Origin of the sequence: Varibaculum cambriense DSM 15806, assembly GCF_000420065.1 — a bacterium.
Lineage (GTDB): Bacteria > Actinomycetota > Actinomycetes > Actinomycetales > Actinomycetaceae > Varibaculum > Varibaculum cambriense.
The window spans coordinates 920,649-1,035,991 of sequence record NZ_ATUF01000002.1 but is presented as its reverse complement, the minus strand read 5'-3'; the positions used below and the strand labels follow the sequence as shown (position 1 = coordinate 1,035,991).

The following is a 115,343-nucleotide window of genomic DNA, read 5'->3' as shown; positions in this document are numbered from 1 at the left end:
CCTGGATAGGGGGTACCTAGCAGGCGCCCTACTTTATCGAAGGCTTCCCCAGCGGCATCATCCAAGGTACCGCCAAGTTCAGTAATATCGCTGGCCAGACCCCGCACCAGCACCAGGTTGGAGTGGCCTCCCGAGCAGATCAGTCCAATAAAGGGTGGATGAAACTGTCCCTCTACCAGCGCGTCTACCGCCAGGTGTCCGATTACGTGGTTCACGCCGTAGAGCGGTTTATTCAAAGCCAACGCCAGGGCTTTCGCGGCGGAAATCCCCACGGTCAGTGACCCCACCAGTCCGGGACCTGCTGCACAGGCAATCGCGTCTACCTCGTCCAAAGTCACCCCGGCCTCTTCACAGGCTGACTGCAAAGTGGGGAGGAAGGATTCTAGGTGGGCGCGGGAAGCAATCTCGGGAATGATTCCCCCGTAGCGAGCATGCTCATCCATAGAAGTGGCAGTACGATCTGCCAATAGTTTTCCCCCACGTACCAGCGCCACGCCGGTTTCGTCGCAGGTAGACTCAATTCCTAGGATCAGCGGTTCATTCATGCATCCATTTTACCCACACCCCGGATTTGGCACCTAACGATGCCCCTTTGAGCTGGGACACCTATTCATCCCAAGAATTATGGAAGGCGGGCTCGGAGATTACTCTCCGAGCCCGCCTTGGCCATGCAAAAGAACGGCTATTTCACTGTTAGCTGCAGGTTTACACTCCAGAAAGAACAGCTTTGCCGAGCTGCCGGTTCAGCACCGCAATAAAGTCCAGCGGAACCTGCTTGGGGCAGACCGCCGAGCACTCACCGAAGTTGGTGCATCCGCCGAATCCTTCAGCACCCATGCGGTTAAGCATCTGAGTAACCCGCCGGAGATTCTCCGGTTTACCCTGCGGCAGCAGACCCAGATGAGTCACTTTCGCAGCAGTAAATAGCATCGCCGACCCGTTCGGGCAGGCAGCCACACACGCCCCACAACCGATGCAGGCCGCAGCCTCGAAAGCCCGATCCGCATCCTTCTTGGGAACCGGAGTGGCATGGGCATCCGGAGCCGCACCGGTGTTAACCGAAATGTATCCGCCCGCCTGAATAATGCGATCCAAGGCGTTCCGGTTTACCACCAGATCCTTAATGATCGGGAATGCCTTTGAGCGCCAAGGCTCAATGGTAATCGTGTCCCCGTCCTTGAAAGACCGCATATGCAGCTGGCAGGTGGTGGCGTTATCTTTAGGATCCGGGGAATGGTTTCCATGCGGAACCCCGTTAATCACCAGGCCACACATACCGCAGATTCCCTCGCGGCAATCCGAGTCAAATGCGACCGGCTCTTCCCCGCGCGCAAATAGATCCTCGTTGAGGATGTCCAGCATTTCCAGGAAAGAGGAATCCTCGCTAACTCCGTGGAGCTGATATTCGTGGATAGCTCCCTCGGCGTCTGGGCCAGCCTGACGCCAGATTCGCAAAGTGATGTTCACTTGTAGCTCCTTGTCTTGACCTCGATATTGTTGTAAATCAGATCCTCCTTGTGCAGGACAGGGGGCTGATCTTCACCTTTCCATTCCCAAGCGGCTACGTACATGAAGTTCTCATCGTCACGCATAGCCTCTCCTTCCGGAGTTTGGTGTTCTTCCCGGAAGTGACCGCCACAGGATTCTTCACGATGCAGCGCATCGATACACATCAGCTCGCCCAGCTCTAGGAAGTCAGCCAAACGGCCGGCGCGCTCTAGCGACTGGTTCATCTCGCCGCTCTTCTTGCCCGGGATCCGCACATTGGTCCAGAACTCTTTACGCAGTTCGCGAATCAAGCCGATAGCTTTCTTCAACCCTTCGCGGGTACGGGACATACCACAGTATTCCCACATGATGTGGCCGAGTTCCTTGTGGATGGAGTCCACCGAACGGGTACCCTCAATCGCCATCAAGCGATCAATACGCTCTTGGGCTTGCTGTTTCGCAGCCAAAACATCCGGATGATCCTGCGGCAAATCTTGCCAATCCAAGGTGTGTGCCAGGTAATCATTTACCGTGTTCGGCAACACGAAATAACCATCCGATAGACCCTGCATCAAAGCAGAGGCACCCAAGCGGTTAGCACCGTGATCAGAGAAGTTAGCTTCCCCGCCCACATACAGACCCGGGATAGTGGTCTCTAGGTCATAGTCGACCCAAACCCCACCCATGGTGTAGTGCACTGCCGGGTAAATCCGCATCGGAACCTCATAGGGATCGTCATCGGTAATCCGCTTATACATATCGAACAGGTTGCCGTACTTGGCAGACACAGCTTCCTTGCCCATACGTTCAATCGCATCCGCGAAATCCAAGTAAACGCCGCGAGCAACGCCATTGATTTCCGGACCTACCCCGCGACCCTCATCGCACATATTCTTGGCTTGCCGGGAAGCGATATCCCGGGGAACCAAGTTACCGAAAGAGGGGTAGATGCGCTCTAGGTAGTAGTCACGATCTTCCTCTGGGATTTCCCGCGGGTCTTTCTTGCAATCCTCTTTCTTCTTGGGAACCCAAATACGCCCATCATTACGCAAGGATTCACTCATCAAAGTGAGTTTGGATTGCTGATCACCATGCTGCGGAATACAAGTCGGGTGAATCTGGGTGTAGCAAGGGTTAGCGAAATAAGCACCCTTACGGTGAGCACGCCAAGCAGCCGTACCGTTACATCCCATCGCGTTGGTGGACAAGAAGAAAACGTTCCCATAACCACCGGTAGCTAAAATAACAATCGAAGCGGTGAAAGTTTCCAGTTCACCAGTCTCCATATTACGAGCCACAATCCCGCGCGCCCGACCGTCCGAAACGATGAGTTCTACCATTTCGTGACGGGAGTGAGAAACTACCGTCCCCGCATTAACCTGGCGTTCTAGCGCCTGGTAGGCGCCGATCAGCAGCTGCTGCCCCGTCTGGCCCCGCGCATAGAAAGTACGGGAAACCTGCACCCCACCGAAAGAACGGTTATCTAGCAGGCCGCCATATTCGCGAGCAAAAGGCACGCCCTGGGCTACACACTGGTCGATAATATTGGCAGATACTTCCGCTAGGCGGTAAACGTTAGTTTCCCGAGCCCGGTAGTCCCCGCCCTTGACCGTGTCATAGAACAGCCGGTAGTCAGAGTCGTTGTCGTTGCGATAATTCTTCGCCGCGTTAATCCCGCCCTGAGCCGCAATCGAGTGCGCACGACGGGCAGAGTCTTGGTAGAAGAAAGCATCAACGTGGTAGCCCATTTCACCTAGCGAAGCAGCCGCAGCGCCCCCTGCCAGGCCAGTGCCCACCACGATAATCTTGATTTTACGACGGTTAGCCGGGTTAACCAGCGCCGCATTGAACTGGCGCTGCTTCCAGCATTTCTCAATCGGCACCTCTAGCGGTGCTTTCTGGTCAGCAATCGGTTCGCCAACGGTGTAGAGACCGTCGACTCGATTTTGTTGTTCAGTCATCTTACGCATCCTTCCCTAACTAACACGCCACCGGAGCGGGGTTGGTGATTACCAAATACAGCGGTGGGATGGCGAACATGGCGAACAGCAATAGCCCCACGATCCCGGAAATATAAACCGTCGCTTTATGCGTGTTTTCCCGGATCCAACCCATGGTTTGCAGAGCGGACCACACGCCGTGTCCCACGTGCAGCGCCACAATCGCGACCGCACCCAGGTAAATGATCAGCGTCCACCAATTAGCTGGCGAGAACGTGGTTACCATCATGTTCCACGGTGCTACCGGAATCATCTCTCCATCTACTTTGCAGGTAGCAGAGCTATAAGCTTCGCCCGCACCAATCTGTACCCACTTCGTGGTGAAGTGGAAGATATGGAAGAGGATAAACAGCACTAGCAACACGGATCCGACACGTACGGTGCGGGTCGCATAGTTGTTAACCACGTTCTGTTTAACTACGTACTTCTGACTGCCTCGTCCCTTGCTGGCGCGATGCCAGAGATAGAAGGCGCAGATCATATGGATAATGACGCATGCTAGTAGCACGACGCGCAAAATCCAAAGCAGACCTTCATAAGGCAGGATAGGGGCACCGAAGACCCGTAGGTGGTGGGCATAGCCGTTATAAGCATCAGCCCCCGCCAGGATCTTCAGGTTGCCGTAGGAATGCATTAACACAAACAGTACAAAGAATATGCCGGTAACAGCCATGCACTGTTTCGCGAAGACCAGGGTGTTCCAGCTTCGCCTCTTCTGAATTTCTTTTGTATTGGCCACGATTCACAGGCTAGCCCACCGGTTTTCGCCGACTTAGGAATTTGGGTCTAGATAGGAATAAAAACGCGAATAAAATCAACTCAACCAGAGCCTAAACTGCTTGTACCTGCAAAGATCGCGGATACGTATTGGGGGTAACAAAAGAAAAACTAGGAAAGGATTTCCGAATACCGCCGGAAAGAACTCGGAAATTTTTAAGCAATTGAGCAAGCTTAAAGTTGCAAAATACGTTTCGCGGGTGTTCAAGGGGAGGTTATTTCCGCACCGACAGGACCGGGAGACGGACTCGCCAAACGTTTGCGCATCACTATGGCGTCTTCACGGGGATGGGAATAATATCCGCGGCGCACACTTAAAGACGTAAAACCTGCCTGCTGATAGAGGGCAATCGCGGCCTGGTTAGAGCGACGCACTTCCAAGAACATCTCCGTTGCTCCCCGCTTGCGGGCAACGCTGAGAGCGGACTTTAAGAGGGCGGCGCCCAGCCCGCGGCGACGCTTAGCCGGCAACACTGCCAGGGATTGGAGCTCGGATTCTGGAACTAGCACTTCCAGAAGTGCAGCCCCCACTAAGGTTTCTTCCTCCCAGATCCCGATGGCTAACCCGTAACGGGCAGCTAGCATTTGTCGCAACTGCGCGTCACTAAAGCCTTCGGTGCCAAAACAGGACTGCTCCAGGGCGAGCAGCGCGGGCACATCCTCGAGACCTAAGAGAACACCGCTACTCACAAAACCCCTATTTTCCCTTACTTGGAGGCTGCACGTCCGGGCGTCGCAGATATAGGGGAGATACCGTATCTAGGAGCTCATCAGCTGATTTCCCCGCCAGGCGTACCTGCGCGATCCGGCCGAGGACTGCCGCCTCTACCTCGCTGGGAAGCCCCGGGTTCACCGCCAAGTCTTGCGGATAGAGAGCCGCGCCCGCCCCCGCAACAATCAGACCGGGTTTCGCCGCTCTATTAGTAAAAGCTGCGGGCCTGCCCACCTCCGGTCCCCACAGGCAGCGAACATCGTCGGGGCCGTCGGCGCGATACTGGGCACAATAGACTTCTTTGCGGCGCGCATCGGTAGCCACAAATACTTCCTGCGTGGGCGGGACCAGGTCTAACACTGCCCGCGCGAGGGCGTCTAGGGAACTAATCCCGATCACCGGAACGCCCAGCGCGTAACCGATCGTGCGAGCAGTTACCAACCCGGAGCGCAACCCGGTAAAGGGAGCCGGGCCGCGTCCTACCGCCACTGCCTCAATACCGGCTTTTGCGAGGGCGCACCCGCAAGCTTCTTGCACTACCTCACTTACCAGTTCGGAAAGATGCTCAGCATGAGACCGAGAATCTTGGCTAGAGCGACTAGCTAACACCGGGGTCTTGGCTTCACTATCCCACAGGGCAACCGAAGCACCCAGCGAAGAATCAATACAAAGAATCCGCATATTATTACCTACTTTTCTTGTCCGTCCTCAAACGCGGAAAACATCCGCTCCCAGTCAGTTGCGTCCCATCGCTTCCCCAGCGGGCGGATAGTGATCGTTCGTTTCCCATCATCCATTTCCGCCAAATCCACTACCCCATCACTGCTGGTGGCAACCCCGCCGTGTTCCCGGTGAATCTCAATCTCCAGGCGATCGGCCGACAGTTGCTCGGTTTTCCCCTCGCCCCATTCGATGACGGTGATCGCCTCCTCTAGGGTGGAGTCCAAATCGAGGGTTTCTAGATCCGTTAGATCTTTGATCCGATAAGCATCGGCATGAATCAGATCCGGCCCTCCCACCAGAGAAGGGTGTACCCGGGCAACAATAAAAGTAGGGGAAGATACCCGCCCTTTTACCTGCAAACCGGCGCCAATTCCCTGCGTAAAAGTAGTTTTCCCGGCTCCCAGCCCTCCGGAAAGCATCACTAAATCTCCGGCACGCAGCTTAGCGGCCAGCACCTGGCCGACTGCTCGCGTCTGCTCGGCAGAGTTAACGGCGACAGTAAAGGACATTTTGCCTCCTAAATATAGACCCGTGGCACTCGAGGATTAAGGTCGGTAACAATCGTATAGTTTATGGTTTCAGCGGCCTGCGCCCAATCATCGGCGGTGGGTTCCCCCTGGGAGCCATCTCCCCACACCCGCACCGTCGCGCCGGGAGCCAGCGGCGGTTTCCCATCTTCACCGCTACCTAAATCCACCATGAACTGATCCATACAGATCCGCCCCACCTGCGGATACTTTTGTCCATTGACGGCCACCCAGATTTTTCCGGAGGCATGACGGTCAATCCCGTCCGCATACCCCAGCGGCACGATCCCGATATAGGTATCGCGGGGCGCCACCCAGGTGCCCCCATAGGAAACCGGATGCCCCGCGGGCAGTTTTTTTACACTGATCAAATCGGCTTCTAAGCGCATAATCGGGGTGAGAGACAAGCTAGCAGTAGTGGCACGCGCTGGATTCGGAGTCAGGCCGTACATGGCGATCCCATAGCGCGCCAGGTCAAAATGTGCCTGGGGATGCCACAACAGTCCCGAAGAAGCCGAGAGATGGCGAACCAACCCTGTAAAACCACGTTTTTCAGCTTCTTCGCACGCCTGCTCGAAGGCTGCAAGTTGCCGGGCAGTGGCCTGTTCCCCACCGCCCGCTTCGTCTCCGCGCGCCAAATGTGACCAGATTCCGCTAACTGCCACGGTGCCATCTGCACTGGCCAGCTGTGCCGATGACAGCAAAGGAGCTAGGTTTTCCGGCAAAGCACCCTCGCGTCCCATCCCGGTATCCACCGCCAGGTGAATGCGAGCTTTCTTACCCGCAACCCGGGCGGCACTGGCAATAGCCAGCAAAACTTGGGGATTAGATACCGCGATATCCAGATCAGCTTTAATCGCGGATTCCAGATCTGCGTCAGGACTGAAAATCCAAGTAAAAATACGAGCTTCCGGAAAATCTTTCAGCGCCTCCCGCAGCTGCCTAGCTTCCGCCAGTTGCGCTACCCCAAACCATTTCACCCCGAACTCGAGGGCGGCGCGAGCAATCTGCGCCCCTCCATGCCCATAGGCATTGGCTTTCACAATTGCCATCGCCTGCACATTCGGGTCATATTTTCGCAGTTGCTGCAGGTTTCTTTCCAGAGCCGACAGGTCGATAATCGCGCGCGCCGGAAAATCAGTATTCATGACCATGACTATACCGCGCTAGGCTTGCTGCAAAGCATAGGCGATCGCACCGGGAACCTGGCGAGCGATATCGGTAGCTACCACTGGGGCACCCAGGTTACTCACGCTTTCTGGGGCAGAAGAAGCGAGCGGCAGTCCCGACGCTTTCCGCGCCGCCATCGCATGTACCCAGGCGGCAGAGGCAACCGCCGCTGACATTTGGGAAGTAGACAACTGATATCCCGATTGCTCGGCGCGCGCCTGATGCTGCGCTAACACCGCCGCGGTTATTCCCGCGAGTACATCCCCAGAACCGGCAGTGCCTGTCCAGAAAGGAGCTCCGGCCTGGCTAAGCATAGTTTCTTCGGGGCTGGCAATCAGCGTTACTGCGCCTTTTAGCAACACCGTGGCGCCAGTTTTATCCGCTAAATATTGTCCCCAAGCCGCCGGGGAGGCCTCCACTTCTGCTCGGGTTACCCCGCCGCGCCCTCCTCCGGCTCCTAGCGTAGAAAGTAGGCGCGCCGCCTCGCCTGCGTGGGGAGTAAGTACTGCCCGGTGGCTGAGGGTTCCACCCGGAATCTGGGAGATAATTTGGGGATAGAGGTCGATGGCGCCCGCGTCCAGCACCAGAGGAATCCCGCTGGAAGCAGCTTGCACTGACTGGTTAACTGCTTCGCGCATCCGCGAGTTATCTTTGGGGTCAATACCTGGCCCTACCAGTAGGCATTGATGTTTTCCGGCACCGGAAACTGCCTCCGGGAACCGGGAAAGAATCGCGAAAGCCGCGTCCTCGGGACCCACATAACGCACCATGCCGACACCGGCCCTACCTGCTCCCTCTACACACATCACCCCGGTTAGAGGGAAAGCGGCAGAACCTGCCACTACCTGCACTACCCCGCGAGTATATTTATGGTCTTCAGCGCCGGGCACCGGCCACAGAGCGCCCACATCCGCTGCCTGCAGTCTGGCTAGCCGCGCCTCTTTCATCTGCAAACCCAGATCTACCAGGCGCACCTGCCCGAATTGATAGGCGGCGGGGGGTAACAAGGAGGAGGATTTGCGTCCTCCCATAGTTACGGTCACGTCAGCGCCCAGGAAGGGGCCGGGTAGGCGCCCATCATCGCTGAATATCCCGGAGGGAATATCTATCGCCACCCGTAGGACTTTTAAGTTCCGGGATTCATAGAGACGATTTAATTCCGTCACTACCTGCGCTAACGGTTCCCGTAGCTTACCGTTTACTCCGGTGCCTACTAGGCCATCAATCCACACCCCGGCGGCGCGGGCACGGCGGGAAGCCAGGCGCGCAATCTGGCGGGCACTGCTCGCTAAATCCACCCGCTCGATGGTCACTTCCGCTTTTTCTGCCGCCGCCAACGCCTTTTTATGCGGCTTGTCTGAGAGCAATAACGCGAGACAGGGATACCCCAGTTTCGCCAGATAGGACAGAGCATAGAGACAATCGCCCCCGTTATCGCCGCCGCCGACTAAACCCAGAATCCGGGTCTCCGCAACTTTGGCACCGCGGGCAAGTAGAAATTCGACAGTAGTGTCACTGACTTCGCCAGCCGCCTTTTTCATCAGTGATCCTTGTGGATGCTCGGCTACTACTTTGGCTTCAGCTTTCCTAACTGTCTGTTTCTCGAATGCCTCAATCATGCCGCCAGTTTTCCCTCCTGCTGCCTACTCCACGGTCACCGATTTGGCTAGGTTACGCGGCTGATCCACGTCGTACCCCTTGCTCTTAGCTACTTCACAGGCAAATACCTGCAGCGGAATCACCGTTAGCAAAGGCATATAGAGGGTAGGAGTGCTGGGAACCCGGAAAATATGGTCGGCGTATTTATCGACTTTTTCGTCGCCCTCTTCTGCCACTACCAGGGTGATGGCACCGCGAGCGCGCACTTCCTGCAGGTTAGATAGCACTTTCTGGTGCAGCTCGGGACGGCGCGGGGTAGGCACTACGATAAACACGAACTGTCCCGGCTCAATTAGGGCGATAGGGCCGTGTTTGAGCTCCCCAGCGGCGAAACCTTCCGCATGTACATAGGCGATTTCTTTGAGTTTCAGCGCCCCCTCCATCGCTACCGGATAGCCCACGTGTCGCCCTAAGAAAATCGTGGATTTCAGGTCTTTCCCGTAGCGCTTAGCGACCTCGACTACCGGCTCCATTTCATTGAGCAGGGTTTGCATCTTGTGGGGAACTGCCGCCAGTTTCTCTAGGTAATCAGCAATTTCATCGATGAATTTATTTCCGCGCACCTGCGCTAAATACAGCCCCAACAGGTAGCAGGCGGTGATTTGGGCGGTGAATGCCTTGGTGGAAGCCACGGCGATTTCGGGGCCAGCATGGGTCAGTAGCACCGCATCGGATTCGCGAGGAATCGTTGAGCCGGGCGTATTCACAATCGCCAGTACTTTCGCGCCCTGTTCGCGCGCGTGCCGCACCGCCATAATGGTGTCCATAGTTTCCCCGGACTGGCTGATCGCCACCACCAGGGTGCGCTGATCAACTACCGGGTCACGGTAACGGAACTCGCTAGCCAGCTCTACTTCTACCGGGATGCGACACCAATGCTCAATCGCGTAACGCGCAATCTGTCCGGCATAGGCGGAAGTACCACACGCAATAATCACCATTTTGTTAACTTGCCGCAATACATCTTGGCTGATGCGCAGCTCATCTAGAGTAAGGTAGCCCTGCGCATCGGTGCGGTCTTGCAAGGTGGCGGTCACTGCAGAAGGTTGTTCATGGATTTCTTTTTCCATGAAAGTCCCCCACCCACCCTTTGAGGTGCGGTCAACTGAAAAATCCACGGTGAACTGCTTAGGAGTTACCTCTTTACCTTCACTGTCGGCTACCCGCACCTGCTGGGCGGTGACCATCACCAGTTCGTCTTGCCCAATTTCTAGGCAGTCTTTGGTGTGATCGGCAAAAGCTAACACATCGGAACCTAGATAGTTGCAATCTTTGCCTACCCCGATAACCAGCGGCGAGGAGCGTCGCGCAGCTACTACGATTCCGGGGGCATCCCGGTGAATCGCCAAAATCGTGAAAGTCCCTTTCAGCTGCGCCATAGTCTTTAGTAGCGCCCTTGATAGCCGCGCCGCCGCCAAGTGCGCCCCACCAGCGACCTCCGCGGAAACTTGGGCTTTATCCAGCACCGGAGCAGGCACCTCGGCTCCGCCCTCCCCGAGAGAGACACCGGCGCCCTCGTCAGCTAAATAAGATGCTGCCAACAGGTTCGCGATGACTTCCGTGTCGGTTTCAGAAACGAAACTGAAACCCTGATTTTCGAGGACGCGGCGCAGGTTATCGGCGTTTTCGATAATCCCGTTATGTACTACCGCGAGTTGCCCGTCGGAAGAAGCATGGGGATGGGCATTGATATCGGTTGGCCCCCCGTGAGTGGCCCAGCGGGTGTGTCCGATCCCCGCGATTGCCTCCGGCAGGGGATTTTCCTGTAAATCTGCCCGCAAATTCGCGAGCTTTCCGCTTTTTTTGCGAATCTCGATTCCGCCGGGGGTAGACAGCCCGATCCCCGCAGAGTCATAGCCGCGATACTCCAGGCGGGCCAGACCCCCCATAATCACTTCTTCTGCATCTTTAGTAGGCGCTAGTCCTACCATTCCTAAGATTCCACACATGAAATAGATTTTTTCACGAGTTTCGCCGCATTGCTATCTCGCGCGCCTAAACAGCGTAAATTGGAAATATTACCGGCAAGTGTTCACAAGGGAAAACTAACCCGGCTCGGTGCGGTAGGCTGAGAAAGTCAGATTCTGTTAGTTGAAAGACAGGTAAAATGGGCAGACTTTTTGGGACCGATGGAGTACGCGGCCTAGCGAATAAAGAATTAACCCCGGAATTGGCTTTGGAACTGGGACGAGCCGCCGCTAAACAGGTGCGTAAAGATGCGCCGAAAGGACGTAAACTGCGAGCCATCGTCGGACGCGATACCCGTATATCCGGCGATTTCCTAGATCACGCAATCTCGGCGGGACTAGCCTCCGAGGGCGTGGACGTCAACCGCATCGGGGTTGTCACCACCCCCTGCGTCGCCTATCTCACCGCGAAAGCTGACGTTGACCTGGGGGTAATGATTTCCGCCTCCCACAATCCCATGCCCGATAACGGGATCAAGTTCTTTGCCCGCGGTGGCTATAAACTCCCCGACGCGATTGAGGATCAGATCGAGCAGCTTCTGGGGGATGAAACCGACCGCCCCCTTGGTGAAGCAGTTGGCGAGGTTGAGGAAGAACGCGAAAGCGCCGAGAAACTTTATGTTAAACACCTGGTACGGGCAGTAGGAGATCTCTCTGGTCTGCGAGTAGCGGTTGATTGCGCCAATGGGGCGGCTTCCAAACTGGGCCCGGAGGCACTGCAAGAGGCGGGAATCGATACCGTAGTAATCAACGCCTCTCCCGATGGACGCAATATCAATGACAATTGCGGTTCCACCCACCCGGAACAGTTACAGAGCCAAGTAGTGGCTGCTGGCTGTGACTTCGGGGTGGCTTTCGATGGGGACGCAGATCGCTGCCTGGCAGTTGACTCCCAAGGCAACCTGGTCGACGGCGACAAAATCATGGGCATGCTGGCCGCCTATTTCAAGGAAAAAGGCGAACTGGCAGGAAACACCCTGGTAATCACGATTATGTCGAACCTGGGTCTGATTTTGGCGATGAAAGAAAAAGGGATCAACACCGTCCAGACCGCGGTGGGTGACCGCTACGTCCTCGAGAAAATGCGCGAACAAGGATTCGTGCTGGGCGGGGAACAGTCTGGCCACGTAATTAACGGCAACCACGCCACCACGGGGGACGGGATTCTGACCGCGCTCTGCATTGCCCGTGCGGTTAAAGATGCTGGTCAACCCCTGGAAAAGATTTGCGAGTTCGTAAAGCGCTTGCCGCAAACCCTGATTAACGTGCCGAACGTGGACAAGACCCGGACTGATGACGCCGAGTTGCGGGCAGAAATTACTAAGGCCGAAGAAGAACTCGGAGATACCGGGCGGGTAGTGCTGCGCGCCTCGGGAACCGAACCGCTGGTGCGGGTAATGGTAGAGGCCTCCACCCAAGATCAAGCTGATGCGGTTTGTGAGCACCTAGCTGGGGTGGTAAAAGAGCGCCTGTCTTTGTAAGTTTTATGTTCTGCGTCTCGCCAGGGCTTTCCAATGGGGGCGCTGGCGGGATGCAGCAAACACAGTATCGACGCAAGTTTTGAGCGGAGCCAACCTAGCGGAGCCTAAAAAATATGCCGGCTAAATCCATTTATGAACAATTTGATCGGGACGCTTGGCGCGCCCTCGCCGCTAAAACCCCAATGCCGCTTACCGAGGCCGATTTGCGTTCCTTGGCCGCTTTGGGTGACCCGATTGATTTAGAGGAGGCAGACGCGGTTTATCGTCCCCTCTCCGCATTGCTGCGCTACCGGGTTTTACATTCGCGCGCCCTCGCGCAAGATCAACAAGATTTTTTCGGGCGCCCTCAAAAGAGGAAAATTCCCTTCATTATTGGGGTTGCCGGTTCGGTGGCGGTCGGAAAATCAACCACTTCCCGCATCCTGCAAAATCTGCTTAGCCGCTGGCCAGAAACCTCGCGAGTCGCGCTAGTAACGACCGACGGTTTTTTATATCCGAACGCCGAGTTGGAGCGGCGGGGACTAGTCGCGCGGAAAGGATTCCCCGAGTCCTATAACCGCCGCGCCCTCCTCAATTTTGTTACCCAGGTAAAAGCCGGAGAGCCCGAGGTGAAAGCTCCGGTATATTCACACGTCACCTATGACGTGGTGCCGGATAAATACGTGACCGTTGCCAGCCCTGATATTTTGATTTTAGAGGGCATCAACGTGCTACAGCCCGCCTGGTTCTATCGGGGCCACCAAGACCTGCCTAACCTGGAGAAAAAGCTGGATCAAGATGATGGCCGCAGCGGGCTCTATGATCACAAATCTCTGGCAGTCAGTGATTTCTTTGATTTTTCCATTTATGTTGATGCCCGCACCCGAGATATTGAACGGTGGTTCTTGGAACGTTTCTTATCGTTAAAAGAGTCGGCTTTCTCCGACCCCAATTCCTATTTCCAGGTTTATTCCGGGATATCTGATTCGGTGGCGCGTCAGATCGCCCTCGATATTTGGAACTCCATAAATCTGCCCAACTTGGAGCAACAGATCCGTCCCACCAGAGGGCGGGCAACTTTGATCTTGCGTAAAGATGCCCAGCATCGCCTCGAAAACGTCTACCTCCGCAAAATTTAAATTAGCTGCCGTATTCCCGGTGCATGATTTCATCGACCTCGTCTACACAATATAGTTTTGCCCGGTAAAGCCAGTAGAAACCAGCTTTACCGGGCAAAATACATAAGCGTGAAAGCTTAGCGCTTGGAGTATTGCGAAGCCTTACGTGCCTTCTTGAGGCCGGGCTTCTTACGCTCAACAGCGCGCGAATCGCGGGTTAGGAATCCTGCCTTCTTCAAGGCCGGACGGTTCGCTTCCCGATCGATTTCATTTAGTGCGCGGGCAATACCCAGGCGCACCGCTCCGGCTTGACCGGAGGTGCCGCCACCAGAGACTCGAGCAATAACGTCAAAACGTCCCTCGAGGTCTAGCAAGGTGAACGGAGCCCGCACTAGCTGCTGGTGCAGCTTGTTCGGGAAATAGTTCTCCAAAGTCCGGCCGTTAATCTTCCATTCGCCGCTGCCCGGGATTAACCGGACCCGCGCAACTGCGCTTTTACGGCGTCCCAGCCCGATGCCGGGAGCGGTCACGGACTGTCCGGAGCCGGTAGGCTCCGACTGGGTTTCCGTGGTGTAAGAGCTGGGGGCGTTCTCCTCCAACAGCTCTTCGTTTTCGGTGGTATCAGCCACAATTCTCCTCAGGGTCTTGGCTCAGGGCTACTGGGCGATTTTCTTAATTTCGTAAGGTTCTGGCTGCTGTGCCGCGTGGTTATGTTCAGGACCCGCGAATACATGCAGTTTCTTCATCTGGGCACGTCCCAACCGAGTGTGGGGAACCATGCCACGCACCGCTTTTTCTACTGCAACTTCCGGTTTCTTAGCTAGCAAGTCACCGTAGGTTACAGATTTCAAGCCACCGGGGTAACCGGAGTGGCGGTAGGCGCGTTTCTGCTGACGTTTGTTGCCGGTAAGTCCGACCTTGGCGGCATTCACGATAATGACGTGATCGCCCATATCCTCGTTGGGAGTGTAGGTCGGCTTATGCTTGCCACGCAGCAGCTTGGCGGCTACGGCCGCCAGTCGTCCGAGAACGACGTCTTCAGCGTCGATGACATACCATTTCTTGTCTTGGGTGTCACCGGCTTTCGGATTATAAGTTCGCACGGGCTTAAGCCTTCGTTTCTTCTTTGGGGGCGAGAACTGCGAAAGCGCGGCAACAGAATGGCAGGAACTGCCTAAAAATGTTGCGGACGCCGCCGTAGTGTCTTCACCCGACTTCGTATTTCTTTCCGTCTAGCGTCCTGTTTTTGCCAAATCCCCAGGTAGAGCACCCGTGTTTGGATTGTTCCAGGACACACAACATTTAGTATTTTACGGGGCGAAAACTACCAGGTCAAAGCCATAGCCTGTTGAACTGCCCACAGATTCCGGATTAAGCAGCCCTTTATTGCTAGCTAGAAATTCTAAGAAATCCCATAGCAAAACTACCAACAGCTAGTTCATATGGTTAAGAGATACGATTTTTAGCTGCTAGAGCCAAAATTTATCGGAATCAGCAGCAGGGAAATAGTCAGAGTTCAATGCATGTACCCTAATTTGATCCAAAACTGCATCTAGGGCGTAACGAATTCCCCCCAGAGCTACAGCTCGCCTCCCTAGAGTGGATACCACAATTGAGGGAGCAAATGGACACAGTTTTCTGATGGTCTGCTCCATTTGCGGTAAAAACAGATTTGCATATTCACAAAATTGTCCCCCCAGCACCACGCACTCAGGGTCAATAACCGCAACCATACCGGCAGTTCCCAGCCCCAATATCTCGCCGAATTTCGCTGCACCGGCAATCGCTAGTTTATTTCCTTTCCGCGCCTGCCTAAACATGCTTTCTCGATCGGGGGGCTGGCTAGGACTGTAAATACTTTTTGCGAAACTTTCCGCTTCGAGCTCTCTCCATCTCAGTTGCGGAATTTCGCCAATTAGACCTGCGGCCCCACGACTCCCCGCCCGCACCCTTCCATCAAGAACACTAGCCGCACCAGTGCGAATTCCCGCTAAGATGAACACTACGTCGTTATGTTTGGCAGCCGCACCAACCCAGGATTCCCCGCGTGCCCCTAGGGCGCAGTCCCCAACAGTAGTGACTTTAACTCCAAGTTCCTCAGAAAGTACCTGATCAAGCTGCAGCCCCTGCCAGCCCGGCATACCTTTGCCCCCAAAATATGCAACTTTTCCCTGATATTGAACACCAGGGCTTCCGGTAACACAAACCCAGGTTTTACCACATTCGGTCTCTTGCAAGGTTTTCTTACTAACAGTTAACGCAGCTTCTATACGCGTTTTGGTAGGGGTATTTTCAGCCAAATCTTCAGTATTTTCAGCAAGAATATGCCCACTTAAATCGGCGGTGAGCGCACTGACGTGATGAGCTCCGATATCTAAGGAAAGAACATGCCCAGCTTGAGAAGAGAGTTTGTAATAGGTAGCAGGCCTACCCATTACCGTTATTCCTTCGGGGGCGGGTCCACTTTCTACCCAACCAAACTTGACCAAATCAGCCATGATCGATTCAGCAGCTGGGCGGGTTACCCCAATCTCCTTAGCGACATTAGCGACAGTGTCAGAGCAGCCAGTTAGGTATCGTAACGCAGCTTCCATATTGGTACGCCGCTGAATTCTTCGCTGAGCATTCACAATGGTAAACCCCCATTTACTGAAAATGCTTGACTTACTAAAGAAACTAACGTAATAATTGCTGTGACGCAAGTCCTACTATTTGAGGAGTCGAGGATGACTGCTACCAGATATTTAAAAAATAGGGACGTTGGTGAGGCGCGCCTATCTGGAACTGGAAAGCCTGATACCTCAGACTCCTCAGTTAGGATGCATAGCCACTTAAAGTCAGCAGAGAAGCGAGCGGGATATCTTTTCATAGCCCCTGCCGTAATCGGATTCCTGATTTTTTATCTAGTTCCCATGGTACGAGGTCTGGCCATAAGTTTTACCGATTGGGACTTAATCTCTCCGGCAAAATTCGTTGGGTTTGCCAATTATCAAAAGCTGCTGAGCGATCAGCATTTCAGCCACGCACTAGTGGTTACCGTCATTTACGTCCTCGTTAATATCACCACCCAGACCATAGCCGGTTTGGGGATAGCCGTACTAATGCAACGCATCAGTCAGTCAAGTTTTATCCGCTCGCTTCTACTGATCCCCTGGCTGGTCCCAAACGTCACTATCGCAGTCATCACCTTATTTTTGCTAGACCCCAATGTTGGCTTGGTAAACCATCTGCTAACTATGCTTCATACCGAACCAATCGCGTTCTACGGCAATCCCGATATCGCAATCTTCACAGTTGCCCTAGTTAATTCCTGGAGAAATATGGGATACACGGCGCTACTGATTTTCGCGGGAATGCAGATCGTTCCCAAGATGATTTACGACGCCGCCGAAATAGATGGGGCCAGCACTAGCAGAAGTTTTTTCTCCATCACCCTCCCGCTGATACGCCCGATTCTGGTGATGGTGGTAGTAGTCTCCATGATCGGTTCTTTTCAGATTTTTGACACTGTAGCGGTAGCTACCAAAGGCGGACCTTTGGACTCCACCCGAGTTATCTATTTCTACATCTACGAAAAAGCTTTCCAACAAGGACAAATGGGCTACGCCGCGGCAATGGCAGTCATTTTACTAATCATCATTTTAGTGATGACACTAGTGCAATTGCGTTTAACGAAGGCTACCGAATCGGATTTGGCATAACCCCGGGGGAAAGAAAATGAGGAAAAATAGCAGCATTTCACGCAAGGTGAGCACAGAAAAAATCTTTGGCTGGACTACCCTAATATTCATTTTGATACTTACCCTGCTCCCCTTTGTCTGGGCAATCCGGACAGCGCTGACTCCTAACTCCCAAATTTTTAACGGAAACTATTCCTTGATCCCCACCGATGCTAGCTGGATAAACTTCAAACGAGTCCTCGGGTTCGCAACCACTGAAGAAGATTTGGCCGCCGGGGGCTCCGGCGCGAAGATTTATTTCTGGCTATACCTGCGTAACTCGCTCATATTCACCGCCATCCTAGTGTTGGGGCAAGTCGTAACCTCTACAATGGCGGCCTACGCCTTTGCACGTCTTCATTTCCCCGGAAGAGACAAAATCTTCGCCATCCTGCTCACGGGAATGATGATTCCCCCGATCTTCATCGTGCTCCCAAACTTCGTGTTGATAAAAAACCTGGGATTGCTAAATACCTTCACCGGTTTGCTAGCCCCATACGTTTTGGTTTCCCCTTTCGCTATTTTCTTTTTGCGGCAATTCTTCCTATCCGTTCCCCGAGAAGTTGAAGAAGCTGCTCTTTTAGATGGAGCAAATCGATGGACCATATTTAGCAAAGTAGTGGTCCCCATCTGCAAATCACCCATCACCACGATTGCAATTATTCAGGCTGTTTTCGCATGGAATGAATACTTGTGGCCGCAACTGGTGGGCAAAGAACACGCCGTTCGACTGCTTAATGTCGCTCTGGCTACCTTTCAACAAGCTTCCCCCTCTACTAAACCAGACTGGGCGGGTCTCATGGCAGCTGCAACGCTGCAGACTATTCCCATGTTGATCCTACTTTTAGTAGTCGGGAAGAAACTAGTAAATTCAATCGGTCTTACTTCGGCGAAGTAGAGCCGTCCCTAAGGAGAATGAAATGAAAAAAACAATCGCATTGACCTGCGGTGTGGCTATATTTGCCGCAGCAGGCCTGGCAGGGTGTGCCCCACAGGAAACCAAGGGAAGCGGCACAGATGGCGATACGGTCACCTACAGTTTGTGGGATCCAAACCAAAAACCAGCCTATGAGGCTTGTGCAGCCGAGTTTAAGAAGAAGAGCGGAATCACCGTAGATATTCAACAAACCGGATGGGACGATTATTGGAAGAATCTGACGGTACAACTATCTTCGGGAGAAGCACCTGATGTCATCACCAATCACGTAGCTCAATATCCCGAGTTAGCAGCAAAAGGTGTTTTGACCGACCTTAAACCGTACATCGAAAAAGACCAGATCGACTTGAGTCAATACACTGGCGATCTGGCATCCCTATGGAATTATGAAGACAAAACTTTTGGGATCCCACAAGACTGGGACACTATAGCTCTCGTTTATAACGTAAAGGACGTCAAAGACGCCGGAATTGATGAAGCTAGTTTGAAAACCTTGGACTGGAATCCCCAAGATGGCGGTACTTTTGGTAAGACCATCGCTCATCTGACCATCGATAAGAATGGCAAACGCGGGGATGAATCCGGTTTTGATAAGAACAATGTAGAAACTTACGGCTGGGGATTGGAAACCAATTCCGGCGTAGTAGGTCAAGGCCCCTGGTCGTGGTTCGCCCTTTCTAACGGTTTCAATTATCTAGACAAGAACCCGTTTGGTCGCCACTACAATTTAGATTCGCCCAAACTAATTGAAGCCATGAACTGGTGGCAAAAGCAGATTCAAGCTGGTTATGTTACCCCGGTTGAAAAAGCTGGCGATCTTGGCTTAGAGCCCATGATGGAGCAGAACAAAGCCGCGATCGTCCCCGATGGTTCTTGGAGAATCAATACTTGGTCACAATCGAAGACTCAGGAATTCAAATTTGCTCCTCTTCCCAAGGGACCTATGGGACAGAAAACCATTATTAACGGCCTTGCCCCTTCTATTACTAAGAATGCAAAAGATAAAGACAAGGCATGGCAGTGGGTCAAATTCCTAACTTCCGCGGATTGCCAAAGCATTGTAGCCAAGAAAGCCATAGTATTCCCCTCAATTACCAGCCAATCAGAGGCCGCGGCTAAAGCGCACGAGGCTAACGGAGTCGACGTTAGTGCCTTCTTGGATATCACCAAAGATCCGAAGAATCTGGTCTACTACCCGATCACTTTCAAGGCTGAAGAAATTAACACCGAAGCTAACAAGGTCTTCGAGGGAATAGAACGCGGAAGCGAAGATCCCGCTAAGGCTCTTCCGGAATTAAATAAGAAAGTAAATGAGCTACTAGCGGAGAAGTAGTTTATTAAACCGCCACCACGAGGAACGGGATCATGAAGATAACCTACCGGCACGGAAAACTTATTTTCCCGGCAGAGAACTCTGGTAACGCTACCGCTACCATCTGGGAGGAGGCAACAGATAACTCCCCCCAGATGGAGCAGATTAGCCAGGCTGCCGAATTATCCTGCCCGGAAATAGAGATAAGCTACTCTGCCCATAAAGATGCCAATTTTTATCGGCATGGCTGGAATTCTTGGTCCCCGACCTCGTGGTGGTCTCTAAATAAGCCTCCCTATCGGGTCTGGGATAACCCTCCTCGTACCTTAACCGCCGAGGACGGATATTCAGATAACCCGGAAATTCATCAATCTTATTTATTAACTGCACTCAAGCTCGACCCCCAAAAAGACCTCGTATTACTAGTCGGCACCCTGGGGGGAGAATCCGGATATTTTGAAATTGGAAATACCCGTCTAAGCGGAAGAAAACTACCGGATAAGCTCGACAGCTCTACGCCTACAGTCCCCGCCCACTCTAATACGGAAGGGGATATCACTTGGTGGGTAGGAGTTGGTAAGGAACTACCGGTTTTTAACGCCTATTGCGCCGCCCTCGGAAAATCTTTAACAAATAAGCCTAAAGATTCCAGCAAATATCCCGGAGCTATTTGGTCATCATGGTATTCCTGGTTTGAAGAAATTAACGAAGAAATTATTGAAAGCGAGATTAGCCCCGCCGCAGCCAGCGGATACCAGGTATTAGAAATAGATGATGGCTGGCAAAGAAAAATTGGAGATTGGGAACCCAACCAAAAGTTTCCGTCAGGGCCAGCATATTTGGCAACAAAAATCTCTGCCCACGGTATGAAAGCTGGCATCTGGGTTTCCCCGTTTATTGCCGCCGCTAGTAGCCCAATAGTCCAAGAACATCCAGAGTATTTCGTTCACGATTTTTCTGGAAAGTTGCAGCCTGCAGGTTATAACTGGGGAAATTACTATTACGGATTAGACTGCACCCATCCGGGCGCAAAATCTTGGCTAAAAGATATTCTAAAAACCATTTCTAACTGGGGCTTTACCTATTTCAAGCTAGATTTTCTTAGCGCCGCCGCCATAGTGGGAAAGCGTTATCGCGCAGTTTCTCGTGAGCAAGCCTACCGAGAGGGACTCAAAGATATCCGACAGACACTTCCTGACGCATATTTAATGGCCTGCGGGGCACTAATCGGGCCTTCTTTAGGGCTAGTAGATGGAATGCGCGTAAGCCCCGATACTGCCCCCTATTGGGATAATACGGAACGCGAACGAGATCCCTCTGGACCCGCGGTTCGCAATGCCGTTTTGAATTCCTTGTCCCGCTATTGGTTAAAGGACTTAGTAGCCTTAGACCCAGATGTTTCCTTCACCCGGACACGCGGTTCTCTCCTGAGCCCAAAGGCAAATGAGGTCACCCAGAATTTAGCGAGAGTCTGCGGGGTTTTTAGCTGCTCTGACCCCTATAGCTGGTTGACACCATCTGAAATAGAACAGGTGAAAGACCTCTGTAGGGAATTTAAAACATCGCCCGCAGCTGAACAGATTTCGCGTTTCCACTTCCGGATCAAAAATCAGGATATTGATTTTACTCCGTGGCTATATCCCTCGGAACGTATATCTGATCGCATTTTAGCTAAATAATTCCCCCTAGTTTCAATGGGTTTAACGCATTTTAGGCAGGGTACGCACCACTTTGGCTTTTTGGGCTTGCAAGGCGTATTGATCGGCAGGCGGGTAAGCAACCTCCCACAGGGTCAGACCCCGTCCATCGGCAAGTGGAACCCGCTGGTCACGTGCCCCCGCAGCTAATAGCTCCCCTATCCATTTAGGCTGGTATTTACCCCGTCCGATCTCGATTAAAGCTCCCATCATGAACCGCACTTGAGAGTGACAAAACGCGTCAGCGCGAATCATCGCTTGCACGATTCCGTCGTGGGGACGAGAAATATTAAAAGAATGGAGAGTGCGCACTGTAGTGGCACCTTCGCGAGGTTTCGCGAAAGGTAGGAAATCGTGCTCGCCACATAAAGCCTGTGCCGCAACCTGCATCCTTTCGTTTTCCAAGGGCGAGGACGTGCGCGCGATATCTAGGCGGCAAGGATCTTGGGCACGGGGATCATCACAGATTAGATAGCGATAGGTACGAGATAGTGCCGAGAAGCGGGCATCAAAATCCCTAGATACCGCCCTGACCTGTTTTATTGCCAAGGCACCGTTCAAGCCACGTCCCGCCAGGCCTTCCAGGCGCGCCCGTAGGCGTTCCCCGCGCAGCTCGTCGCTCTCCTCGCGCCCTCTAGACAGGGAAAGCCAAAATTCTTTCGGCACGTCCAGGTGAGCCACCTGTCCGCGGGCATGCACCCCCGCATCGGTGCGCCCGGCCACGGTAAGCTGCGCTGGCTGGCGGGTAATCAAACTTAGTGCCTCTTCCAGGCGTCCCTGGACTGTCAGGAGTCCCGGTTGGCGTGCCCAGCCGTGAAACGGCGCTCCTCGATAGGCCAGGTCTAGGCGTAAACGAAGCAATCCGTCCATCAGGTGGTCAGTCCCCAAGCTCGTACCCCGCCGCGAATACCGGCATCATTAGGTACGATCACCACTTCTTCCCCCAAGGTTTTGCGCACCGATTCCACAATATGCGCCGAGTTTCCCCCTCCTAGGTAGAGCCGATCCCACATGATGGCTTCTCGCAGCACTCCGACTACCCGGCGAACTCGCCGTGACCAGTGGGCATCCCCCATGCGTACCCGTTCTGGTTCCCCTACATAGTCATCGAAAAGCAGACCCCAGCGGGCAACCATATGGGAAAGTTCCATATGGGGAGCCAGGCGTCCTCCATCCCATATCGAGTTTCCCAGTCCGGTTCCCAAGGTGATGATCATTTCCATGCCGGTACCAGAAATTACCCCGGCTCCCGCCACTTCGGCATCGTTTAAGACCAGCGAGGGCAAGGAAGTTTTTTCTTCTAATGCCCCTGCCAGGTCATAGTTTTCCCACGCCTGTACCATCTCGGGTAGTACTCGGGTGCGCGGACCAGACCGGCACACATAATGAGGAGTAGAGATGACCACTCCGTGACGGATCATGCCCGGCATCCCCACGGTGATCCGATCGGTTTCCGGTTTAAATTCAGCGCGGAAGTCCTCTACGATCTCGATTAACTTTTCCGGAGGCAACGGGTAGGGGGTAGGAACCCGCAAGGATGGTGCAACCATGGTGCCACGTTTGTCGAGTACCGAGGCTTTGATCCCGCCCCCGCCACAATCAACAGACAAGGTCAGCGGAGTTCTCATCTCTTTTCCCATGTTCTAAGCTTACCCGGAGATTATTACTTGCCGATCTACTTGACCGCTGAGATCAAGTCCCAGGTCTTTAAATCTGCTACCCAAAAATAATGCGGGCAGTTGGCATTAACTATGCCAACTGCCCGCATGAAGTTCTTGCTACTTACCAGATCCAGCGCTGGCTGATAAGCGCAAAGTTACTATTCTTTAGAATCTGCAGCTTCGTCCGCGTCTTCAGCTTTTTCAGCTTCCGCGGTCTCTTCGCCGCTGTCCGAAGTTTCTACCGCTTCTTCCGCGGTTTCTTCGGCTTTGTCAGCCTCTTTGGCTTCCTCATCCGAAGCCGGTTTAGCTGCTTCTTCCTTGGTCGGCTGTACTTTGGCTTTAGACTCCACCTTTTCGGTGACCAAAGAAATCTCGGCCATAGGAGCATTGTCGCCGCGGCGAGCCGGTAGTTTCACGATCCGGGTGTACCCGCCCTGACGGTTGGGATCCAGATCCGGAACTACCTCATCAAATAGGGTGTAGACCGCATCGAAGCCGCGGGTGTATTTATCCACCTGGGTGCTCAGTTTGCGGGCAACCATACGGCGATTATGAATATCGCCCTTTTTCGCCTTGGTGATCAGCTTTTCAATGTACGGCTGTAGGCGGCGGGCCTTCGCTTCAGTAGTACGAATCGAACGGTGCTCGATCAGCGATTTCGCCAGATTCGCCAAGATTTTACGCTCATGTGCCGGGCCGGCTCCTAACCGCGGACCTTTAGATGGCTTAGGCATGTTTCTTCCTTTACTTTCCTAAAAAACTTTATTGTTTCAGCGCCGAGAAAACCCGACTTAGTCGTCAGAGAACTGCAACGAACTCGGGTTGGCCAGATCATCTAGATTGACCGAGGTGGGCAGCGGAGAATCCTTTAGCGCCATCCCCATTTCCGCTAGTTTCGCCTTAATCTCTTCGATTGACTTAGCGCCGAAATTCCGGATATCCAAAAGATCGGCCTCGGAGCGGGCAACCAATTGCCCCACCGTGTTGATTCCTTCCCGCGTTAAAGCGTTGTAGGAACGAGACTGTAGATTCAGGTCATCAATAGAGAGCGCTAAATCTTGAGCTAGTGCCTGATCCGTTTGCGGAGCGCCAATCTCAATCCCCTCGGCCTCAATATTGAGTTCCTGGCACAGCCCGAATAGCTCTACCAAGGTTTTACCCGCCGAAGCTAGGGCATCACGAGGAGCCAGTCCCGGCTTGGTTTCCACATCTACGATCAAGCGGTCAAAGTCGGTGCGCTGCTCCACACGAGTAGCCTCAACCTTGTAGCGAACTTTAACTACCGGCGAGTAGATAGAGTCAATGGGAATCCGAGAAATCTCGTGCCCATCAGACTTGTTTTGATCAGCGGAAACGTAGCCACGGCCTCGTTCCACCGTCAGTTCAATTTCTAGCTTGCCAGAATCGTTCAAAGTGGCCAGATACAAATCCGGGTTGTGGATCTCTACCCCCGCCGGAGGGGTAATATCCCCGGCGGTAACCTGTCCGGCACCCGCCTTACGCAGGTACATCACTACCGGTTCATCATTCTCGGAAGAAAGCACGATCTGCTTAATGTTCAGAATGATCTCGGAGACGTCCTCCATTACTCCCGGAATAGTGCGGAACTCATGCGGCACCCCCTCGATACGAATAGAGGTGACTGCGGCTCCCGGAATGGAGGAAAGTAGGGTGCGCCGCAAACTGTTTCCTAGAGTGTGTCCGAAACCGGGTTCTAGGGGTTCAAGAGTGAAGCGGGAACGCTGATCGCTAACCGCTTTTTCTGATAGCACGGGTCGCTGTGAAATAAGCAACGTGTTGTCCTTTCTGTCGTCCAGCCCGCCATATGACTGGAACGAACGTCCTGACCAAAGGTCAGCTTTATAGACAAGACTGCGAAATCTCCCAAATGACGGCCTGGAGACTCGCAGAAGTGTTTTACTATCTTCTTTTTTCTGCTTCAGTTAGGACGCGCGTTATACGCGACGGCGCTTGGGAGGACGGCAGCCATTGTGGGCATGCGGAGTAACGTCCTGAATGGAACCGACCTCGAGGCCGGTAGCCTGCAAAGAACGAATAGCGGTCTCGCGACCCGACCCCGGTCCTTTCACGAACACGTCAACTTTCTTCATGCCGTGTTCCTGAGCCCGCCGAGCAGCAGCTTCTGCCGCCATCTGCGCAGCGAAAGGAGTAGATTTACGTGATCCTTTAAAGCCCATCTGGCCGGCAGACGACCAAGAAATAACAGCCCCGGAGGGATCGGTAATCGAAACGATGGTGTTGTTGAATGTGGACTTAATGAACGCTTTTCCCTGAATAACGTTCTTACGCGCAGCCCGACGCGGCTTACGGCTCTTAATAGAACTAGCAGCCATATCTTCCTTCTTTTCTCAGATCCAGCAGGTGGTGCCTGCGCTTACTTATACAGCCTTCTTCTTACCGGCAACGGTGCGCTTGGGTCCCTTGCGGGTACGCGCATTGGTCTTGGTCCGCTGACCGTGCACCGGCAAATGGAAACGGTGACGCAAGCCCTGGTAGGAGCCAATCTCGATCTTGCGGCGAATGTCGGCCTGGACCTCACGACGAAGGTCGCCTTCTACTTTGTAGTTCGATTCAATAAAGTCGCGTACTTTAATCAGATCTTCTTCCGAAATATCCTTTACGCGCACATCCGGAGAAACTCCGGTTTCTTTCAGCGTTTTCTCGGCGCGCGTGCGCCCTACGCCGTAAATGTAAGTAAGTGCTACTTCCAGCCGCTTTTCACGGGGAAGATCAACACCGGCAATACGTGCTGCCATTAATTTTCTCTCCACATTGTTTCCGGAGGCCGTCGCGCCACCTTCCGTTTCCCGGCCCAGGCCTCCGGACCTGGGGTCACCTTCCGTATCTGAAAGGTGCTGGTAGCACGCTTTATATTATTCTCGGCTAGCCTTGACGCTGTTTATGCCGAGGGTTTTCGCAAATCACCATGACAACGCCGTGGCGACGAATCACCTTGCATTTTTCACAGATCTTCTTAACGCTGGGTTGAACCTTCATAACTTCCCTCTTGCGGCGACGGATTGCTCCGCCGTCCGCTGCTTTACTTGTATCGATAAACGATTCGGCCGCGTGATAAATCGTAGGGACTGAGCTCTACTACCACACGATCCTCTGGCAAGATTCGGATATAATGCTGACGCATTTTGCCCGAGATGTGCGCTAACACTTTATGACCGTTTTCAAGTTCCACCCGAAAATATGCATTCGGGAGTGCCTCTGCTACGGTGCCTTCGACCTCTACAACGCCTTCTTTTTTAGCCATCTATCCTTCACTAACCTTGTTCACATAGGATGACTAACGGGTATACTATTCCCCACTAGCCACAAACCCAATAGTCAACTTTACGTTAGTTACGGGACTAACCTAAAGCTGATATAGGGTTAGATCGGTCACGCCTGCGGCTTTTTTGCAGTCAGCAGCGTGTCGCAGGTTGCAAATTACGTCCTCGAGAAGTAGGTTTTTCACCCCAGCCGTGGCAAGATACCGGTCGTTAGCTACTTTAGTTTTTGTCGTTTACGGATAGCCGCCGCCACCTGGTTAAAACGTTCGCGATCTAGGCGTGCCCCTTCCCGGCGCACTTCCCGCCGCGGAATCAGCAGCAGACGATCCAAACGTACTTCGGATTCGCGACCTTTAGAATCCCAGGCACCGGCGCCGATATCCATCCAGTAGCGTCCCCAATGTGCTTCTTGGGCCGCGTCTTTATCGTGATCTTTACTGGTCATTTGGGCGCCGATAACTGTTTCTGCTAGCGCGGCCATCACCAGCACCGGACGATCTTTGCCGCGTCCGTCCTCTTCTTCATAGGGAACCCAGCACCAAATAACCTCCCCCGGGTCGGCTGCTCCATTGCCAGTTTTGGGGTCATAGACGAAGGGAGGAATCTTATCGCCTTTGGTTATATAACGTGCGCGTCCAGCGGGGCGCGCGAACTTTCTCTGTTGCCGCCGACGATTAGGGTGGGAGGTAGATTGGTCTATCTGGCTCCCGCCTAGCAGCGATATCATCCGGGAAAGTTTCCGAAAGGGAACACGCATCGGTTTACCTCCTTCTTGAAACCGACTCTACCAGTCGGCAAGGTGGTAACGCTCGGAAAAAGGTATCGGTAAGAGGGGCAGCGTGAACTTTGCGGGCGAGTGCAGAGCTGATATTTCGGTGCTGCCTAGAGTTTCACGGGCTTTACTCCGAAGGGAGCCAAAGCCGCCTCTCCAAAATCAGGCTGGTTGAGGACGCAGATCCCGTCTGCTAACACCGCTACTTGCGCCTCCCAATGACAGGCGAGGGAGTGATCTACGGTTTTCACTGTCCAATCATCGGCCAGGGTAACGACTTGATTCGAGCCGCGAGTTAGAATCGGTTCCACGCACAGCACCATTCCCGGTTTAATCGCTGCTGATCTGCCTGCCGCCCGGAAGTTAAACACATCTGGTGCCTGATGCATAGCGGTCCCGATTCCATGCCCGGTGAACTCTTCTACGATTCCCGCCGTCCATCCAAAGCGTTCACCGCAGGAGTCTACTGCGTCCTCGATCGCCGCACCGATATCATTCACGCGGGCTCGGGGACCAGCTATGGCCGCCACGCCTGCCCAGGTGCTGTGCCGGGTTATCTCCAGGAGCTGTTCCTTTTCCGAGGACGTCGGATAAGCATGTGCGGAAATAGAAGGATCCGGCTTAGGGGCGGGTTCTTCTCCGATAATCACCGAAAACGCGGAATCCCCATGCCACTGTTTACCATCTCGCTCCAGATAGCAGCCGCAATCGAAACTAACTAAGTCTCCGACCTCAAAGGGAACGTCACCGGGGATGCCATGAACTACGGTATCGTTTACCGAGATGCAGATGGTGGCGGGGTAATCGAAATATCCCAGGAAGTTGGAGTGGGCTCCCCCCTCCGCAATTACCTGCGCCGATATTTCATCTATTTCCCGGGGCGTGACTCCAGCTCGCGCATTCTCCCAGACGGCCTCATGAATTTGATTAACGATTAGGGCAGCCTGGCGCATGTAACCCAGTTGGGTGCGGTTCTTTATTTCGATGCCTCGCCCAAATAGCATGGCTATCTATCTTCTTCCCGATTCGGTTAGGGTCTTACTGCAGCTGAGCCGCAATATTTTCCCAAACCTGGTCGATAGAGCCGTTACCATCAATATTTATTAGCAGGCCGGCCTCGCGATAATAGCGCACTAGCGGCTCGGTTTGTTCTTGGTAAACCTGCAAGCGGCGCCGGATCACCGGTTCGGTATCATCGCTGCGATGTTCAATTTCGGCGCGCTTTAGCAACCTTCCCACCACGTCCTCTAAATTGACGTCGAGGTTGATAACCGCATCCAGCTGAGTTCCCATATCTTTGAGCACCTGATCCAAGAAATGCGCCTGCTCCAGGTTACGAGGGTAGCCGTCAGCCAAGAAGCCACCGCGGTACCGATCAGTTTTGAGTTCTGCTTCCACCAGGGCGCTAATCACCGAATCGGGAACTAGCTCTCCCCGGTTAATAAGTTCTTTAGCTTTCGTACCTAGCTCGGTGCCCGCCTCCATTTGCGCGCGCAGCATCGCACCGGTAGAAAAAGTAGGAATAGCTAGCAGTTCACAGATCTTGTGCGCCTGAGTGCCCTTTCCAGCACCAGGAGCACCCAGAATCACTAGGCGTTTTTTCATTTCAGGAATCCTTCATAGTGGTGTTGCTGAAGTTGAGCGTCGATCTGCTGTACAGTTTGCAGACCCACACCCACCATAATCAACAGGGTAGTCCCTCCGAATGGCATCTGCGTAACCTTAAGCGGAATCAACGCCACGATTGGCACCATGGCTACCACTACCAGGTAGATGGCTCCGGCAGTGGTAATTCGGCTAATCACGTAGTGCAGATAGTCAGCGGTAGGTGCCCCTGCCCGAATCCCGGGAATAAAGCCGCCATATTTCTTCATATTGTCGGCGATTTCCTCAGGATTAAAGGTGATTTGCGTGTAGAAGAAAGCGAACCCTAGCACGAGTAGCGCGTAACAGATCAGGTAGAGCAAGGAGTCGTGTTGGAAGTTATCATTAATCCATTTGACCCAGCCGGCGGTAGGTTTGCCGAAGCGGGAAATCATTTGCGGCATAGCCAGTAGCGAGGCCGCGAAAATCACCGGGATAACCCCGGACATATTGATTTTCATGGGGATATAGGTGGTAGAGCCCCCAATCATTCTCCTGCCCACCATCCGTTTGGCGTACTGTACCGGGATGCGCCGCTGGGCTTGCTCCACGAACACGATCGCGAGAGTAATCAGGGCAACCAAAGCAATGATTACCAGGACTTTCCAGACTCCGCCGGAGGCGCCAATCGATTGCAGGTGGGCGGGCATGTTAGCCACAATGCCGGTGAAGATCAGCAGGGACATGCCGTTACCGATGCCGTTTTCAGTGATGAGCTCGGCCAGCCACATGATTAGGCCGGTACCGGCGGTCATGGTGATCATCATGATCAAGTAGTTAAGCGCCGATTCATCGGGGATAATCGGTTTGCTGGGAGCACAGCCTTGTAGCAGCTGTCCCGACCGCGCCATATAAATAATGGTCACTGACTGCAATACCCCGAGACCGATGGTCAAGTAGCGGGTGTATTGAGTCATTTTGGCTTTTCCGGCTTGCCCTTCACGGTGCAGGTCTTCGAAGCGAGGAATCACTACCCGCATCAGCTGGATGATAATCGAGGCCGTAATGTAGGGCATGATCCCCATAGCGAACACTGACAGAGATAGCAGGGCCCCCCCGGAGAACAGATTCACCAAATCGAGGAGACCGTTCTGCTCGTTGTTCTTTAGACACGCCTGCAGGTTCGGATAGTTAACCCCCGGTGAAGGAATATGAGATCCGACCCGATATAGCGCCATAATCGCCAAGGTGAACAGGAGCTTTTTCCTGAGATCGGGCGTTTTAAACGCCTGTACGAATACGCTTAGCAAGCTGCCTCCAGCAATCTGTGTTTTTACGGCATAAAAAAGATAATTCTTTAACCCTTAAAAGCCTACACAATTTAGCCTCGCAATAGCACATGCAGTTACTTTTTGGGGTAATGTTCACGCGGGTTCCGGGATTTTATTGCTTAATCTATTTTTCCGAGGGCGCGCTCGGAGAAAGTGAGGACAAGCTAAAGAGGCCGGGCGCTAAACGCAACCGGGGGCTGAGACTGCAGCCAGAGCGGCGTAACTGTGGCTGCAAGCTGCGGGCGAGCTTGCCTACAGGCAGCGGCCAGGTCCGGTGTGGAAGCTAAGATGTACGTGATCGTAATGGTTGGCGGTGATCGAGCCGCGGTCTTCCATACCCTTCCAGCTGCGGCCGGGCATCCAAATTTTTTGCTTCCAGATTACATATTTGATGTTCAGATCCCCACTGTTGGCGATCGCCCAATTGGAGATGGTATCCCCCAGGGCGGAAGAAACCGGCACCATTACGTCCAGGGCTAGCCCTTTACCGTGATCTCGCGGGTCACCGGGGCGGAAACCGCCGATATTGGTAACCCCAAAACGCTGGGTGATCATAGTGCGTACCTGGCGCGGCCATGGCTGCACCGCCGGATCTCCACTGGGAGGAGCACAATTGGGAGTTTCCGCGGTGGGAAGGGAGGAAGCAGTTTCGGTATTTGCAGAAGATGAGGTTGCACCCGCCGAAAATGCAGTGACCTTGTTAGAGGAAACTTTAACCCCATCATCGACCGATACTGCTTGGTTATACAGATTTTCCTGCAACATCGTGCTGGCTATCTTAGAAACATCGACGCCTTGTTTGCTGGCCGCTACTGAGGGATGTACAGAATCTGCCGCTACTAAACCAAATGCCGCCATAACCACGATTGGTGCCATCAACCAGGCTTTTCTCACGATATCTCCTGAGCCTTAAGGGGTGGGGTGTCGTACTAACGCCATCCCCATATAACGTTTTTGTAACAAATCTATTATGAGTATAGTGGCTTGGCGGCGTTTAGTGTCAAGCCTGGTGACTAGAGACACTTATCTCGAAAACGCCTTTCGAGGTTGCAGTAGTAATAAAAGTAAAAATCTCGGGCGGGGAGATCTTCTCCCCGCCCGAGATTTTCTAGCTATCTAGATCTAGCTGCAGCAGTCAGGCTGCTGGGTGCAAACTAGTCTTGCTCCCGCTTGCTCAGCGAACCGCCGGCAGCTTCAATCTTTTCTTTGGCACTGGCAGACCAGGCGTCTACGATCAGTTCCAGTTTCACCGAGATTTCCCCGGTACCTAGAACTTTCACCAAAGAGTTCTTGCGAACTGCTCCCTTGGAGACTAGATCATCAACTGTGACCGTTCCCCCTTCGGGGAATAGTTCTTGCAGACGATCCAGGTTCACTACCTGATAGACGGTAGCGAAGGGATTCTTAAATCCGCGCAGTTTAGGCAGACGCATATGCAAAGGCATCTGGCCACCCTCGAAACGAGGATGAACATTCTTGCGAGCGCCGGTACCTTTAGTACCGCGACCGGAAGTCTTGCCCTGCGATCCTTCACCGCGCCCCACGCGCTTACGGCGCTTATTGGAGCCGGGAGCCGGACGCAGATCATGCAAGCGGATTACGTCCTCTTTAGCAGTGTCTTCTGCTTCGGTTACCTTAGTATCTTCAGCCATTAACCAATCTCCTCTACCTGCACCAGGTGGGAAACCTTGCGGATCTGGCCGCGAATAGCCGGGTTATCCTGGTGTTCCACACTCTGGTGAATCTTGCGCAGACCGAGCGACTGCATAACGCGACGCTGGTTCTGGTTGGTATTAACCAGGCCTTTAACCTGGGTGATCTTGAGCTTACTCATCAGGCATTCACCTCTTCAGCGACACCGGCGGCGGCTTTATCCGCCTCGTCTTTCTTCGCTTTCTCGGCTTTTTCTGCCCGTGCCTCGGCTTGAGCCCGCAGCATCGCTTCCGGAACTACCCGTTCCACGGGGAGTCCGCGGCGTGCGGCGACCTCTTCCGGACGCTGCAGCATCTTCAGCGCAGCTACCGTGGCCTGCACGATATTCAAGGCGTTGGCGCTGCCCAAAGACTTGGTTAGCACGTCATGAATACCCGCACATTCCATAACTGCACGCACCGGGCCACCGGCGATTACCCCGGTACCGGGAGAAGCCGGACGCAAAAGCACCACACCGGCAGCTTCTTCACCCTGTACCAAGTGGGTGATAGTCCGCCCAATCATCGGTACCTGGAAGAAGTTCTTCTTCGCGTCCTCGACGCCCTTCGAAATAGCCTGGGGAACCTCTTTAGCCTTGCCGTATCCGACACCGACCATGCCTTCGCCGTCACCGACTACGACTAGCGCGGTGAAAGCGAAACGACGTCCGCCCTTAACTACTTTAGAAACGCGGTTAATGGTAACTACGCGCTCTAAATACTGATTCTTTTCCTGCTCACGACGATTGTCGCGGCGGCCCTTACGCCCCCGGTCTTCGCGGCCTTTGCCACGGGATTCCCGGGAATCGGCGTTAATATTTTCTTCAGCCATTATTTTCCCTCTCCTCTACAGCTTTAGACCGCCATCGCGGGCACCATCAGCCACCGCGGCGACGCGACCATGATATTTGTTGCCGCCGCGATCAAACACGACAGCCGTGATGCCTGCCTCTAGGGCACGCTTAGCGATACGTTCGCCAACCTGGCGAGCCGCATCAACTTTCTTCATCTTTTCGCCTCGCTGCTCCGCTTCCAGGGTGGAAGCTGAAACCAAGGTGTGCCCCAGGTCGTCATTAACAACCTGAGCAACCATGTGGCGGTTAGACCGAGTAACCACCAGACGAGGGCGCTGCGCCGTACCATAAACCCGTTTACGAACACGAATATGGCGGCGTTTGCGAGCGACGAATTTGCCTTTACCTTTAGGGGTATACGACATTTACTTACCCGCCTTTCCGGCCTTGCGACGAACGAATTCGCCCTTGTAACGAATACCTTTGCCCTTATAGGGTTCCGGAGGACGAATCTTGCGGATCTTCGCAGCGGTTTCTCCCACTAGCTCCTTGGAAATACCAGAGATAGTGAAGGATAGCGCGCTATTAACCTTGAATTCGATACCTTCGGGAGCTTTGAACGGTACCGGGTGCGAGAAGCCCAGCTGCAGCTCAATATCGCTGCCGCGGGTCAACACGCGGTAACCAGTACCCACGATTTCCATTTCTTTGGAGTAACCGTTGGTTACGCCCTCGATCATATTGGAAATCAGCGAGCGGGTGAGGCCGTGCAAAGAACGAGCTTCCCGGGATTCTACTTCCCGCTCCACTAGGATCTTGCCGTCCTCTTCCCGAATCTTCAGCGGTCCGGTGAAGGTACGGTCCAGCTGCCCCTTGGGGCCTTTAACTGAAACCTTCAGACCGTCGATCTTTACTTCTACCCCGGAAGGTAGGGAGATCGGGTTCTTGCCAATACGTGACATCCTTATTCCCCCTTACCAGATGTAGGCAAGGACTTCCCCGCCTACACCCTTGTCCCGTGCCTGACGGTCAGTCATGAGACCAGAGGAGGTGGACAGAACCGCCACCCCGAGGCCTCCCATGACCTTCGGCAATTGAGTAGATTTTACGTATTTACGGAGACCCGGCTTGGAAACCCGCTTGCAACCGGTGATCGCCCGTTCGCGCTTGCTTCCATACTTGAGGGTCAAAGTGAGAGTCTTGCCCACACGAGCATCAGTGACTTCACTCTTGGCAATATAGCCTTCGTTTTCGAGAATCTTGGCGATTCCCGCCTTCATTTTCGATGAAGGCATAGACACTTTGTCCAGATGCGCCGAATTGGCGTTACGCAGACGTGTCAACATGTCTGCGATGGGATCTGTCATAGTCATTTTGGGGTTCTAACCCTTCCTCGCTGCGGTTTCTGTTTCAGACCTGCAACGTAGTAGTTTTACCAACTGCTCTTAGTGACGCCCGGAAGTTCGCCCCGCAGAGCGAGCTCACGTAGGCAGACACGGCAAAGTCCGAACTTGCGATATACCGAATGAGGACGGCCGCACCGGTTGCACCGGGTGTAGGCACGCACCTTGAACTTCGGCTTACGCTTCGCTTTATTCTTCAGCGCCGTTTTCGCCATTAACGTTCCTCCTTAAACGGGAAGCCCAGCGCGCGCAGCAGCGCCCGCCCCTCTTCATCACTGTTAGCAGTGGTAACCAGGGTGATATCCATGCCACGCACGCGATCGATCGAATCCTGATCGATTTCGTGGAACATGGCCTGTTCGGTTAACCCGAAAGTGTAGTTTCCGCGGCCATCGAACTGTTTGGGGCTGAGTCCCCTAAAGTCACGGATACGCGGTAGGGCGGTGGAGACCAGACGGTCTACGAACTCCCACATCCGGTTCCCGCGAATGGTCACGTGAGCACCGATCGGCTGGCCGGCACGCAGTTTGAACTGCGCGATGGACTTACGTGCCCGGGTAACTACCGGTTTTTGTCCGGTAATCGCGGTCAGGTCCCGAATCGCGCCCTCCATTAGTTTGGAGTCGTGCGAGGCTTCGCCTACACCCATATTCACAACCACTTTTTCGAGGCCGGGAATCTGGTTTACGTTCTTGTATCCGAACTCTTTTTCTAAGGAGCTACGGATTTCTTCCTGGTAGCGCACCTTTAGGCGCGGAGCCACAGTTTTTGCTTCTGCCATTAGATGTCCTCCCCGGAACGCTTCGCGTAACGCACCCGAACCGTACGCAGACGGCCGCCGCGTTCTGCCTGTTCCTCACGGAAACCAACCCGTGTAGGCTTCTTGGTCTTGGGATCAACCAGGGCCACGTTGGAAACGTGAATCGGTGCCTCGCGGTACTCGATACCGCCGGTTACCTGTCCCTGCTGGTTTTGCCCCTGGCGAGAGTGGTGGGTACGAATGTTTACGCCCTCGACCAATACCCGGTCGCTGGAGCGGTATACCTCTAGTACCCGACCCTGCTTGCCCTTGTCCCCCGGTTTGAGTGCGGGCAAGCCTTTTTCAGCGCGACGCTCGTTGCGCTTGGCCAGTTTCTTTTCGTCACTGGTACGGCCAGCGATGACCTCTACCAGATCGCCTTTCTTTATTTTCGCTCCCATTTACAGCACCTCCGGAGCCAGAGAGATAATGCGCATGAACTTCTTGTCGCGCAGTTCCCGGCCGATAGGGCCGAAGATACGCGTGCCACGCGGTTCTCCACTAGGCTGCAAAATAACTGCAGCGTTTTCATCAAAGCGGATGTAGGAGCCATCCTGGCGGCGACGCTCTTTGCGAGTGCGCACGATTACCGCTTTAACAATTTCGCCTTTTTTGACATTGCCGCCGGGAATAGCGTCTTTTACAGTGGCAACGATGGTGTCACCGATACCTGCAAAGCGCCGCCCGGAGCCGCCCAACACGCGAATGCAAAGCAGTTCCTTTGCGCCCGTGTTGTCGGCGACCTTCAGTCGCGACTCTTGTTGAATCATCGTGTTCTCCTAAAACTGGGCGCAAAGCACCCCTTAGGTTGTTTCTTCCTGTTGCCCGGCGAGGCCGGCTCCCCAGTTGGCCACGAAAGTGGCAGACTCAAAATGCTCTGCTTTTGCAGGTCACCAGGTCTCTGCCGTGACTTTCCAGGGCGGAACGCAACCCCTTCAGCTTAGTGCAAAGGTGCAGGCAAATGAAAGTTCGCGCTCCTAATTGGTGCTGTAAGTTTCCTCACCTGCCCGGGCGCTCAGCTCAATCTTCCAGACCAAGTACCCGAAGACCGTTACTTCATGCTGGGCAATAACCGCGCCTTTTCGGTAAATGCGCACACTAAAGCCATCGGCACCGTCTATTAAGACCAAATCGTCGGCGAAGCCCTGCTAGTCGTCTGGCCCCGAACCAACTTCAGCGGAGTCCGCTAGGTTCGCTGTTCGGGTGAGATAATCCTCCCAACCCTCCTCGCTCCACACGATTTGCATGATTTTATTCTTCAATCAGATCATGCGGAACCAGCTGTTTTCTGCCTGCTTCGACCTCATCAATCGTCTTCTTAAGACGGGAAAGATTCTCCTCTGAGTAAAAGGGGTCAGCCGAGACCTCAAACGGTATCCGGCGCTCACGACCAACTTTTTTTGCAAAAATTGTGAACGCCGCACTCATGGACAACCCAAGTTCCCGGCAAGCGCTTTCCATCAGACGTTTATCGTCTGCCTTTAGTTTGAAATTGACGTTAACGGTGTTAGTAGCCATCTGCATCCACCCCTTTCTCTAAGCTATTCTAAGCATAAATAAATAAATAAATCGAAAAGAGTTTTACTTGCATATTTCTGGTATTTTAATTATCTAACCTAGCTTGGACGGTGCGTAGCAATTGGGAAAACCGGGCTAAAGCCCCCTCGGACATTAGTCCGAAAAACCCCGTCACCGCGGAACACCCACAAGGAAGGGGAATTCAGCTTTCACCTAAGGGATGAACTCCCCCACCTAGTAGCGCAGCTGGTTACTGTTTCTCTACAGATTTGCGTCTACGGCTAAGCAGTAACGCGCCAGCGGTGCTGAGGGAAGCGAGAAGCACTAACGCGGCCAGCCCCACAGAACCGGTATTAGATAATGCCGGTTTCTTCCCTGCCGTTGCCGGAGCGCTCTGACCCGGTTTAGACGAGGAAGCGCCCTCACCCGCAGGTTTAGTTTCCGGTTTACCGGTACCAGGGTTAGGGGTGGTTCCAGGCACATCTCCACCTGGCTTCGTACCGGGTTCAGTAGGATCAGTACCTGGCTGCTCCTCAGCCTTTACTATCACTTTCACCGTGATTTCTTCACTGCTGCCGTCCTCATAAGTAACGGTCACTACTGCCGAAAGCTCTCCTGCTTCCTCGGTACTGGGCGCATCACCTTTCCACACAAACTTGACTTTAGTTAAATCAGTTGGCGCCTTCCCTTTAAACGTAATTACCTTACTCAGTTCCGGCAGTTTCTCACCTATTTTAACCGTGATTGGATCGGCTTGCGGAGTATATAGGTCCTTATCGGGAACAGTCTCAGCAGGACCCAAATCCTCCCAGCAGAAATCACCCGAGTCCTTCGCTACCCCAAAGTTGTGGGCACTCGTGTTATTTTCGAAAACAAAGCCGTCTTTGGTTTTAGCTATCAGCTCTTTTGCTTGATTGATTTCCCACGTGACCTGCTCAGTATCATTGGGTTTAATCCAAGTTGCATTCGCCTCTGCTTTCCCGTTAGCCACCCATTTATTACAAGGATCGTTCACCTGGGGGATTTGCGGAATCTTTACCTTGGTCAAAGGCTTAGCATTAACGCTAATATCCACGGTGACGTCTTCACTGCTGCCATCAGCGTAAGTAACCGTGATGATTCCCTTGATTTTACCGACTGTGTCCGTGCTGGGGGTCGGCGCTTTCCACGCGAACTTCACTTTACCTAAATCGGTAGGCATCTGACCGGGAGTATCCGGGAACTTAACCACATCTTTAGGCAGCGGAAGCGTATCTCCCACTGTCAGGGAAATCGGGTCAGCGAACGGGTTGTATCGTTCTTTGTCGCTCACGCGGGTAAACCTAAATTCCCACGAGGACGTAGCGGAGGGTTTCAGGCTATAACCATCCTTTGCCCTGGCGGTGACGGTAACCGTCACCGGAGCGTTCACATCAGCCTGATTGGGACTGACATTTAGCGTTCCGGTAACTACTTTCCCGTCTACCAGGTATTCAACGCCCTCTACCTCAGGCAAGGTGTAGCTGCCGATATATTCATTCCCGCCTTGGGAAAAGTCGTCATCTAGACTGCTGGGGGCTTTCGGGGTCACATAGGCAGTGAAAGTCCAGGTACCAGTGACGGTTTCGTCTTTAGCTATGTTCGTGATGGTCTTAGGTTCCCAGCCCTTGAAGTTATAGATCCCCTTATCGGTGACCACTTGCTTCTTCCCTGGTTGAGCCAAGGTCACCGTGCTACCAGCAGCAATATCGGTTTGCGGGGTTGGTAGCAGCTTTTGCACGTCCTCGGGGAGGGCGTCGAAATCTTTAAAGTTATAACTGACCGTGTAGGTCTTGGGCGCGTCTTTATAAATGTTGGTAGCAAACTCGTTGGTGTTAGTTTTATACGCTAAGAAAATTGCGCTCTTTAACTGTTCCACCTTTGTTTTCGTGGGCAGTTTGCTGTACCAGCCAGATGGGAGCAGGTGATTATTTTTGAGGTCGTCCTCCACAGCAGCATCCATCAACTCTTTAAGTTGAGCGTAAGTGGTAATCTGCTGGGCCTTTCCCTCCCAATTAATAGTGATTGGTTTTAGGGTATCTTTCTTAGCGATCCGCTCGGCATATTGAGCTTTTTTGAAAGCAGCCATAGTGGGGTAAGTACCGCCACTCACCTTCGAAATAATCACGTCGTCGCTAAACTGAGTATTTTGCGCAACGTTGCCTGGTTTTAGCTGATTAGACAGGTAGGGAACCATACCCTCGTAGTAGCCGTACTCTGAAAGCATCTCCCAGCTTAGGCGCTTAGTATGGATATCCCCGCTCATCCCATTGGGATTATGGGGCGCTCCATAAATCGGGGTAAATAGGGGAATCGCATAGTAGCCGTTATATTTAGCAGTCCCGGTTACCTTTTGCCCCTCAACCATGAGTCGATAGGCAACCGCGTTCATATCTACCAGATCATTGATTGTTTTAAGATTTTTTGCCTCATCGACAGTAATATTGTCAAACTTTTCGTCTCTGCCGGACAAAGTGGCTTTATTGAACAGCTTTGCTTTGGTGGCGTCATCTTTGGATAAAGCTACCTCAGCTTCTAGAAAATCTAGGGTATAGATTAAATCCATCTGGTTGCCGTAATAGGTTTTCAAATCATCGGCTGTCTGGAAACGATCAGGGGTTTTATTGCCGTAAGGGTTTTGATCGCTGCGATCAAATATCTGGTTGAGGTCGAAGTTTGCCCCTTTGTCCGTATCGTCGTTCTTATGCCAAGGCTCGAACACGCCCCGAGTAATCAGTTCGGCACTCGCCCCGGAACGCTGACCATATCCCGCAAAATGAACTTGATTCGCCATTTGGTGCGTGTGTTCATGGGCATAGGTGGTCAGCCCTCGATCATCTAGCCCATTGGCTAACCAGTAGTGGATTTGTCCGCTATTAATGTCGGCCACTCCATCTGCCTGCGTGAAAGTAAAATAGTAGCCTAACGGTGTCATAAACTCTTTAACTCCGCTGGCAACCCCAACACCCTGTTTAGGTGACCACCGTTTTGCAGCAGAATTCTCATTCGGCTTCTTAATCTGCTGGTTGTCCCATACGCGGCGGTTACCTACAAGTTGGGCGCGTTTATCCTCTTTTGCTAGGCGATACCAAAAATCCAAATAGTCGGCTTGGCGTTCAGCGGCGTATTCGACCTTGTTTTCAAAAGCCTCTAGTTCTGCATGATAGGCGTCGGGATCAGCGTCTTTGAGCGCGCGATTTACATAGGTATCGGTCAGACCATACATGATGGACTCCACTGTCGAAACCACATACAGAGAGTTTTCTGACACGTTCAATAGGGCGAGCAGCTCTGCCTGACCGTTGGGTTCCCCCTTGAGCTTATCGAATACCCGATAGGGAGCAGTAGGGTTTGCCTTTGACTTCTTTTCAAAAATTACTGCTTTAGAGGTTTTCCAAAACCAATCGGCAGGTTTTTGACCGGTCTTAGTCACCTGGTCATTTAGGAAAGTCCCTAAATCGGTTTGGTCAGCTATCTTCCCACCTAAAACCTCTTTAAACAGTTTAGGAGTAGACAACATTTTGCGCTGGTCGGCGCTCTGCTGCCCAATAGCTTTGACTACATCCAGAGGAGCGTATTCTTTCCCGAAAGCATTATTTTCCGTCATCAGCTGGCGGGCAACCGTAGCACCCTCTTTTATGTTGAAACCATAGTTACGTTGCAGATAGGCAGCGCCAATCAGGAAACCAGCAGTATCGTTTTTAATGGCGTCCACATAGTAGGCGACGTCTTTATTCTTCCCCGCAGCAGCTACCTGGGAATCTGCTTTTATCATTAGCGGGAGGATTGTTGGTAAATCCTTTTTGATTTGGTTAAATGCGCCCTCCATATCGGAAGCGAGTAAGTATTCTTCTTGTAGCGCCTGGAGCACTACCTCTTCCGGGACATCGTTAAGGGAAGGATACTTATCTTTATTGTCCTTCCAAATCGCAACTTTTTTGTTTAGTTTCTCGGCTGCCGTGAAGTTGGTCTTTGCAAGTTTGTCCCTGATGGCTTTATCGCGAAAATCAACTTGCTGCAGATCTCCGAGAACCTGGTTTAGCACTTGCTGAACCTGTTGATCCCCTAAAGCATCTGCGGCATAAGCACGAGAAACATTCACCGAACCCGCGATGGAGAGGGTTAAGGCGGTTGCAAAGGCTAAAGCCAATAGTTTAGCTACGCTCTGCGCGAGCTTTCCACGGAATGGAACAGAATAATCCCTCATGTTTCCCCAATGCTGTTCGACGCGACAATTTCAATCCATAAAGACTTTTTTACTTACGTAAGTATCCCGTAGCTACTTCGAGTGATGCAACAAATTCTTGGGCAAAAACCCGAAAACGTTAAGAACAGCTCACTGCCATTGATCTAGGGCTAATACCCCAGATAACCGCCCAATAATCACAGTCAAGCAAAAGGAAATTGGAAAAACCCCGTCACCGCTGGATCGCAACGAGGACGGGGTTTGGCGCGCTCGACAGGATTCGAACCTGCAACCTTCTGATCCGTAGTCAGATGCTCTATCCGTTGAGCCACGAGCGCATTTGCCATTGCCTTAGCAACTACCCCAGTTTAAGACAGAGCCGATAAGCCCTCCAAATCCAAGACAGCTTATTTAATGTGATTCACACCCCGGCTCATGGCACACCGCTCCGCACGGGGTCTGGATTTTTCCTCCCGCCCAAGAATTTGGAAAACGTAGCGACGTTTTCCAAATTCTTATGCCCACCGCGCCCACTCGGATAAAACCCAGACCCCGCGACCATTGCATCACCCGCAGGCCACGGCAGGTAACGCTAAGCGTAGAGGCAGTTTTATGCCGAGAGCGTCGCAGCCGGTACAAGATGCGAGAGGGACACGCTAATTAGGGAGAGCGGGGAGGAGGATTTATGCCGATCAGGCTAGGCGGGCGTAAAACTTAGAAAAGACTCTAGTCTTTTCTAAGTTTTTGGGCGGGAGGCGAAATCCTCCTCCTCGCGACACCTGTACGCGGTAACTCCGCGCGAACTAATCGGTAACGAACTGCATGAACAGCTCGTTTAGGGACTGGGCGTCCTCATCGGTTTTGCAGATAACCAAGATAGTATCGTCACCGGCAATGCAGCCGAGCACGGCATCAAACCACGCCATATCGATCGCGCCCGCGAGCAGCTGGGCACCTGCTGCCGGAGTACGCAGCACCACCTGGTTATGCACCACCGCGGAGGATACCAGCAGGTCTTGGCACCATTTTGCCAATTTTTCATTACCGGGATCTTCCTGTCCGCGCCGCACTCGCACCGGATAGGGCTCGGGCAGCATGTAGACAGTTTTTCCACTGGTAGCACGCACTTTGGTGGCACGTAACGCCAAAAGATCGCGCGACAAAGTGGCCTGGGTGGTAGGGATTCCCCGTTCAGCCAAGTGGCTCAGCAGTTGTGACTGACTGGAGATTTCCTGTTGGCTGAGGATTTCGCGGATCGCTTCCTCGCGCGCAGCCTTAGTGGTCGGTACGGTTGCCATGCCCCTATCTTCCCATTACATCCGCTCGGGAGCTACCACTCCGCAAAGATCTAAACCATTTTCGAGCACTTGCCGCACGGCCTCATTTAGGTGCCGGCGCGCCACGTGCGCGGCGGTTATTTCTTCGCCGGAGCGGGGAATTACGCGGCACTGGTTGTACCAGGTGTGATAGCCAGCCGCCAGTTTCTCCAGGTAACGCGGGATCCGATGGGGTTCGCGTTCTTCCGCGGCCAGTTTGAGTTCTGCCGGGTATTGCGCCAAAACCCCGAGCAGATCCTTATCTGCCTGGCTAGACAGTGCGGAGGCCTCATATTCGCCATCGGCTTTCACTCCGGCTTCATCGGCATTCCGCCCCACTGAACAGGTGCGGGCATGAGCATATTGCACATAGTAAACCGGGTTTTCATTGGTGTGGGAGCGCAATAAATTCAGGTCAATATCGACAGTGGAATCCATCGAGACCCGCACCAGCGAATAGCGGGCAGCATCTACTCCTACCGCCTCTACCAGGTCATCTAGGGTAATCACGGTACCGGCGCGTTTAGACATTTTTACTTCCACGCCGTTTTCTTTCAGATTCACCATCTGCCCGATAATGATCTCTAGGCTCTCCCCCGGCTTGCCCCCAAAAGCAGCACACATGGCATACATGCGGTCGATGTATCCGTGGTGGTCAGCGCCTAGAATCAGGATTTCGTGGGTGGCTCCCCGGCGTTGTTTATCCCGATAATAGGCAATATCGGCTGCAAAATAGGCGGGGTCGCCATCCGATTTCAAGATCACCCGGTCTTTATCGTCCCCATATTTTGTGGACTTCAGCCAGGTCGCACCGTCTTTCTCGTAGATAACACCGCGGGAACGCAGCTCTTCGATCGCGTCAGTGACTGCCCCGGAAGTGTGCAGCTCGTCCTCGTGGAAGAAAACATCAAAATCGGCGCGGAAATCATGTAAACAATCTTTGATCTCGCCAAACATCAAGGTGGTACCGGCTTCCCGGAAGTATTCTTCCACCTGGGTTTCCGGCAGCTCTGCTAACTGCACACCCTCTTTAGCGGCGCGCTCTGCCACTTTATTCGCAATATCGAGGACGTACTGCCCGCCGTATCCATCTTCCGGCACCTCTTTGCCCTGCCAGCGCGCCAGAAGCGACTTGGCGAAGCGGGTGATTTGGGCGCCGTGGTCATTGAAATAGTATTCGCGGGTGACCTTTGCCCCACTGGCCGCCAGAATCCGGGAGAGGGTGTCGCCTACGGCCGCCCAGCGTCCTCCCCCTAAATGGATGGGACCGGTGGGGTTGGCTGACACATACTCCACATTGATGTTTTGCCCGCTCAAAAACTCGCTGTGACCGTAGTCTTTCCCGGTCTGCAAAATCGTGGAAACCAGCGCCCCAGCAGCGGCGGCTCCCAGCCAAATGTTCACGAATCCCGGCCCGGCCACCTCGGTTTTCGAGATGCCTGCTACCTGGTCAAGCTGGTCGGTAATCTTGGCGGCGAGGTCGCGCGGAGCCATACCCGCTTTCTTTGCCAGTTGCATAGCCACGTTAGTTGACCAATCGCCGTTATCGCGCGAACGAGGACGCTCAACTTTCACGGTTTCCGGGATAGCATCCGGATCTAAACCGATTTCGGCTGCCAGCTTGACAAGAATCTGGCGGATTAGGGCACTTAGTTCTTCTGGAGTCATGCTTTAAGCCTAGACTGCCAGGCGTATTTCTCGCCAAATCTGGCGAGCTAGCCCACACCGGCAGGCAGCTGGCACAATAGGAATATGAGTGAGCAGGTTTACCACAAGGTTGATAATCGACACCCAGAGGCTCTGGAGCTTGAAGAACTGGGGCTAAAGTGGCTGGCAGAGCCAATGGACAAAGGCGGAGTGCACGTAGCGAAAGTCGCGGCTTCCGGTCGCGGGTTCTTAGACACCGAACTAATCCCCTCTACCGCTATTACCAGCGAAGCGGCGCGGGCTTTCGGGGCGGCCCTGGCGATTACCCACGCGGGCGGAGCCGATTGGTACGGGCAACCCCCTCTGGGCTATTCCGGCCCCGGCTACATGGGTCGCTCCCGCCTAGAGTTAATTTATGAGGACGCCGGAGAAAATTGGGGGGAGTTTTTCGCTGATCACCGGATTATGCCGAATCTGCCTCCCGCCCTCGATAATGGTTCGATCGATTCGGCCGGAGCAGCAGTTTTAGAGCGTCTAGCCGAGCGTTTGCGGGATGGAATCTTCGACGTTCCCGAACCGGAGCTAGTAAAAACCAAGGCCGCTCGAATCCACGGTGACCTGTGGACCGGGAACGTAATGTGGGCGCCCTCGGGAGCGTTAAAGCGTTTCCCTGCTCTGGCAGGACGGGGCGATAGCCTGGAACATTCCCTTCCCAGAGTGGTGGGGGTGTTAATCGACCCGGCACCCTCCGGCGGACACGCAGAAACTGACTTGGCGGCGCTGGGAGTATTCGGGCAGCCCTACCTGGAGGAAATCTACCAAGGATACAACCAGGTCTCTCCTCTAGCTTCGGGGTGGCAAGAACGTATCGGTCTGCACCAAATCCACATGTTGGCGGTACACGCTAACCTGTTCGGAGGATCTTACGGTCCCCACACCGTGCAGCTAGCTAGCCAATATCTGTAAAACCGACAGTCGCCGCGGCGTGGCCCGCGGATTTTTGCTTACCGAAAAACGCGGGAGGGATTTCGGGCGCGATCTTGGCGAAGCTGGCAAACGAGTTAGGCTAGTTTCATGAATCACATCATTGCTTTACTTATGGGAGTACTGCTGCTGGCTGGTTCGGCCTGGATTCGCCGCGGCAGCGCGAGGGCGCGTTTTTGGATACCAAAACAAAAGAAAGATGTTTCTCGCTCCGGCATTTTGATTATGGATGAACGCTGGGTGTTGGTGTTCCTGCCGGCACTGGGATTATTTTTCTTGTCCATCGGAGCCACCCTGCCTGCGAATGCCGCCCCTCGTCCCTGGAACTATCTGCTGCTGACCATCTCTTTAATTGGCGCAGTTATCGGCCTGGTTGGGATTATTTGGGGATTAACCAACCTGTACTATCCGGAGGGGCTGCGGCCAGCTTGGCTGCGTGCCTACTATCGCCAGCTAGGATTTGCACCTTCCCGAGGTACTCGCCTGGCACCCGCCTGGTACCGCGAGCAGTTGCAAGATGATAATTTCGAGGATCCCCGCGGAAACAAAAGTGATCAAAACCAGATGACAGCGGGCGAGGAAAAACCGAAGAAATCTCGCCCCAGCCAGCAGAATCGCAAGAAGCGGCGTCCGCGTTAATACCACTGACTGCGGCCGGTAGTTAGCTGATGGAAGCTAAATCAAAACCAGATTGGCATCCAGAAAACACCCAGAAAACATCCAGAGTGGGAACAGTTGACAGTGTCAATATGGGGACACAGCAGATAAGAGGAGATCGAGATTCATGACCAACAGCAATGATTCGACCCGACCCCAAGACGGTAATAACCCCCTTGACGACTGGGATATGGATGATTGGCAAAGCGCCGGCTGGCCCGGAGTAATCCCGGAGCCTAGCGGAGCCTCGCCCTCGCAAACCGAAAACTTTCCCTCCCCCGACTTTCGCTCCGAACCGGCGGGAGACGGCACTAGCTTCCCCTACCCCCCCTCACCCCAGGGAACATTTTTGCCCCCGGAACAGCCCGCTTGGGAACCTTCCCCCATGCCGGCTAAGCGCAAAGAAAAAACAAAACGGGGCCCCGGCTGGCTGGCCACTATCGCCATTGCGGTAGCAGCTGCCCTGTGCGTATGGCTATTGCCTTCCGAATGGGGGTCACGTACTACCTCTCTGGGGAAATCACCGGTGAAAGTAGCGACTGAGGCTCCAGTTACCCAAGCCAGCGCCAAAAACACCAACTGGGAGGCAGTAGCTAAAGCAGTCCAGCCCTCGGTAGTCGCCATCCAGGTGGATTCCGGAAATTCCGGGGAAACCGGATCTGGAGTGATCTTCGACGAAGCCGGACACGTGATTACTAACTATCACGTAGTTGCCTCCGCGATCACTGGTCGGGCAAAAGTCCAGATTGAGTTATTTAACGGGAAAATCTACGAGGCAAAGGTTCTAGGTTCCGATGCTTCCACTGACCTGGCAGTTCTTGAATTTGTGAAACCGCCTAAAGGTTTGCAAATGGCAGCTTTGGGAAGTTCTACCGGTTTGCGGGTTGCCCAACCGGTGGCGGCTATTGGTTCACCGCTGGGACTAGAAAACACGGTTACTACCGGTATTATTTCTGCCCTAGATCGTCCCGTGGTAGTCACCCAATCGGCTGAGGGATCGGGCGTGCAGATTCCCGGACTGAATGACCGCTCCGGTGCTGGCCAGCAGGTAGTCACCAACGCTATCCAGGTCGATGCCGCAATCAACCCGGGTAACTCTGGCGGCCCGCTCTTCGATGCCTCAGGAAAGGTAATTGGGATTACTTCTTCCATCGCTTCCTTGGGATCTTCAAATGGCGGCCAGGCGGGGTCGATTGGAATCGGTTTCGCGATTCCGGTGAATCTGGTGCGTAACGTAGCTGACCAGATCATCACTTCTGGGAAAGTCACTCACGCGATGCTGGGAGTCACCATTGACACCGCGGTTGCCCAGATTGGGGGCGAGTCGCGGATGGGGGCGCGAGTGTCCTCGGTAGTTGCCGGCTCGGGCGCTGCTCGGGCAGGCCTGAAAAAAGGCGATCTAATTACCAAAATTGATGATTACCAGGTGGGATCCGGGGTGGCGCTGACTGGCTATGTCCGCTGGTACAACCCGGGAGACAAAGTAAAACTAACGGCGCTCCGCCAAGATGGCTTCCACGAGATTGAGGCCGAGCTCGGTGCGCAAACTACCGATAGGAAGTATCAACGGTAGATGACTGATATAAGTTGAGCCCGCTGGATTCCAGCGGGCTCAACTTATATAGAGGGAACTCTAGGAGAAGATCGCGCGGAAGAATCCGCCGAACCAAGAGAATACTCGCACGAAGAACACTCGAACTTTAACCACGAAGCTATCGGAGTTATCGGCCTGCTCATCCGGCTGCGTAGTCGGCTCCGGGACTACAGTAGGCGGAGTATCCGGGGTCGGCGCCTCGGTAAAAGTAGGCTCCGGGGTGGAGAGAGTAGACTCTACGCTCGGCTGCGGATCCGCGGTTGACTCGGGAGAAGTAGTGGGATCCTCGCTAGGCTGAGGTGCCTCGCTAGTGGGATCCGGAGTCGGGTGCGCGGTTTCGCTGGGAACCTCCGGCTGAGCCGGTTCGCTCGTAGGTTTGGTAGTAGGCTCTGGCTCTTGGCTGGGCTCAGGAGCCGCGGCAGTAGGATCTTCGCTAGGCTGGGCGGTTTCACTCGGCTGCGGATCCCAGGTTGGCTCGGGAGCAGTGGTGGGATCCTCGCTAGGCTGAGGTGCCTCGCTAGTGGGATCCGGGGTGGGCTCCGCCGGCTCAGACCCAGCCGGGTAACCTAAGTATTTTTCTAGCCCCTGCAAAGCCAAAGCTACATCGGCATCCCCAATCGGGTTTTTGAAGTCTTTAACCCCTGCCATACCAGCGGCCATTAAATCGCCCTTGCAAGTGTGGTCAAGTCCCAATAGGTGCCCGATTTCGTGAGCAACTGTAGAAACCTGGGTAAGCCAACCACTGCGATCTAGACGCAGATACAGGAGTCGCTGGGCAGCATAGGCGGTACCGATCGCTTTACCCTCGGAATAGGGCGTATCAATTACCCGCACCGGGCGGTTAGCCATCGAGTCCACAAACTTAAACTTGATTTTCCCGCCGCTGCGCTCGGTCCACATCTTGGTGGCAGCCTCAATCGCGGGACGGAACTTAGTGTTACCCAAATATAGCGACAAAGTATAAGAGTCGGCGCTGGTAGCCCCAATCAAAAAGGTATCTATATTGGTGATCGGTTGCCCTTTGGCTACCTGATTATGCATTACCCGGCATTCGCGTACCGTAGGGGTGCGCTCCGCTGCCTGCACATTCTGGCTCCCCGAGACTGCGAACAGTCCCCCCAGTGCCAGACCCACCATCGTTGCGGTGGCTACCAAAATGTTCTTTTTTCGACTCATACTCATACTGAAATCCTACCAATCGGTAAGATTAAAGCAAGGTGATAATCCCATTTTTGTTGAGAACTTGCTCATATCTGACTGTCAGCCTGGTGCTCTCCTCTAAACCCCCAGCTAAAAGCGGCGGGGGCTTGCCTGGCTAGTTTAGCCAGGCAAGCCCCCGGAAGGAACTCAACTATTTAGATTAGAGATTCAGGCCAAAAGAATCTTCGAAATTAATGCCCGCCAAGAAGTCGTCATCGATATCGGGAATCTTAAAGTCATCGGCAGACCAACCCATCTTGGCCATCGCTTCCTCGGTAGGCTCCACACTGGCGTCGCGGAACATCGACAGACCGGTGCCTGCCGGAATCAACTTACCGATAATCACGTTCTCCTTCAGGCCTACCAACGGATCCTTCTTCGACGCCATCGCGGCATCAGTTAGTACCTTAGTAGTCTCCTGGAAGGAAGCGGCCGATAGCCACGAATCGGTAGCCAGCGAAGCCTTGGTGATCCCCATCAGTTCCGGACGAGCCGCAGCCGGCTCCCCGCCCTCGGAAACCACCTTGCGGTTAATCGCGCGGAAACGAATCGAATCCACCAAAGTACCCGGCAACAGTTCGGTGTCGCCCGACTTCAGCACGGTTACCCGCCGCAGCATCTGGCGCACAATCACTTCAATATGCTTGGAGTGAATATCCACGCCCTGCGAACGGTAAACTTCTTGTACCTCGGTTACCAGCTGCTTTTGGGTCGAGTTAACACCCAAAATCCGCAGTACCTTCTTCGGATCCAAGCGACCCTCAGTTAGCTGCTCGCCTACCTCGACATGGTCACCGTCAGAGATAATCAGCTTCATCCGGCGCGGCGCGTCAATAATCAGATCATCTTGACCATCATCACGCACCACTACCAAATGGCGAGGCTCACCTGGTTCGTCAACTACCTTCACGCGTCCGGCAGCTTCGGTAATCAAGGCTTCACCCTTGGGGGTACGAGCCTCGAACAGCTCCTGTACACGCGGCAAACCCTGAGTAATATCCGCGGCACCCGCGGCACCACCGGTGTGGAAGGTACGCATCGTTAGCTGAGTACCCGGCTCCCCAATCGACTGGGCAGCGATAATCCCTACGGCCTCGCCAATATCCACCCGTTTACCGGTGGCCAGCGAGCGTCCGTAGCAAGAGGCACAGGTACCGGCTTCGGATTCACAGGTCAAAACAGAACGTACCGGAATCTCGGTGACTCCCGCCTCGATCAGCACATCAATTTCGGCGTCGCCCACATCGGTACCCTTGGCAAATACCAGGTTGCCGTCCTTATCGGTAACGTCCTTAGACAAGGTACGACCATAGGCGGTGGTCTCTACGATATCCAGCTTGTAGACCTCGCCATCTTCACCGGCCTTACCAATGGGCAGTACCAGACCGCGGCGAGTGCCACAATCCTGTTCGCGCACAATAACGTCCTGAGACACATCCACTAGGCGGCGGGTCAAGTAACCCGAGTCGGCCGTGCGCAACGCGGTATCAGCCAAACCTTTACGCGCGCCGTGGGTAGCGATGAAGTATTCGAGCACCGACAACCCCGAGCGGTAGTTCGATTTAATCGGCTGCTCAATCAGCTTCTGCTTCGGGTCAGCCACCAGACCACGCATACCGGAAATCTGCCGGATCTGATCCCAGTTACCACGAGCACCAGAAGAAACCATCCGGTTCACCTGGTTACGAGTCGGGAAGTTCTCCCGCATCGCCTGGGCGACTTTAGCTGTACATTCGGTCCACAAATCTACCAGTTCGTTGTAACGATCCTGGGCAGTAATCAAACCGAGATCGGCATCCTCTTGCACCTGGGTGGCTTTTTCATCATATTCAGCCAGAATCTTCGCCTTGGCTGGCGGTTCCACTACGTCAGCGAAGCCGATAGTGGTACCCGACCAGGTTGCCCAGTGGAAACCGGTCTCTTTCAAAGCATCCAAAGAGGCAGCCACATTGCCTTTGTCGTAACGCTCGGCCAAAGTATTGACAATCCGGGACAGTCCCTTCTTGTCGACCTGCTCATTTACGAACGGGTAGGAAACCGGCAGCGCTTCATTGAAGAAGCAACGCCCAATCGAGGTTTCGAACTCGACCGGATCGCCCTCTTCAAAGCCCTCCGGAGCCTGCCAACCCTTCGGCGGCACCGTGCCCGGCTCAAACCGAATCAACGCAGTGGCGTTAATATCCAAGCGATTCTGGTCGAAGGCCATAATGGCTTCACCCAAAGAAGAGAACTTGGGGGTAACCGGGTTTCCGTCCTCGTCGGTCGGAACCGGTAACGCCGGATCGGGATCCGAAGTCAAGTGGTAAATACCAATCACCATATCCTGGGAAGGCATAGTAACCGGACGGCCATCAGCGGGCTTCAAAATGTTGTTTGAAGACAGCATCAAAATCCGCGCCTCCGCCTGAGCTTCCGCGCCCAGCGGCAGGTGCACTGCCATCTGGTCACCATCGAAGTCCGCGTTGAACGCCCCACAAGCTAGCGGGTGCAACTGGATAGCTTTACCTTCAATCAAGATCGGCTCGAAAGCCTGAATACCTAGGCGGTGCAAAGTAGGTGCGCGGTTAAGCAGCACCGGATGCTCGGTGATGACCTCATCAAGCACGTCCCACACCTGGGGGCGCTGGCGTTCCACCATCCGCTTGGCCGCCTTCACGTTCTGGGCTTCCTGCCGCTCCACCAGTCGTTTCATTACGAACGGCTTGAACAGTTCCAAAGCCATCTGCTTGGGCAGACCGCACTGGTGCAGCCGCAGCTGCGGGCCGACCACGATCACCGAACGACCAGAATAGTCAACCCGCTTACCCAGCAGGTTCTGACGGAAACGCCCTTGCTTGCCCTTGAGCATATCGGACAGGGACTTGAGCGCCCGGTTACCCGGACCAGTCACCGGACGTCCGCGGCGACCATTATCGAATAGGGCGTCCACAGATTCCTGCAGCATCCGCTTTTCGTTATTCACGATGATCTGAGGAGCTCCCAAATCTAGCAGTCGCTTTAAGCGGTTATTGCGGTTAATCACCCGCCGGTACAGATCGTTCAGATCTGAAGTCGCAAAGCGACCGCCGTCCAACTGCACCATCGGACGCAGATCCGGCGGAATCACCGGGATACGATCTAGCACCATCGAATCCGGTTTATTCCCGGTCTGCAAGAAGGCAGAAACCACTTTCAGGCGTTTCAGGGCACGGGTCTTGCGCTGACCAGTGCCGGTCTCCACTTCCTCTTTCAGCTTTTCAGCCTCGGCCTTTAGGTCAAAGTCCTGCAACCGCTTCTGCACCGCTTGCGCGCCCTTATCGCCCTTAAAGTAAATGCCGTAACGCATCTCCAAGTCGCGGTAGAGCCGCTCATCGCCCTCTAAGTCTCCTACCTGTAGTTCTTTGAAGCGGGTAAAGACCTCGTCGCGGCGAGTCAGCTCACGATCCAGCTTGCGCCGCATCTGAGTAACCTCTTTATCAGCGGCTTTGCGGATCTTTTCCTTCTCCGCGTTCTTGGCATCCTTGGCCTCTAAGGCCGCCAAATCCTTCTCCAGCTTTTCCTGGCGAGCCATAATCTGCGCCTCAAAACGTTCAGTTAAACGCTGTTTTTCCAGGCTGAGCTCGTTTTCTAGATTCGGGAGATCCTGGTGGCGAGCGTCCTCGTCAACCTCGGTAATCATATAGGCCGCGAAATAAATGACCTTCTCGAGGTCTTTCGGCGCGAGATCCAGCAGGTAACCCAAACGGGAAGGTACGCCCTTGAAATACCAAATATGGGTAACCGGGGCTGCTAGTTCAATATGCCCCATGCGTTCGCGGCGCACCTTGGAGCGAGTAACCTCTACCCCACAGCGTTCACAAACGATGCCCTTATAACGCACCCGCTTGTATTTGCCGCAGGCACATTCCCAATCCCGGGTAGGACCGAAAATGCGTTCACAGAACAGGCCATCCTTTTCCGGCTTCAGGGTGCGGTAGTTAATAGTTTCCGGCTTCTTGACTTCCCCGAATGACCATTCAGCCACGCGGTCGGCGGTCGCCATGCCGATATGTAGTTGATCGAATTTATTTGCATCCATAATCGACTCTTACCTTCTCTTCCCTGCTGCCTAGATTTCTTCCAAAGAAACATTGGGGTTTGGCCGCGAGCCAATATTGATCCCCAACTCTTCGCTGGCACGCTCAGCACCGTCATCGTCTTCAGCCAGGGACACCACATTGTCTTCGGCGTCTAAGGCCTCCACATTCAGGCAGAGGGAGCGCATTTCTTGTATGAGGACGCGGAAAGATTCCGGAATGCCAGGTTGCGGGATATCCTCGCCCTTAACAATCGCCTCATAGACCTTCACACGGCCGGTAATATCATCCGATTTCACGGTGAGCAGTTCCTGTAGCGAATAGGCCGCACCGTAGGCTTCCATCGCCCACACTTCCATCTCGCCGAAACGCTGGCCACCGAACTGGGCTTTACCACCCAGCGGCTGCTGCGTAATCATCGAGTAAGGTCCGGTGGAACGAGCGTGAATCTTGTCATCTACCAGGTGGTGTAGCTTCAGCATGTACTTGTAGCCCACCGAAATCGGGTAGGGGAACGGTTCCCCGCTGCGCCCATCAAAGAGCTGCGCTTTACCGTCGGCATTGATGAGGCGATCCCCGTCCTCGTTCGGGCGGGTGCAACCGAGTAGTCCGGTGAGCACGTCTTCTTCTACACCGTCGAATACCGGGGTGGCCACCTTTTGGCCAGCGGGAGCTTGCAGGCCTTCCTTGGGGAGTTTCTCAATCCACTTGGCGCCTTCTTCTGCCAGCAGGGAAGTATCCCAACCCTGGTGAGCAATCCAGCCCAAATGGAACTCCAGCACCTGCCCGATGTTCATACGGCCAGGCACACCCATGGGGTTCAAAATAATGTCAACCGGAGTGCCGTCCTCTAAGAAGGGCATATCTTCGATCGGCAGAATCTTGGAAACCACACCCTTGTTACCGTGACGACCAGCCATTTTATCACCAATGGTGATCTTACGGCGCTGCGCCACATAGACGCGCACCATATGCTTCACGCCGGGGGGTAGTTCGTCGTCTTCATCGTTAAACTCGCGAACCCCGATTACAATCCCGGTTTCACCGTGAGGCACGCGCAGCGAAGTGTCCCGCACCTCGCGGGCTTTCTCTCCGAAGATGGCGCGTAGCAGGCGCTCTTCACTGGTCAGTTCGGTTTCACCCTTGGGGGTTACTTTTCCGACCAAAATATCGCCCGCCTGTACCTCGGCGCCGATGCGGATGATACCGCGTTCGTCAAGGTCAGATAGAGCGTCCTCGGAGATATTCGGAATATCGCGAGTGATTTCTTCTAGCCCCAGCTTGGTTTCGCGGGCATCGATTTCATGTTCTTCAATATGGATCGAAGTGAGCACGTCATCTTGGACTACCCGACGGGAAAGAATGATCGCGTCCTCGTAGTTGAGGCCTTCCCAAGACATATAGGCAACTAGCAAGTTCTTACCCAAGGCCAGTTCGCCATGATCGGTTGCCGGGCCGTCAGCGATCAGATCCCCGACTTCTACCCGGTCACCGGCTGCCACCCGTACATGCTGGTTGTAGCAGTTACCCGGGTTGGAGCGATGGAACTTGTCCAGGTTATAGGTGAAGTAGGAGCCGTCATCGCACATGAGCTGGACGTGCGCCGCATCGGCTTCTACTACTACCCCGGCATGATCGCTAACGATGGCTTCGCCCGCATCCATAGCGGTGCGCCGTTCCATACCGGTACCCACTAGCGGAGCCTCGGTGGTCAGCAAGGGAACCGCTTGGCGCTGCATGTTGGCACCCATGAGGGCGCGGTTGGCGTCGTCGTGTTCTAGGAACGGAATCAAGGCGGCAGCAACCGAAGTCATTTGCCGTGCCGAAACGTCCATAAAGTTTACTTCTTCGCGCCGCATTTCCTGCGGGTCTTCCCCGGCAATCCGGCACAGGACTAGTTCTTCGGCGAAAGAACCGTCATCATTTAGCGGAGCCGAAGCCTGGGCGATATTGTAGCCGGCTTCTTCATCAGCGCTTAGGTAGTGAACCTCGTTGGTGACTTTTCCGTCTTTAACCACGCGATAGGGGGTTTCAATAAACCCGAAGGAGTTCAACCGCGCATAGGTTGCCAGAGAGCCGATCAGACCAATGTTGGGGCCTTCCGGAGATTCGATCGGACACATCCGGCCGTAGTGGGACGGGTGCACGTCACGAACTTCCATGCCGGCGCGATCACGAGAAAGACCGCCCGGACCGAGCGCCGAAAGACGCCGCTTGTGGGTTAGCCCCGAAAGCGGGTTGTTCTGATCCATGAACTGGGACAGCTGCGAAGTACCAAAGAATTCTTTGATGGCAGCCACTACCGGACGGATGTTAATCAGTGACTGCGGCGTGATAGCCTCGGCGTCCTGGGTGGTCATGCGTTCGCGTACCACCCGTTCCATCCGGGAAAGCCCGGTGCGAATCTGGGCTTGGATTAGTTCGCCAACGGCGCGAATCCGGCGGTTACCAAAGTGGTCGATATCGTCAGTTTCTACCCGCAGGTCAACGATTTCGCCGTCCTCGTTGGTGGTCGGCACCGTCTGGTCGCCTTTTTGTAGCGCCAATAGGTATTTGAAACCAGCGATAATATCGTCCAGCGTCAAAGTGGAGGCGTGGATATCACTGTTCAGCCCCAGTTTCCGGTTGACCTTATAGCGGCCAACTTTGGCCAGGTCATAGCGCTTGGGGTTGAAGTAGAAGCCCTCGATCAGGTTACGTCCGGCTTCCGCGCTGGCCGGCTCGCCGGGGCGGATTTTCCGGTAAATGTCTGCCCGGGCATCATCGGTGGACTGGATGTTGTCCGAATCCTTTTCCAAGGTCGACAGCATAATCGGGTAGTCCTGGAACTCTTCGCGGATTTCTTCCGCAGTCATGCCCAGGGCGCGCAGGAAGATGGTGCCGGACTGCTTACGACGCCGGTCAATGCGGATGCCTACGTTTTCTCGTTTGTCGATCTCGAGTTCTAGCCAAGCTCCCCGGGAAGGAATGAACTTGCAGCCGTAAATATCCTTGTCGGAGGTTTTATCGGCTACTTTTTCAAAGTAGACACCGGGAGAGCGCACCAGCTGAGAGACTACGACCCGCTCGGTACCGTTAATAATGAAGGTTGCCCGCGGCGTCATCAGCGGGAAATCCCCCATGAACACGGTCTGCGATTTAATTTCGCCAGTGTTTTCATTCATGTATTCCGCGGTTACGAAGATGGGAGCCGCATAGGTGTAATCCTTGGCTTTGCATTCTTCAATGGAATACTTGGGGGGCTCAAACTTGGGATCGGAAAACGATAGCGACATGGAGCCCGCGAAGTCTTGGATCGGGGAAATTTCTTCGAAAACTTCCTCTAACCCCGACAGCACCGGATCGGTGCGATTGGTCGCTTTCGCTTTTTCTTCTGCGCTCTCGCGCCACTGAGGGGTGCCTAAGAGCCATTCAAAAGATTTCCTTTGAATGTCCAGCAGATTCGGAGGGGCCATAACTTCCTGTAGTTTTGCAAACGACAGGCGAGAAGGCTTATTGGCAGATGCGGTTTCAGCAGCCAAAAGGATTCCTTTCGGACGACGTAACTTCGCGCGTATTCTAGGTTTCCGGCCCCTTCCAGGCGCTGGTTGCTCTTCCGATCGCCTTGCGCATTTTAGAGGCGAATCAACAGACCAGACCACATCGGGCTACGGCAAACGCAAGTATTAATGCTAGTTTGAAAGCGCATATTATGCCACATGTCAGGCGAGGACGTGCGCATTTTCACAGCTTTCTTTCCGTTTTTTGGGCTGCTCTGGGGAAAATACAATTTTTGAGGTTCCGCGTGGGGTCTCTGGCAGCGCACTCATCCTTTTTTTTGGGGGGGGTGGTCTACAGGGTAAACATTGCTTCCTGCTCGTGGGCAAATAGCTTCGCCAGTTCCCCGGCCTGCGCGAGCAAATGCTCCGGATCTCCCTGCTCCGCCAGCTTGCCCCCAGCAAGCACTAGCACCTGGTCGGCTTCCTCTACCTGCTGCAAGGTATGGGTGATTTCAATAATGGTGGCCTGCGGACGCTTCTCCCGCACCCGATGGCGTATCCGCGCTGCTAGCGCGGGCTCCAAATGCGCGGTGAATTCATCTAATACTAAGACCGGGGAATCGTGAAGTAACGCCCTCGCTAAAGAGAGTCTTTGCCGCTGTCCCCCTGATAGCGCCCCGCCATATCTGCCCACGCGAGTATTTAAACCTGCAGGTAAAGCTGCAACTACCTGGTCGAGTTCTACGGTTTTCAATACCTGCCAGAGCTGTTCCTCACTGGCGTCGGGTTTACCTAGCCGCAAATTATCGGCAATCGAGGCCGAGAAAATATGAATCCGCTGGGTAACCAGAGGAATTGCGCGGCGAATAGCCTGCGGATCTAGCTGCGACAACGGGCAATCTCCCAGCAAGATCTGACCGCTATCAACATCCCAGTAGCGCAGCAGTAACCTCGCCAGGGTGGATTTTCCGCTCCCGGTGGCTCCACAGATAGCAGTCCAGGAACCGGCGGGAATAGTAAAGGAAATATCTTGCAGGGCTTCCCCGGAAGATATTCGCTGCCCGCTTTGGGGATAAGTAAAAGACACATCCTCGAAAATAATTGGGAAAGGCTGCGTAGGCAGGTTCTTACCGCCGCTGGGCACCTGAGGATCAGAGTTGGCCACCTGCCAAACCCGGCGGGCTGCAGCGAAAGTATTGTCCAGGTGAGTAGAGAAATCTTCGACCCCACAGCACACTTCCCAAGAACGCATTACCGCAAAGATCGCGGCCAGAGCGGCCGGGATCGCGGCTAAATCGGATGGCGAAGGCATTCCCACCCAGATCACCGCTAGCGCTGCTAGGTACATCCCACTTTGGCTCAAAGCCCGGCGCAAAGCCTGTAGCGAGGTCAAAGGGCGCGCGCAAGCTCCCACAATCGACATATAGCGCTCAAGTTGGGTAGTGCGCGCCCGCTGCAAACCGTAGCCGGTCACCTCGCTAATCCCGTTTACCGAGTCGGTCACCGACTGGGCGACTTGGCCTTGGGCTTTCCCAACTGCATCCGCAGCCCGGTTACCTTCCCCGCCCCCTAGCAACATCAAGCACAACAAAGTCACCAGGTAAATTAGGAACAGCAATACGCCGCTGACAGGAGAGACCAAAAAACCGGTAAGGATCGAAACCGCAAGCGGGATAATCAAGGCACTAGCGGCAGGAACCAAAGTGTGCGCAAAGAATACTTCGATGCGATCAATATCGGCGGTGATCCGCGTCAGCAAATCCCCGCTTTTTGCCCCCACCATGCAGGCCGGGGATTGGGGCAATAAGCGGGTAAACATTTCTTGCCGCAAAATTTCCAGGGCTTTAAAGGCTACATAGTGTCCGGCGAACTGTTCTAGGTAACGGAAAAATGCTTTCAGGAAAGCTAACGCTGCCATCACCCCTACGCTCACCCACAGATAGGAGGAACTCAAGGCATCGCCACCAGTCATTTTAACGACTGCGTCGCTGATGCGGTAAACCCCGAAAGCAATGAGGGCGATTCCGAAAACTTGATCTAACAGGCGGGCTACCCCGGAGATATAAAGCGGTTTCAGCACGGGACGAGCCAGGCGCAATAGCCAGCCAATCAACTGGCGAGTTCCCACCGCTGGCTGGTCTGCTTCCCTATCGTTTTTTATAGAAGGCCGCTGGTTTTCGGCCTCCTCTTTAGCCGGGCGCAGATATTTTATAAGCTCGGGTAGTTTCTTCACCGCTTCACCTCCTTTAAAGCGCCATCTTGGAGGTAAAGCACCCGGTCAGCAAATTCTAAGGCACTGGCGCGGTGCGTGAGCAGCACGATAGTTTTTTCTTTCGCTATCTCCGCGAGCGCCTTCGTAATTGCTGCCTCAGACTCTAAATCGATCTGCGAAGTTGGCTCATCTAGCAGCAGCAACTGGCGCTGGGACAATAGCGCTCGCGCTAAAGATAGCCGCTGGGCTTGTCCTCCTGATAAGGCATAACCGTCCTCCCCTACCGGGGTATCTAGTCCTTGCGCGAAAGCGCGAACTTCTGCAGCGAGGCGCACTTTTTCCAGGCACTCCCATAAGCGGTCTTCACTGGCGCGGGGAGCTACCATCATCAGATTGGAGCGGATAGTGCCGGTGAAAATCCAGGTGTGCTGCTGTACTAGTGCCGACTGGTCTGAAAACCAGGCACTACTATTAGCTTCCAGGGCGCGTCCTTGCAGATAATAGGCACCTTGGCTGGGCAAGAGATTACCTTTAAGCACTTCAATCAGGGTGGATTTACCGGCTCCTGAGGCACCGGCAATCGCCACCCATTCCCTATTTTTTATCTCTAAATCTAGGTTCTGCAGCACAGGATCTCCGCCGGGATAAGCAAAACTTAGCCCCTGCAGCGAGAGGAAGGAATCAGAGGGATGTGGCACAACCTGCGTTTTATCAGAGCTGGCGTCCAGATCCTGGCCAGGGGAAGAGGTTTTGCCAGTCAAAAAGGCGCGCACCAGACGCTGATTAGCCATCCCTGCCATCCCCACATAGAAGAAGGATCCAATTTTATTCATCGGCTCTAAAAGCAGCAGGGTTAACCCCAACATGGAAACTACCGGAGCGATTACCGTAATATCGCTTCCCCACGAACCGTTGATCACTTTCCACAGAGTGAGCGCAAACCCGGTAGTAAGTAGTAACAGATTAAATCCCAGGTCAATTACCAGCAAGATTAGTTGATTGGCAGCCAGCAGGCGCATAGTGGAAAGCCGATTCTCTTCCCCTACCTGGGCTAGTTGCTGCCCCTTTAAGTCAGCGGCTCCTAGCAGCGTCAAGGTCTCTAAACCTGAGAGGGCATCCAGATAGGAGGCCGCGAGCTGATTACGTTGCCGCCGGGATCCGCTCGAGACCTTCCGGGTGATTTTCGAAAACCCAAAAATAATTGCGGGCACTAGCGGCATAAAACCTAGCAGCACCAAGGCACACCAGGGATCAACCAACAACGCCATTAGCGTTAAAACCAGTAGTGGACTCAGCATCGCCCCGATCATTGACCCCAGGAAAGCCTGGCGGTAACGCTGAATTTTCTCCGTACCGGAAGTCATCATGTCTATTAGGGATCCGGCGCTCCGGGAAGCCAATACCCCCGGTCCCTGCCGGAAATAATTTCGCAGCAATCGCGACTGGAGAGCCAGCTGTTCTTTATAAATTGAGTGCTGCTCGATGCTGATCCGGGTTGCTTCGCATCCCCCCAGTACCACCGCCAAAAAGATTAACCCACCCAAAGCTCCCGAAAGGCTCATCCCGGAAAATGCGTGCGACAGGGTGTAACCGAGCAGAATCAAGAAACCGGCTGCCAACGCCACTGAACTCAAGGTGAGGATCACACTGGCGATAATCGCGACTGTCCCCGCCGGACGGGAAAGTGACAATTTTTTCGCCATATAGTCCTCTAGCTCAGTGGTTTTCTTGGCTTCACTTTACTAGTTTTATCGTCTAAAACGTACCCGCCAACGGTGCCTACCCGCTAAGGGAGGTAAAGTAACAACCATGAATCAAACCCAGGTGAGCCCCAACAGCGGTCAAGATGCGAAACAGCCCGATATGGCAACGAATCCTGAAAAAGTGGACCCGCTGGCAGACCTTACCCCCTATCAGCGCTACGTGCGGCGCCGGCAACAACGCGAAACCATGGTTTTCACTGTTATCGGTTCGGTGATGACCGGACTGCTGGTGCTGTCTATCTTGATTGGGTTCGGGATTTTACCCTTCCCCTTCTTCAATGACTTTAAACAGGCCCCCCAATACGCCCAGGCGGGAGACGTTCCCTGCCCGACCTCGGAAAAAGCGGTTCCCTTAGACAAAATGGAAATCCATGTGGTCAATGGCACCGATGTTTCCGGTCTAGCTGGCAAAGTAGCCAAGGGACTTAAAGACCGGGGAGTTCCGGTTAAAGATACTGGAAATATCAGTTCCGGTTCCTATGAGGGTAATATCCGGATCGTTACCGGCCCCACCGGGGTTAACGTCGCCTACACTTTGGCGCGCGCCTTTGAGGATGCGGAAGTTATCCTAGATCCTCGTCCGACTTCTGATGTGACCGTTACGATTGGTTCTCGCTACTCCGATATGGTTAGCCCCGAAAAATTCCAGGAAGAGGTACATAACGATCTCGAGAAGATGGAAGGCTGCAAACTAGTGCAGATCGCCTAGGCGTTAGGCCTGCCGGTTCGGCTAATCCTGTGCTGCCTTCGGATTTATGAGGACGCGACTCGCTTCTCATAGGAGCGAGACTCTAGATCCGTGCCTGCCGGTACCGAGGCCGGGGAGGCCTGCTCGAGGAAGGTACCGCGAGCCTTCGAAATCCCCCGCATTACGTGGTAGACCACGATCGCGGCGGCCGAACCCAAGGCAATGCCATTGAAGGTCAGGGAGCCGATCTGCCAGGTGTAGTCGGCGATGGCAATAATCATGGCGACCGCGGCGGTATTTAGATTCACCGGATCGGCGAAATCAACTTTGTTTTGTACCCAGATGCGCACGCCTAGCATCCCGATCATGCCGTAGAGAACGGTAGCCGCGCCTCCGAGCACCCCGGGAGGAATGGTGGCGATGGCTGCCCCAAACTTGGGGAACATGGAGAGGGCCAGCGCCACGAAAGCAGCCACAATATAGGCGGCAGTGGAGTAGACGCGGGTGGCGGCCATTACCCCGATGTTTTCCGCATAGGTGGTGGTAGCGCTACCGCCGCCGCAACCGGCAAATACGGTAGAAACCCCGTCAGCAAAGAGGGCACGCCCAGTCAGGTGGTCGAGGTTTTCCCCAGTCATGGCGGATACCGATTTCACGTGACCGACATTTTCAGCAATCAAAACCAGCACAACCGGGATAAAGAGTCCCAAGGTAGAAGGTTCAAACGAAGGGCTATGAAATTCGGGCAGACCAATCCAAGCGGCCTCGCCGATGGCTTTGAAATCTACTTCGTGCTGGATTACCGCTGCTACGTAGCCCACGCCCACGCCAATCAAGATGGACAGGCGGCCGATAATTCCTTTGAAGAGGACGGTAATCAACACGATGGAAGTGACGGTAATGACTGCGGTGACCGCGCCCTCTTTAAACCAGTTCCAGGCGGCTGGTGCCAGGTTGAAGCCAATTAGAGCCACGATACATCCGGTTACGGTGGGCGGCATGATGCGGTCGATCCAAACGATGCCCGCAAAGTGCACGATTACCCCGATCAGCGCCAAAGTTACCCCGACGCTGATGACTCCGCCGAGCGCCGCTGACTGCCCGTACTGGGAAGATACCGCGGTAATCGGGGCAATCAACGCGAAAGATGACCCCAAATAGGAGGGCAGTTTACCCGCGGTTACCAGCGCGAAGAGCAAGGTTCCGATCGCGGTGAAGAACAGGGTGGTGTTAGGCGGAAAACCGGTTAGTAACGGCACCAGGAAGGTCGCTCCGAACATGGCGACTACGTGCTGAGTGCCAATACCGATGGTGCGCGGCCACGACAGCCGTTCGCGGGGCATTACTACTTCCCCGGGGCCAATCGAGCGGCCATCACCGTGAAGTTTCCACAAACCTAGAAGCGGTTTCTTCGGGGATTGTTGGGGAGAGGTTGGTTGGGGATTCTGATCGTTATTAGACATTTCGTCCCTATCAGCTAGGAGACTCTGCCCAAAGGGCGCGGGTCTATTTGAGTTTTACGGTCAGAACTTAAGTTTATTCCTCTAGCCCCCGTTAATAAAAGTTGAGGTGATTTACGCCCTTCCAGAGTCGATAACTGGCAGGCCTTAAACTAGGGGTATGACGAAGAAGCTGGTTTACCGCGAGGAAGTTGACGACCCGATTGCTTTGCCAGATTTGACCGATCCGGAACAAACCTCCCGGTTCTTGCGCTCCCTGCCAGATGTTTCCGACAAATGCCCTTCGGCTCAAGCTCAGCTTATTGAGGCGATGGGGATCCGTTTTCACCACCTGGCTGGGGATTTAATGGTTTGCTCGATGCCAGTAGAGGGCAATCGGCAAACCTTGGGCGTACTGCATGGCGGGGCGAACGCGGTGTTGGGGGAAACTACCGGCTCGTTGGCGGCCAACTATGCTGCTCCGAAAGACAAGCATGCGGTAGGGTCTAATATTTTTGTCACCCACCATCGTCCGGCCATCGCGGGGCGGGTTTATTGCGTAGCGACTTTAGCGCAAACCGGGCGCACCCTGGCGACTTATTTCTTAAAGATTTTTTCCGAGGACGGGAAGCTTACTGCCTCTGGCACTCACACCTGCGCCTTCGTAGATGACTAACGGTGCGCAAGGGGGGACTTGAACCCCCATGCCCGGTAAAGGGCACACGGACCTGAACCGTGCGCGTCTACCAATTCCGCCACTTGCGCTTGGGTTTAACGCCCGGAAGCGTTAACCAACGAATAGAAATCTACCCCGAAACCAAAGGCGGGAGCAAGCCCACAGGCAAAAGGCGTTACGTTTCACAACGTCAAAAACCACAGATTCCCTCTGTCAAAGAAAAATTTGCCCAGCGGGATTCGCCCCTAGCGCGCAACAAGTTAGCGCAAATTCGTCCTCTTAACCCTGGGGATAATACCTATTACCAAGTTTTCGATTAACCTTGACCTTAGGTATGTCTACTGCCCGCTGTTTGCACCGGCACCATCCGGCGGTTTAAAACAGCGAGCCGGGGCACCTACCGCAAATTCAAGGATTTACTGGAGAGGACGAAAATATGGGAGTGGTTGACCGCTTCGAAAGAGCCGTTTCCCAGGGGGTGAACGCTCCTTTTTCTAAGATGTTCGCCAGTTCAATTAAAGCCGTAGACGTAAAGTCAGCGATCCGCGAAAGCATGGACAACTCCCGCGCCACTTTGAGCGACGGCCGAGTGGTAGTGCCCAATGAATACCAGGTGTTGCTCAACCAAAAAGACTTCCAATCGGTGATGGATGCTAACTCGCAGGTACTTTCCCAAGAGCTCGCCCAGGATGCTACCGCCTATGCCACCGAGCAAAGCTACGTATTTGTAGGTCCGGTACAGGTAGTATTTTCTGCCGGTGACCATCCACTCGGGGAACTAAAAATTGAGAACTCGATTCGGCGCGGCCCGGCCGCACCGGTAACTACTGCCGGTGCCAGCCCCTCCCATCCGATCATTGATATTGAGGGACAACAATGGCTACTGACCGAGCCGGTCACGGTGATCGGTCGCGGATCCGAAGCCGATATTGTGGTCCACGATCCGGGAGTATCCCGGCGTCACTTGGAACTGCGGATCACTCCCCAAGGGGTAATCGCCACCGATCTGGGCTCGACTAACGGTTCCTATGTGGAAGGCCATCGCATCAGCGCCGCCACTCTCTTAGACGGTAACGAACTAACGATCGGCCGCACCCACCTGCTATTTTGGACTTCAAGCGCGGATGAATAATAGGCGGTAATCGTGGCGGTTGGACTTTTATACACTATTCTTCGATTCGGTTTCGTAGCCCTATTATGGCTGCTAGTAATCGGATTAGTACTAGTGCTACGCCGCGATATTTCCTTAGCGGCCACCGCCTCCACTAAAACCTCGACTGGCCGCTCCCGCAAAGCTAACCGGCAACCGAAGCAGTCTAAACCTCGCAAAAGCAAACGCGGGGGACGCCCCCGTTACTTGGCTTTCACGGGGGGTGCTTTGGCAGGAAATCGGTTAAAACTAGATGGTCACCCGATCCTCTTAGGACGCTCGGGTGACTGCACAGTTCCCCTCCGCGATTCTTATGCCTCCAATAGGCATGCCCGCATTTACCACAATGACGGACAGTGGTTTATCGAGGACTTAAACTCAACGAACGGAACGTTCGTTGGCAACAACCGTCTCACCACTGCTCAGCTTTTAGAGCCGGGAATGGTAGTACGGATTGGACAAACAACAATGGAGCTAACTAGATGAGCATCGGATTCAACTATGCCGCCCTCTCTGATATCGGCAAGATCCGCCAATCTAACCAAGATTCCGGTTACGCCGGGCCTAACCTGCTGGTATTAGCAGATGGAATGGGCGGGCCTGCCGGGGGAGATATCGCTTCCTCGATAGCGATTGATCATTTACGTTCCCTGGACAATGAAGCTGACAATCCCGAGGAAGCTCTAGAAAGCCTTCGGGAAGCAATATCTCAGGCGCACCAGGAACTGTGCGAACGCTCCACCCAAGATCCGGCATTAACCGGTCTGGGCACCACTTGTATAGCTATTCGCCGCAGCAAAGACGCTTTAACTATGACCCATATTGGGGATTCGCGCGCCTACCGTTTACGCGGCGGCGAATTGCGGCAAATGACTAATGATCATTCATTTGTGCAATACCTGGTAGACACGGGGCAGCTCACTCCCGAGCAGGCAGAAACTCATCCCCAACGTTCAGTGCTGCTGCGGGTGCTGGGGGATTCTCAAGAGGACGTTACCCTCGACGAATCCCACCCCGAATTCACAGTAGGTGACCGCTGGTTGCTGTGCTCTGATGGGCTATGTGGCTTTGTATCCGGTCAAACCATCGGCAAAATGCTCTATCGCAGTGAAACTCCGCAACAGGCCTGCGAATCGTTAGTGGAGCTAGCGTTAAAAGCCGGTGGCCCCGACAACATCACCTGTGTGGTTGCCGATATTGTGGAGGATCCGCGAGAAACAGAACCTCAGGTAGTGGGGGCCGCAGCTACTGACCGGCTTGCCCAGCTGCGCAGCCAACAGAAAGAGGACTCCCGCGACGCAGCGACTAAAGCTGATCGGGACGCGAGTGAGATCGCCAGCGAAGATAAGTCAAACCCCGAGGACGAGAACGAAGATTCATCTTTTTCTCAGGCGCGGGCGGCAATACCGACGGAATCCCTAGTTGAGGAAGACCCTGCCCCCAAAAACCGCTGGGGAAGGATCATCGGAGTGATTGTGGGACTGCTAATCCTAATAGCTCTATTTGCCGGCGCCCTGTGGTACGGGATCTCAGAGCGACCTGACCCCACCCCGTCAGTGCCTTCAACTTCGGTTTCTGAAGCCCAATCCCCTGCCGCCACCCCGGAGAAAACCAAGCAAGAAGTGTCCCCGTCCACACCGGCTGAAACTTCTTCATCTACTTCAGCTAACAACTCCTAGCTAACCAGTAACCCATCTAAACACATCCAATATCAAAACGAGAGAACAGAAATAAGAAAGGGGGAAGGTACTTGTGGCAAAGATAAAACACCCGACTGGCCGCCTGGCAGAACTGCTGTTAATAGTGGTAGCCCTGGCAATGTGTTTCTTGGGATATTTCTCCATTAATGTTAACCGCACCGGCGCCCTCCCCACTTCCTTCGTCTTGCATATGTGTGTGCTGGGAGCCTTTGCCCTCGCCACCCACCTAGCGGTTCGTTTCCTCGCCCCCTATGCTGACCCGGTACTGCTGCCGGCAGTTTTGGCTTTAAATGGCATCGGCTTGGTAATGATTTACCGCTTAGACTTGGCGTACGGTCCGGATTCCAACCTGTATGTGGGGTTCAAACAAGCATTATTTACCCTGATAGGCGTAATTTTGATGGTGGTTACGCTGGCAGTTGTTAGTGACTATCGGAAACTGCGTAACTACACCTATTTATCAATGCTGCTGGCAATCGTGCTGTTACTCCTGCCCTTAGCACCGGTTATCGGGAGCAGCATCAACGGTGCTCGTATCTGGATTAACATCGGATTTTCCATCCAGCCCTCCGAGATCGCCAAGATTTGTTTGGCTATTTTCTTCGCCGGATACTTAACCACTCGCCGAGAAGCATTAATCCAAGGCGGAAAATCGCTACTGGGAATGCGCCTGCCCCGCCTGCGAGATCTCGGCCCCCTCCTGGTGGTGTGGGCGGCCTCCATTATGATCTTGGTATTCGAACGGGACCTGGGAACTTCCCTACTAATCTTCGGTTTGTTCGTAGCTATGCTGTATGTGGCCACGAATCAGACTTCCTGGCTGCTAATCGGAGCGATCCTTTTTGCCCCTGCCGTGTTCTTAGCTTCCCGTCTATTTTCGCATGTGCAGGCGCGTATTGATGTCTGGCTCCACGCCCTCGACCCCGAAATCTATTCCCGTCCTATTGGGGGATCAGGACAGCTGGTCTCCGGGCTATTTGGGATGGCGGATGGCGGCATTCTCGGTACCGGTTGGGCGCAGGGTTCGCCCTCCCTCACCCCTTTTGCGAACTCGGACTTTATATTTGCTTCCCTCGGGGAAGAACTGGGGCTAACCGGCTCGCTCGCCCTGCTCACCCTGTACTTTATTTTCGTGGAACGCGGGATGCGGACTGCCCTGATCGTGCGCGATAGCTTTGGGAAGCTGCTAGCCACCGGTTTTGCTTTCACTATCGGGTTCCAAGTATTTGTGGTAGTCGGCGGACTAACCCGGGTAATCCCCTCTACCGGGCTTACCTTGCCGTTTGTAGCGGCAGGCGGATCTTCGCTGGTCGCCAACTGGGTGATTTTGGCCTTACTGCTGCGCCTATCTAATGAGGCACGAAAGCCAGTAACCACCGAGAGCGGAGTTATCGATACTGCCGAACTGGAAGCGGTGATTGCTCGTCAGCAGGAGAAACGCTCGGCGTCGCTGGAGCCTAGTACCACTGGGAGCGAGGTGCCCTCCGCGGCCTCCCCCGCGACTTTCACTCCTAATCGGGCAGCAACTAAGCAGCCCTCGGCGGCGAGACCGCTTGCCAGTCCTCCGGCGCCTGGTGCCGTCCGTTCCGTTCGCCCCGTACAGGGAGGTGAACGTCATGAATCCACAGATTAAACGACTATTTTTCGTAGTTTTTGTAATGTTTTTATCCCTGATGCTGGCGTGCACCTATATCCAGTTCCTGGGGGCTGATTCCTTAAACGCGGATGGGCGGAATTCTCGCGCCTTTTACCGTTCCAAATATATTGAACGCGGCCCTATTATGGTGGGCGAAAATGTGGTTGCAGCTTCAGCGCCCACAAAAGACTCTACCGGCTATCGCAAACGCTACCACCGGGTCTACTCCGAGCAAGCACCGCTGTACTCCAATCTGACCGGCTACCTCTCTCCCGGGGGTAACGCGACGGGAATGGAACGGCTGCAAAACTCGGTACTAATGGGAGAAGCTTCCAGCCAGGCTTTATCCCAGTTATTAAAATATGCAGCTGGGGAAAACCAAAAGGGCGGAGGCATACTCCTTACGATTGACCCCCAGATGCAACAGGCCGCGGCGCAAGCACTCGGTAATCGTAAAGGTGCGGTAGTTGCGATCAATTATCAGACCGGGGCAATCCTCGCTGCCGTTACTACCCCGCGTTTTAATCCCAACTCTTTAGCTACGGGCACTGAAAAACAGTCACAACAGACCTTAAAACAGCTGCAGGCGGAACCATCTAAACCCTTACTGGATCGGGCTTTGCGAGGAGAATACCCTCCTGGCTCCTCCTTTAAAATCATTACTGCCGCCGCCGCCCTGGAACAACAAATCCGCACTCCCGAGGACGCCGTGGAAGCTCCCGTGTCGGTGCCACTGCCCGGATCGCGAGCACGGATTTCCAATATCGAATCCACTAGCTGCGGAAACGGTCACCCCACGTTTGCTTACGCTTTTGCCTATTCTTGTAACACTCCCTTCGCGAAGCTCGGTCAAGACTTGGGATATCAGGCATTAAAAGACAAAACCGCGGCTTTCGGTTTTGACCCCAAAACCGAATTAAAGATTCCGCTGCCAGTACAAAAGTCGCACTTCCCTTCCTCCGACCCGGGACTAGCTTCCACCATGATGAGCGCGATCGGAGAGTACGAGGTGCGCACTTCACCTTTAATGATGTCTACGGTGGCCGCAGCAGTGGCGAACCAAGGTACGCAGGTACGTCCCTTCTTGGTGGCAGCCGAGTTGGGGCCAGATGGGAAAGTCACCAGAACCTACCGTTCCGGGGGTAAGCTCGGTAAACCGATCTCCAAAGAGGTCGCCTCACAGCTACGACAAATGATGATCCAAACCGTTGAAGACGGAACCGGGGAGCCTGGTCGAGTTGCCGGAGTTGAGATGGGAGCTAAAACCGGTACCGCGGAGACCGGCGTTAATCGGACCGATGCCTGGTATGTGGGCTGGGCCGATACCCCCAACCTGCCCCTAGCTTTTGCGGTGGTAGTCGAAGGCGATAGTTCCAATCCAGCTCCTCACGGCGGACCGGTGGCCGGGCCAATCGCAAAACAGGTAATCCAGGCGGCGGTGAATCATGGCTGATAGTCGCGTACTTCCCGTCCCGCCACGCGGACGGGAAGCTGAAATGTCTACTCCCCTAGACCCGGTGGCTACCTCTACTGGGCAGGCGACCAATGCGCAAAAAGCGGTTGCCGCCTTAAAAGTTGGAATGAAGATTTCCGGGCGTTACCTGCTTCTCTCCCGCCTAGCTATTGGCGGTATGGGAGAGGTCTGGCAAACGCTGGATGAAAAAACTGGGGAAAGGCTGGCGCTAAAAATTCTGCGTCCGGAGCTGGCGGGGAAGAAACTATTCCTGTCACGGCTGCGCATTGAAGCCTATAATGCCTCTCGGGTTCATCACCCGAATTTGGCAGCTGTCCAGGCATCGGGCGAGGACGCCGGGCTGGGATGGATCAGCATGGAGCTGGTTGACGGGGTTTCTTTAACTGAAATCCTTGACCGCGAACACACTTTAGAAACCGATTTCTTGTTATCGGTTTTGTACCAGACCGCTGATGCCCTCAGCGCAGTGCATGGCGCCGGGATTGTGCACCGGGATATTAAACCGGGCAACATTATGGTGACTCCCACGGGAGCAGTAAAACTAACCGATTTCGGGATTTCTAAGGCTCCCGGACAAGTTAACTTAACTCAGGCGGGGATGGTAATGGGTACCGCCCAATATCTACCTCCCGAACAAGCTATGGGGCAGCCGGCTACTCCTGCGGGCGATCTATACGCCCTGGGGGTTATCGCTTATGAGGCTCTGGCTGGCAGACGTCCCTTTAGCGGTAAAAAGCCGGTGGACATAGCTTTTGCCCACGTCAATAAACCGGTTCCGCCCTTGCCAGATTCAGTCGCTCCCAGTTTGCGCGAACTGGTAATGCAGCTACTAGAAAAAGAGCCCCAAAACCGCCTCGCCAGTGCAACTGAATTGATGCAACGCTTGGAGGAAGTACAGCAGGCCCTTACCTCCACCGGCCCGTCAGGTGGTGTTTCCAGCGAGGAAGCTAGCGTTCAAGAGGCCCCAGCTACCTCAGCTACCCATGAAGAATCCGAAGCGCTGGTGGGGCAAGTGATAGAGCCGGCAGCTGGGGAGGCTGCCGATCTAGAGAATCTGCAAGAAGATCTGGAAGAACTAGCACAACTGGATCAGCAAGCGCCGGAATCCCTTGCGGATACTACCTTCGCTAAACAGGGCACGACTTCCGCGGAGGCGTCCGCCGCAGTGTCTGATAAACCCGAGCCCGTTGCCGCGAGTACTAAATCTGCAGCCTGGCAGCCGCTATCGACTTCTGACACTCCCACGGAAGAAGATGGTTCCCCAATGCTCTATCTGTCTGGAGGCACAGTCCCGGCCCCCCAGATACCGCCAAATTCGGTCCCTCTCCCCGAGGATGCCTGGCAACAACGCGTGCGACTGCGAGAGCGGCCTCGCGAGTTTGCGGCGCTCATCCCTCCGGTTTCCGCTTCCAGGCCGCGTTCTCAAATCGAGCGACTACGGTCATTACCTCAGGTATTTAACTGGCGTAAAGCACCTACGCCCCCTCGCTATGCCACGCCGGCCTCACCATCCTCGCAGGCTCTTTCCCCTTCCCTCACGGAACCTTTAGCTGCCTGGAGCCACCGGCTGGAATCTCAGATCGGTCTGCGGCCTGCTGACCCCCTAGCGGCGGAGGTAGCCAGATTACGCCGCCCCTATGAAAAAGTCCCCTTCTTGAGCCGGAAATGGTGGAACCAAGACATTTTCCGAGCTCTACACGCTAACGCTGAGTATCGTTCAACGCTATACCCGATTTTAGTGACCCTAATTTTGTGGATACTGGTAACCGCATTGAGCCTGGGAGCCGGACTGGTTTACTCCGCTGCTCCCTCCCCGGCGACCGGTAACCAAAAAGCTGTAATAATGGTAGTTTCGGAACAAAAGGAAGACCAATGGCAGAATCTCCATACCGCATAGGCGGAGGACGCTACGAAATCCGTTCCCTCATCGGAAGAGGGGGAATGGCGGAAGTACACCAAGCCTATGACACCCTGCTCTCGCGGGTGGTAGCGATAAAAATGCTGCGCATAGACCTGGCGAAGGACACCGTTTTCTTGACGCGTTTTCGGCGAGAGGCTTTAGCTTCTGCTTCCTTAAATCACGAAAACATTGTTCAGGTTTATGACACTGGCGAACAGGTAGTAACTGCCCCCGACGGCACCGAGGTGCATGTTCCCTATATCGTGATGGAGCTGGTAGAGGGACACACCGTACATCAGCTCCTTACCGATGGACAGCCGGTACCCATTAACGAAGCCATCGAAATTATGTCGGGAGTGCTTAACGCCCTCGAATATTCCCATAAACGAGGCTTGGTGCACCGGGATATTAAGCCCGGCAACGTGATGCTAACCAATAGCGGAAAAATCAAAGTCATGGATTTTGGGATTGCCCGCGCCTTGGAAGATTCTGGACAGACCATGACCAGCACCGATGCGGTAGTAGGAACCGCGCAGTATTTATCTCCAGAGCAGGCGCGCGGAGAAACCGTAGATACCCGCTCGGATCTGTACTCTTGCGGCTGTATGTTATTCGAATTGCTCACTGGCAGAGCCCCCTTCAAAGGTGATTCTGCGGTTTCGGTCGCCTACCAACACGTAGCGGAAATGCCTCCACTTCCTTCCTCCATTGCCGCCGATATTAGTCCCGAACTTGACCGGATGGTGATGAAATCTTTAGCTAAGCGGCCCGAGGATCGTTACCAGGATGCGGCGGCGATGCGTTCGGACATGGTAAGGGCGGCTGCCGGAGCCGCAATTTCTGCCCCAGAATTGCCTCCCCTGCCAGTTAGTACCCCGACTGAAGGGTTTGTTGCCCCGCAGACTTCCTATGCCCCCGCCCAGTGGTCACAGGTAATGGAAGAAAACCCGGATGCTGAGGATGAGGACGAAGCAGCCCGGAAGAAAAAGAAGAAGGTTATTTGGGCAGTAGTAATAGGGATATTAGTTGCAATAGCTTTAATCGCTGTAGTTTGGTGGCTAATCGCTTCTAATAGGGCTCAAGAACCGCAACAAGTAGCAATCCCAGAAAATATTATCGGGATGAGCGCTATCGAGGCGCAACGCACTCTCGAAGGCTTGGGATTAAATATGGAGCAGGGGCAGGCCATAGCTTCTGACACTGTGGACAAAGGTAAAGTCGCAGCTACCGACCCCAAACCCGGTACTAAGGTGGATACCGGATCCACGGTAACTATCCAGTTATCTTCCGGAGCTGCCGAGATTACCGTTCCTGATGTTTCGGGACAGACACAAGATGCGGCCCGAAAAGCCTTAGAGGATGCCGGCTTGCGAGTAGGCTCAGTAAAATACGAGGATGACTCCAAAGTTGCAGCTGATCGGGTTATCCGTACCACTCCAGAAGCGGGATCTTCCGCTAGCAAGGATGAAGAAGTTATTCTCGTCTTGTCTTCCGGTTACGTGTCGATTGATTCGGGGCAGGTAGTGGGTAAATCTCAGGAACAGGGATTGAAGTACCTAGCTGATTTAGGTTTACAAACTAATACGGTCACTGAAGAAACCACGGCGGTTCCCAATGGGCAGATTGTTTCGGTAGAGCCTTCGGGACGAGTAAAGGTGGGCAGTTCGGTCACGGTGAAAGTGGCCAAGACTCCGCCTGCGCCCGCTCCGGCTAGCCCGTCTGCACCCTCAGGGGGAAATAATTCCAGTTCGGATCCTTCTCCGAGCGCCTCTACTCCCTAAGGTTACGTTTACCTGGTAACTACCCCGGGTATAGGCAGGTACTGGGAGGTGCTTTAAAGCCAGCCTACCTGATTACTGCCATGCCCTTGGGGACTACCCACGGTAGTACCGGTTAGATCCAGGGTCTGGGAAATCCAGGGGAAGAGCCACCAAAAGCAGGCCATGATGATCAGGGCGATTATCAGCACTACCTGTAGGAATTTCAGCCACTTAGGACCGGGAAGTAAATCCCAGATCAGCCCGCACATGCGTTACCTCCTTCTGCCAGTTCCTTGGGGATGCCGCTATCTCTGGGCACCCAGTGATTGAAGGTTAGATGCACGATATACCGCTCCCAGTTACCGTACTCTGGGTTGCAAGTAGTCATAGTCATCAGCCGCTCTGTAGGTTGGACTCCCGGTTTTTCTGGCACCGGTAAGATCACGTCCGATTGGGTAGGAAGCACAATCTTGTGGTCTCTAACCTTATAGATTAGCCACTCATTTGCGGTCTCCATCACCACGGTATCCCCGGGTTTTAACACATCGATCCGACGGAAGTTTGATCCAAAGGAACGGCGGTGGGCGGCAACCGAAAAGTTCCCGATTTGTCCCGGCAGCGCGGTCGTTTCATAGTGTCCGGCAGCCCCGGTATTCAAAATGGTTTGGGTGGTTCCTTCCTTAACCGGAACCACCATATAGTTCCATTTCGGAACATGCAGCGCCCCTAAGGTTTCGTTTTCCTGCTTGATTCCCACACTGGGAGGAGCGCTAGTACGTTCATCCTTAGAAATACGATTAGGGCAGGGCTTATTGGCTTGCTGGAACGAGCTCAAAGCTTTCTGGTTATAGCTCGCTACCTGCCAGTCGGTGACAAAAACATCCCAGAACGCGAAAAGCCCGGCAAGTAATCCCATGATGATTAAAAGCTCGCCTAAAGCCGCGATGGGATCGAAGCGGTGCCGACGTTTTTTGGTGGCAGTCCTCGCTTGCTTGGTTTTCCTGCTCATATTCTTCCGAATTCGATTACTGTGAGTTCTGGACGATTCGTCCTGGTATCATCCTAAGCTTAATTTACCGGAAAACGGATCTAACTAGGTCTCCAGCGTCATTGACATTAGAATGAAGCTAGCTAGTAAAAACCAACTTTTGGAGGTCACCTCGTGCCGGAGTCTCGTAAACGCAAAGGCGCTAAGCCCCACCGCGAACAACAGCCAGAGGAGCTAAACAAATCTTGGGCTGCTGATATGACACCTTCTCCCAGTTGGTGGGCTCCGCTTTCGGTGGCGTTAATGCTCCTCGGTCTGGTGTTGGTAGTGGTTTACTATATTTCTTCGGGCGCCTACCCGATTCCAGGCGCCGGTAACTGGAACCTCGCTTTAGGCCTAGGCGTGGCCTTCGGGGGCTTTTTAATGCTACTGCGCTGGAAGTAGCGTTTTTATTTGATTTTTTCTTTTCGAGGGCGCCGGCATGCGTCCTCCTGCTAGCGAAGGCTAGTTACCTCTCCTTAGTCTGACCGGGTAGTGCCTGCGTAACAAAATTGATATCGGGGTTACCGAAATATTTTTGTTTATGTATTTACATTCCGGATTTGTTCCTTTATTCTTGATTAATGTAAGGACAAAGGAACGGGAGCTAGTTACTCCCCTGCAGAGAACAGAGTTGTTTTATGTTGAAATTTGGTTTATTGGGAGCCGGACGTATCGGTCATGTTCACGCTAAAACCCTGGCGGCCAACCCCGATGCTTCTCTAGAAGTAGTTTTTGATATCCGCCAAGAAGCGGCTGACGAACTCGCTAAAGAATACGGCGGACGCGGAGTAACCGACGAAAAAGAAATTTGGGATAACCCTGATATCGATGCGGTGATCATCGGCTCTCCCACGCCGCTACACGTCCCGCATATCATCGCTGCGGCTAAATCTGGTAAAGCTGCGCTCTGCGAAAAACCCGTTGCCATGGAGACCGCGAAAGTCGAAGAACTGCGCGAGGCACTCAAGGGGCTGGATCCCACGGTGATGTTGGGCTTCAACCGTCGTTTTGACCCCTCTTTTGCGCGGGTAAAAGAGCTGATGGATAAGGGTGAAATTGGCAAGGTTGAGCAAGTAACCATTATTTCACGTGACCCGGCGGCTCCTCCTGCGGACTACATTAAAGTTTCCGGGGGAATCTTCAAGGATATGACCATCCATGATTTCGACATGGCACGTTTCTTGCTGGGTGACATTGATACCGTCACTACCATCCCGCAGAACTTGGATCCGGAAATCGCGGCTTGCAACGACTATGACGCCGCGGTGATTGTACTAACCGCTAAGTCGGGAGCAGTAGCCACGATTATCAATAATCGTCATTGCGCTACTGGCTATGACCAGCGTCTAGAGGTAACCGGACATGATGGACAGCTAAATGCCGACAATCAGCGTCCCACTACTGTCTCGCTTTCTAAAGATAGCTACTCGCTATCGCGCGAACCTTATCTGGACTTCTTCCTGACTCGCTATGCCGATGCCTATGCGTCCGAGCTAAACCAGTTCATTTCCATAGTTAAAGAAGGCGGCAAGCCTACCCCCTCCATCGAGGATGGTGCGCAGGCTTTGCTGCTAGCAGAAGCAGCGGAAAAGTCAGCTCGTGAACAGCGCCCGGTCAAGGTCGGTCAATAGGCTACCGGACAGGTTTCCAATACATATTAAGGAAGACGCCCGGTAACCAGGAGCGTCTTATCAGACAACAATATTAATAGATAAAAAGATTTAAACAGGTTAGATATCTGCTATCTACCTGTACAAAAACCAATGGAGGAAAAATATGAAGATTGCGGGAGCTCCCATTTCTTGGGGCGTATGTGAAGTACCAGGTTGGGGATACCAGATGACCCCTCAGCGGGTGCTGACGGAGATGAAAGAAATCGGTTTAACCGCTACCGAATTCGGCCCTCAGGGTTGGTTGCCGATTGAGGCCGCCGCTCGCGCCGAAGAAGTTAGCAAGTACGATTTGAAGCCGGTGGGAGCTTTCTTCCTGGCAATTATGCACGACCCCGAGATTGACCCGATTCCTTCGGTAAAGAAAGAGCTCGAAGCCTTTAAAGTTGCCGGTGGCGAATACTTGATTCTGGCTGCTGATTCTGGCCGTGACGGTTATGATGATCGCCCGGTACTAGATGATGAAGGATGGAAGACTCTGTTCGGGAACTTAGATCGGATCAGTGATGTTTGCGCCGAAGCCGGAGTGAAAGCTTGCGTGCATCCTCACTGGGGAACCATGATCCAAAACGACAGCGAGATCCGCAAGATGCTGGACGAATCAAAGGTGGCGCTGTGCTTGGACACCGGCCACATGATCTGTGGCGGCTGTGATCCGGAGGCAATCGTTAAGGAATACCCCGGTCGTACCGTGATCGTTCACGCGAAGGACGTACACAAGGAAATGACCGACAAACTGCTACCCGGTGAGATCACCTGGTCTCAGGGCGTTAAAGCCGGCATGTTTGCTCCTATCGGTGAAGGCGATATTAACTTTGGCACCATTGTGGCGGAACTGGATAAGGCCGGCTTCGACGGCTACTACGTGCTGGAACAAGACATCATGATTGACGAGGAGCCTCCCGCTGGTGGTGGCCCGAAAGTTAATGCCGAAAAGTCTTTGAAGGCACTGCAAAAACTGGCTGGCTAAAGGCCTATTAAGCATTACCGGGGTTAATACTCGCAGAGGTATTAACCCCGGTAATCGCTAAAATTAAAATAGTAAATGGTTGGGGGTCGCCGCGAGGGCGACCCCCAACCATTTACTATCAAGCCTATGAGTTTAGCGCGGAGGCTAAACTTTATTATTTTTTTATTTAGCTAAGCTACTGGTTGTCGGGTTTTACGAATCCGGTGGATATCGGACACAGGAATAAAGTGTTTCTAATCCTAACTGACAGCAGCTACCAATGTTCCCGAAGTTAGCGGGTCTCTTTGTGCGAAGTCGACTTACGGCAACGCGGACAGTACTTCATCAGTTCCAAGCGATCCGGATTATTCCGGCGGTTCTTCTTGGTGATGTAGTTACGCTCTTTGCATTCACTGCACGCCAGAGTGATCTTAGGACGTACGTCGGACGACTTGCTGGCCATTCTTACTTACCTCTGTGTCTCGGGCCGCCCGATTAGCGGCATTTCCTATTTCAACCGAAATTGAAAAGTAGCGAGGGCGGGGTTCGAACCCGCGACCTCACGATTATGAGTCGTGCGCTCTCACCAACTGAGCTACCCCGCCGCTTGAGGATCTGCAAACACAAACCCTAGAGCCCCGACAGGGATTTGAACCCTGGACCTTCTCCTTACCATGGAGACGCTCTGCCTACTGAGCTATCGGGGCAACAGCCAACATACCTGCTGGTTAAACGGAATTTACTCCGTACTACCAGCTAGCAGTTTACCTTATTGCCGCTAAGTCCGAAAACTTAGCACCGTGGCGGGTGAGGGATTCGAACCCCCGAAGGCTACGCCGGCTGATTTACAGTCAGATCCCTTTGGCCGCTTGGGTAACCCGCCTCGTGCACTCAGGCACCTCAAAAGACTATCAAACGGAGTTAAGCATACAAAAACTCTAGGGAGGAAAGTTACCGACTTCACCGAATTTTGATTATTTCGCCTATAGCTTCTTGGTTTTTTGCAGTGGGAGATTTTCCCGGGCACTTAAGATCAGCATGGCGTCGAGAGCCGGAAGGGTAAATAATCCCGCACAAACTAGGATCAGAGCCCCAGAATCATTGGTTAGTGCCGCCAGTACGGAGGTAAGCAACACTCCCTTGGCAAAATAGGCTGCCCCCGGAATGCGATTCAAAGCCGACAAGCCCCCATCAAAACGCGCGGGGGGACGGCTTGCATCTGCGCTGGTGCGTCGTTTGCGTTTAATAAGGTACCAGATAGCTAGCCCAGCTCCCAGGATTACCAAAACCGTGAAGATGAGGGGTCCACCGAAGGTATTAACCATGGCTTCGGCTTTGCGCTTCACAATAATTCCGCCGCCTCCGTTAGCGACCTCGGAAATAAAACGCCCAAAGTGAGTGCGGGCAGGGGGGCTAGCTAGCTTGTCTACCAATACAAATAAGCTCGAGGCCAAAAATGCGGCGACTATCAGCGCCATTACTTTTCCTGGCCCCACCTTTTTACCTAGCACCCAGTTCAAAGTAATCCCTACCCCGAGGACCATCGCTAGTGGTCCGCCTACATCGGCTCCTAGCCAGGGGAAGCCATCTAGGATTACCGCTACAGCTAGGAGCGTAAAACCGTAGATAAAGTAGCGGTGGCGCCGCTGAGGGAACCTGGCAGCTGCGGGTGCTAAAACCAGGCATTCTAGGGCTAAGACCGCGGCGAATAAGAAAGAATACTTATTGTTGTTGAGGCCGTAGAAACGAGTAGCAGCAGTGGCTGCCGAAGAGAACATAGCAGAGATTTGATCTGGGGATCCCGTTAACAAGCTAACCAGCAACCAGATGATCACGAGAGCTGCAGCAACCAGGATCGGAGCTGAAAACTGCAACCCAGGCCAGCGCCGGGCAACAACCTTTCCGACGGCCAGACAAAATGCCGCCAAGACCGCTGCGATCGCAAGCAGCAACAAGAAGTACTGCACGGTAAGGAGCGGAACCGACATTTGTAGGGCGTTAGCAGTAAAATTCCCACCAGTTCCCCCTAAGATACCAGCCGGAATATTAGCCGCCAGGAAACTGGCCGGCCCTAACAAACTGGCGCTCAGGCAAAGCAGCACTACTACCTTACGGGAGCGACTAGAGACCCCCAGATATTCCCGCCGCAGCAAAACCAGCAAAAGCCCCAACGCTGCTAATAAAATAATCCCGGTTAGCACGATAAAGCGCGCCTGCAAAATACTCGCCTGATCGGATCGCAGAGCTTGGTTGCGCAGCCAGTCTAGATTACTGGCCATTCCATAGTCGCGCGCGGAGCTAAAGGTTCCTCCCACTAGATATTCAGGAGCATTAGCACCGGTGACCTCGAGGATGCGACTGGTGAAGTCAACGGTAGAGACTAACCCCAACTGGCGAGTAGAGGAGGAACGAATTATTCCCGGATTTTCCCCGGGTGCGCGGGTAAATGCCATCCCTAAGTGGGGCGTGGCGGAATGATCGGCAACATCTAAACCAAAAACCAGATCAGCGTCTTGAGCGGCTTTTAGACCGGCAGTAAGAGCGGCTAAAACCTGTTTACTGCGAGGTTTTTCCGTTCTATCTGCTCCCGGTAGCCCATCGGCGGGAGTGGCGTTTAACGAAGTGGGGGAAACTTTGATAGCGCTATTCGGGCTCACCGATCCTACATCGACAATGGTGACTTCGGCGTCCGCTAAAGCCGTTTTTACCTGGGAGGTAAGCCCCTCGGTAGTTGCTCGCGAACGATAGTTAGCTACCTTTCCACCATCATCCATAGCCGCCACGCGGGCTCCCGGACCGATAGCCACCAACTTTTTACCCTGTTCAACCAAACTTTTCCCTAATGTTCCGGGAACGGCTTGTTCATTTTGTCGAGCGGCATCTTTTTGCCATTCTCTTAGCTCGGATGCAGAGAAAACACCGTCATCCAGAGCAGGAATTTCGGGGCAATGCCCTTGGGAACGGGCTTTAGTGGGGGTTACTCGCATGCCCGTCGATAAAGTTAGATACCCATCTAAGGGACAGGTAATTTTAGCCGCGTTATGGCGAGTCAAGTTGGCTACCCTCGCTTCCCCGAGGGCGTCTAAGAATTCTTTACCCTCTTTTTCTGTCGGATCAACGTCTGACCAAGACAGGCCGGAGGAAATAAGGACGAGGACGCGGGGATGTTCGCGCGCCTGCGCGTTAAGGGGGTAGATAAGGGTCACCACCAAGGCGATCAGCAACAGGGAGATGACCCACCCAGACCTGCGGGAGCAGTGTTTGTTCACGCCCCCAGCATATCGGGGTTTTGCTTCGCTGAGCACGCAGATCCTTGCCCGTCGAAGAAATATCGGGATTGAGACAGCCGCAATACTGCACACAAGAAGCAACCTTAAAGAGATACCCGCCACAGACCCCACTCAGGATTTTGCATAATTATTCGTAACGTTGCATACTTTCTACAGACCTACTGATTGGAGATATCATGAAACGCAAACTTGCGGCACTCGCCGCCATTTCCCTCACCTCGCTAGGTTTAGCTGCCTGCAGCTCCGGTAGCGAGGCTGCCGGCCCCGCAGATGATCCCGGAGAAAAAGGATTTGACGTATCGACTGTTAAAACCGATCCCGCAGTCGCAAAGCTGGTTCCAGCAAACATCAAGAAGGCCGGAGTTCTCAAGAACGGCGCTTCAGTGGACTACGCCCCCGCCGAATATATGAAAGCCGATAACAAAACCCCCACCGGCTACGACGTAGACATGGTCAAAGCCATTGCCAAAGTTATGGGCCTAAAAGACGGCACCACCACCCACGGCGAGTTCGATTCCCTGATCCCGCAAATCGGCACCAAATATGACATCGGGGTTTCTGGTTTCAGCATCACCAAGGAGCGGGAAGCCGAGACTCAAATGGTTTCCTATGCGGAACTTGGCTTCTCCTACGGAGTAGCCAAGGGCAACCCCAAGAAGTTCGATCCTAAGAACCCCTGTGGCAAGACCGTTGGGGTACAGACTGGAACCGCTCAGCAGGAAACCATCAAAGAGATTTCCAAACAGTGCGAAGCGGACGGAAAACCGGCAGTCACCGTAAAAGAGCACAAGATGCAGACCGAAATCGTCCCCAAGGTCACCGGAGGCCAATATGACGCGGTGCTCGCCGACTCGCCAGTCGTGGGATACGCAGTCAAGATGAGCGGCGGGGAACTGGAAATCGTCGGTGAAGCCTTCGAGACCGCTCAGCATGGCGTAGTAGTCAATAAGAATAACGAGCAACTGGCGAAAGCCGTGCAGGCAGCCCTACAAAAACTAATGGATGACGGAACTTTGAAGAAGATCTTCGCCGTTTACGGCGCCGACTCCTTCATCCTGGACAAGGCTGTAATTAACCCGAATGTTTCCGAATAACGTCCGAGGGCTTAACCTTTAAATATGAATAGCCAAAAACTGAAAGATGGCGCCACGCTAACCAGGCCGCGCCCGGTATTTTCGCCGGGCCGCCTGGTTAGTGCGGTTGTAGTGCTGATTCTGGCTGCCATGCTGGTACATGGCCTGGTCAGTAATGAAAAGTTTCGTTGGGATCAGGTAGCCATATACATCTTCCACCCCACGGTACTACGCGGAATCATGTGGACCTTGATTTTAACGGTAGTTTCCATGCTTATCGGGGTGATCCTGGCAGTGACTATGGCGATTATGCGCCAGTCCCCTAACCCAATTATGAAAGGGGTTTCCTGGACCTATATTTGGTTCTTCCGCGGAACCCCTATCTACACTCAGCTGCTATTTTGGGGAATGTTACCCACCCTTTATTCCACCCTCTCGCTAGGAGTTCCTTTCGGCCCGGAACTGCTGACTTTTGATACCAACACGGTAATCAGTCCCGCGGTGGCCGCGATTTTAGGGCTAGGGCTTAACGAGGGCGCATATCTGGCAGAAATCGTGCGTTCCGGCCTGAATGCGGTAGATTCCGGGCAAGAAGAAGCCGCTCGCGCCCTAGGGATGCGTCGCAGCCAGATTTTGCGGCGGATTATTTTGCCCCAAGCCATGCGGGTAATTATTCCCCCCACTGGCAATGAAACCATTTCCATGCTGAAAACCACTTCCCTGGTCTTGGCAGTGCCGTTTACTTTGGAGATTACCTTCGCCACCCAAACCATCGGGCAGCGCCTATTCCTGCCGATCCCTCTATTGCTGGTGGCAGCGATCTGGTATTTGACGATTACTTCGATTTTGATGGTGATTCAAAGTCATATTGAAAGCTACTTCGGTCGTGGTTTCGATGAGCGTACCGGTGGAGATAAGAAACCCGCCGGATCTCGTAAGATGCGCGCGATGGCCGAATCTGGCACTACCAAAGACGATCCTTTCTTGGAGTACACCCCATGACCTCACAACCAGAAAATCAGCCCCTAATGGTGGATCTGCAGCACGTCCACAAGTTTTTCGGGGATCTCCACGTACTGCGAGATGTAAGTTTGCAGGTAGCTACCGGTGAAGTGTGCGTGCTGTTAGGGCCGTCCGGTTCCGGAAAATCTACCCTGCTGCGTTGCGTAAACGAGTTGGAACAAGTTTCCGGGGGTCGCGTTTACCTCAACGGAGAACTATTGGGGATGGAAGAGGGCGCGCCCTCGAAAAATCCTGTCCGCGCGTACTTCGATCGCCGCCGCGGTTCGCTTACCGAGCAAGGTACCGTGTTGCGCCGCCTGACCGACAAGGAAATCGCGCGCCAACGTTCCCAAGTGGGCATGGTCTTTCAGCGTTTCAATCTCTTCCCCCACAAGACCGCGCTGGAAAACGTAATGGAAGCACCTACCCAGGTCAAAGGAATCGGGAAAGAAGAGGCGCGAACTAAGGCTTTAGAGCTGCTAGAACGAGTCGGGCTGGCAGAGCGCGCCGACCATTATCCGGCTCAGCTATCGGGCGGGCAGCAACAGCGGGTAGCTATCGCCCGCGCCCTCGCCATGGAGCCAGAGCTGATGTTGTTTGACGAGCCCACTTCCGCCCTGGATCCCGAATTGGTAGGGGAAGTCCTATCGGTCATGCAAGACCTGGCACGCGGAGGCATGACCATGATCGTGGTAACCCACGAGATTGGATTCGCCCGGGAAGTCGCCGACCACGTAGTGTTTATGGACGAAGGTAAAATCCTGGAGCAGGGCACCCCTGACCAGGTAATAAACCATCCCCAGAACCCCCGTACCCGAGACTTCTTCTCTAAGGTGCTTTAAAAGCGATAACTGCGCGCACCGGAGGCTCCTGCGCGGCTACGCCTTGTTGCCGAGCCAGCCCCTGCCCCGCGGATCACTTACGCGTCAATGTCACCTTTGGTGAACTGCGCGTTATAGAGGCGGGCGTACGCGCCTTCGGCGGCCAGCAACTCCTCATGCGTCCCGGACTCGACAATATCTCCATGCTCCATCACGAATATCACGTCACTGTCACGAATTGTCGACAGACGATGGGCAATCACGAACGAGGTACGCCCCGCGGTAGCTTTGGCTACTGCTCGTTGAATCAGCTGCTCCGTGCGGGTATCGACCGAAGAAGTCGCCTCGTCAAGGATCAAAAGCGGCTTATCGGCAACCATCGCGCGGGCAATAGTCACCAACTGCCGTTGTCCGCTTGAAAGGGCAGAATCTTCTCGAATCTCGGTATCGAGGCCGTGCGACAGTTGCGCAACCAAATCACTTAGTCCGACTGCCTTAATCACCTGTTCAAGGCGTTCCTCGGATACTTCCTGCTGGGAATACATAATGTTTTCCCGCAGGGTTCCTTGGAACATCCAGCTGTCTTGCAGTACCATCGCGAACTGAGAATCTACGTCCTCGCGCCGCATCGCAGCAAGCGGGGTGCCATCCAGAAGAATCTCCCCGGAGTCCAGTTCGTAAAAGCGCATTAGCAGGTTAACCAGGGTGGTTTTCCCGGCTCCAGTCGGACCTACGATGGCCACGTTTTGTCCCGGATGTACCAGGGCAGAGAATCCGTGAATAATTTCTTTACCTGCTTCATACGAGAAACGGATATCCCGGAATTCTACTTCACCTTTAGTTACCTTGCCGCTCAGCGCCGGTTTTTCGGATTCATCGGGTAGTTCATCCTCTTCCAGAATTTCAAAAACTCGCCCCCCGGCAGCTGCCGCGGATTGGAAGGAGGCCGTCGCGGACGCTAGGTTCGATAAGGGCTGGGTGAAAACCCGGATATAGAGCATAAATGCGGCAATCACTCCGATGGTTACATTGCCTTTCACCACTAGGACTGCACCCAGCACGCATACCACCACGTAACCTAGGTTTCCGACGAACCCCATTACCGGCATCATCAATTGGGAGAGGAAATCGGCGCGCCAAGTGGCATCGAAAAGCCGCTGGTTACGGCGATTAAATTCGGCGACGGTGGCGGCGGCAGCATTGTAGATATTGATGATTCCTTGTCCGGATAAAGATTCTTCGATATGCCCGTTTAGGCTGCCCAGATTCGATTGCCGGCGAATAAAGAAACGCTGCGAAAACACCATGATCACCGCGTTGAGGACGAATCCCAGGAGCGTTACTCCCATACCGGCCAGCGCCATCCGCCATTCGGTGTAGAGCATCATAAAAGCGGCGCCTACCAGGGTAACTATTCCGGTGATGATGGTGGTGATTGCGGAATGCAGAGTTTGCACCAGGGTGTCGATATCGTTGGTTACCCGGCTCATGGTGTCACCGTGACTGGTGTTGTCGAAAAAGGACAGCGGCAGACGATCGATTTTCCGGTCAATAGCGGAGCGCATCCGCTGCCCGGTGCGTTGGGTAACCACCACCATTATCAGTGATTGCCCCAGGTTAAAGCAGAATCCCAGAACGAGGACGAGGGTCGCCATCCGCAAGAGGGCAAATATCTTGTCCATATCGATACTGCTGTGCAGCCCCGAGGCGATCACATCGGTTATCAGCCCTAAAAACATCGGCATTATCGCAGTGAGCAGCGATCCTATAATCGCCAAAACTACCGCAACCAGGATAGCTATCCGGTAACGCCCTAAAAACTGGGCAAGGTCGCGCACCGATTGGGCAAACTGTCCTTTCTTGGCTTTTTCGTAGACGTTCCCGCCGTGGCGTCCTCCCGCGCGCACTGGCGACATTTTTTCTTCTACTGGCTCTAGTCCGCGCCGCGCCGACTGGACTCGCTGGTCCCACCTGCTCATTTCTGCGTCTTTCATGCCAACTCCGCTTCAGAGAGTTGGGAGAGGGCGATTTCGCGATAGATTTTCGAGGACGCCATCAGGGATTCATGCGTTCCCCGCGCCGCGATTTTGCCGTGATCGATCACTAAAATCTGATCGGCCTCCCGCACAGTGGCAATCCGCTGCGCCACAATAATCTGGCTTTTCCCGCGAGCTATTTCCGCCAGTTCCCCGCGAATATCCCGGTCAGTGGCATAGTCGAGGGCGCTAAAAGTGTCATCGAAAATCAGGATTTGTGCATCCCTAGCCACTGTGCGGGCAATCGAAATCCGTTGTTTTTGTCCGCCGGAAAAATTACTGCCCCCTTGCGCCACTTCCGCCGCAAACTTGCCCTCTTTATCAGCAATAAAATCGCAAGAAGCAACATCTCCGGACTTAACGATATCGGCGGGAGTAATGTTTGTCGGACCTTCTCCAAAGGCAATATTGGAAGCGATAGTGCCGGTAAACAGGGTGATTTTTTGGGGCGAATATGCGATTTGATTACGCAGGTCGCGCAAGCGCCACTTCCGCGCGTCCTGGCCGTTAACCAAAACTTGGCCTTCGCGAGGATCGTAGACCCGGGCAATCAGGTTCACCAGTGAAGTTTTTCCGCTGCCGGTGGCTCCAATCAGGGCAACGGTCTGTCCGCGCGGAATTTTTAGATTTATCTGGTGAAGGGCGTCATTTTCAGCTCCAGGATAGCGGAATGAAACATCCCTAAACTCAATCGCTGGTTCCTTCAGGTCTTGGCGGGTTTCTTTTCCGAGGGAGGATGTGGGCTTGTCGGCAGAAACTACCGGATCAGCAAGGGAGGGTTCACAATCAAGCACTTCCCTAATGCGCCGATTAGCCACAATCGCGCGGGGAGCAAATACGAACACCATGGCCATCATTAGGAAACCACTGATCGCTTGGGTAGCGTACCCGGAAAATACGATCATCTGTGAAAACAGGGTTACTTTCGCCAGGCCGGCGGCGGCAGAAATCATGAAAGCACCCAGCACATAGATCGCCAGGTTAAGCCCGGAAATCACGGTGTTCATCATGGGCATCATGAAGGAGAAAGTGCCGGAGACCATCAGGTGAGTGTTGGTTAGCTCAGCGTTGGTGGCTTCAAAACGCTTTTGGTGAAAATCCTGGGAGCCGTAGGCACGGATAACGCGCACTCCTTCCATGTGTTCGCGAGTCACCCGGTTAAGGTCATCAGTTATCCGCTGCATCCGCATCATCCGCGGCATTACGATCCGCCAAATAACGAAGATCATCACCAGTAAGATCAAAGCCGCAAGCCCAGTAGCGAGAGTCCAAGTTAGGTTCTTTCCCGCAATTTTTATGATTGCCCAAATGGTGAGGATAGGAGCTTTCACCATCAGCTGACACCCCATCACCACAAACATTTGCACCTGAGTGACATCGTTAGTGGAACGAGTGATTAGAGAGGACGCGCCAAAGTGTTCAAAGTCGGCTTCGGGGAGCGAAATCGCTTTGGTAAACACCGCTTGACGCAGATTACGGGCGACAGTCGCGCCGATCATGGCCATGCAATAACCGGTGATAATGGCTACCACCATAGAACCGGCGGCACACCCCAGCATTTTCCCGCCTTCGATCAGCACCCCGTTGACAGTCGCACCCGGCTTCACAATCATTTCGGTGATGGTTTGCATGTAGTCGATCAGACGCAAATCCAAGAAAACCTGGCAAATGATGGTGATGATTGCCAGCGCGCTGAGCAGCCATTCTCTTTTACCTAGGTGCCGCAGTACGGTCATGGAATCCCCTCGGTTCTTGGATAAGTATTGGCGCCGCAACTGTTTGCATCCTAACGCGCAGCAAAATGCTTGTCGGGTTAATTACCTGGATTTGCGCCCTCCGCGAAGATATTAATCTCCCCAGAGTTAAACCACACCCGAATTAGTCGGTGTCCCCAGGAAGAACAATGAAATAAAGACACACATAAAGGGCATTAGCACGGAATATTACTGGGCTCCAGCGTTCCAGATAGCGAGGGTATACAAAAGCGGTGCGGGAAAAATTCCCCGCACCGCTTTTATAAAGTAAAAGACTAACTAGCCTTACTTCAGGGCAACAGTGGCGCCCGCGCCTTCCAGATCAGCCTTGGCCTTTTCGGCGTCTTCCTTGGATGCACCCTCCAGAACGGTGGTGGGAGCGGAGTCAACCTTTTCCTTGGCTTCTTTCAGAGCCAGTCCGGGCTGTAGCGCGCGCAGAGCCTTGATTACGGCGATCTTCTTGTCGCCAGCAGCTTCGAGCACTACGTCGAATTCGGTCTTTTCTTCGGCTGCTTCTTCGCCACCGGCAGCACCGGGGGCAGCAACGGCTACGGCGGCAGGAGCCGCGGCCTCTACGTCGAAGACGTCCTCGAATTCCTTAACGAACTCGGACAGTTCCAACAGAGTCATTTCTTTGAAAGCATCAATTAGCTCTTCTTTGCTGAGCTTAGCCATATTGGCATTCCTTCCTATTTTTGCCCACGCGAGGCAGATTTTTTCTTGTCGATCTATGCGGCTTTACTAAGCCGCTTGTTCCTGCTTTTCGCGCAGGGCGTCCACGGTGCGAACCGCCTTGGAGGCGGGCGCCTTGAACATAAAGGCAGCCTGTACCAGTTTGCCTTGCATTGCACCAGCCAGTTTGGCCAGTGTAGTTTCGCGATTATCCAGTTCAGCGAGTTTCTTGACTTCATCTGCAGACAAGAACTTCCCGTCGAGGACACCGCCTCTAATAACCAACTGCTCGTTATCCTTGGCGAAGTCGCGCAGCACTTTGGCCGCATCCACGGCCTCTCCGGTTACGAACGCAATTGCGGTCGGTCCGGTTAGCTCCTCGTCCAGGAAATCAATTCCCTGGTTTTTGGCGGCAATCCTGGCCAGCGTGTTCTTCGTGACGGAATAAGTAGCCGTTCCTGCCAGGTTTTTGCGCAGCTCAGTCATCTGAGCCACGGTCAACCCGCGGTATTCGGTGAGCAGCAGGGCCGATGCCGAGCTGATTTTTTCTTCCAGCTGAGCGATCATGGCTTGCTTATTAGGTTTCGCCATTAGGCCCTCCTTCCGTTTATTCGTGCCGGGGGCCAGAACAAGAAAACCCCGCGCAGATTGCACGGGGCGAAAATAAACCTATCGATCCTAGCTGCCACCTTCCCCAGGGGAAGTACGTCCTCTTTTGCGAGGACGCGCAACCATTTTCGATACGCTACGCATCGTTCAACCTACACAGGCTTCCGATCTGGAACTTAAACCCACTGGTGTGGGCACCGGCGATCTTGGGCAATAGCCAATTTAACAGCCCCTTTGTCGACTGGTCAAAGCAGAAGGGCAGGATATACCCCTTTTGTGGGTTATTTAACTACAACCAGCATTTAGTGCTGTCTACTTTTAGCTTGCGTTGTGGATCCCTGAGGGAATCAGGGAAAGCTCCTAGCCAATAGCAGCGAGGATGTGAAGCAGAAGCTACCTGCGCCTCTTTAAGCGCGAACCAGCAAATCTGCAGAACTCTCAACTGTCGAGAATTAGAGTTGAGAGCTTCTTTAGAGTGTTATTGAGAGTCTAGCTAGGGAGCATAGAACCCCGCATTCAAACTCCTTATCTGAAGGCGCACTTCTCCCCCACGGAGCCTCTATAAAAGCGACAACGCCAAGACAGCAAAAGAGCAGTATGGGCAAGCTCACAAATAAGCTTTTACGACCTAGGATAAAAGACCTACGGTAAAATTATGAGGCAAAACAAAGTTTTGACTTTACATCAAGACGTTAGTGGTTATACCCTACTTTCACACTTCGCGGGAAAGATAAAGTTTTATTTTCCCCCTAGTCATTAAGTCCCGCATTCCAAAAAATGTATAGCAGGAGTTCCTCTATGGGTATGCTCAAACGCAAAAAGAACAAAGATGTAGAAGTTAGGGAATCTAGTCTCGAGGTTACTGAGCTAACCGCCAGCAAACCTTACGTACCGGAACGTAAAAAGCCAAAGAAAGATAACACCCACTGGCTTTACATCGCCGTGATCATCGCGGTAATCGCCGGGATCATTTTCGGAATAGCCGCCCCCGATGTGGCCAAGGAATTCAAGGTCGTCGGAACCACCTTCGTCCGGCTCATCACCATGATGATCGTACCGGTAATTTTTTGTACGATCGTGCTCGGGATTGGCTCGGTACGCGCCGCTGCATCGGTAGGTAAAGCCGGCGGAATTGCCCTGGCCTACTTCATGACGATGTCCACTTTTGCTTTAGGTATCGGTTTAGTCGTAGGCAACCTAATCCAGCCTGGCAGCGACCTAAACATTGAGGCTACCAAGGGGGCAGCCGCCCAGTTCACTTCCGGTAACAAGCAGGAAGCAGACGGTATCGTTGGCTTTATTCAATCGATTATCCCTGACACTTTCTTCTCCTCCCTAACCTCCGGCTCGGTGCTCCAAGCCCTGTTTATCGCCCTATTAGTAGGATTCGCGGTACAAAGCCTCGGTAAAACCGGGGATGGGATCCTGCGCGCAGTCGCTGCCATCCAAAAACTGGTGTTCAAGGTACTCTACATGGTCCTTTGGCTGGCTCCCATCGGCGCATTTGGCGCCATGGCGGGAGTGGTTGGCTCCACCGGCGCCAAAGCTGTGGGGCAAATGTTGCTGTTAATGGTGGCCTTCTACATCACCTGTATATTGTTCATCTGCGTGGTACTAGGTTCCGTATTGGCAATATTTACTCGCTTCAACATCTTCAAACTTATGAAGTACCTGGCAAAGGAATACCTGCTGATCGTAGCCACTTCTTCTTCAGAATCGGCGTTACCAAACCTAATGCGCAAAATGGAACACCTGGGAATCCACAAAATTACAGTGGGGATCGTGGTTCCTACCGGCTACTCCTTCAACCTGGACGGAACCGCGATTTACCTCACCATGTCGGCCATCTTCATCTCCGATGCCATGAACAAGCCCATGGGATTGGGCGAGCAAATCGGTTTGCTGATCTTCATGATGATTGCTTCAAAGGGCGCCGCCGGCGTTTCTGGAGCAGGGATCGCTACTTTAGCTGCCGGCTTACAGTCACACCGTCCGGAATTACTAGACGGAGTAGGAGTGATTGTCGGCATCGACCGCTTCATGTCAGAGGCCCGAGCTCTAACTAACTTCACCGGGAACGCAGTCGCCACCCTGCTGGTTGGCACCTGGACACATACTATTGATCGTCAGCGCGTTTACGATGTGCTAAACGGGAAACTGCCCTACAATCCCCAGGAGGATGACGTCGATATCAACCTCCGTAACCCCTCGGTAGAGGTCAGGGACCAGTTCCCACATACCCCTCAACCCGATGTGGAGGCAATCGAGAAGCTGGCTCTAGAAGAACAAGCTACAGCCAGTAAAGAATAATAAAAGTCAAGAATCAGGGTTCGCCGCCACTGCTGCAGCAGAAGTTTCCCCGGCTGCAAGTCAACTTTTAAGTGGTGAGGTCCCCTCTAGCTCTCAGCTGGGCGCTTAAGAGTAAACTCTTTTAAATCTCAGCTTAGGTGCCTAGCTGAGAGTTTATTGTTTAAAATAATACGCAAATATGGATATAAACCCTGGTAAAACCGAAGATATCAACCGCGTTACTGCCCGAAATCCTAGATCAGCTAGTCTTCTGAATCTGGGATAGCTTCAGTAATAGCACTCAATATTCCCGTAATAATTGCTATCCATATTGCTTGCTTGGTGTGCGCATAACGGCGACCTGCCAGGCGTCTTTTCTCTCCCCTAGAAAAGATCAGCTTTTCCCCGGACGCAGCCCCATAATTTACCGAAATAAAATAAATGAGCAAACGTAACACTTGCTAACTAACCCTTAGGGACAGATGGCACGAGCAGTGGTTTCACCGATTTCACCGACCGGGCGCGCCTGCCCGGGTAGCGCTTGACCTAACCAGCGGTGAATACCGAACCACACTTCCTGACGCACGTCCGGGAAAGACAAGAATAGGTCATGTTTACCGGGGTAACGTTCCATAGTTACCTGTCGGGAAAGTCGCCAGGCATTTCCGCACATAGTTTGCACGTTCAGCACCGAATCAGTAAACATCATTTCCCGTTTCCGTTTCCCAGTCGAGGAAGCGGTAGAAGTCAGGAAATAGGTCGGCACCTCGGTGGCTTCACCTGCTAGAAGTTTCTTTTGGGCGATAGTAATCGCCCGTACCCAGCCGAAACGTACTAGTGCGTCCGGGGTACCTTTCCAGCTTGAAACCAATGGCCAGCCCTGCAGGGAAGGATCTTGCATCCAGAGTTCCAGACGTTTAGGCAGAGTACCATCAACCTTTCGATCCCAACCCATCAAAGAATTCACGTAAGCGGAGTCAGCAGACTGTAGCGGGACCTCTTTTTTGGCTGCCCGCCGGGAGAATAATTCTGCGAGGGCGCGAGCTCCGAAACGCTGGGAAGTTCCCCCCGCCATTTCAATCCAGGGGGAATCAAGTAACAGACCGGCCACCTGGTCCCGATGCCGGTTCACCCAATAGGCCGCCGTCAGCCCTCCGGTAGAGTGACCGGCCAACACTAACGGCAAATCTGGATGTTCCTCTCGCATGACCTCTAGCGCGGCGTAAATATCTAGGTCATAGGAAAGCAGGTCTTCGGTCCAGCCAAACGTCTGCCATTTACGCAGCGAACGCCCATATTTGCAGAGGTCAATCGCATAAAAGGCTCCTCCCGCTAGGGAAATATGACGCGCCAGTTCCCGCTGGAAAAAGTAATCATTCCAACCATGAATGAACAGGAAAATAAAGGAGGGTTCCGCGGGGGTATTTGAAATCGCCCAGGGATCGTCCTCGGGAAGATGTCGTACCAAGGTGGCACACAGCTCGCCCTCATTGTCACGAGGTAATTCCAACGTACGAGCCTCAAACCCCGGCCCTAAAATATCTGGTACCCACCGACCTACCGGGGCGGGTACCGCCGGAGGCTGAGTCGGTAAAGACGCGGCAGATGAACTCCCTTTCCCCATTTTCGTCTCCTAGTGACCGTGTTTTCTGTCGTGGGAAGACGCATGGCGTTCAATCTCTGCATTAACTTCCGCAATGGCTTCCGCTAAAGTGGGCCCTTCCAGATTTCCAATCCGGAATGCTTCCCAAGCATCTAGGTCGCTATTTCCCCCGACCTGCTCAAACGCTGCCTGAACCTGATCGGTGAGCTGCCCGTCTCCCGGGTCAATCACTCCTTCTTCCTTCAGGAGAGCTTCGCAAATTCGTCCGCGATCATCCGACCATAGTAAGACGGTATCTTGACCGACCAGCGAGGAAATAGAACGCAATCCTTCGGCATCTTTTTGCAGCAGTTGCGGTGCAGCGAAACTGGTAGCCACATCTTCCTCGTCTGTGGTTTCGGGTGAAGATTCCTGCTCTAGCCTTTCAGATTCTCCGGCCGAACTTTCTACCTCTGCCACCGGTTCTTCCTCCAGATTTTCCTGCTGAGGTGTCACGCTTTCCGCGGCGGGAACTGGTGATTGTACAGCTTCAGCCCGCGCTAGCTCCTGCTCAGCGAGGGACGCGTCCTCAGAAATATCTTCGGAAACCGGCGGTGCAGGGGGCGCAGGCGGTACCGGCGAAACCTGTGCTTCCGCTAGCGCTGACTCGTCATCTACATGCCAAGAAATCTGGGGAGCCGGAGCCCGATGGCCGCCGATTTGCGGGCGCGTATAGCTAATAGAACTAGAGGTGATCTGGGCGACCTCCAAAAAACGACGACCATTAGACATCTGGCGGGAAGAAATTTGGTGAATCTCAATTCCAGAGGCGAATAGTACCCCCAACGCAGAGTAACAACCTTCATCAATCTCCCCTACTACCAGGAATAACCGTGGCCCAGGTTGGGTGTTAGGCGGCATCGCCTCCCGGAATTCTGCCCAACCGGTTTGGAAAGCTTGCACTCCCCCCGGATATTGGCTGGCTAAATCCATCCATCCCAATCCGGAAACCTGCCCGAGCCGAGAAATCGCCGCCACCAGGCTCACCGGATCCAGGCGGGAAAGCACTTCCACCGAAACTACCTGCCCAGAGGCATCTAACGCAGTTAAAGAATGCGGGCCGGTTCCAGATTCTCCACCATCCCCTGCCCAAGCGACCGGGAAAAGGGGACGGTCAATTACCTCCAGTACCTGTGAGCGAATGGATTCGAGCACATCCATCTCTAAGCCATGTCCCACCGGGGTACCAAACTGTGCCGGTATTAGGCGGCCAGATTCCAGTTCAAAAAGTGCCATCGATTCACCGTTCCCTGCTTTTCTTACGGATATTTATTCCATTGTGTCACGGATACCCGTCAAGGCGCCGGTTTTAGCGCCGATGGCGCTGTTAAGGATTATTTTTTCGTGCAGCTATCCGGATTAGCCAGCAATTCCGCTAAATGCACTCCGCCACGGTCTGCCAAAGTTTCGGCCTGGGTGCGGCAAGAGAAACCATCCGCCAAGAAAACCGCACCCGGATCGGCTTTTAATGCTGGTAAGAGGGCGTGTTCCGCCACGGTCAGCGACATTTGCCTATGGGGGGCTTCCATCCCGAAGTTCCCGGCCATCCCGCAGCATCCTTGCAGTTCCACCAGCTTAGCGCCAGTTTTCTGCAGCAAAGCACGATCGGCTTCCCATCCCATCACCGAATAGTGGTGACAGTGAGGCTGAGCCACCACATTCACCCCGCTCAGGTTCGGTAACGGCAGATCAGGACAGTTCGCGTTAATAAATTCCGCGAGGGTAAAGGTAGCTTCACTAACCATTAGGGCGCGCGGATCTGCGGGAAACAATTCTAGGAGGTCATCGCGAAGTACCGCAGTACAAGACGGTTCGATCCCCACGATGGGGATGCCATTGGCAGCCGGGGGCGCCAGACGAGCCAGTAAATTTTCGAGGTGTCGCCGCGCCCCTTTCAACTGCCCGGTAGTAATCCAGGTCAGACCGCAACAAGTATCTGGAGGTGCTAAAAACACCTGCCAACCCGCCTCAGTAAGTAGCTTAATCGCGGCTTTTACCCCGCGTTGATCTAGTCCTCGCGAAAATGAATCTGCCCAGATAACCACAGATTTAGAGGTTGAACGCGCCGCTTGGCGGGTTTGTTTTCCGGCTTTAGCTGCAATTTCTTTATCCGCTATCACTCCGGGTTTTCTGGAAAAGTCCTGTTCCCAGGGGGAACTTTCTGACTTTTTTGGCCATAGTTGCCGGTTCGGATACTGACTCTCTAACGAGCGGGTGGCAAAACGCGGAAGGGTGCGGGCAGTATCCAGGTGGAGTAGTTGTAGCGCCACCTGGACAAGCGGGCGAATCTTGGTAGCCAAGTTTGCTAGCTGCGCTGCTCCCGGAATCTTGGCCATTAGTCGCAGCCAACGCGGCAACCATCCCAAGGCGTAATGTGAAAGCGGACGCAGCCACCCCTGGTAACGCCGGAAAAGGGTTTCGCTGCGCCACTTGGCCATATCTACCCCGGCGGGACAATCTGCAGAACAAGCCTTGCAGGCCAGACATAAATCTAGCACCTGCCATATTTCAGGGTCAGATAATCCGTGAATCAGTCCCCCATTGGTGGCTTCTTGCAGGATGCGCGCCCTGCCGCGGGTAGCTTCTTGTTCGCGGCCACTCGCCTGGTAAGACGGACACATAAACCCGCCCGCGGCGCTGTTATCAGCACGGCATTTACCGACCCCGGTGCAGCGATGGAAAGCGTCGGTTAAGCTACCGCCGTCCTCGGAAAAAGCAAAACCTTCCGCACTTGCTTTGAGGGGGCGCGCCTGGGCACGCCGGACGTTTTCTTCCACTCCGTCTGGGCCTGCCGGGCCGGTCAAAACCCCGGGATTCATCAGATTTCCCGGATCAAATAAAGCTTTTACCTGTGCAAATAAATCCACAGCTTGCGGAGAATACATTTTTGGTAGTAGCTGGGATCGCGCCCTACCATCCCCATGTTCCCCGGAAATAGAGCCTCTATATTTTCCAACTAACTGCGCGGCGGCGAGCAAGAAATCCCGCGATTTCCCCAATCCGGCGGCGCTTCCCAGCGGCATATTTAACCGGACATGCACGCATCCGTCCCCGAAGTGCCCATACAGCAGTCCGTCCAATTCGAACTTTTCTAGCAGCTTTTGGAAATCCTGCAGGTAGGCAGCCAAATTTTCCGGTGGTACTGCCGCGTCCTCCCACCCCGGCCAGGCTTGGTCACCCTGGGGGGTACGTCCACCCAGTCCGGCACCATCTGCACGGATCCTCCAGATAGCAGCGGCATCAGCCCCGGGTGGATAAATCATGACCGCGTTTCCGCTAGCCCCGGAGGCGGCCGCCAGCTCCCGCGCCCGCTGTAAGGTGGCATCCTCATCCAGGCCTTCCCCGCCGACCTCGCAAAGTAGCCAGCCGCTACCTTGAGGCAATTCCGGGACTGCACCTGGACCTTTATGCTGACGCACTACTTCCACCAGCCGGGCATCCATACCTTCCACCGCTAAGGGTTTTAAGGGAAGAATCCGTGGCACCGCAGCGGCAGCGGCAATCATATCCGGGAAACCTAGCGCCACCAGTACGGGAGCTTTAGGAAGAGGAACGAGGCGCACGGTTGCTTGGGTAATAACCCCCAGGGTGCCCTCGGTTCCAGACAGGAAAGGCGCGAGGGCGGGGCCATTTTCGGGCAGTAGGTGTTCCAGGGAATAACCAGAAACTTGGCGTCCAAAGCGTCCAAACTCGGTGCGGATAGTAGCTAGATTCGCAGCTACCAGGGATTTTAGACCGGGTATTTGTGAGATTTGTTCGTCAGATACAGACGCGTCTTGCGGGGCTTCTGGCACGTCTTGCGGGGTCTGCCCGGCGATAATCTCCCGTCCTAAACCGTCGATAAGCCGTAGCTCCAAAACGTTATCGGAGGTGCGCCCGTAGGCGGTAGCGTGGGGGCCGCAGGCATTATTGCCGATCATCCCGCCAATAGTGCAACGCGAAGAGGTAGAAGGATCCGGCCCAAATCGTAACCCATACGGGGCTGCTGCCTGTTGCAACTGGGCTTGCACTACCCCCGGTTCTACGATTGCGTAGCGCTTCTCAGGATCAATTTTTATGATCCGATTCAGGTGGCGCGAATAATCGATTACCACTCCCGGACCAATAGCATTTCCCGCGCAGGAAGTCCCTGCCCCCCGGGCAGTCACCGGCACCCGGCATTCCCGGGCTAATCGCAGCAATATCCGTAGGTCATCTTGATCCTTCGGGCAGGCAATAACCTTTGGAGGAATCCGATAGTTAGAAGAATCAGTGGCATAGACAGCGCGGTCCGCGCGAGAATCTAGCACTTCTCCCCGGAATTTTTCGCGCAAGCGCGAGCGAAAGATGCGGTAGTCGCCTGCTCCGATAGACATAAGTCGCCTTTCCTTGCTTCTACCCTTGATCCTATCTGTTCCCAGATGCGCCCTTAAAACCTATTAGTGTCAGAATTATTTATTTCTGACACTTAGGACAACTAGGGCTGACACTTACTACCTTTGCCCAGGTAAGAGGGATACAGTAGCTGTCAGCGCGCGCCGCAACCAATGATGAGAACCACGATTGCGTTTGCATCAGGCGTTCTCCTTCCCCTGAAAAATTGGTATTGGCTCCGAAATACTCTAACTAACTGCTACTACGAAATAAATCGCCAATATATAAATATGGGGGTCGGCGGGATAATCCCGCCGACCCCCAGGGGTGTTATGAAAATAGCTTAGGGCATGATTGCTGAGAAACCCTGCCAGTCAGGGCAGGAAGGCCAGGTGCCACCCTAAAGTTACCGCTAAGCAGTAGCGTCCTCTCCGGAACCTTCAATGTTCTCCAAAGCCACCACGCGACCGGCCTCCAGACGTGCCACTGCCACCCGGAACGGCGAGCAAGAAACGTAGTTCAAGCCAGTCTTGTGGAAGAAGTGGATAGATTCCGGATCGCCACCATGCTCACCACAAATACCCAGTTTAATTCCCGGATTAGTGGAGCGACCACGGGATACCCCTTCTTTAACCAGGCGACCCACACCGTGAGTGTCGATGGTTTCGAATGGAGAGGTACCGAACACGCCCTCTTCAATGTACTCGGGGAAGAATACGCCCTCGCAGTCATCGCGGGAGAATCCCCAAGTAGTTTGGGTTAGGTCGTTGGTGCCGAAGCTGAAGAAATCAGCTTCTTTCGCCAAAGATTCGGCGGTAATCGCCGCACGCGGCAACTCAATCATGCAGCCAATCGGGATTTCCAGAGTGACTCGGGCAGCCCCGCAAACCTCACCAATAACTTTTTCGGCACGGCTGCGGATCAGTCCCAACTCGGTAATTGAGCCCACCAGCGGAACCATAATCTCTGGGCGGGGATCTAATCCCTCCTTCTTGAGGGCGGCCGCGGCACTTACCAGGGAGCGAATCTGCATTTCAAACAGACCGGGCATCCAAATCCCCAAGCGCACCCCGCGCAAGCCCAGCATGGGGTTGGCCTCATGCATCCGGCGCACTGCGGCTAGCATCCGCTGATCTTCCGGGTTAACCTTTCCCTGCGCTTTTTGCACTGCCACTTTGACTTCCAAGCTGGTTAGATCCGGCAGGAACTCGTGCAAGGGCGGGTCGATCAAACGAACCGTCATCGGCTTGCCATCCATCACCCGCAGCATTTCCGAGAAGTCCTTCTCCTGCAGCTCGCCTAGCCGCTCTAGGGCATTCTGGCGATCTTTAGAACCTTCCCCAGACAAAATCGCGTGTTCCACCAGCGGGCGACGATCACCCAGGAACATATGCTCCGTACGGCAAAGCCCAATACCGGTAGCTCCGAACTCCACAGCTAACTTGGCATCCTGAGGGTTATCTGCATTGGCGCGCACCTGCAGTCTTGCTCGCACATCTGCCAACTCCATCATGCGGTCAACGCAGCGCACCAGATCTTTCAAATCGTCATCATCACCGCAAGCCTCTAGTCCGGCCTCTAAACCAGCTTCCAGGTAGGTGGTTACCGGAGAATCCTGAACCGGAACATCGCCCTCAAAGACCTCGCCAGTGGCTCCATCAATCGCGATCACATCGCCCTCATGGAAAACCTTGCCATCTACTTTCAAAGTACCGGCTTCGGGATCAATCTCTAGGGCTTCAGCTCCACACACACAGGTCTTACCCATGCCGCGAGCAACCACGGCGGCGTGAGAAGTTTTACCGCCGCGAGCAGTCAAAACGCCCTCGGCAGCTACCATGCCTGCCAGGTCATCAGGATTCGTTTCCCGACGCACCAAAATACAGGTTTTACCAGCTGCCTTAGCCGCTTCCGCCTGCTCATTATTGAAAGCAATCCCGCCGACAGCAGCTCCCGGAGAAGCCGCCATACCGGTAGTTAACCGCACCCGGTCAGAATCCAAGTCGAACTGAGGGAACATCAGCTGGGTGAGCTGCTCGCCCGTGACCCGTTCTAGCATCTGATCCTTGGTGATCAGACGTTCCTCGTTCAGCTGGACCGCAATCCGGAAAGCCGCAGCTGCCGTGCGCTTACCCACCCGGGTCTGCAGCATCCACAGCTTGCCTTTTTCTATGGTGTATTCGATATCGCACATATCCTGGTAGTGAGTTTCCAGGCGGCGCATAATCTTGGTTAATTCCTTGTATACCGGCTCATTTACCGTCTTCAAATGCGACAACGGTTCCGTGTTGCGGATACCCGCCACCACGTCCTCGCCCTGAGCGTTCATCAAGAAATCGCCATAAACACCAGATTTACCGGTGGAAGGATCCCGAGTGAAGGCCACGCCAGTACCGGAATCATCACCCATATTGCCGAACACCATAGTGCAGATGTTCACCGCCGTGCCCAGCGAGTTCGGAATCCGTTCGCGGCGACGGTAAATCGCGGCCCGCTCCGTATTCCAAGAACGGAAGACTGCCTCCACTGCCATATCCATCTGAGTGCGCGGATCCTGCGGGAAATCACTGCCGGTTTGTTCCTTAACAATCTGCTTGAACTGCGCAGTCAGATCCTGCAGGTTTTCGGCCGTCAGATCCACGTCAGCGCTGGCGCCAACTTTTTCTTTCATGCTATCCAGGGCGTCAGCAAACAAGTCGCCATCGATCCCCAAAACCGTCTTACCAAACATTTGCACCAGACGACGGTAAGAGTCCCAAGCGAAACGCTCCGATCCCGACATCTTTGCCAGGCCGGCTACCGAACGGTCATTGAGTCCCACGTTAAGGACGGTCTCCATCATGCCCGGCATCGAGAATTTCGCACCGGAACGCACCGACACCAGCAGCGGTTCCTCTTCATCCCCTAAGGTGCGCCCTATCTGATCTTCTACTCCACGCAACGCCTTGGTCACTTCTGGAACCAAACTTTCCGGAACCTCGTTATGTTTGAGGTATGCCCGACAAGCATCGGTAGTGATCGTAAAACCGGGGGGAACGGGCAAACCCAAATTAGTCATCTCCGCCAGGTTGGCACCCTTGCCACCCAGCAGATCCTTCATATCCTTGTTGCCCTCGGCGAACGTGTAGACATACTTTGCCATAGGTTAATGGCCTCCATGTTGAATTTCGATTACGCTATAAAGCGATACTTCCGTTCCCATCTTAACAGGTAGCAGCGAGACCCTAGGTCTTGAGTCCCGAAACTGAAACTCTGCCTCCGCCCGCTGTTCGAATCGCGCTCGCCGCAACCCTGATTTTTGGCAATTACCGCGAATACTGCCCCTACTTATGCATTATCAATCGCCGCTTCAACAGCGAGGCGGTAAATCTGGCTCTGCGCATCGCTTAGACTATTGAATGTGTCAGAGTATCCCCCTAGGAGGCAGCGACTGCAGTCTCGAGCCAGCCGTTCCCGTCGGCGCTCGGACTGGAATTTACTTATTCGCGCCTCCTCACTTGCGATTGCGCTGACTATTACCTTTATTCTGATCATTTCCGCTATGCCGCGAGCTCCGAAGCAGGCAGAGGCCGAGCAGACCGCGCCCTCGTTACATTGGACCGCAGTCCCCCTGGTTAACTCCAAACAGCAAACTAAGGAGCCGGCGATCGCCTTAGAGGTAAAAGGAGACTTACCAGGGGGCGAAAGTTCTAAAGACGTCCCTCATTCGGCTGCCGGTACTACCTCGGTAGTACCTGGCACCTGGCAAGGCCGTGGCACCGGCAAAGTCTATTTTTATCGGGTAGAGGTGGAAAACGGGCTACCCGTCAACGGTGAAACCGCGGCAAAAAGCATTCACGCTATCTTGAACGATCCTCGCGGCTGGGGCGGGAAACAGGGGGAAATTTCTTTTACCCGTACCGATGGGCAGGCTGATTTTCGGATAGTTATCGCCAGCCCTGCCCTTACCGACCGGCTGTGCGCCCCACTGACCACTAACGGGGTTTCTAACTGCCGCAATGGCGACAATGTGGTGCTCAATGCCCACCGCTGGATTGGAGGAGCCAAGATGTGGTTCCAAAAAGGTAAAACCATGACTGATTACCGGATCTACGAAGTTTCCCACGAAACCGGGCATTGGCTGGGACACGGACATCTGTTCTGTCCGCAACCGGGAGGTCTGGCTCCGGTAATGCAACAACAAAGCGCAGATGGTGGGGAAAATCTGGGCTGCATTCCTAATGGCTGGGCAAACCCCTAATCCCACTGGCAACAACTTATTTTCAGGTCGTTTTCAGGACTACTTCAGGGCAGCGTGAAACAATCCGGGTATGAGCATCTTATTGACGATTGGTTTCCTTCTTTGCGGAGCAGCGTTAGTGTTCCTGGTAGCTCGCAGTGTCAGCGCTTTGAACGCCCGCGACCGCGCTCGTAAAACCCATTTCGAACAGGAAATCGGCAGCGTAGAGAATCTGTTGGCCTCCTCGTTAGCTGACCGCGATAAGCTCCGGCAGATGCGGGATCAAGGACGCCTGCAACGCTGGGACGCAATCCGGGACGTAATGCGGGAAGAGGGCGTACCCGAAGAGGTAGCGACCGAGTTTATCGACCGCCTCTAGGCGATGCGATCAACCAAGGTGTCGGCAAACTTTTCCAAGGCCGCTTTAACTTCGGTATCTTCTAGGAAAGAAATCGCTGCTTTCGCGTCCTCGCACCAAGAGAAAGCTAGTTGCCGGGTACGTTGCAGCACTGAATGTGCCCGCAACATCTGCACTACCCGCTCCAGTGCCGCATCCTCGCTAACCAAAGCGCCCCGGCTAAGTTCGGCCAATATCTTTTGCCCGTCCTCATCAAGCACCCCGCGCGCCGCATCTTGGCGCAGCAGCAAGATCGGCATGGTGTCTACCCCCTCGCGCAGATCCGTTCCCGGAGTTTTTCCGGAATCGGCACTGTCAGAGGACAGATCGATAACATCATCTGCCAGCTGGAAAGCTACCCCGATCTTTTCTCCAAACTGCACAACCGCTTTAGTCACGGCCTCGGGAGCCCCGGAAAGCTCTGCCCCAAAGCGCGCCGACTGCGCTACCAAAGAACCAGTCTTATCCGCCAGTACCTGGATGTAGAACTCCACCGGATCTTGACCCGCTTCCGGGCCGAAAGTCTCGTTCAACTGTCCGCGGCACAGACGATCAAAGGTTACCGCGTGCTGCAGCACCGCTTCCGGACCTAGAGTGGCAACCACTTGCGAGGCACGAGCAAAGACTAAGTCACCTGCTAGTACCGCGCGGTTATTGCCCCATACACGCTGAACTGCGTTCACCCCGCGCCGCGTAGGCGCCGAGTCCATTACGTCATCATGGTACAAAGTAGCCAGATGGGTAAGCTCGACCACTAGGCAGGCACGCAGAACCTCCTCAGAGGAAGGGCGCGGCCCCAGATGGGAACAAAGCAGCACCAAACCGGGACGCATCCTTTTGCCACCGGCTTTCGCCAAGTGTCCGACAATATCGTCGAGCACCCCCCGGTTATCTGCTAGCACTTGGGTCAGGCGATCTTCCACCTGAACCAAGCCATCGGAAATCTGATCTTCTAGCTCGTCAATACGCTGCTGGGACAAGTTACTCACGGGATAACAATAGCGGTGTTTTGTAGAATATCGAGAACTGAACCCGGGAGAATCCCCAGAAGCACCGTCAAGAGCGCGCAAATCCCAATCGCTACATAGGTGATCTCAGCGTGGGGAGCAACCGTGGTATTTTCTGCTACCGGATCTAGGAACATAATTTTACCTAGACGGAAATAATAGAAGGCAGTAATCGCAGAAGCAATCACCGCGCAAATAACCAACGCAGTTGCCCCTCCTTGAACACCAGCACTAAATGCCAGGAACTTACCCACGAACCCGGCCGTCAAGGGGATCCCGGCAAAGGACAGCAAGAAAAGCATCATGCATCCTGCCAGCACCGGATGGGTCTTGCCGAAACCAGCCCAAGCGGACATGGAGTGTTGCTCCGCAGTCGCGACCCCGTCCTCGTTACTAACCCGAACCAGGTAGATAATCGCGAACGCTCCAATGGTGGCCACCCCATAGGTAAGCAGGTAGAACAAGACCGCGCCATTAGCGTTAAGCGCGCCCTTAGTGAAGGCAATCAAGATGAAACCGGCGTGCGCAATAGAAGAGTATGCCAACATCCGTTTGATATTGTCTTGCACCAGACCAAAGAAAGTACCGACCGCCATGGTCAAAATCGCCACCGTCCACAAGAACGGCTTGAAGTTGGCCTCGAACTGTACCACCACAGTAGAGAAGAAGCGCAGCATCGCTAGGAACGCCGCTGCTTTTACTCCGGCAGCCATAAAACCAGTAACCGGGGTAGGCGCCCCTTGGTATACATCCGGGGTCCAAGCGTGGAAGGGCGCGGCGCCAATCTTGAAGAGCAAGCCCACCATCATTAGGGCAGCACCCGTCATCAGCAGCGCCGGGGAAGCTACCCGGTAGGGAATCGCTAGCGCCAGTTGATCCAGCAGCAGCGACCCGGAGTATCCGTATAGGAAAGACATGCCCATGAGCATGAACCCGGAGGCGAAGGCTCCCAGCACGAAATACTTAAGAGCAGCCTCCTGGCTGAGCAGGCGGCGGTAACGCGCCATGGCACTCATCGCATACAGGGGCAGGGAAATGATCTCTAGAGCCACAAACAGAGTCAGCATCGAGTTCGCCATGGGGAAGATCATCATTCCGCCCAGGGAGAATAGGCTCAGCGGCAAGACCTCACTGCGCTGGTATCCGCGCCTTTCAGTCTGTTCTTCCTGGAAAGAACCGGGAATATCCGAGGGCTGTCCCGCGAAAGCAGAAACTCGATTGCCAGTACGGTCAATCATCGGCAGCAGCGCCAGCAATCCCACAATCAGCATCAGCAGCTGGGAGAACATAGAGAATCCATCTACGATTAGTTCTCCGCGCACGAGCCGTTGCCCGCTTTGCAGATCGAAGGCTCCAAAAGAGGGCGCAAAGGCCAGCAGGGCAACCGCAACTACGGCAATTGACCAGGTGCATTGCACGCTCCAACGCTGTTTTGCGGGTACGAATGCCTCGAGCAGAATCCCGATGATTGCCCCAAAGAGCACCACCAGTACCGGAGCCATCAGCGCCCAGTTAAAACCTAGCTCGCTAAAGTTATTAATCACGGTAGCGTTCGTTAAGCTCACTTTCCGGTCCCTTCTACTTGAAAAGCCACATCCTGGGTGACAACCACCTGTTTGGCCACTTGTGTCATCGGCTCAACCAAGGGTTGCGGATGCAGACCAATCACCAGCATCAGCACAATCAGCGGAGCAGCCACTCCCCAACGTTCCCGGTTATCTAAGTCTTTAATCGACTTACGATGTTCCGGAGCCTTGCCGGTGAAAATCTTTTGGTAAGGCAAAAGCACATAAACCGCGCCCGCAACTACGCCCACCAGGCAGAGCGCTGCTGCCCACTGGTAGAGCCGGAAGGTACCAATCAGTACCATCAGCTCCGGTACGAAACCAGACAGACCGGGCAATGCGATGGCTGCTAAACCAGAGATTAAGAAGGTTCCGGCAATCAGCGGAGTCACCCTTTGCATACCGCCGTAGGCCTCAATGTCTTGGCTATGTCCCCGCTCGGTGAGGAATCCGCCAATCAGGAACATACCGGCGATGGATAGGCCGTGGGCCACCATATAAACCATGGCACCAGCGAGAGCTACCGTGTTGCCAACATAGATACCCAGCACCATCAGGCCAAAGTGGGCTACCGAGGTGAAGGAAATCAGGCGCATTAAATCCTTTTGCGCCAAAGCCGCCAGCGAACCCCAGATTACGGAGATCACCGCCAGAATAATGAAAGCTAAGGCAGCTCGCTGGGATGCACCCGGGAAGATGGTCAAACACAAGGTGATCATTCCGAAAGTACCGATTTTATCCAGGATTCCTACCAGCAGAGCGGAGGTTCCCGGACGGGCATTCTCGGCAGTGTCTGCTAGCCAGGTGTGTACCGGAACCATCGGCGCCTTAACCGCAAACGCGATGAAGAAACTGATCATCAGCGCCATTTCTACCCCGGGACTAGCTTGCAGCTTTCCGGCCAAGTTCTCAATGAGGTAAAGGCTCGCATGCTGCTCGTTAGAGGCAGCGGCCAGCGGAGAATAAACGTAGATTCCCACGATTCCGATTAGCATGACCAGGCCGCCTGCCAGCGAATACAGTAGGAACTTCATCGCGGCAGCTTTCCGTTTCGCCCCATTACCGTAGCGTCCAATCAAGAAGAACATGGGCACTAGCATGGCTTCAAACGCCAGGTAGAACACGAATACGTCGCGAGCCGCAAAAATCAGCATCATGAACGCCAGGGTGGCTAAGGTTAGTCCCACATAGCCGGCATCATCGTAAGGTTTGTTCTCGCCCTCGAGGTCACGTGCCGAGGCGATCAGCACGATCAAAGTGAGCAGTGCCGAAAGTACTACCATCGCCAGACCGAGGCCGTTTACTCCCAGCGCCCAAGAAACTCCCAGGGCGCGAATCCAACTGTGGGTTTCTGCGAACTGGTAGGCAGCCGCTTTACCGTAGTCAAAATTCAGTGCCAAGTAGATGGTGCCTAGCAAAACCAAGGCCGATACTGCGAGGCCGATCTGACGCGCAGCAATCCGAGTAGGCTTTATCAGCCACAGCGCCAAAGCTGCCAGCGCCGGTAGCACTACTAGCAGCGTTAGCACCGGGAAAGTTGAGTTCAAGACTGTAATTTCCATTTATCTTTTCCTCCTGCCCCTAAACCAATTGGCTTCCGACAACTAGGACCAGGGCTAAAAGCACACCGCCCAGAATGTAACTGGCGTATGCACGAATGTAGCCATTTTGCACATGGCTCAAGGTACGTCCCAAAGCCTGGGCGCACCAGGCGATACCGCGAACGATGCCATCGATTAGGCCACGGTCAGCGCCCCCCACTCCGACGGTGAGTAGTTGTGCCGGCAGCATGGCGACCGACTCGTTAACGGTGTCCTGATAAAGATCCACCCGGGCTGCCTCCACCAGGGCGTTGGAGGCCGGAGCCACTTTCGGTACCGGCTTGCGCACGTACATTACGAACGCCAAGGCCAGCCCGCAAAGTACCAGGATCAAGGTGATTACTGAAATCGCAGCGTGTGACAGCACGGAAACCGTAGCGCTTTCCGTAGCAGCCGCGGTGCCGGTGACTGGCTCCAGCCACTGGTTGAACTTTTCGGTGAAGCCCAAGACCATCCCCATAGCCAGGGAGAACACTGATAACACTACGATCGGTCCATTCATTAACCAGGAAGCTTCATGCGGATGTACGTCGCTGCCGCCGTCAAACTCGGTCGTCCAGCGTTTTTCTCCATGGAAAATCATGAAGAACAGCCGCGACATATAGAACGAAGTGATTCCCGCGCCCACCATGGAGACCAATCCGAAGATCCAAGCTCCGGTGGTTCCAAATGCCGCAGTGTTAAAGGCAGCCGCGATAATCGGTTCTTTGGAGAAGAAACCCGAGAACGGGGGGATCCCCAAGATCGCCAACCAGGCAATCCCGAAACAGATCCAAGAAACCTTCATCACCGTTCGCAAAGCACCGAAACGGCGCATATCTACCTGCTCGTTCATAGCGTGCATGACCGAGCCGGCTCCCAGGAACAACTGGGCTTTAAAGAATCCGTGTACGAACAGGTGGAAGATAGCCAAGGTCCAGCCGATGGGACCCAGACCTGCACCCAGCATCATGTACCCGATCTGGGACATAGTGGAGGCGGCCAGCACCTTCTTCATATCGTCCTTGGCGCAGCCCACGATCGCACCGAACAGCAATGTAATCGCTCCGACGATTGCCACACAAAGCTGGGCAGTCGGGGAGGCCACGAAGATATCGCCGGAACGCACAATCAAGTACACACCGGCGGTAACCATGGTGGCCGCGTGGATTAGCGCTGACACCGGGGTGGGGCCAGCCATAGCGTCACCCAGCCAGGCTTGTAGTGGGAACTGCGCCGACTTACCACAAGCAGCCAGTAGCAAGAACAGGCCGATGGCGGTGGCCCAGCCGCCGGTCATATCCCCAGAACGGGAAGCTCCCAGCACATCGACAAACTTCATAGAGTTGAATTCCGCGTACATGGACATCATGGCGAGCAGCAGACCCAGATCGCCGACCCGGTTCATTACGAAGGCTTTCTTGGCGGCTACCGCATTAGGCAGTTCGTGATTCCAGAAGCCAATCAAGAGGTAGGATGCCAGGCCGACGCCCTCCCAACCAAAGAACAAAGCCACATAGGAATCCGAGAGCACCAAGGTGAGCATCGAGGCCACGAAGAAGTTCAGGTAGGCGAAGAAACGCCGCCGATCCGGATCGTGTTCCATATAGGCCACAGAGTAGACGTGGATCAAGGATCCCACAAAGGTAACCAGCAGTACGAAAGTCATCGAGAGCGGATCCAGGAGCAGATTCCAGGAAAACTCAACCGCCTCATTTCCGCTACCGGCCTTAAACCAGGTAAACACCGGAGCTAAGATAGATCTTTCTGCTGGTGCCTGCCCGATCATTTGGCAGAAAATAATAAATCCCAGCAGGAAAGAACTCCAGGAGGCAGCAACTGCCAACCAGTGTCCCCATTTATCGGTCGCCCGGCCACATACCAGCAGGAAACCGGAAACTAGCAGTGGAATCGCCACCATCAGCCAAGCGTATTCCGCTAGTCCCGTAGCCGACACATTTGCCATTTGCTCTGCCGCGGCGTTCAGCAACAACGAGTTCATTAGTTTCTATACCCCCTAGCGTCCCATCAAACGCACTTCATCGACCGAAGTCGAACGACGCGTTCTGAAGATCGAGACGATGATCGCCAGGCCTACCACCACTTCTGCGGCGGCTACCACCATGACGAAGAAGGCCATTACTTGCCCTTCAATGTTCTGATGCATATTCGAGAAAGTCACCAGCATCAAGTTACAGGAGTTCAGCATCAGTTCCACTCCCATCAGCGCTATTACCGCCGAATGACGGGTCAACACGATTACCGCGCCGATGAAGAAGAGAATGACTGCCAATACTAGATATGAAGTCAAAGACATTATTCACTGACCTCCGTTTCTGAGGCATCAAGGTTGGATGCTGGCGAGGGATCACTGGGAGGGGCTCCCTCGATCTTGGGGGTGATCACCCGGGTCTCAGGGGCGTTCAAACCGCTAGGCGCATCGGCGCCCGACATTCCCCAGGCTCCTGATTTATTGACCGCTTGCGAGGCCGCTATAGAGTGAACTCCTTGCGAAGGCCTATCCCCGAGGTCGGCGCGAATCTTCTCCACCAAGTGCGGTGCTGCTTCACCTAGGGAACGGTCAGCGTTGCGAGCACGCAGCGCCGGGGAAACCGAGTTGACGATCGGACGTTGATCCTCTCCCGAAATGTTAGGAGTGTCGGTGGCGTTAGTAGTTTGATAAACACCTGCGATCGGCTGTTGACCGGGATGAATGCCCCGTTTGGCATAATCTTCCATCCGCGCTTGCGCCGTCTCAGGCTGCTTAAACAGCTTATGGAGACGATCACCGTGAGTTAGCGATACCGCCGCGACCACCGCAATAATCAGCAGACTGCCGATAACTTCCATAGTGTAAATATGCTCGGTAAACAGGCTCATCGCGATCTTTACCGGGTTGGAATCGGTAGAGCCCTCGGCTGAGGCAGTCGGCATATCCGGAACCTGACCAAACTTCGGTAGATACGCCTTTACCAGCATAACTGCCACGAAAATCGCTCCGAATACGCCCGCACAAATCGCACCCCAACGGAGGAAACGGCGGGTACGCAAGTAGTTATCCGAGGCAGCGACCCCCACCATCATAATGATGAAGAGTATCAAGGTCATGACCGCGCCGGTATAGACCACTACCTGCACTACTCCGATAAAGTAGGCTCCTTGCGAAACATACATCATCGCTAGGCAGAGCATTACCCCTACCATGCAGATCGCAGAGTGTACTGCGGTCCGGCAAAACAGTACGCCGAGCGCTAGCGCCACCATGATTACTGCCGTGACCCAGAAGAATACGGTTTGTCCCGTACTAAAATCTGTAGCTGCGGCTTGGGCTAGCAATGTCATTGCTGAACCTCCTTAACCCCCGACTGTTTAAGAGTCGGATCTTCTGGACGGTGCTCGGTGACCCAATCACGTTGCGCCTGGGTCACACCGGTCACCTTTCCTCGGTAATAATCACCATCGGTGGTTCCGTCCACCATGGGGTGCGGAGCCGAAAGCATCCCGTCCTCAAGAGGAGCGAGGATCTGATCTTTTTCGTAGATCATAGTTTCGCGGTGATAATCGGCCATCTCAAAATCATTGCTCATGGTAAGAGCTCTAGTAGGACAGGCTTCAATACACATTCCGCAGAAAATACAACGCAGATAGTTGATTTGGTAAACCCTGCCGTAACGCTCCCCGGGCGAATACTGTGCCTCGGGAGTATTGGCGGCGGCCTCTACATAGATAGCATCCGCGGGGCACGCCCAGGCACACAGCTCACATCCGATACATTTTTCCAAACCATCGGGATAGTGATTCAGCTGGTGGCGACCGTGAAAACGCGGCTGCACATGCGGAGCCTCATAGGGGTATTGCTCAGTTACCGTGGGACGGAAGAAGGAGCGAAAGGTTACCCCGAATCCGGCTACGGGAGCGAAAAACTCGCCTAATGCACCCTTTTCATCGGGCTCGAAGCTCATATCTTCCCTGGTGGGATTGCGTTTACTCATTTGATTCCCCTTCTTTGGCTACCAGGTGATCTTCCCCGGCACTCGCCCGCACCAAGGAGCGCGGACTGGGAGGTAGTACTTGCCCCGGCATGGGTGGCACCGGGTATCCGCCTTTGAATGCGTCAAAAGGCTCGCTGGCAGCGGCATCCTTTTGTGCTTGCTTTTCCAGGGCTTTGCGATCGGCCTTGCCCCCAGTTATCCAAATAATGATGAGGGCAACTACGAAGACCGCCGCAATCGCCATCATTCTTTGCGAAATGCTGCCGATTCCGTAGACGCTAACTACCCGCATCACGACCACCACTACCATCCAGGCGATCGATACCGGCAGCAAGATCTTCCAACCAAGCATCATTAGCTGATCGTAGCGAACCCGCAGCAAAGTACCGCGTACCCAAATCATGAACCACATGACCGCCCATACTTTGATTCCGAACCACAGGAAGGGCCACAGCCCGCTATTGAGTGCGCCTCCCAGAATGGCTTCCCCACCGGGGAAACGCCAACCACCCAGGAACAGGGTCACGCAAATCCCCGATACGTTAAACATGTTGATGTATTCCGCCAGGTAGAACCAAGCGAACTTCATCGAAGAATACTCAGTCATATGTCCGGCCACGATCTCGCCCTCACATTCGGGCAAGTCGAAAGGCAAACGGTTGACTTCTCCCATCATCGAAATCACGTAGATTACGAAGGCCGGGAAGAGGGCGACGCACCACCACATAGGGGTCTGCGCGGCCACGATCTCCGAGGTTTTCATCGAACCAGAAACTACGAACACTGATACCAGGGACATTCCCATTGCCAGTTCGTAGCTGATTACCTGCGCGGCGGAGCGGGTCGCACCATAAAGCGGCAGGTGACCATTGGATGCCCAGCCGCCGAGGATAATGCCGTAAACTCCTAATCCCGCAATGGCGAGCATATAAAGCACCGCCACATTAGAGTCGGTCAGCTGCAAGGGGGTGGAGAAACTGCCAATATGCAGATCCGGTCCGAAAGGAATCACCGCGTAAATGCAGAAGGCACAAGCGGCAGTGATGACCGGCGCCAGCAGATAAAGCACCTTGTCTACATTCCGTTTGAAGATGTCTTCTTTAGTTAGTAGCTTGATGGCGTCAGCAAGCGCCTGGAAAAGACCTAACGGACCGTGCACATTCGGCCCCGGTCGGGTCTGAATCCGTCCCAGACCGCGCCTTTCCACCCACAGGGCCATAATCACACTGATAATCAGCCACGCCACGATGAATACTGCCTTGATTAGGGTTATCCACCAGGTGTCATTACTGAAATCAGCGGCACCAGTACTACTTGCGCTTAGCAGGATTGCGGTATTCACTGCTGCACCTCCGCATTGGGCTCTAACTGGACTAAGGCGCCACTGGTGACGCCCAAAGATTCATGCACATGAGAGCGGGCTGAGCACTCGGGTACCCACACCACACGCTGTGGCATTTTGGTTAGTACTACGGGCAGCTGGATTTGGCCGCTGTCCGTTTTCAACTTGATAGCGCTACCGGAACTAATACCAAACTCTTGCGCAGTTTCCGGGCTGATGCGTGCAAAAGATGCGCGCCCGGCTGCTTGCATATCGGTGGCTCCTACCTGCAAAAGACCCTCATCGATCTGAGTCTTATGGCAGGTGAGCACCACTTGTTTACTGGGAGGAGTTACCAACTCGGCAGGAGCGGTAGGTTCAAATGCCACCCGCTTGCCATCCCAGTCCAAGAGCTCGTTAGCTTCTGCATAGAGGGATTTGAGGGAATCAATCCCCAACTCCACTCCCATGACTTGGGCTAGTTTGCCCAGCACTTCCCAGTCCGGCATATCTTGGGAAACCAAAGCTTGTCCGAAGGGACGCAGCCGGCCTTCCCAGTTAATAAAGGTGCCGGGTTTCTCCGAAACCGGTGCTACCGGGAAGACTACGTCAGCTGCCTGGGCGGCCGGCGTCAGATTGACCTCCAGGGAGATTACGAAGGAGGCCGCACCCAGGGCTTTTTGCGCTAACTCTTGATCTGGCAAGTCACGAAGGTCTAAACCGCCGAGCACCAGGGCAGACAGTTCCCCAGAGCAGGCGCCCTCCAGAATCTTCTGCGTGTCACGTCCTAGCGTATCTGGCAGTTGAGCCTGCCAAGCGGCCGCTAGATCACTGCGGGCTTCCGCGTCCCTGGCATCGCGTCCGAAGGGCAAGAGGCCAGGCAATGCGCCGGCTTCCACTCCCCCGCGTTCACCGCTGCGGCGCGGAATCCAAGCTAGCCGGGCTCCACTGCGAGCTGCCAAATCATTAACTGCACTGAGCAGTCCGGGCACGGTACCGGCACGTTCGCCAACTACGATTACTGCGCCTTCGCCTTTAAGGCCGGCAAAAACAGTCCCGAAGTCTCCTTCGGCCTCCGCTTTTACATTGGCTACTACTTCCGGCTCGGTTCCCGGAGCTGCAAACAGCACTGTGGCGGCAGTTTTCACCGAGGAGGGAGAGGCGAAGGGAGCCACCGTGGCCACCTTTACGCTTCCGGAGCGTGCCCCTTTACGTAGCCGCAGGAATACGGCACCGCATTCGTCCTCGGGCTCGAAACCAACTAAAAGCACTTGACCGGCTTTTTCCAGGTCAGAGTAGGTTACTGGCATGCCCGCACCCGCGAAATAGGCGCCTAAGAAAGTTTCTTCTTCTCGGCCGGCCGCGCGGGTCCGCTGATCAATATCATTAGTTCCGCAGACAACGCGAGCAAACTTAGACCAGGTGTAGGCGTCCTCGAAAGTTAGCCTGCCACCAGGTAGGAAACCAACTTTTCCTTTCCCCGCGGCTGCCAGTCCTTTCGCGGCGCGGTCAAAGGCATCCGACCAGGAGGTAGGAACCAGTTTTCCGTCCTCGCGTACCAGCGGAGTTTTAATCCGGGAAGGCTGGAACTGCCACTGGTAACCGAAGCGATCCTTATCGGTGATCCATTCTTCGTTTACCTCCAGATCTTGTTGCGCCATCCGCCGGGTAACTACCCCGCGACGAATATCGGTACGCAAAGCAGAACCAGAAGCATCCTGTTCGGTAACTCCCCGGGTCGAAACCAAATCGAAGGGGCGTGCCCGGAACCGATAACGCTTAGAGGTCAGTGCCCCTACCGGGCAGATCTGAATAATGTTGCCCGAGAAGTAAGAGCTAAAGAGGCGACCGGCCTGGTCTTTCTCATCTGCTCCCGCGCCGATGGCTGCCGGGGAAGAAAGCGGAGCCGGTTTGCCGTGCGAATCCGAAAGCGCCGCAGCCTCGGGGTCGAGACGCAGGGTCGGCCGCGAGCCGTCCGAATCGGAAATCCCCAAGATCTCCTGGTCGAACGCACCTACGTTCTCGCCCATGAAATCATGGTCGTCACGCGGAGAGGAACCGCCACCGCGTCCTTGCAAGGCGATGAAAGAGTCGCCCGCAATCTGGTTAGCGAATCGTACACACCGCTGACACAGCACGCAGCGCTCCCGGTCAATCAAAATCTGGCTGGTTAGCTCTACCGGTTTGGGCCACAGCCGCTTTTCATCACTAAAGCGGGTATGCAAAGTACCATGCGACATAGCTTGATTCTGCAGCGGGCATTCCCCACCCTTATCGCAAATCGGGCAATCCAAGGGGTGGTTAATCAACAGGAATTCGGTAATCCCATGTTGAGCTTTCTCTGCTACTTCCGAAGTGGCGGCAGTTTTTATTTCCATCCCGGCCATCGCGGTCATAGTGCAGGCCGGCTGGGGCTTGGGCATGGGACGAACCACGCCGTCACGCCCCGGCATCGCTACCTCTACCAGGCATTGCCGGCAGGCTCCTGCCGGATCTAGCAGCGGGTGATCGCAAAAGCGCGGAATATGAATTCCTAGTTTTTCAGCCGCCCTGATTAGCAGCGTACCTTTCGCGACCGCAATGTCCTGGCCGTCAATATTGATTTGGACTTGCTCACTCACAGGGCGCCTCCTTTATTAAAAACCTCCGAGGCGGCGGGCGGGAAGGCCTCCCACCAGGGAGTCGTATATCCGGCCTCGAACTCTTCGCGGAACTTGTCAATTCCGCTGCGCACCGGGGTCGCCGCCGCATCACCGAGGGCGCAGAAGCTGCGTCCGGCGATATTGCCGGCAATGTCGTAAAGCAGATCTACATCGCCCTCTTGACCTTTACCGGCCTCTAAGCGGTGCATTATTTGCTTCATCCAATAGGTTCCCTCGCGGCAGGGGGTGCACTTACCGCAGGATTCATGCTGGTAGAAGTCGGTCCAGCGACTAATGACTCGCACTACGGAAGTGGTGTCATCAAATACCTGCAGGGCACGGGTCGCCAACATAGAACCGGCGGATGCTACGTCCTCGTAAGTTAAGGGGACATCCAGGTCATCGGCGGTAAATAGCGGAGTCGAAGAGCCACCGGGAGTGTAGAACTTTAAGGTGTGCCCCTCACGAATCCCACCGGAGTACTCCAGCAGTTCCCGCATGGTAATCCCAAATGGTGCCTCATATAGACCCGGGTGTTTAACGTGACCAGACAGGTTAAACATGCCGTAACCGAGGGATTTATCTTGCCCCATCGAGGCGTACCATTCCACCGAATTACGAAACACCGTAGATACTTGAGCAATGGTTTCGGCGTTATTGATTACCGTAGGCCGCGCATAGAGCCCCTTGACTGCCGGGAAGGGCGGCTTCAGACGGGGGTGACCCCGCTTGCCCTCTAAGGAATCCAGCAGTGCGGTTTCTTCCCCGCAGATATAGGCACCGGCACCGGCGTGGGCAATCAACTTCAGATCTCCCAGCAGCCCGGCATCTTCGGCCTCTTTAATGGCTACTAACAGGCGGTTATAGGCGTGAACGACTTCACCACGGATATAGATAAAAGCGTGATCGCAACCGATAGCCAAACAGGTGATCGCCACCCCTTCGATTACCGCATGCGGGTTAGCCAGAATCATCGGGATATCTTTGCAGGTCCCCGGCTCGGATTCGTCACAGTTTACGGTCAGGTAACGCGGACCGCCGTCATCGGGCGGCAGGAACGACCATTTCAGACCGGTACCGAAACCGGCACCACCGCGCCCGCGCACTCCTGCTTGCTTAACCGCATCTAGAATCTGCGCCGGCTCCATTTGCTTGGCTTTTTCTAGGCCGGCGTAACCACCAGTTTTCTGGTAGGCCTTAAGCGTCCAGCTCTCTGGTTCCCGATACTGTTTAGTGATAATCGGGGTTAGCGGAACCCGGCGGATCTCAGACTTTCCGTTTTCGCTCACTTGTCCGCCTCCTTGTGTTGAGCAGAGGAATGCTCATTGCCGACCGGATCTTTTCCGGCTTGATTAGCAGCACCGCCCGAAGCTGTTTCCCCAGCCTGAGCAGCTTCAGATTTTTCGAAATGCTCGGGATCGGGAGCTTCCATGCCTTTTTCTTCGGCCACTTGCAGTCCCCACAAGCTGGCGGGACCGGCAGCTACGCCCTGGTTGGCAGTCTCTGGATTGGGGAATCCGGCCAAAATCCGGCTGGCTTCTTTAAAGGTAGGAGCCACCTCGGATCCCCGCGTAGGATGTACCGGTTTTCCAGCCTTGATATCGCGCACCAGCTGCAGGGCAGATTCGGGAGTCTGATTATCGAAGAACTCCCAGTCAACCATGACTACCGGCGCATAGTCGCAGCCAGCGTTACATTCCAACGCTTCCAGGGTGATCTTGCCGTCAGCGGTGGTCTCATCATTTCCGACCTCTAGTTCTTTTTCTAGAGTTTCCATGATGTTATCCCCGCCGAGGACGGCACAGAGGGCGTTAGTACAAACCCCCACGGTGTATTCGCCGTTAGGGTGGCGTTTGAACTGAGTGTAGAAGGTGGCCACTGCGCTCACTTCCGCGCGCTGGCAGTTAAGAATATCGGCGATTAGTCCAATCCCGTTGGCAGTTACATATCCGTCGATGCTCTGCACCAGGTGCAGCAGCGGAATCATCGCGCTGCGTTCGTGACCCTCAGGGTAGCGAGCGATGATTTCCGCGGCTTCGGCGCGGAACTTTTGCTCGACCTCGAAATCGTAAAAACTCATTAGCGATCGACACCTCCCAGGACGGGATCCACACTGGCCAGCGCCACGATCAAATCAGAGATCGTACCGCCCTGAGCCATTAGGGACAAGGACTGCAGGTTAGCAAAGCTGGGGTCACGGAAGTGCGCCCGGTAAGGCCGCGTGCCCCCATCGGATACCACATGTACTCCCATCACGCCTTTAGCGTGTTCCACCAGCTGGGTGGCCTGGCCAACCGGTGCCCTAAAGCCCTCGGTTACCAACTTGAAATGCTGAATCAAAGACTCCATGGAGTTCCCCATGATCTCTTTGATGTGTTCCGGAGAGTTACCTTGACCATCGGTACCTACGCTCAGCTGTGCCGGCCACTTGATTTGCGGATCAGAAATCATCACCGGTTCCCCCTCAGTTTCATCTAGGCGCTCTAGCACCTGGTAGATGATCTTGAGGGATTCGTAGCATTCGTCGAAGCGCACCACGGTCCGGTTGTAGGCATCGGATTGGTCGGCCACGGGAACGTCGAACTCGAAGTTTTCATATCCACAGTAGGGCTGCATCTTGCGCATATCCAAGGGGTAGCCGCCAGCGCGAACCGAGGGACCGGTTAGCGACATTGCCATAATGGCGGACATGGGCATGACTGCCGCATCGCAAAAACGTGCCTTAAAGATCGGGTTCTGCAAGGTGAGATCCTGCAGCTCGTTAATATCCCGGCGGGTCTTAGGAAGCAGATCCCGAATATACTCGGTGCACCCCGGGGGCAAATCCTGCGCCACCCCACCGGGACGAATGTAGGCGTGATTCATACGCAAACCGGTAATCTGTTCGAAAATCCGCAGGATTTCTTCACGACCCCTAAACCCGATGGTCATCATGGTAGTGGCGCCCAGCTCGTTACCGCCGGTAGCGATAGCCACTATATGCGAGGCAATCCGGTTGAGCTCCATCATTAGGATGCGGATTAGATTTGCCCGCTCCGGAATTTCCGCGGTTTTCTTTAGCACTTTTTCTACTGCTAGGCAGTAGGCGACCTCTTGGAAGAAGGGAGCTACATAGTCCATTCGGGTACAGTAGGTAACGCCCTGCGTCCAGGTACGGTATTCCATGTTCTTTTCGATACCGGTATGCAAATAACCGGTACCCACCCGCACGTCGCGAACATATTCCCCATCGAGTTCCGCAATCAGGCGCAACACCCCGTGCGTAGAGGGGTGAACCGGCCCGATATTCATCACGATTCGCTCATTGGCGAGTTTTTCGACTTCGGAAGCCATTTCTTCCCAGTCTCCGCCATGCAAATCATATTGCGGAGTGTCCTCGGTAATTAGACTGTCGAGGGCGGGCCCGGCAGCTCTAAGCAGCGGACTGTTGTTTTCGTCAGTGTATTTCATTTAGCTGTATGACCTCCGCGAATCGGCGGGCGGGACTGTCGCGCCCTTAAATTGCACCGGAATACCGCCTAGCGGATAGTCTTTCCGCTGCGGGTGTCCCACCCAGTCGTCGGGTAAAGCAGTTCTGGTCAGACCGGGATGACCGGTAAAGATAATGCCCATCAAATCCCAGGTTTCCCGCTCCCACCAGTCATTTCCCGGATAGGTAGCTACCAGCGAGGGAATCCGAGGATCAGATTCCGGGCAGGTAACTTCTAAGCGCAACTGGCGGTTGTGGGTTGCTGAATAAAGCATGTAGGCAGCGTGCAGCTCTTTTCCGGTGTCA

96 protein-coding genes, 5 tRNA genes and 2 pseudogenes (2 of these 103 cut by a window edge) are annotated in these 115,343 nt (G+C 54.2%); 27 read left to right on the top strand and 76 right to left on the bottom strand.

Annotated elements, in window-relative coordinates:
- The 10 genes and pseudogenes from tsaD to glmS form a co-directional block, all read right to left on the bottom strand.
- Positions 1-545, bottom strand: a pseudogene (tsaD, locus tag F605_RS09930) (tRNA (adenosine(37)-N6)-threonylcarbamoyltransferase complex transferase subunit TsaD) (its annotated part extends 502 nt beyond the left edge of the window); the annotation flags it as partial.
- Positions 546-705: 160 nt separating this feature from the next.
- The gene (locus F605_RS0104650; RefSeq protein ID WP_022864740.1) at positions 706-1,467 is read right to left on the bottom strand and encodes a succinate dehydrogenase/fumarate reductase iron-sulfur subunit; all 762 of its coding nucleotides are present in this window, start codon (positions 1,465-1,467) and stop codon (positions 706-708) included.
- On the bottom strand, positions 1,464-3,449 hold the full coding sequence (locus F605_RS0104645) for a fumarate reductase/succinate dehydrogenase flavoprotein subunit (RefSeq protein ID WP_022864739.1): 1,986 nt from the start codon (positions 3,447-3,449) through the stop codon (positions 1,464-1,466). Before F605_RS0104645 ends, F605_RS0104650 begins: the two co-directional genes overlap by 4 nt.
- 19 nt (positions 3,450-3,468) lie before the next feature.
- Positions 3,469-4,227 carry a succinate dehydrogenase cytochrome b subunit gene (locus tag F605_RS0104640; RefSeq protein ID WP_022864738.1) on the bottom strand — a complete coding sequence of 253 codons (759 nt, stop codon included), beginning with the start codon at positions 4,225-4,227 and terminating at the stop codon, positions 3,469-3,471.
- A 242-nt stretch (positions 4,228-4,469) separates the two neighbouring features.
- The gene (gene rimI, locus F605_RS09925; RefSeq protein WP_022864737.1) at positions 4,470-4,955 is read right to left on the bottom strand and encodes a ribosomal protein S18-alanine N-acetyltransferase; all 486 of its coding nucleotides are present in this window, start codon (positions 4,953-4,955) and stop codon (positions 4,470-4,472) included.
- Positions 4,956-4,962: 7 nt separating this feature from the next.
- Entirely contained in the window at positions 4,963-5,658 is a 696-nt protein-coding gene (gene tsaB, locus F605_RS0104630) for a tRNA (adenosine(37)-N6)-threonylcarbamoyltransferase complex dimerization subunit type 1 TsaB (protein ID WP_022864736.1), read from the bottom strand.
- 8 nt (positions 5,659-5,666) lie between these two features.
- Complete coding sequence (tsaE, locus tag F605_RS0104625) at positions 5,667-6,209, bottom strand: tRNA (adenosine(37)-N6)-threonylcarbamoyltransferase complex ATPase subunit type 1 TsaE (protein WP_022864735.1); 543 nt, start codon at positions 6,207-6,209, stop codon at positions 5,667-5,669.
- Positions 6,210-6,217: 8 nt separating this feature from the next.
- Positions 6,218-7,375 carry an alanine racemase gene (alr, locus tag F605_RS0104620; protein ID WP_022864734.1) on the bottom strand — a complete coding sequence of 386 codons (1,158 nt, stop codon included), beginning with the start codon at positions 7,373-7,375 and terminating at the stop codon, positions 6,218-6,220.
- An 18-nt stretch (positions 7,376-7,393) separates the two neighbouring features.
- A complete protein-coding gene (locus tag F605_RS0104615; RefSeq protein ID WP_022864733.1) occupies positions 7,394-9,016 on the bottom strand; it encodes a bifunctional ADP-dependent NAD(P)H-hydrate dehydratase/NAD(P)H-hydrate epimerase in 1,623 nt (540 codons plus the stop codon).
- Between the two features lie 24 nt (positions 9,017-9,040).
- Positions 9,041-11,005, bottom strand: a complete 1,965-nt coding sequence (gene glmS / locus F605_RS0104610) for a glutamine--fructose-6-phosphate transaminase (isomerizing) (RefSeq protein ID WP_027723602.1) — start codon at positions 11,003-11,005, stop codon at positions 9,041-9,043.
- A 158-nt stretch (positions 11,006-11,163) separates the two neighbouring features.
- On the opposite strand from glmS, the gene glmM reads away from it, so the two are divergent.
- Together glmM and coaA are read left to right on the top strand one after the other, a co-directional pair.
- A complete protein-coding gene (gene glmM, locus F605_RS0104605; protein ID WP_022864731.1) occupies positions 11,164-12,504 on the top strand; it encodes a phosphoglucosamine mutase in 1,341 nt (446 codons plus the stop codon).
- 113 nt (positions 12,505-12,617) lie between these two features.
- On the top strand, positions 12,618-13,622 hold the full coding sequence (gene coaA / locus F605_RS0104600) for a type I pantothenate kinase (RefSeq protein WP_022864730.1): 1,005 nt from the start codon (positions 12,618-12,620) through the stop codon (positions 13,620-13,622).
- A gap of 116 nt (positions 13,623-13,738) precedes the next feature.
- Here coaA and rpsI read toward each other — a convergent pair whose 3' ends face one another.
- From rpsI to F605_RS09920, 3 genes are all read right to left on the bottom strand, one after another.
- Positions 13,739-14,230: a 30S ribosomal protein S9 gene (gene rpsI, locus F605_RS0104595; protein WP_022864729.1), complete on the bottom strand. Its 492-nt coding sequence runs from the start codon at positions 14,228-14,230 to the stop codon at positions 13,739-13,741.
- Between the two features lie 27 nt (positions 14,231-14,257).
- Complete coding sequence (gene rplM / locus F605_RS0104590; RefSeq protein WP_022864728.1) at positions 14,258-14,704, bottom strand: 50S ribosomal protein L13; 447 nt, start codon at positions 14,702-14,704, stop codon at positions 14,258-14,260.
- A 366-nt stretch (positions 14,705-15,070) separates the two neighbouring features.
- Positions 15,071-16,231 (bottom strand): ROK family transcriptional regulator, encoded by a 1,161-nt coding sequence (locus F605_RS09920; RefSeq protein ID WP_156005256.1) that lies wholly within the window; start codon positions 16,229-16,231, stop codon positions 15,071-15,073.
- A gap of 96 nt (positions 16,232-16,327) precedes the next feature.
- Here F605_RS09920 and F605_RS0104580 point away from each other — a divergent pair, with 96 nt between their 5' ends.
- Genes F605_RS0104580 through F605_RS09915 form a run of 4 tightly spaced genes read left to right on the top strand, consistent with a single transcriptional unit; the run spans position 16,328 to position 21,248 of the window.
- A complete protein-coding gene (locus F605_RS0104580; RefSeq protein ID WP_022864726.1) occupies positions 16,328-17,302 on the top strand; it encodes a carbohydrate ABC transporter permease in 975 nt (324 codons plus the stop codon).
- 46 nt (positions 17,303-17,348) lie between these two features.
- Positions 17,349-18,218: a carbohydrate ABC transporter permease gene (locus F605_RS0104575; protein ID WP_022864725.1), complete on the top strand. Its 870-nt coding sequence runs from the start codon at positions 17,349-17,351 to the stop codon at positions 18,216-18,218.
- A 22-nt stretch (positions 18,219-18,240) separates the two neighbouring features.
- Positions 18,241-19,590 (top strand): ABC transporter substrate-binding protein, encoded by a 1,350-nt coding sequence (locus tag F605_RS0104570; protein ID WP_022864724.1) that lies wholly within the window; start codon positions 18,241-18,243, stop codon positions 19,588-19,590.
- A gap of 32 nt (positions 19,591-19,622) precedes the next feature.
- Complete coding sequence (locus F605_RS09915) at positions 19,623-21,248, top strand: glycoside hydrolase family 36 protein (RefSeq protein WP_022864723.1); 1,626 nt, start codon at positions 19,623-19,625, stop codon at positions 21,246-21,248.
- 21 nt (positions 21,249-21,269) lie between these two features.
- Here F605_RS09915 and truA read toward each other — a convergent pair whose 3' ends face one another.
- From truA to argS, 28 genes are all read right to left on the bottom strand, one after another.
- A complete protein-coding gene (gene truA, locus F605_RS0104560) occupies positions 21,270-22,136 on the bottom strand; it encodes a tRNA pseudouridine(38-40) synthase TruA (protein WP_022864722.1) in 867 nt (288 codons plus the stop codon).
- Positions 22,136-22,894 (bottom strand): ROK family protein, encoded by a 759-nt coding sequence (locus F605_RS0104555; protein WP_022864721.1) that lies wholly within the window; start codon positions 22,892-22,894, stop codon positions 22,136-22,138. Before F605_RS0104555 ends, truA begins: the two co-directional genes overlap by 1 nt.
- 191 nt (positions 22,895-23,085) lie before the next feature.
- Positions 23,086-23,661 carry a 50S ribosomal protein L17 gene (rplQ, locus tag F605_RS0104550; protein ID WP_022864720.1) on the bottom strand — a complete coding sequence of 192 codons (576 nt, stop codon included), beginning with the start codon at positions 23,659-23,661 and terminating at the stop codon, positions 23,086-23,088.
- A 57-nt stretch (positions 23,662-23,718) separates the two neighbouring features.
- Complete coding sequence (locus F605_RS0104545; protein ID WP_022864719.1) at positions 23,719-24,720, bottom strand: DNA-directed RNA polymerase subunit alpha; 1,002 nt, start codon at positions 24,718-24,720, stop codon at positions 23,719-23,721.
- Between the two features lie 162 nt (positions 24,721-24,882).
- Complete coding sequence (rpsK, locus tag F605_RS0104540; RefSeq protein WP_022864718.1) at positions 24,883-25,281, bottom strand: 30S ribosomal protein S11; 399 nt, start codon at positions 25,279-25,281, stop codon at positions 24,883-24,885.
- Positions 25,282-25,326: 45 nt separating this feature from the next.
- Entirely contained in the window at positions 25,327-25,704 is a 378-nt protein-coding gene (gene rpsM / locus F605_RS0104535; protein WP_022864717.1) for a 30S ribosomal protein S13, read from the bottom strand.
- A 127-nt stretch (positions 25,705-25,831) separates the two neighbouring features.
- Positions 25,832-25,945 carry a 50S ribosomal protein L36 gene (gene rpmJ / locus F605_RS11295; RefSeq protein ID WP_024059744.1) on the bottom strand — a complete coding sequence of 38 codons (114 nt, stop codon included), beginning with the start codon at positions 25,943-25,945 and terminating at the stop codon, positions 25,832-25,834.
- Between the two features lie 43 nt (positions 25,946-25,988).
- On the bottom strand, positions 25,989-26,210 hold the full coding sequence (gene infA, locus F605_RS0104530; RefSeq protein WP_022864716.1) for a translation initiation factor IF-1: 222 nt from the start codon (positions 26,208-26,210) through the stop codon (positions 25,989-25,991).
- 233 nt (positions 26,211-26,443) lie between these two features.
- Positions 26,444-26,986, bottom strand: coding sequence for a type II toxin-antitoxin system PemK/MazF family toxin (locus F605_RS09910; protein ID WP_022864715.1), 543 nt, complete (start codon positions 26,984-26,986; stop codon positions 26,444-26,446).
- Positions 26,987-27,111: 125 nt separating this feature from the next.
- The gene (map, locus tag F605_RS0104520; protein WP_022864714.1) at positions 27,112-28,005 is read right to left on the bottom strand and encodes a type I methionyl aminopeptidase; all 894 of its coding nucleotides are present in this window, start codon (positions 28,003-28,005) and stop codon (positions 27,112-27,114) included.
- A gap of 34 nt (positions 28,006-28,039) precedes the next feature.
- Positions 28,040-28,606, bottom strand: coding sequence for an adenylate kinase (locus F605_RS0104515; RefSeq protein ID WP_022864713.1), 567 nt, complete (start codon positions 28,604-28,606; stop codon positions 28,040-28,042).
- Positions 28,603-29,895, bottom strand: coding sequence for a preprotein translocase subunit SecY (gene secY, locus F605_RS0104510; protein ID WP_022864712.1), 1,293 nt, complete (start codon positions 29,893-29,895; stop codon positions 28,603-28,605). Before secY ends, F605_RS0104515 begins: the two co-directional genes overlap by 4 nt.
- A gap of 273 nt (positions 29,896-30,168) precedes the next feature.
- The gene (locus tag F605_RS0104505) at positions 30,169-30,810 is read right to left on the bottom strand and encodes a VldE C-terminal domain-containing protein (protein WP_022864711.1); all 642 of its coding nucleotides are present in this window, start codon (positions 30,808-30,810) and stop codon (positions 30,169-30,171) included.
- Between the two features lie 260 nt (positions 30,811-31,070).
- On the bottom strand, positions 31,071-31,568 hold the full coding sequence (gene rplO, locus F605_RS0104500) for a 50S ribosomal protein L15 (protein WP_022864710.1): 498 nt from the start codon (positions 31,566-31,568) through the stop codon (positions 31,071-31,073).
- A complete protein-coding gene (gene rpmD / locus F605_RS0104495; protein WP_022864709.1) occupies positions 31,568-31,750 on the bottom strand; it encodes a 50S ribosomal protein L30 in 183 nt (60 codons plus the stop codon). Before rpmD ends, rplO begins: the two co-directional genes overlap by 1 nt.
- Positions 31,750-32,439: a 30S ribosomal protein S5 gene (gene rpsE, locus F605_RS0104490; RefSeq protein WP_022864708.1), complete on the bottom strand. Its 690-nt coding sequence runs from the start codon at positions 32,437-32,439 to the stop codon at positions 31,750-31,752. The genes rpmD and rpsE overlap by 1 nt, the downstream gene beginning before the upstream one ends.
- A 15-nt stretch (positions 32,440-32,454) precedes the next feature.
- The gene (gene rplR / locus F605_RS0104485; RefSeq protein WP_022864707.1) at positions 32,455-32,826 is read right to left on the bottom strand and encodes a 50S ribosomal protein L18; all 372 of its coding nucleotides are present in this window, start codon (positions 32,824-32,826) and stop codon (positions 32,455-32,457) included.
- Positions 32,827-33,363 carry a 50S ribosomal protein L6 gene (gene rplF / locus F605_RS0104480; protein WP_022864706.1) on the bottom strand — a complete coding sequence of 179 codons (537 nt, stop codon included), beginning with the start codon at positions 33,361-33,363 and terminating at the stop codon, positions 32,827-32,829.
- Positions 33,364-33,375: 12 nt separating this feature from the next.
- Positions 33,376-33,774: a 30S ribosomal protein S8 gene (gene rpsH, locus F605_RS0104475; protein WP_022864705.1), complete on the bottom strand. Its 399-nt coding sequence runs from the start codon at positions 33,772-33,774 to the stop codon at positions 33,376-33,378.
- 59 nt (positions 33,775-33,833) lie between these two features.
- Positions 33,834-34,019: a type Z 30S ribosomal protein S14 gene (locus F605_RS0104470; RefSeq protein ID WP_022864704.1), complete on the bottom strand. Its 186-nt coding sequence runs from the start codon at positions 34,017-34,019 to the stop codon at positions 33,834-33,836.
- Entirely contained in the window at positions 34,019-34,585 is a 567-nt protein-coding gene (gene rplE, locus F605_RS0104465) for a 50S ribosomal protein L5 (protein WP_022864703.1), read from the bottom strand. Before rplE ends, F605_RS0104470 begins: the two co-directional genes overlap by 1 nt.
- Positions 34,585-35,004, bottom strand: a complete 420-nt coding sequence (gene rplX / locus F605_RS0104460; protein WP_022864702.1) for a 50S ribosomal protein L24 — start codon at positions 35,002-35,004, stop codon at positions 34,585-34,587. The genes rplE and rplX overlap by 1 nt, the downstream gene beginning before the upstream one ends.
- Positions 35,005-35,373: a 50S ribosomal protein L14 gene (gene rplN, locus F605_RS0104455; RefSeq protein WP_022864701.1), complete on the bottom strand. Its 369-nt coding sequence runs from the start codon at positions 35,371-35,373 to the stop codon at positions 35,005-35,007.
- 481 nt (positions 35,374-35,854) lie between these two features.
- Positions 35,855-36,121, bottom strand: coding sequence for a type II toxin-antitoxin system RelB/DinJ family antitoxin (locus tag F605_RS0104445; RefSeq protein ID WP_027723591.1), 267 nt, complete (start codon positions 36,119-36,121; stop codon positions 35,855-35,857).
- A 250-nt stretch (positions 36,122-36,371) separates the two neighbouring features.
- Positions 36,372-40,346 (bottom strand): ZmpA/ZmpB/ZmpC family metallo-endopeptidase, encoded by a 3,975-nt coding sequence (locus F605_RS0104440; protein WP_022864698.1) that lies wholly within the window; start codon positions 40,344-40,346, stop codon positions 36,372-36,374.
- Between the two features lie 241 nt (positions 40,347-40,587).
- Positions 40,588-40,663: transfer RNA gene (locus tag F605_RS0104435), tRNA-Arg, on the bottom strand.
- A gap of 465 nt (positions 40,664-41,128) precedes the next feature.
- Complete coding sequence (locus F605_RS0104430; protein ID WP_022864697.1) at positions 41,129-41,623, bottom strand: arginine repressor; 495 nt, start codon at positions 41,621-41,623, stop codon at positions 41,129-41,131.
- Between the two features lie 15 nt (positions 41,624-41,638).
- Complete coding sequence (gene argS / locus F605_RS0104425; protein WP_022864696.1) at positions 41,639-43,309, bottom strand: arginine--tRNA ligase; 1,671 nt, start codon at positions 43,307-43,309, stop codon at positions 41,639-41,641.
- 81 nt (positions 43,310-43,390) lie between these two features.
- Between argS and F605_RS0104420 the strand changes: the two are divergent.
- From F605_RS0104420 to F605_RS09905, 3 genes and pseudogenes are all read left to right on the top strand, one after another.
- Positions 43,391-44,254 (top strand): annotated as a pseudogene (locus F605_RS0104420) (fructosamine kinase family protein); the annotation flags it as partial.
- A gap of 108 nt (positions 44,255-44,362) precedes the next feature.
- Positions 44,363-44,911 (top strand): hypothetical protein, encoded by a 549-nt coding sequence (locus tag F605_RS0104415; protein ID WP_022864694.1) that lies wholly within the window; start codon positions 44,363-44,365, stop codon positions 44,909-44,911.
- Between the two features lie 145 nt (positions 44,912-45,056).
- Positions 45,057-46,502 carry a S1C family serine protease gene (locus tag F605_RS09905; protein WP_051132089.1) on the top strand — a complete coding sequence of 482 codons (1,446 nt, stop codon included), beginning with the start codon at positions 45,057-45,059 and terminating at the stop codon, positions 46,500-46,502.
- 60 nt (positions 46,503-46,562) lie between these two features.
- On the opposite strand, the gene F605_RS0104405 is transcribed toward F605_RS09905, so the two are convergent.
- The 5 genes from F605_RS0104405 to F605_RS09895 all read right to left on the bottom strand — a co-directional run bounded on the left by F605_RS0104405 (position 46,563) and on the right by F605_RS09895 (position 59,172).
- Positions 46,563-47,705 carry a reprolysin-like metallopeptidase gene (locus tag F605_RS0104405; protein WP_022864693.1) on the bottom strand — a complete coding sequence of 381 codons (1,143 nt, stop codon included), beginning with the start codon at positions 47,703-47,705 and terminating at the stop codon, positions 46,563-46,565.
- 178 nt (positions 47,706-47,883) lie between these two features.
- Complete coding sequence (locus tag F605_RS0104400; RefSeq protein ID WP_027723590.1) at positions 47,884-51,783, bottom strand: DNA-directed RNA polymerase subunit beta'; 3,900 nt, start codon at positions 51,781-51,783, stop codon at positions 47,884-47,886.
- A 27-nt stretch (positions 51,784-51,810) separates the two neighbouring features.
- Positions 51,811-55,299, bottom strand: a complete 3,489-nt coding sequence (gene rpoB, locus F605_RS0104395; protein WP_022864691.1) for a DNA-directed RNA polymerase subunit beta — start codon at positions 55,297-55,299, stop codon at positions 51,811-51,813.
- Between the two features lie 310 nt (positions 55,300-55,609).
- On the bottom strand, positions 55,610-57,490 hold the full coding sequence (gene cydC, locus F605_RS09900; RefSeq protein ID WP_022864690.1) for a thiol reductant ABC exporter subunit CydC: 1,881 nt from the start codon (positions 57,488-57,490) through the stop codon (positions 55,610-55,612).
- Complete coding sequence (locus F605_RS09895) at positions 57,487-59,172, bottom strand: ABC transporter ATP-binding protein/permease (RefSeq protein ID WP_022864689.1); 1,686 nt, start codon at positions 59,170-59,172, stop codon at positions 57,487-57,489. The genes cydC and F605_RS09895 overlap by 4 nt, the downstream gene beginning before the upstream one ends.
- Positions 59,173-59,278: 106 nt before the next feature.
- Between F605_RS09895 and F605_RS0104380 the strand changes: the two genes are divergently transcribed.
- Positions 59,279-59,941, top strand: a complete 663-nt coding sequence (locus F605_RS0104380; RefSeq protein ID WP_022864688.1) for a LytR C-terminal domain-containing protein — start codon at positions 59,279-59,281, stop codon at positions 59,939-59,941.
- A gap of 44 nt (positions 59,942-59,985) precedes the next feature.
- On the opposite strand, the gene F605_RS0104375 is transcribed toward F605_RS0104380, so the two are convergent.
- Complete coding sequence (locus F605_RS0104375) at positions 59,986-61,383, bottom strand: uracil-xanthine permease family protein (RefSeq protein ID WP_022864687.1); 1,398 nt, start codon at positions 61,381-61,383, stop codon at positions 59,986-59,988.
- 157 nt (positions 61,384-61,540) lie between these two features.
- Here F605_RS0104375 and F605_RS09890 point away from each other — a divergent pair, with 157 nt between their 5' ends.
- The gene (locus F605_RS09890) at positions 61,541-62,035 is read left to right on the top strand and encodes a PaaI family thioesterase (RefSeq protein ID WP_022864686.1); all 495 of its coding nucleotides are present in this window, start codon (positions 61,541-61,543) and stop codon (positions 62,033-62,035) included.
- Positions 62,036-62,038: 3 nt separating this feature from the next.
- On the opposite strand, the gene F605_RS0104365 is transcribed toward F605_RS09890, so the two are convergent.
- A tRNA-Leu gene (locus tag F605_RS0104365) sits at positions 62,039-62,124 on the bottom strand.
- 347 nt (positions 62,125-62,471) lie between these two features.
- Between F605_RS0104365 and F605_RS0104355 the strand changes: the two genes are divergently transcribed.
- From F605_RS0104355 to pknB, 7 genes are all read left to right on the top strand, one after another.
- Positions 62,472-63,167: an FhaA domain-containing protein gene (locus F605_RS0104355; protein WP_022864685.1), complete on the top strand. Its 696-nt coding sequence runs from the start codon at positions 62,472-62,474 to the stop codon at positions 63,165-63,167.
- A gap of 12 nt (positions 63,168-63,179) precedes the next feature.
- A complete protein-coding gene (locus F605_RS0104350; RefSeq protein WP_022864684.1) occupies positions 63,180-63,671 on the top strand; it encodes an FHA domain-containing protein FhaB/FipA in 492 nt (163 codons plus the stop codon).
- Positions 63,668-64,864, top strand: coding sequence for a protein phosphatase 2C domain-containing protein (locus tag F605_RS09885; RefSeq protein WP_022864683.1), 1,197 nt, complete (start codon positions 63,668-63,670; stop codon positions 64,862-64,864). The genes F605_RS0104350 and F605_RS09885 overlap by 4 nt, the downstream gene beginning before the upstream one ends.
- A gap of 73 nt (positions 64,865-64,937) precedes the next feature.
- Positions 64,938-66,518, top strand: coding sequence for an FtsW/RodA/SpoVE family cell cycle protein (locus tag F605_RS09880; protein WP_022864682.1), 1,581 nt, complete (start codon positions 64,938-64,940; stop codon positions 66,516-66,518).
- On the top strand, positions 66,502-67,974 hold the full coding sequence (locus tag F605_RS0104335) for a penicillin-binding transpeptidase domain-containing protein (protein ID WP_022864681.1): 1,473 nt from the start codon (positions 66,502-66,504) through the stop codon (positions 67,972-67,974). The genes F605_RS09880 and F605_RS0104335 overlap by 17 nt, the downstream gene beginning before the upstream one ends.
- Positions 67,967-69,892: a serine/threonine-protein kinase gene (locus tag F605_RS11005; RefSeq protein ID WP_022864680.1), complete on the top strand. Its 1,926-nt coding sequence runs from the start codon at positions 67,967-67,969 to the stop codon at positions 69,890-69,892. Before F605_RS0104335 ends, F605_RS11005 begins: the two co-directional genes overlap by 8 nt.
- A complete protein-coding gene (gene pknB / locus F605_RS0104325; RefSeq protein ID WP_022864679.1) occupies positions 69,868-71,676 on the top strand; it encodes a Stk1 family PASTA domain-containing Ser/Thr kinase in 1,809 nt (602 codons plus the stop codon). The genes F605_RS11005 and pknB overlap by 25 nt, the downstream gene beginning before the upstream one ends.
- Positions 71,677-71,729: 53 nt before the next feature.
- Here pknB and F605_RS11000 read toward each other — a convergent pair whose 3' ends face one another.
- Both F605_RS11000 and F605_RS0104315 read right to left on the bottom strand, forming a co-directional pair.
- On the bottom strand, positions 71,730-71,924 hold the full coding sequence (locus tag F605_RS11000) for a hypothetical protein (RefSeq protein ID WP_022864678.1): 195 nt from the start codon (positions 71,922-71,924) through the stop codon (positions 71,730-71,732).
- The gene (locus F605_RS0104315) at positions 71,912-72,664 is read right to left on the bottom strand and encodes a class E sortase (RefSeq protein WP_022864677.1); all 753 of its coding nucleotides are present in this window, start codon (positions 72,662-72,664) and stop codon (positions 71,912-71,914) included. Before F605_RS0104315 ends, F605_RS11000 begins: the two co-directional genes overlap by 13 nt.
- 153 nt (positions 72,665-72,817) lie before the next feature.
- Between F605_RS0104315 and F605_RS0104310 the strand changes: the two genes are divergently transcribed.
- The 3 genes from F605_RS0104310 to F605_RS0104300 all read left to right on the top strand — a co-directional run bounded on the left by F605_RS0104310 (position 72,818) and on the right by F605_RS0104300 (position 75,325).
- Positions 72,818-73,087: a cell division protein CrgA gene (locus tag F605_RS0104310; RefSeq protein ID WP_022864676.1), complete on the top strand. Its 270-nt coding sequence runs from the start codon at positions 72,818-72,820 to the stop codon at positions 73,085-73,087.
- Positions 73,088-73,323: 236 nt separating this feature from the next.
- Positions 73,324-74,316: an inositol 2-dehydrogenase gene (gene iolG, locus F605_RS0104305; protein WP_022864675.1), complete on the top strand. Its 993-nt coding sequence runs from the start codon at positions 73,324-73,326 to the stop codon at positions 74,314-74,316.
- A gap of 145 nt (positions 74,317-74,461) precedes the next feature.
- Positions 74,462-75,325, top strand: a complete 864-nt coding sequence (locus F605_RS0104300) for a sugar phosphate isomerase/epimerase family protein (protein WP_022864674.1) — start codon at positions 74,462-74,464, stop codon at positions 75,323-75,325.
- Between the two features lie 271 nt (positions 75,326-75,596).
- Here the strand turns inward: F605_RS0104300 and rpmG are convergent, their stop codons facing one another.
- The 5 genes from rpmG to F605_RS0104275 form a co-directional block, all read right to left on the bottom strand.
- On the bottom strand, positions 75,597-75,767 hold the full coding sequence (gene rpmG, locus F605_RS11285; protein WP_024059865.1) for a 50S ribosomal protein L33: 171 nt from the start codon (positions 75,765-75,767) through the stop codon (positions 75,597-75,599).
- 68 nt (positions 75,768-75,835) lie between these two features.
- A tRNA-Met gene (locus tag F605_RS0104290) sits at positions 75,836-75,909 on the bottom strand.
- A gap of 29 nt (positions 75,910-75,938) precedes the next feature.
- Positions 75,939-76,011 (bottom strand) — tRNA-Thr (locus F605_RS0104285).
- A 94-nt stretch (positions 76,012-76,105) separates the two neighbouring features.
- A tRNA-Tyr gene (locus tag F605_RS0104280) sits at positions 76,106-76,187 on the bottom strand.
- Positions 76,188-76,287: 100 nt separating this feature from the next.
- Positions 76,288-78,573 (bottom strand): hypothetical protein, encoded by a 2,286-nt coding sequence (locus F605_RS0104275; RefSeq protein ID WP_156005253.1) that lies wholly within the window; start codon positions 78,571-78,573, stop codon positions 76,288-76,290.
- A 197-nt stretch (positions 78,574-78,770) separates the two neighbouring features.
- Here F605_RS0104275 and F605_RS0104270 point away from each other — a divergent pair, with 197 nt between their 5' ends.
- The 3 genes from F605_RS0104270 to F605_RS0104260 are packed head-to-tail and all read left to right on the top strand — an operon-like array spanning position 78,771 to position 81,511.
- On the top strand, positions 78,771-79,688 hold the full coding sequence (locus F605_RS0104270) for an ABC transporter substrate-binding protein (protein ID WP_022864672.1): 918 nt from the start codon (positions 78,771-78,773) through the stop codon (positions 79,686-79,688).
- Positions 79,689-79,712: 24 nt separating this feature from the next.
- Complete coding sequence (locus F605_RS0104265) at positions 79,713-80,669, top strand: amino acid ABC transporter permease (protein ID WP_022864671.1); 957 nt, start codon at positions 79,713-79,715, stop codon at positions 80,667-80,669.
- Positions 80,666-81,511 carry an amino acid ABC transporter ATP-binding protein gene (locus tag F605_RS0104260; protein ID WP_022864670.1) on the top strand — a complete coding sequence of 282 codons (846 nt, stop codon included), beginning with the start codon at positions 80,666-80,668 and terminating at the stop codon, positions 81,509-81,511. The genes F605_RS0104265 and F605_RS0104260 overlap by 4 nt, the downstream gene beginning before the upstream one ends.
- A 77-nt stretch (positions 81,512-81,588) precedes the next feature.
- Here F605_RS0104260 and F605_RS09865 read toward each other — a convergent pair whose 3' ends face one another.
- From F605_RS09865 to rplJ, 4 genes are all read right to left on the bottom strand, one after another.
- On the bottom strand, positions 81,589-83,484 hold the full coding sequence (locus tag F605_RS09865; protein ID WP_022864669.1) for an ABC transporter ATP-binding protein: 1,896 nt from the start codon (positions 83,482-83,484) through the stop codon (positions 81,589-81,591).
- Positions 83,481-85,262: an ABC transporter ATP-binding protein gene (locus tag F605_RS0104250; protein WP_022864668.1), complete on the bottom strand. Its 1,782-nt coding sequence runs from the start codon at positions 85,260-85,262 to the stop codon at positions 83,481-83,483. Before F605_RS0104250 ends, F605_RS09865 begins: the two co-directional genes overlap by 4 nt.
- A gap of 303 nt (positions 85,263-85,565) precedes the next feature.
- On the bottom strand, positions 85,566-85,955 hold the full coding sequence (gene rplL, locus F605_RS09860) for a 50S ribosomal protein L7/L12 (protein ID WP_040765066.1): 390 nt from the start codon (positions 85,953-85,955) through the stop codon (positions 85,566-85,568).
- Positions 85,956-86,021: 66 nt separating this feature from the next.
- The gene (rplJ, locus tag F605_RS0104240) at positions 86,022-86,543 is read right to left on the bottom strand and encodes a 50S ribosomal protein L10 (protein ID WP_022864666.1); all 522 of its coding nucleotides are present in this window, start codon (positions 86,541-86,543) and stop codon (positions 86,022-86,024) included.
- Between the two features lie 816 nt (positions 86,544-87,359).
- Here rplJ and F605_RS09855 point away from each other — a divergent pair.
- A complete protein-coding gene (locus F605_RS09855) occupies positions 87,360-88,871 on the top strand; it encodes a cation:dicarboxylate symporter family transporter (RefSeq protein WP_022864665.1) in 1,512 nt (503 codons plus the stop codon).
- Positions 88,872-89,322: 451 nt separating this feature from the next.
- Here the strand turns inward: F605_RS09855 and F605_RS09850 are convergent, their stop codons facing one another.
- The 4 genes from F605_RS09850 to ppdK all read right to left on the bottom strand — a co-directional run bounded on the left by F605_RS09850 (position 89,323) and on the right by ppdK (position 97,987).
- Positions 89,323-90,474: an alpha/beta hydrolase gene (locus F605_RS09850; protein WP_022864663.1), complete on the bottom strand. Its 1,152-nt coding sequence runs from the start codon at positions 90,472-90,474 to the stop codon at positions 89,323-89,325.
- 9 nt (positions 90,475-90,483) lie between these two features.
- On the bottom strand, positions 90,484-91,728 hold the full coding sequence (locus tag F605_RS10995; RefSeq protein ID WP_022864662.1) for a hypothetical protein: 1,245 nt from the start codon (positions 91,726-91,728) through the stop codon (positions 90,484-90,486).
- 98 nt (positions 91,729-91,826) lie between these two features.
- Positions 91,827-94,847, bottom strand: coding sequence for an FAD-binding and (Fe-S)-binding domain-containing protein (locus tag F605_RS0104215; protein WP_022864661.1), 3,021 nt, complete (start codon positions 94,845-94,847; stop codon positions 91,827-91,829).
- Positions 94,848-95,257: 410 nt separating this feature from the next.
- A complete protein-coding gene (gene ppdK, locus F605_RS0104210; RefSeq protein WP_022864660.1) occupies positions 95,258-97,987 on the bottom strand; it encodes a pyruvate, phosphate dikinase in 2,730 nt (909 codons plus the stop codon).
- A gap of 258 nt (positions 97,988-98,245) precedes the next feature.
- Between ppdK and F605_RS09840 the strand changes: the two genes are divergently transcribed.
- Together F605_RS09840 and F605_RS0104195 are read left to right on the top strand one after the other, a co-directional pair.
- Positions 98,246-99,085, top strand: coding sequence for a DUF3152 domain-containing protein (locus tag F605_RS09840; protein ID WP_022864658.1), 840 nt, complete (start codon positions 98,246-98,248; stop codon positions 99,083-99,085).
- 70 nt (positions 99,086-99,155) lie between these two features.
- On the top strand, positions 99,156-99,443 hold the full coding sequence (locus F605_RS0104195; protein ID WP_146001728.1) for a hypothetical protein: 288 nt from the start codon (positions 99,156-99,158) through the stop codon (positions 99,441-99,443).
- Here the strand turns inward: F605_RS0104195 and F605_RS0104190 are convergent.
- The 13 genes in view from F605_RS0104190 to F605_RS0104130 are tightly spaced (at most 19 nt apart) and all read right to left on the bottom strand, a layout consistent with a single transcriptional unit that may run on beyond the window.
- Positions 99,440-100,450, bottom strand: coding sequence for a polyprenyl synthetase family protein (locus tag F605_RS0104190; protein ID WP_022864656.1), 1,011 nt, complete (start codon positions 100,448-100,450; stop codon positions 99,440-99,442). The two genes, F605_RS0104195 and F605_RS0104190, sit on opposite strands and share 4 nt — an antisense overlap.
- Positions 100,447-102,033 carry an NADH-quinone oxidoreductase subunit NuoN gene (nuoN, locus tag F605_RS0104185; protein ID WP_022864655.1) on the bottom strand — a complete coding sequence of 529 codons (1,587 nt, stop codon included), beginning with the start codon at positions 102,031-102,033 and terminating at the stop codon, positions 100,447-100,449. The genes F605_RS0104190 and nuoN overlap by 4 nt, the downstream gene beginning before the upstream one ends.
- Entirely contained in the window at positions 102,030-103,595 is a 1,566-nt protein-coding gene (locus tag F605_RS0104180; protein ID WP_022864654.1) for a complex I subunit 4 family protein, read from the bottom strand. The genes nuoN and F605_RS0104180 overlap by 4 nt, the downstream gene beginning before the upstream one ends.
- A 19-nt stretch (positions 103,596-103,614) precedes the next feature.
- Positions 103,615-105,615: an NADH-quinone oxidoreductase subunit L gene (gene nuoL / locus F605_RS0104175; protein WP_022864653.1), complete on the bottom strand. Its 2,001-nt coding sequence runs from the start codon at positions 105,613-105,615 to the stop codon at positions 103,615-103,617.
- Between the two features lie 15 nt (positions 105,616-105,630).
- Positions 105,631-105,930: an NADH-quinone oxidoreductase subunit NuoK gene (gene nuoK / locus F605_RS0104170; protein ID WP_022864652.1), complete on the bottom strand. Its 300-nt coding sequence runs from the start codon at positions 105,928-105,930 to the stop codon at positions 105,631-105,633.
- Positions 105,930-106,955: an NADH-quinone oxidoreductase subunit J gene (locus F605_RS09835; protein WP_022864651.1), complete on the bottom strand. Its 1,026-nt coding sequence runs from the start codon at positions 106,953-106,955 to the stop codon at positions 105,930-105,932. The genes nuoK and F605_RS09835 overlap by 1 nt, the downstream gene beginning before the upstream one ends.
- A complete protein-coding gene (gene nuoI, locus F605_RS0104160; protein ID WP_022864650.1) occupies positions 106,952-107,605 on the bottom strand; it encodes an NADH-quinone oxidoreductase subunit NuoI in 654 nt (217 codons plus the stop codon). Before nuoI ends, F605_RS09835 begins: the two co-directional genes overlap by 4 nt.
- Positions 107,598-108,947: an NADH-quinone oxidoreductase subunit NuoH gene (nuoH, locus tag F605_RS09830; RefSeq protein ID WP_022864649.1), complete on the bottom strand. Its 1,350-nt coding sequence runs from the start codon at positions 108,945-108,947 to the stop codon at positions 107,598-107,600. Before nuoH ends, nuoI begins: the two co-directional genes overlap by 8 nt.
- Positions 108,944-111,547, bottom strand: a complete 2,604-nt coding sequence (locus tag F605_RS0104150) for an NADH-quinone oxidoreductase subunit G (RefSeq protein ID WP_022864648.1) — start codon at positions 111,545-111,547, stop codon at positions 108,944-108,946. Before F605_RS0104150 ends, nuoH begins: the two co-directional genes overlap by 4 nt.
- Complete coding sequence (gene nuoF / locus F605_RS0104145) at positions 111,544-112,857, bottom strand: NADH-quinone oxidoreductase subunit NuoF (protein ID WP_022864647.1); 1,314 nt, start codon at positions 112,855-112,857, stop codon at positions 111,544-111,546. Before nuoF ends, F605_RS0104150 begins: the two co-directional genes overlap by 4 nt.
- Entirely contained in the window at positions 112,854-113,648 is a 795-nt protein-coding gene (gene nuoE / locus F605_RS09825) for an NADH-quinone oxidoreductase subunit NuoE (RefSeq protein WP_022864646.1), read from the bottom strand. Before nuoE ends, nuoF begins: the two co-directional genes overlap by 4 nt.
- Complete coding sequence (locus F605_RS0104135) at positions 113,648-115,018, bottom strand: NADH-quinone oxidoreductase subunit D (RefSeq protein WP_022864645.1); 1,371 nt, start codon at positions 115,016-115,018, stop codon at positions 113,648-113,650. The genes nuoE and F605_RS0104135 overlap by 1 nt, the downstream gene beginning before the upstream one ends.
- Positions 115,019-115,343: the 3' end of an NADH-quinone oxidoreductase subunit C gene (locus F605_RS0104130; RefSeq protein ID WP_081639143.1), read on the bottom strand. Its footprint extends 326 nt past the window's final position; only the last 325 of its 651 coding nucleotides appear in the window; the start codon falls outside the window, past its right edge; its stop codon occupies positions 115,019-115,021. It lies immediately after the preceding gene.

Excerpts from the sequence above, each read along its gene's own strand:
- rplL (WP_040765066.1), bottom strand. The coding sequence starts at position 85,955 with ATGGCTAAGCTCAGCAAAGAAGAGCTAATTGATGCTTTCAAAGAAATG.
- F605_RS0104440 (WP_022864698.1), bottom strand. The coding sequence starts at position 40,346 with ATGAGGGATTATTCTGTTCCATTCCGTGGAAAGCTCGCGCAGAGCGTA.
- F605_RS0104195 (WP_146001728.1), top strand. The coding sequence starts at position 99,156 with ATGAGCATCTTATTGACGATTGGTTTCCTTCTTTGCGGAGCAGCGTTA.
- truA (WP_022864722.1), bottom strand. The coding sequence starts at position 22,136 with ATGGACGGATTGCTTCGTTTACGCCTAGACCTGGCCTATCGAGGAGCG.
- nuoK (WP_022864652.1), bottom strand. The coding sequence starts at position 105,930 with ATGTCTTTGACTTCATATCTAGTATTGGCAGTCATTCTCTTCTTCATC.
- rplR (WP_022864707.1), bottom strand. The coding sequence starts at position 32,826 with ATGTCGTATACCCCTAAAGGTAAAGGCAAATTCGTCGCTCGCAAACGC.
- tsaE (WP_022864735.1), bottom strand. The coding sequence starts at position 6,209 with ATGTCCTTTACTGTCGCCGTTAACTCTGCCGAGCAGACGCGAGCAGTC.
- rplE (WP_022864703.1), bottom strand. The coding sequence starts at position 34,585 with ATGGCAGAAGCAAAAACTGTGGCTCCGCGCCTAAAGGTGCGCTACCAG.
- nuoI (WP_022864650.1), bottom strand. The coding sequence starts at position 107,605 with ATGAGTAAACGCAATCCCACCAGGGAAGATATGAGCTTCGAGCCCGAT.
- ppdK (WP_022864660.1), bottom strand. The coding sequence starts at position 97,987 with ATGGCAAAGTATGTCTACACGTTCGCCGAGGGCAACAAGGATATGAAG.
- F605_RS0104580 (WP_022864726.1), top strand. The coding sequence starts at position 16,328 with ATGACTGCTACCAGATATTTAAAAAATAGGGACGTTGGTGAGGCGCGC.
- rpsK (WP_022864718.1), bottom strand. The coding sequence starts at position 25,281 with ATGGCTGCTAGTTCTATTAAGAGCCGTAAGCCGCGTCGGGCTGCGCGT.
- rpmD (WP_022864709.1), bottom strand. The coding sequence starts at position 31,750 with ATGAGTAAGCTCAAGATCACCCAGGTTAAAGGCCTGGTTAATACCAAC.
- tsaB (WP_022864736.1), bottom strand. The coding sequence starts at position 5,658 with ATGCGGATTCTTTGTATTGATTCTTCGCTGGGTGCTTCGGTTGCCCTG.
- rplO (WP_022864710.1), bottom strand. The coding sequence starts at position 31,568 with ATGGCTGAAGATACTAAGGTAACCGAAGCAGAAGACACTGCTAAAGAG.
- F605_RS0104260 (WP_022864670.1), top strand. The coding sequence starts at position 80,666 with ATGACCTCACAACCAGAAAATCAGCCCCTAATGGTGGATCTGCAGCAC.
- F605_RS11005 (WP_022864680.1), top strand. The coding sequence starts at position 67,967 with ATGGCTGATAGTCGCGTACTTCCCGTCCCGCCACGCGGACGGGAAGCT.
- nuoL (WP_022864653.1), bottom strand. The coding sequence starts at position 105,615 with ATGAACTCGTTGTTGCTGAACGCCGCGGCAGAGCAAATGGCAAATGTG.
- F605_RS09910 (WP_022864715.1), bottom strand. The coding sequence starts at position 26,986 with ATGCGTGTTCCCTTTCGGAAACTTTCCCGGATGATATCGCTGCTAGGC.
- F605_RS09835 (WP_022864651.1), bottom strand. The coding sequence starts at position 106,955 with ATGACATTGCTAGCCCAAGCCGCAGCTACAGATTTTAGTACGGGACAA.
- F605_RS0104415 (WP_022864694.1), top strand. The coding sequence starts at position 44,363 with ATGAATCACATCATTGCTTTACTTATGGGAGTACTGCTGCTGGCTGGT.
- F605_RS0104265 (WP_022864671.1), top strand. The coding sequence starts at position 79,713 with ATGAATAGCCAAAAACTGAAAGATGGCGCCACGCTAACCAGGCCGCGC.
- rplF (WP_022864706.1), bottom strand. The coding sequence starts at position 33,363 with ATGTCACGTATTGGCAAGAACCCGATCTCCCTACCTTCCGGGGTAGAA.
- F605_RS0104405 (WP_022864693.1), bottom strand. The coding sequence starts at position 47,705 with ATGAGTATGAGTCGAAAAAAGAACATTTTGGTAGCCACCGCAACGATG.
- F605_RS09885 (WP_022864683.1), top strand. The coding sequence starts at position 63,668 with ATGAGCATCGGATTCAACTATGCCGCCCTCTCTGATATCGGCAAGATC.
- F605_RS0104270 (WP_022864672.1), top strand. The coding sequence starts at position 78,771 with ATGAAACGCAAACTTGCGGCACTCGCCGCCATTTCCCTCACCTCGCTA.
- rpsH (WP_022864705.1), bottom strand. The coding sequence starts at position 33,774 with ATGACTATGACAGATCCCATCGCAGACATGTTGACACGTCTGCGTAAC.
- F605_RS0104430 (WP_022864697.1), bottom strand. The coding sequence starts at position 41,623 with ATGGCAACCGTACCGACCACTAAGGCTGCGCGCGAGGAAGCGATCCGC.
- coaA (WP_022864730.1), top strand. The coding sequence starts at position 12,618 with ATGCCGGCTAAATCCATTTATGAACAATTTGATCGGGACGCTTGGCGC.
- F605_RS09855 (WP_022864665.1), top strand. The coding sequence starts at position 87,360 with ATGGGTATGCTCAAACGCAAAAAGAACAAAGATGTAGAAGTTAGGGAA.
- F605_RS0104515 (WP_022864713.1), bottom strand. The coding sequence starts at position 28,606 with ATGAAAAAACGCCTAGTGATTCTGGGTGCTCCTGGTGCTGGAAAGGGC.
- rpmG (WP_024059865.1), bottom strand. The coding sequence starts at position 75,767 with ATGGCCAGCAAGTCGTCCGACGTACGTCCTAAGATCACTCTGGCGTGC.
- rpsE (WP_022864708.1), bottom strand. The coding sequence starts at position 32,439 with ATGGCTGAAGAAAATATTAACGCCGATTCCCGGGAATCCCGTGGCAAA.
- F605_RS11000 (WP_022864678.1), bottom strand. The coding sequence starts at position 71,924 with ATGTGCGGGCTGATCTGGGATTTACTTCCCGGTCCTAAGTGGCTGAAA.
- F605_RS09905 (WP_051132089.1), top strand. The coding sequence starts at position 45,057 with ATGACCAACAGCAATGATTCGACCCGACCCCAAGACGGTAATAACCCC.
- F605_RS0104335 (WP_022864681.1), top strand. The coding sequence starts at position 66,502 with ATGAATCCACAGATTAAACGACTATTTTTCGTAGTTTTTGTAATGTTT.
- F605_RS10995 (WP_022864662.1), bottom strand. The coding sequence starts at position 91,728 with ATGGCACTTTTTGAACTGGAATCTGGCCGCCTAATACCGGCACAGTTT.
- rplN (WP_022864701.1), bottom strand. The coding sequence starts at position 35,373 with ATGATTCAACAAGAGTCGCGACTGAAGGTCGCCGACAACACGGGCGCA.
- F605_RS0104555 (WP_022864721.1), bottom strand. The coding sequence starts at position 22,894 with ATGAGAACTCCGCTGACCTTGTCTGTTGATTGTGGCGGGGGCGGGATC.
- F605_RS09915 (WP_022864723.1), top strand. The coding sequence starts at position 19,623 with ATGAAGATAACCTACCGGCACGGAAAACTTATTTTCCCGGCAGAGAAC.
- rplJ (WP_022864666.1), bottom strand. The coding sequence starts at position 86,543 with ATGGCGAAACCTAATAAGCAAGCCATGATCGCTCAGCTGGAAGAAAAA.
- F605_RS0104135 (WP_022864645.1), bottom strand. The coding sequence starts at position 115,018 with ATGAAATACACTGACGAAAACAACAGTCCGCTGCTTAGAGCTGCCGGG.
- F605_RS0104315 (WP_022864677.1), bottom strand. The coding sequence starts at position 72,664 with ATGAGCAGGAAAACCAAGCAAGCGAGGACTGCCACCAAAAAACGTCGG.
- F605_RS09895 (WP_022864689.1), bottom strand. The coding sequence starts at position 59,172 with ATGGCGAAAAAATTGTCACTTTCCCGTCCGGCGGGGACAGTCGCGATT.
- F605_RS09850 (WP_022864663.1), bottom strand. The coding sequence starts at position 90,474 with ATGGGGAAAGGGAGTTCATCTGCCGCGTCTTTACCGACTCAGCCTCCG.
- F605_RS0104645 (WP_022864739.1), bottom strand. The coding sequence starts at position 3,449 with ATGACTGAACAACAAAATCGAGTCGACGGTCTCTACACCGTTGGCGAA.
- alr (WP_022864734.1), bottom strand. The coding sequence starts at position 7,375 with ATGAATACTGATTTTCCGGCGCGCGCGATTATCGACCTGTCGGCTCTG.
- rpmJ (WP_024059744.1), bottom strand. The coding sequence starts at position 25,945 with ATGAAGGTTCAACCCAGCGTTAAGAAGATCTGTGAAAAATGCAAGGTG.
- F605_RS0104300 (WP_022864674.1), top strand. The coding sequence starts at position 74,462 with ATGAAGATTGCGGGAGCTCCCATTTCTTGGGGCGTATGTGAAGTACCA.
- rplX (WP_022864702.1), bottom strand. The coding sequence starts at position 35,004 with ATGGGAGCGAAAATAAAGAAAGGCGATCTGGTAGAGGTCATCGCTGGC.
- argS (WP_022864696.1), bottom strand. The coding sequence starts at position 43,309 with ATGACTCCAGAAGAACTAAGTGCCCTAATCCGCCAGATTCTTGTCAAG.
- iolG (WP_022864675.1), top strand. The coding sequence starts at position 73,324 with ATGTTGAAATTTGGTTTATTGGGAGCCGGACGTATCGGTCATGTTCAC.
- F605_RS0104375 (WP_022864687.1), bottom strand. The coding sequence starts at position 61,383 with ATGTCTAATAACGATCAGAATCCCCAACCAACCTCTCCCCAACAATCC.
- F605_RS0104570 (WP_022864724.1), top strand. The coding sequence starts at position 18,241 with ATGAAAAAAACAATCGCATTGACCTGCGGTGTGGCTATATTTGCCGCA.
- F605_RS09865 (WP_022864669.1), bottom strand. The coding sequence starts at position 83,484 with ATGAAAGACGCAGAAATGAGCAGGTGGGACCAGCGAGTCCAGTCGGCG.
- F605_RS0104215 (WP_022864661.1), bottom strand. The coding sequence starts at position 94,847 with ATGTCTATCGGAGCAGGCGACTACCGCATCTTTCGCTCGCGCTTGCGC.
- nuoE (WP_022864646.1), bottom strand. The coding sequence starts at position 113,648 with ATGAGTTTTTACGATTTCGAGGTCGAGCAAAAGTTCCGCGCCGAAGCC.
- F605_RS0104355 (WP_022864685.1), top strand. The coding sequence starts at position 62,472 with ATGGGAGTGGTTGACCGCTTCGAAAGAGCCGTTTCCCAGGGGGTGAAC.
- glmS (WP_027723602.1), bottom strand. The coding sequence starts at position 11,005 with ATGTGTGGAATCTTAGGAATGGTAGGACTAGCGCCTACTAAAGATGCA.
- F605_RS0104470 (WP_022864704.1), bottom strand. The coding sequence starts at position 34,019 with ATGGCGAAAACGGCGCTGAAGAATAAAGCGAAGCGTAAGCCGAAGTTC.
- rplQ (WP_022864720.1), bottom strand. The coding sequence starts at position 23,661 with ATGCCTAAGCCATCTAAAGGTCCGCGGTTAGGAGCCGGCCCGGCACAT.
- F605_RS0104180 (WP_022864654.1), bottom strand. The coding sequence starts at position 103,595 with ATGGAAATTACAGTCTTGAACTCAACTTTCCCGGTGCTAACGCTGCTA.
- map (WP_022864714.1), bottom strand. The coding sequence starts at position 28,005 with ATGCTATTTGGGCGAGGCATCGAAATAAAGAACCGCACCCAACTGGGT.
- rpsM (WP_022864717.1), bottom strand. The coding sequence starts at position 25,704 with ATGGCAGCACGTATTGCCGGTGTTGATCTTCCCCGTGAAAAGCGGCTG.
- infA (WP_022864716.1), bottom strand. The coding sequence starts at position 26,210 with ATGGCTAAAAAAGAAGGCGTTGTAGAGGTCGAAGGCACCGTAGCAGAG.
- glmM (WP_022864731.1), top strand. The coding sequence starts at position 11,164 with ATGGGCAGACTTTTTGGGACCGATGGAGTACGCGGCCTAGCGAATAAA.
- F605_RS0104380 (WP_022864688.1), top strand. The coding sequence starts at position 59,279 with ATGAATCAAACCCAGGTGAGCCCCAACAGCGGTCAAGATGCGAAACAG.
- F605_RS0104445 (WP_027723591.1), bottom strand. The coding sequence starts at position 36,121 with ATGGCTACTAACACCGTTAACGTCAATTTCAAACTAAAGGCAGACGAT.
- F605_RS09890 (WP_022864686.1), top strand. The coding sequence starts at position 61,541 with ATGACGAAGAAGCTGGTTTACCGCGAGGAAGTTGACGACCCGATTGCT.
- pknB (WP_022864679.1), top strand. The coding sequence starts at position 69,868 with ATGGCAGAATCTCCATACCGCATAGGCGGAGGACGCTACGAAATCCGT.
- F605_RS0104615 (WP_022864733.1), bottom strand. The coding sequence starts at position 9,016 with ATGATTGAGGCATTCGAGAAACAGACAGTTAGGAAAGCTGAAGCCAAA.
- F605_RS0104250 (WP_022864668.1), bottom strand. The coding sequence starts at position 85,262 with ATGACCGTACTGCGGCACCTAGGTAAAAGAGAATGGCTGCTCAGCGCG.